Raw genomic sequence first — 95,531 nt, forward strand, 5'->3', positions numbered from 1 at the left:
GGGACGAGATCCATCGCCTCGCCAGCGGCGGGCTGACCGTGCTGGTCTCCACCCACTATATGGACGAAGCCGAGCGCTGCCACCGCATCAGCTACATCTCCTATGGCAAGATGCTGGCCACCGGCACTGTCGCCGAAGTGGTGAAAAATGCCGGGCTGACCACCTTCGTCCTGCAGGGTCCGCGCCTCGATCAGGTCGCCGAAGCGCTTCAGGGCCGCCCCGGCGTCGATCAGGTGGCGCCGTTCGGCGCGACGCTGCATGTCGTCGGCTCCGACAAGAAGAAGCTCGAAGCCGCGCTTGCCGATGTCGAGAGAGAGCACAAGGGCGTGAAAGTTTCGCCCGGCGAAACCAGCCTCGAGGACGTCTTCATCCAGTTCATGTCCGGCTCGAAGGACAACATGGCATGAACAGCGTCTTTTCCTTCGCCCGGCTTGGCGCCTTGCTGATCAAGGAATTCATCCAGATGCGGCGCGACCGCATCACCTTCGCCATGATGCTCGGCGTGCCGCTGATACAATTGGTGCTTTTCGGCTACGCCATCAACAACGACCCGAAAAGCCTGCCGGCAGCACTCGTGGCGACGAGCAACGATCCCTATACGCGCGCCATTGTCGCGGCGCTGCAGACCACCGGTTACTATCGTTTCGACCATGTCGCGCAAAGTGCCGCCGAGACCGAGTTCCTGATATCGCGCGGCGACGTTGCCTTCGTCGTCACCATCCCGGCCGATTTCGCCAGGAGGGTGGAGAGCGGCAACAGCCCGCAGATACTCATCGAGGCCGACGCCACCGACCCGGCGGTGGCCAGCGGCGCCATCTCGACGCTCGGCACAGTCGCCAGCCAGGCGCTGCTGAGGGCGCAAGGCACGCAGGAAGCCGCCGCCGAGGCCGCCAAGGGTCGGCTCGATGTCGTCGTACACCGGCGCTACAATCCCGAAGGCATCTCGCAATACAACATCGTGCCCGGCCTGCTGGGCGTCATCCTGCAGATGACCATGGTGATGATGACCTCGATCGCGCTGACACGCGAGACCGAGCGCGGAACGATGGAGAACCTGCTGGCGATGCCGTCCAGCCCGCTCGAGATCATGATGGGCAAGGTGCTGCCCTATCTGGCGGTCGGCGGCGTGCAGGTGGTGGTGGTGCTGGCGGCGGCGAAACTTCTGTTCGCCATCCCCTTCACCGGATCGATGTCGCTGCTCCTGACCGCCGTGCTGATCTTCGTGCTGGCGCTGGTGCTGCTCGGCTACACGATTTCGACCATCGCCCGCACGCAGATGCAGGCGCTCCAACTCACCTTCTTCTTCTTCCTGCCGTCGATCATGCTGTCCGGCTTCATGTTCCCGTATCGCGGCATGCCGGACTGGGCACAAATCTTCGGCGAGATCTTCCCGCTGACGCATTTCCTGCGCATCACCCGCGCGGTGATGCTGAAGGGCGCCGAACTGCCGGCGGTGGCCGGCGAGATCGGTTGGCTGGTGGTGTTCGTGGCTTTGTTTGCCGGCGTAGCATTGGTGCGATTCCGGCGGACGCTGGATTAGACGCCGCGCTCGTGGAGGGCGATTATATATGTGAACTGGCGCGCAAGATTGAGACCACCGATTCCGAAGAGCCCTTGAACGCAGCAACTAAGAAGGCGGTCAAGGCGCCTCCCGTGCCTGAAAAGAGGTCCAAGCCCATCAAAATAATTGCACCGGAACGGTGACGAAACGATTGCAAAAGCGGTCGAATACGGCCAAGATTCGATTGTTAAAAAAAGACCCCGCCGAAGCGGGGCTTGGAGTTGAAGTCTCTTACTAATTACACCGTCGGGTAGGACCGACAATGCTCTCGGACGAATTCCAATCGTCCGAACCGTACACGCCAGTAAAATACGACGTGTACAGCCTTCGGCCATGAACATGCTACCATGTTCTTGTCCTCCGCCGGGATAACCCCCGGTTGACCAGGTACGCAGGATCGCGCCCCGCCGGTTATCAGGGCGGGTCCTGTGGCCGGTCTGGAGTAGGCCAAACCAAACATTAGGTGATTCGTAGGTGCCCGACGACCCTAAGGCGTCGCCGTACCCGGTTTTCACAGGCAAACACGGCACAAACGGGGCTAAGGAAACACATGCGCGTGCTTTAGCGGGCCAATCCCCCTACGGCTGGCTGGGTAGCGCCTAGGACTTCGATTCCTTTTTTATGATGTCGAGCATCCCGTGCCGCCAATAAAGCAGCGCTCCGGAGGCTATCCAAAGAGCGATACCGATATAGAGGCAAATGGGCTGCACTACGCCGACCATAGCTTGGGCTGCCGCTGGGATTTGCGCCGCCATCTCCGTGTCTTTGTAGACATCGAGACCAAAGGCGAAAAACGCCGATCCAATCCCAAACGTTCCGGAGATAGCCAGGTTCGCAAGCCCTAGCTGCTTCAGTTCGCTATCGGTGACGGTGTAGCACCTCATTTCGCGAGACCCCATGACAAGCCGGATCGGCTCTGCGGGTCTTTCTGTGTAAGTTGTCGTCTGAGTAATTTGCACCTCATTTTCCATCGGACGGGTCCTTTGGTATGACACCGGACGCGATGGCACTGAAGGTGAGCATGTGACTGCAATTGTTGCAGACGACCATGAATTGCGGATAATTCGGACCGCCCATGATGATGCTCCCGCCATAGTGAATCTGAGGGGTCAAAATATGCTCGACAATGGCAAACGAAGAATGCTTGCATGCCGGGCACACCATGTTCGGAGCTTTTCTGTTTAGCCAGTCTATCGCCTTCTTTTGCTCTTCTGGCGACATCTTTCCTTCGGTATCCGGCATATGCTTCCTTACACAATGAAATCTGTGCGCGACTCACATCACCGGCCTCCTGCCTAGCCTAGGGTCTGTCAACTATCTAATCCCCTCGTGGCGTCGTCGTCCCAAGGCGAAGCGGGTGTCCGCTGGCTTCCCTCGAGCCTCACCCGAGGCTGCCGGCGAAGCGCTCGGCAAAGTGTTCGCGTCGGAAAGCGTCGACGACGAAATCGATGAAGACGCGGGTTTTCCCGGGCAGCAGCCTGCGGCTGGCGAAGTAGATCGAGAGCGCGCCGGCATCGGCATACCAGCGGGGCAGCACCCGGACGAGGTTACCATTTTCAAGATGCTGCAGTGCGTCCGGCACCGCGATCATGGTGACACCAAGCCCCAGCAGGGCGGCTTGCCGCATGGCGGCCGGATCGTTGACGACAATGGTCTCGCGCGGTGAGCCCGCCATCTCATTGCCTGCGGCATCCCGCATCGTCCAGTGACGGATGCGGCCGGTACTGAGCGAGCGCATGAGAATGCCATCGAAGGCGGCAAGGCCGGAAGGATCGGTCGGAGGCGTCTGCGCTGCCATATAGGCGGGCGAGGCGACGGCGATGACGTGGACCGGCGCCAGCGACCGCGATACGACGCCCGGCGAGAGGTCGAAGCCACCGCCGATTGCCGCATCATAGCCCTCGGCCACGAGGTCCACCGGTCGGTTCTCGAAATGCCATTCCGGGCGGATGAGCGGATAGCGCATGAGAAATGCCGGCAGCAGAGGCAGGCAATAGGCGATGCCAAACGTCGGCGACAGGCTGAGCTTGAGCACGCCGGCTGGTTCGCTGCCGCCACTGGACGTTGCCGCAATGGCGTCCTGCAGCGCTTCGAGATTGCCGCCAATGTCGTGCAGAAAACGCTCGCCGGCTTCGGTCAGCGCGAGTTTGCGCGTCGAGCGATGGAACAGGCGCAGGCCGAGATTGCGCTCCAGCATGGCAACGTTGCGGCTGACGGCGGCAGGTGTCAGCCCGAGCAGCCGCGCGGCGGCGGAAAAGCCGCCGGCTTCCGCACTGCGAACGAAGGATTCGAGGTTGGCGAGCGTCTCCATCGTTCTCCGTAACGAACAATCTTCAACTGATGTTTGAGAATAAGACAAGCAAATACCGGCTAATCCTAGGCCAATAAAAGGGCGATATCCACTCCACACGAACCAACGGAGTGAAGATCATGAACAGCATCGGCATCATCGGCGCCGGCAATATCGGCCAGGCATTCGCCCGAACGCTGGCCAGGAACGGCATCGAGGCCACCATCGCCAACAGCCGCGGCCCGGAGACACTGGCGGAACTCGTTACGTCAATCGGCCCCTCGATCAAGGCCGGCACGCTGCAAGAGGCGGCGGCCAAGGACATTGTGCTTGTCGCGGTCAACTGGTCGAAGCTTCCGGGAGCACTTGCCGGCCTGCCCGACTGGAACGGGCGCATCGTCATCGACGCCAACAACTCGATCGAGGCGCCGCTGTTCAGGCCGGTCGATCTCGGCGGCCGTTTCTCAAGTGAGGTGTTTACCGATCTCGTGCCTGGCGCCAGGGTGGTGAAGGCGTTCAACCATTTGCTGGCACAGCTGTTGGCCGACGACCCGGCGGCGGAAGGCGGCAAGCGCGTGCTGTTCTATTCGGGTGACGACGCGCAGGCCAAGGCTGAAATCGGCGCGCTGATCGGCAGGCTTGGCTTCCATGGCATAGATCTCGGACCCCTGGCGCTCGGCGCTCGCCTCGTCCAATTTCCGGGCGGTCCGTTGCCGGTCCTCAATCTCGTTCGCTTCGAATAATGCACCCAGGCTGGCGTCCTCTTGCTGGCGACCAGCCCGTCGTCTAGCCGTTCAGCGAAGCTGGGCCGCTGACGAACGGGCTCTTTCTGACATGGAATCGCAGCAGGCGGTCCGCATCTTTCGAAATACCGATCCTGACGCTTTCCCCTATTTCGTCGGGTTCATGATCATCGCGTGCCAGCCATAGCGGGCCTTTGCGGCAAAGATCGAGCCCGTCGAGCGAACGATCGATCCGCAACGCCTGGGCCAGCCTTCCCGGTCCTCGCGCAAGGTCGCGCAAGCGCTCGATGCCGCGATTGAGCCGCATGAGCGCAATGCCTTCGAGCGGTTCGAGCGCCCTGATGAGCACGCCGGTTCCGACCCCTGCCATCTCGCTCGAGACGTTGAGCATGTAGGAGATGCCGTAGGCGAGATAGACATAGGCGTGCCCAGCGTCGAGAAACAGCGAACGGTTGCGCGGGGTCATCCCCCGATAGCCGTGCCCGGCGGCATCGCCGGTCACATAGGCCTCGGTCTCGACGATGCGACCGCTGGCGATGCCTTCGGGCAGTTCGCGCACCACGATCTTGCCGATGAGAGTGCGAGCAAGGGATGCTGTATCGTCGGGCAGCTCAGAACGCGTGAGCGGGCGGTAGATGACCATGTTCAGCCCGCCGACGATTTGGAGGCGGGCGAGGAGTGATCCAAGGCGAAACCTGCCTCAGATCCATGTCGGACCCTTTGGACATCCCGTCTCAAGCCGCCGCCATGATCCCGGCATAAGTGCCGAAATCGACATTGCCGCCGGACAGCACCACGGCAACGCATTTGCCGGACAGTTCGATCTCGCCCGACGACAGCGCCGCCAACGCCACGCAGCCGCCGGGCTCGACCACCAGCTTGAGATAGGCCATGGCGTCGCGCATCGCCTGTGCCGTCGCCTTGTCGGAGACGGCGATGCCGCCTGCCAGGTTCCTGCGGTTGATCTCGAAGGTGATCAGGCCGGGCTCCGCGGTCAGGATCGCGTCGCAGATCGACGCGTGGCCGGGTTCGTTCGACACCCTGGCGCCGGCGGCCAGCGACCGGCGGGTGTCGTCGAAATGCTCGGGCTCCACCGCCCAGACCGCAGTGTTGGGCGAGGCGCCCTTGACGGCAACCGAAATGCCGCTGGTCAGGCCGCCGCCGCCGCAGGGAATGACGACCGCGTCGAGGTCGACGCCAAGCGCTTTTGCCTGGCGCATCAATTCGAGGCCGATCGTGCCTTGGCCCGCAATGATGGCCGGGTCGTCGAAGGGTGGCACCAGCACCATGCCTCTTTCCACGTAAGGGCGAACCACGCTCATGCGGTCGTCGCGAAAGCGGTCGAACGGCACCACCTCCGCCCCCATCTTGCGGACGTTAGCGATCTTCATCGCCGGCGCGTCTGAAGGCATGGCGATGACCGCCTTGACGCCGAACATCGCGGCCGAAGCGGCGACACCCTGCGCATGATTGCCCGACGAGAAGGCGACGACGCCCTGGCTGCGTTCTTCGTCGCTCAGCGACGACAGCTTGTTGTAGGCACCACGGAACTTGAACGAGCCGGTACGCTGCAGCGTCTCCGGCTTGAACAGGATGCGGCCGCCGAAGCGCTTGTTCAGCTCCTGCGATTCGATCAACGGGGTTTCGACGATCAGGCCGGCGAGACGCGCGGCGGCGGCGTGGATGTCGGCGATGCCGGGAGGGGTGGTGGCGGTCATGTGAGGTCCAGTGGACAGGGGTCTTTCCATGATGCCCGCAAAGGGAGGTGGCGCACCATGGGAAAAATGTGACCGTTACAAGGTTTAGCGAGGCGGTCGCCAACGCCTCGGCTGCACGCCTCCCTCTGGCCTGCCGGACATCTCCCCATGGGTGAGGAGATCGGCTGGGTATCCGCTTTCGCCAATTTCCAACGTTGGAGAAGGGGCACACCTAATGAAGCTGCCAATCTCCCCCTCGTGGGGGAGATGTCCGGTAGGACAGAGGGGGGGCGCCGTTCCGCCGCCGTCCCACGAGTTCACCCCAACAGCGTCCTCTGCCTCTTGCTCCCACCCAGCTTGCGCCAGTTGTTGAAGCGGTGGCTGGCGGCGGCAAAGGATATCTTCATCTGCTGGGCGACCGAATAGCGCGACTTGCCCTCGTCGAACATGCGGTAGCAGCACTCGACGCCTTCCTCGGTCAGTTTGCCGTCCGGCGCCTTGTTGTGCGGATTGGCGGGGTCGAATTTCTCGACCTGCTGCTCGACCAGGCCTTTCAGGCGCTGCAGATCGGCCTCGATGCTGGCGATGAGATCGAGAACGGGCTTTGGGTCATAGGGATGCGGAGGCTGTTTTGCCGTCATCTGCGGGTTCCTTGTTCTGGCTGGGTTGAATTATATAGGTGAACATTCACTGATAATGAAGGGGTCGGCCCGGTATGCGAGCTTCAACAATTCTTGACCGCGACCCAAGCGCGCAATTGACCGGAGGCACCTTGAGCCCTAGTTTAGAACTATTCTAAACTAGGGTGAATTCCTCATGCTTTCCCGTGTTTTCGGCTTCGGCCGCCGCCCCTTCGAATCGCTTTCCGAACAGGAGATCCTGGCGCTGGCCATTTCGTCCGAGGAGGATGACGGTCGCATCTATCGGGCCTATGCCGACGGCCTGACGGAAAACTTCCCGCAATCGGCAAAAGTGTTCGAGGAGATGGCCGAGGAAGAGGATGGCCATCGCGATTCGCTGATCGAGCTTTTCCGCAAGCGTTTCGGCGAGCGCATTCCGCTGATCCGGCGCGAACATGTGAAGGGCTATTACGAGCGCAAGCCCGACTGGCTGGTCCGGCCGCTCGGCATCGAGCACGTGCGCAGCCAGGCCGAGGCGATGGAGCGGCAAGCCTACCTTTTCTATGTCGAGGCTGCCAAGCGCACGGCGGATGCCTCGACGCGAAAACTGCTCGACGATCTGGCGGTGGCCGAACTGGGCCATGAGACACTGGCGCAGCGGCTGGAGCAGAAACATGTGCCGGGCGAAGTGAAGGACGAAGAGACCGCCGCCGAGCAGCGCCAGTTCATCCTCACCTATGTGCAACCAGGGCTGGCCGGGCTGATGGACGGATCGGTGTCCACACTGGCGCCGATCTTTGCTGCCGCCTTTGCCACGCATGACACCTGGCAGACGCTGCTGGTCGGGCTTGCCGCCTCGATCGGCGCCGGCATTTCGATGGGCTTCACCGAAGTCGCTTCAGACGACGGCAAGCTGTCGGGCCGCGGCTCGCCGCTCAAGCGCGGTCTGACCGTCGGCATCATGACGACGCTGGGCGGTCTCGGGCATGCACTCCCCTATCTCATTCCGCATTTCTGGACGGCGACCGGGGTTGCCGCGGTGGTGGTGTTCTTCGAATTGTGGGCGATCGCTTTTGTCCAGAACCGCTACATGCAGACGCCCTTCCTGCGCGCCGCCTTCCAGGTGGTGCTGGGCGGCGCCCTGGTGTTCGCGGCCGGCGTGCTGATCGGGAATGCGTGAGTAGCCTCACTCACCCATTCACCGCCCGACTGTCGGCCGGCGCCTCGTCCCTCTCCGTCAGCCCATAGTCCCTCACGACGTGGGCGATGCGCAATCGGTAGCCGGCAAAGATGCCGCCGCGACCGGCCTTCTGCGCCTGCCGGTGTTCCTCGGTGTTGCGCCAGTCCTTCACGGCTTCCTCATCTCGCCAGAACGACAGCGACAGGATGCGGTTCGGATCGGCCAGACTCTGAAAACGCTCGATGGAGAGAAAGCCGTCAATGCCGTCGAGCAGCGGACGCAGGTCCGCGGCGATGCTCAGATAGGCATCGCGCCGACCCTCCGCCGGCTCGACCTCGAAGATGACGGCAATCACGGCAGCACCAGTTTCGCGTGCGGGCCTGAGGCCAGTTTCAGGAACATGCGATCCTCCTTCAGGATGAATCTCTCGCGTTTGGCGAACTCGTAGTTTGCCTTGCCGGCGGGATCGGCGGCAAGCCGGGCGCGATAGGCTTCGTAGGCGGCCAGGCTTTCGATGTTATAGGCCGCATAGGCGGTCGTCGCCGAGCCCTCATGCGGCGCGTAATAGCCGATCAGATCGGCGCCGCAGCGCGGAATGGCCTGACCCCAGTTGCGCGCATACTCCTCGAAGGCCGCCTTGCCGAACGGGTCGATCTCGTAGCGGATGAAGCAGGTGATGGTCATTGTGGTCTCCTCGGCTTGCGTCGATAGTTTGAACGGCATCGAAACGTCGTGCCGACTGGTCTGCTAGGGCTGCCAGAAGGACTTCGCGCATTCGCGGCGCACGTCTTGCCGCGTCAGGCCAAGGTCGCGCAGCTGATGGTCGTCGATCTCGGCAAGATCGAGACGCTGCAGATGGCGGTCATACCAGCGGGCCAGCAGCCGCGAACGCAACCAGCTGACGAACGGGAAGAACCGACGGCTGTGGAGCGGGGCTGAGGGGAAAGCGGTTCGTGCGGCCATCGTCGTCTCCTTGATCTCACCGGAGAATAGTGATTATCTGACAAGAACGCTTCGATGAGGAACGAACTATGCGCGAAGGACCCGACATCGCCGGCATCGCCAGCCTGGTCGGCGACCCGGCACGGGCAAACATGCTAAATGCCCTGATGGGCGGCACGGCGCTGACAGCAAGCGAGCTGGCGCTCGAGGCCGGCGTCTCGCTGCCGACCGCCAGCTCGCACCTGGGCAAACTGATGGAAGGTGGGCTGCTCACGGTGGCGAGCCAGGGCCGGCATCGCTATTACGGCCTCGCCGGACCGCAGGTGGCGGGCATGATCGAAGCCATCACAGGCGTCGCGGAAGCCGTCGGTCCAAAGCGTGTGCGGCCGGGTCCGCGCGATGCAGCGATGCGCGTGGCGCGCGTCTGCTACGATCACCTCGCCGGCGAGCAGGCAGTGGCGATGCTCGACCGGCTCGTCGCCAAGAACGTACTGGTCCGCGACGAACAAGAGATCAGGCTCGGGCCATCGGCGGCTTCGCATTTCGCCGCGATCGGCATCGACGTCTACACCAAGCCGCGCCGGCCGGTATGCCGCGCCTGCCTCGACTGGAGCGTGCGCCGTTCGCACCTCGCCGGCACGCTGGGCGCCGCCATCCTCGACAAGATCCTTGCCGAGAAATGGGCGCGCCGCGAGAAGGACAGCCGCGCGGTGATTTTCTCGCTGCCGGGCAAGCAGGCTTTCGAGAAGGTGTTTCTGAGCTGAGGAGCCGACGCTGATTTCGTCACGCTGGCAGGCCAGAGGGCGCGCGAAGGATCGCTGCGCTGGCAAATTGCGCGAACTACCCCCGCTTCAACGCCTTCCCCTGCTTGAAAAATTCCCTCCACGGATCGGCTTTCGCCAGCTGCTTCAGCGTCGTCTTGTCGCCGATCGGGAAAGCGTTCGGCGGCAAGCCGGCCTCGATCTCTGGCCAGGTCACCGGCATCGACACGGTGGCGCCCTTCTTGGCGCGCGAGGAATAGGGCGCGACCGTCGTCGAGCCCCTGCCGTTGCGCAGATAGTCGACGAAGATCTTTCCCGTGCGCGCTTTTTTCGACAGCGTCGCCGTGTAGCGATCGGGGGCACCCTGCTCCAACGCGCGGGCAAAGTCATGGGCGAAGCCCTTCACCGCATCCCAATCCGCCGCCGGTTTCAGCGGCACCAGCACGTGATAGCCCTTGCCGCCCGAGGTCTTGACGAAATTCGGCAGCGACAGCTCGTCGAGCTTGCCCCGGATATCGAGCGCCGCCTCGCGGACCGCCTTCACATCGACACCTTCATCGGGATCGAGATCGAAGATGATCTGGTCGGGCTTCTCGATCTCATCGATCGTGCACCCCCAGATGTGGATCTCGACCACGCCATACTGGACCAGTGCGGCAACACCATCGAAATCCCGGATGAACAGGATTTCCTCGCCGTCGGTCGGGTCCTTCATGCGCGCGATCTTGTCGCTCATGCCAGCCGAGGCATGCTTCTGGAAGAAACGCTGGCCGCCGACACCGTCCGGCGCCCGCACCAGGCTGAGCGGCCGGTTGACCACGAACTGTTCCATGCGCGGCCAAACCTGTGCGTAATGGTCGAGCAGGCCCTGCTTGGATATGTTTTCGTCCGGCCACAGCAGCTTGTCGGGATGCGAGAGTTTGACCGTGGTCGTCATCGACCCGGCGGCTTTGCCGCCTGATGCCGGCTTGGCCGTGCTCTTGCCTGTCGATGGCATGCCTGTCGCCGCTTTGGGCTTTTCCTGCACGACTTCCTCCGCCGGCTTGTCCTCGCGCAACCCCTGGAACGAGGCGTGGCGTATTATACGGTCCGAGGTCCAGCTGCGAAACTCCACTTCGCCGACAAGTTCAGGCTTGACCCAGACCAGGCCCTTGCCCTTCGGCACGGCGGTGGAGAAGGGCGATGATTTTGCCGTCAATGCATCGAGTTTTGCCTTCAGCTCATTGGCGCCCTTGCCGGAAAAACCAGTCCCAACCCGGCCGGCATAATGCAGCTTGCCGCCCTCGTGGAAGCCGACCAGGATCGAGCGCAGTCCGCGCCCGGTCTTGTCCGACGGCAGGTAGCCGCCAATGACGAATTCCTGCCGCGCCGTGCATTTCGATTTGACCCAGGTCGGGCCGCGGCCGCTGCGGTAGGGTGCATCGGCACGCTTGGAGACGACGCCTTCCAGGCCCATGCGGCAGGCATGCTCCAGCATGATCTTGCCGGGTTCGGCGAAATGGTCGCTGAAGCGGACCGCCGCATTGTCGGGCTGTTCGCCGAGCAGTTCCTGCAAGGCCTGCTTGCGCTCGACCAGCGGCTCGCGCCGCAAATCCCTTCCATCGAGGCGCATCAGGTCGAACACGTAATAGATGAAACGATTGGTCCGCTTCGCCGACAGGTCTTGCTGCAGCAGCGCGAAGGACGAAACACCACTGTCGGCCAACACCACCACCTCGCCATCGAGGATGGCGTCGCTGCACTTCAGCCCGGCCAACTCCGCGACGATCTCGCCGCCGAATTTCTTCGTCCAGTCGAGGCCGGTGCGGGTCAGCAGCCGCACATCGGTGCCGGCGATCTGCGCCTGCATGCGATAGCCGTCGAACTTCACCTCATGCAGCCAGTCCTTGCCCGGCGGCGCATCACGCTCGAGCGTGGCCAGCTGCGGCTCGATAAAGTCGAGGCGTTTGCCGGCTTTTGTCTTGACGGCGGCCGGCTTGTTGGAATGCCAGACTTTCGGCTTCTCGCCCTTCGCGGTCTTGCCCTCGCCGACCTCCTCGATGGTCAGGCCCGATTTCACCGATTCAGGCGCTTCCTTGAGGATGTCCTCGCCGGGACGCGCTGCGGCATCGTCCGACTTGATCAGCAGCCAGTTGTCGCGCTTTTCACCCGCACGCGGCTTCAGCCGCACCAGATGCCATGCCCCATGCAGCTTGTGTCCCCTGAGCTCGAAGCTGATATGGCCCTTTTTGATCGCCTTGGCCGGGTCGATCTCGGGAATCCAGGTGCCCTCGTCCCAAACGATAACCGAACCGCCGCCATATTCGCCCTTGGGAATGGTGCCTTCGAACGGCGCATAGTCGATCGGGTGATCCTCGACATGGACAGCCAGTCGCTTCTCATGCGGGTCGAGGCTCGGGCCGCGCGTCACCGCCCAACTCCACAGCACGCCGTCATGCTCGAGCCGCAAGTCGTAATGCAACCGCGTCGCGGCATGCTTGTGGATGACGAAGATGCCGCCCGCGCCGCCCTGCTTGGTCCGGGCGACCTTGCCGGCCGGTTCGGCGGTTTTCTTGAAATCGCGCTTGGAGTGATATTGTTCGAGGCTGGCCATCCGTTGGGTTCCTCAGGCCGATTTGCGTTTGGGCGCGCTGGCTTTCGACTTGGCGCGTTTGGCCGCTGGCCTGGCCTTCGCCGACGAAGATGTTTTCGATGACCCGGAGTCCGACAGGCTCTTCTTCAGCGCGTCGAACAGATTGACGACATTGGAAGGTTTGGGCGCCGCCTTGGCCTTCGGCGCCTTGTGGCCGGCCTTCTTGGCGCGGATCAGCTCCAGCAGCGCGTCCTCGTATTTGTCGTCGAATTTCGAGGGATCGAACTTCGTCTTCTTCTTGTCGATGATCAACTCGGCCAGATCGGTCATCTCCTGATCGGTCTTCACGGGCTCGATGTCGCCGAAGATGGTGTCCGGTTGACGTACCGTGTTGTCGTAGCGCAGCGTCGTCAGCACCATGCCCTTGCCGAGCGGTTCGATCACCACCGGCCGTTCGCGTCGGTAGAGCACGATACGCGCCAGCCCGGCCATCTTCTTGCCCGCCATCGCATCGCGGATGACGGCGAACGCCTCTTCCGACACCTTGTCGGCTGGCGCCACATAGTAGGGCGTGTCGAGATAGATCTGCTGGATCGAAGCTTTGTCGACGAAGCCGTCGAGCGCCATCGTGTGCGAGGATTCGATCTGCACCGCCTCGATCTCGTCTTCCTCGATATGGATGAAATTGCCATCGTCGAGTTCATAACCCTTGATCTCGTCATCCTCCTCCAACGGCTTGCCGGTTTCGGCATCGACATAGAGGCGCTTCACCGTGTTGCCGGTCTTGCGGTTGAGAATGCGAAACGAGACCCGCTCCGTATGGGTGACGACATTGGTCAGTTCGACGGCACAGGTGACCAGCGAAAGCTTCAGATAGCCTCTCCAGGCCGGACGCGGCGCCATGATATCTTCCCTTCAGAACCAGATGAAGGTGAGAACGGACAGATCGCGCTCCAGTTCCGCGCTCCCGCGCCGATCTGGACGCCAAGGGGCCGCCTGGTTGGTTCTGGCCGCCAGCACGGAAATTTCGCGGGCTCGGCAAAAGTTGAAACAGAACCGCGCGCAGGCGACATTCAAACGAAACATATGTGATGCAAAAGTCACATTGGCCGGAATGCCAACCAACTGCACGGAAAGACCCCGAATCAGCCGCATTCCAGCCACGAAGCAAGGCATTTTCGACCAGATATTAACATCACGTTCACCGACTATTCACGCCTCGACGCTATGATGACCGCAATTCGGAAGGGACATCCGAAAATCGGGACAGGGACAAGGTAATGAACTTCCTCGCGCACCTCATCGGCTATGCCGCCGCCATCCGCGAATTCGTCGCGCCGACCTACCGGCCCGAACGCTATTACATGCGCGGCCCCGGCCCGGCCTGCGCCCGTCGCGGCAACTCGCTGGGCGCGCACTGATCATGGCTTTCGAAAATCGCCACAACAGCCGGATCTGCAGGCCGGCCGCCTCCACCCGCGCCACCACCTATCGCGCCGAGCGTCCCGCTCTCGCCGACAGGCGCCGTGCGACATCGCCACGGCTTTGATACCATCGCTGGCCGGCTTAGTGTCATAGGACACGAGCAGCCGAGGCCAGCGTGACGGACCATCCTCAACCAGTTCGACCCCAGTCAACTCGTCCCTTCGAAACAGTTCTCGACTCACGCCATCCATTGATCGTTTTCGATGGCGTCTGCGTGCTCTGCTCCGGTTTCGTGCGCATGGTGGTCAGGCTCGACCGCCAAGGCCGTTTCCGCTTCGCCACCGCGCAGTCGCCCTTCGGTGAAGCGCTGTTCCGGAAGCATGGACTGCGCACCGACTCTTACGAAACCAATCTCGTCCTGATCGACGGCGTCGCCTTCACGCGGCTGGACAGTTTTGTCGCCGTCATGGCGGAACTCGGCTGGCCTTGGCGGGCGGCCAAGGCACTGTTGCTGTTGCCGCGCCCGCTGCGTGGTTGGCTCTATGATCGCATCGCCAGGAACCGCTACGCCCTGTTCGGCAGGAAGGATGCTTGCGACATTCCTTCTCCGGAGCTGCGCAAGCGGTTCCTTGGCTGAGGGTGGCTATGCGCTACCGCGGCTGGCTCGTGCCATCCGGCCGGCACGGCTCGAGCACGATCGGTCCGCCTGCCGTCCTCCCCAATTCCCGGCAGCCCTGAACCGTGCACAGTGTCCAGCCGTCGCTGGTTGCACCTGAAGCGGCGAGCACGACGCGCCGCTGCGGGCCGACATCAGGCGCATAGCTCCACCAACCCTCCTTCAGCACCGCGCCTTCCGGTGGCTCCATGCCGGCGCCCGAGCCCTCGATCCGGGCTTCGACCACCTGCAGGCCGGAGGACGTGACCTTCCAGTCTTCTTGCCAGCGCGTCCGTTCCACCGAATGCGTCCAGGACAGCGTGAAGGCGGCGACGGAGAGCGTTACCGTCTTGCCCGCGGCCAGGAGGCACAGGCTCATGTTCTGACTGAAGCCTGCCGCGCGCGAAAACAGTGCCAGCCGATCCAGGCCAGCGCCAGCACCCAGCCGGCCTCGTCGGTGAGCGGCACCGCGGCGACCAGCAGCACGCCGGCCGCGAAGGCGACGAGCCGCTCCCACCACGCCATGCGGGTGACCAGAAAACCGACGGCGGCGGCACCCCACAGCACGATGCCCATGCACGCCTTGGCGACGATGTAGCCGACCTCGACGGGATAGCCGAACTGGGCGGCGATCGGACCTGCGTCCTGCAGCATCAGCGCCGGCGTGTAGACCGCCATGAACGGCACGACGAAGCCGGCAATGGCCAGCTTGGTCGCCTGGATGCCGATTTTCAGGCCGCTTTCCCTGGCCATCGGTGCGGCGGCGAACGCCGCCAGCGCCACCGGGGGCGTCAAATCGGCCATGATGCCGAAATAGAACACGAACATGTGGCTGACCAGCAGCGGCACGCCAAGCTCGAGCAGCGCCGGCCCGGCCAGCGACGAGGTGATGATGTAGTTGGGAATGGTCGGAATGCCCATACCCAGCACCAGGCAGGTGACCATGGTCAGCACCAGCGACAGGAACAGATTGTCCTCGCCGATCGAGATGATCCAGCCGATGAAGGTCGAGGCGATGCCGGTCAGCGTCAGCGTGCCGATGACGATGCCGACAATGGCGCAGGCAATGCCGACCGGCAGCGCGTTCTTGGCGCCTTCGGCGAGCGAGTCGACACAGATTTGCAACGTCTCGCGGCCGCCCTTGAACGTGAAGCAGGCGACGACCAGTGCGGCGATCACCAGGCCGAGGAGGTTGACGCCGAACTTCATGAACGAAGCGGCGGCAAGCCCGAGCGCGATCCAGAAGACGATGCGGAAGGCCAGCGGCCCGATCGCTGCCGCCAACGGCGTGCCGAGGATGAGCACGATGGTCAACGCCAGGCCCATCGTGCCGGCGAAGATCGGCGTATAGCCGGCAAACAGCAGGTAGATGAGCGCTGCCAGCGGCAGCACCAGCGGCCAGTGTTGCCGCACCGCGTCCCACGGATTGGGCAGCTCGGCCTTGGCCATGCCGTGCAGGCCCGCCTTGCCGGCTTCCAGATGCACCTGCCAGAAGCAGGCGCCGAAATAGAGCAGCGCCGGGATGATCGCCGCCTTGACCACTTCGGCATAAGGCACGTTCAGCGTCTCGGCCATGATGAAGGCGACCGCACCCATTACCGGCGGCATGATCTGGCCGCCCATCGAGGAGGTCGCCTCGACGGCGCCGGCAAAAGCCGAGCGGAAGCCGAAGCGCTTCATCAGCGGGATGGTGAACTGGCCGCTGGCCACCACATTGGCGACGCCCGAGCCGGAAATGGTGCCCATCAGCGCCGAGGACAGCACGCAGACCTGCGCCGGGCCGCCGCGCCACGAGCCGACCAGGCCAAGCGCGAAATCGTTGAACAGCGCGATCATGCCAGCGCGTTCGAGAAAGGCGGCAAAGACGACGAAGATGAAGATGTAGGCAGCCGAGACATAGATCGGTGTGCCGTAGATGCCTTCGGTGCCGTAGGCGAAGGTGTCGACGAGCTGGGCGAAATCATAGCCGCGATGGATGAGCGGCGGCGGCAAATGGTTGCCGAAAAAGCAGTAGGCGAGGAAGATGAAAGCGATGACCGCCAGCGGCAGGCCCATCAGCCGCCGCGCTGCCTCGAAGACCAGCACCACCAGCACCGCGCCGACGATGAGGTCCGGTGTGGTCAGGAAGCCGGAGCGGCGGATCAGATCGGTGTAGAACACCCAATTGTAGAGGCCGGTGCCGAAGCCGAGCGCCCCGAGCGTCCAGAACGCGGCTTTCGCCGGCATGCTCTTGGCGCGCAGATTGGCGATCAGGCCAAAGCCGAGCAGCAGCAGGAAGCCGACATGCATGGCCCGCACCACTTGGCTCGGAATGCTGCCATAGGCGGCGACATAGATCTGGAACACGGAAAAGGCGACGGCGATGAGAAAGGCGGCCTTGCCCGCAACGCCGTCGCCGAAGCCCGGCGGCAGCCCTTCGACCTGTTCTTCGACGGCAGGCAGATGGAAGGTGGCGGATTTGCCGTCGGTTGATGTTCCAGACGTTGCTTCGGTCATCCGACGGACCCGCCCTACTTCAACAAGCCCTTCTCCTTGTAGTATCGCTCGGCACCGGGGTGCAGCGGCACCGGCATGCCGTCGAGCGCCTTGGCCGGGTCGATCGCCTTGGCGGCGGCATGTGCCGCAGCCAGTTGGTCGAGATGGTCGAACATCAGCTTGGTCATCTGGTAGGCGGTCTCGTCGGAGACATCGGCGCGGGTGATGAGGAAATTGCCGACGGCGGCGGTGGCGACATCCTCGCTTTGGCCTTCATAAGTGCCCTTGGGAATGACCACCGACAGATAGGGCGCGCCGACCTTGGCGACGTCCTCGGCCGGCACCGCCACGACATTGATCGGCACGGAGGTGGCGAGGTCGCGGATCGAGGCGACGCCGAGCCCGGCCGATTGCAGCGTGGCGTCGAGCTGCCGGTTCTTGATCAGCTCGACCGATTCGGCGAAGGGCAGATACTCGACCCGGCCGAGATCCTCATACTTCAACCCGGCGGCGGCGAAGATGGCGCGGGCGTTGAGCTCGGTGCCGGAGGCCGGCGCGCCGACCGACAGGCTTTTGCCCTTGAGGTCGGCCAGCGTCTTGATGCCGGACTCCCGGCTGGCGACGATCTGGATGTAGTTGGGATAGATGGCTGCGATGCCGCGCAACTTATCGAGCTTGCCGGGGAAACCGGCCTCGGCATTGCCTTCGGCGGCCAGCTTGACGGAATCGCCCAGCGCAAACGCGATCTCGCCCTTGCCCTGCTGCAACAGATTGAGGTTTTCGACCGAAGCCTTTGTTGCCTGCACCTGGGTGCGGGCGCCTTCGATGCCCTTGCCGTAGATTTCCGACAGTGCCACGCCGAGCGGATAATAGACGCCAGATGTGCCGCCGGTGAGCACATTGATGAATTCCTGCGCCTTGGCTGAAACAGCGCTCAGGCCAAGCGACAGCGCCACGGCGCCGGCCGCAACAAGTTTCGTCCTGAAATGGAACATCTGATTTCCTCCCTGAAATAGCAGCCGCATCACCTCCCTGACGCGAACAGAAGCGAGTTTAGACAGCGAGATGGAAATGCCAACCCGCAATCCCATGCGTTAGACGAATGGTTGAGTGCGGGATGCACAGATGGCCGCTTGCGTGAAATGTCTTCGGAGCCGAAAGATTTTTCCAATGCCTGTCGAAATCGGCCAGGGCCGCGCGACATACGTCCGGCTCGCAAACGAAGCAGCCTTCGAAACAACGGGAGAAGACCATGCGATACATGCTTTTGATCTACGTCAATGAAGCCGCGATGGCGGCCGCGCCGACCGATAAGACCTACGAGATCAGCGCTGCCTATGGCGCGTATACCGATGCGTTGAAGAAGTCCGGCGCCTGGGTGGCCGGCGACCGGCTGAAGCCGACCCAGGCCGCCACTTCGGTGCGGATGGTCAATGGCAAGACCAACGTGCTCGATGGCCCCTATGCCGACACCAAGGAGCAGCTTGCGGGCTTCTACATGATCGAGGCCGAGGATGCCGATGCCGCTATCGCCTGGGCGGCGCGCTGCCCCGCGGCCAGCGCCGGCACGGTCGAGCTGCGGCCGATCTGGGAACAGACCATGTGATGGAAAGTGGCCTGGAGATCGCGCGGGCGGCAGCGGAAACCGCCGCCCGGCAAAGCTACGGCAAGCTTGTCGCCTGGCTCGCGGCCCGCACGCGCGACGTGGCCGCAGCCGAGGACGCGCTGGCCGATGCCTTTGCCGCCGCCCTCGAACGCTGGCCAAGAACCGGCGTACCCAAGAAACCGGAAGCCTGGCTGCTGGCGGTGGCAAGGCGGCGCCGCGTCGATGCGGTGCGGCGCCGGCTGACCAGCGAGGCCGGCCGCGAGCATCTCAAGCTGATTGCCGAGGAAGCGGAGGCGCGCATGACCGACGAAGACCTGCCCGACGAGCGGCTGCGGCTGATGTTCGCCTGCGCCCATCCGGCGATCGAATCGAGCGTGCGTTCGCCGCTCATCCTGCAGACGGTGCTGGGGTTCGACGCCGCGACGATCGCTTCCGCCTTCCTGGTCTCGCCGGCAACGATGGGCCAGCGCCTGGTGCGAGCCAAGTCCCGAATCCGTGAAACCGGTATTCCGTTCCGCGTGCCGGAGCAGGCAGAACTCGGCGAACGGCTGGATGCGGTGCTGGAAGCGATCTACGCCGCCTTCGCCGAAGGCTGGTCCGACCCGGCGGGCACCGAGACGCGAAGGCGCAATCTGGCGACCGAAGGCATTTGGCTCGGCCGGCTGGTGGCTTCGCTGTTGCCGGAGGAGCCGGAGGCGCTGGGCCTCCTGTCGCTGATGCTGTTTGCTGAGTCGCGCCGCGCCGCACGGCGCAGCGCCGCCGGCGACTTCGTGCCGCTGGCGGAACAGGATTGCCTTCTATGGGACCGCGCCCTGATCGATGAGGCGGAGGCGCTGCTTTCCAACGCCGCGGCCAAGGGCATCATCGGCCGCTACCAGCTTGAGGCGGCCGTGCAGTCCGCGCATGCGGCACGACGGCTGACCGGCCGCACCGACTGGGCGGCGATCCGCGAGCTCTACGATGCGTTGCTTTCGATCGCAGGATCGCCGGTGGTGGCGATAAACCGCGCGGTGGCGATCGCCGAGGCCGAGGGCGCAGTGGCGGGATTGGCGGCCCTCTACGTGCTGGGCGACGACAAACGGCTTGATGACTATCAGCCCTATTGGGCCGCACGCGCCGGTCTCCTGGCCAGGCTTGGTCAGGTACCGCAAGCCTGCGAAGCCTATGACCGGGCGATCGGCCTCGAGCGCGACCCGGCGGTGCGCCGCTTCCTGCAGGAAAGGCGGGCAGTGCTCAGAAATTGAGCTTCAGCCCGGCCACATCTCGTGCGAGGTGTTGAGCGTCTTCATCAGCGGATGGTCGCGCAGCCGCGCCCACAGGCGTTCAATGTTCGGCCATGCCGTCCGCGCGCTGTCGATGTCGGGATGCCAGGCCACCAGCATGACCAGATAGATGTCGGCCAGCGACATCCGGTCGCCGACCAGCCAGTCACGGCCTTCGAGCGCGGCATCCAGAACGGCAAAGCCACGGTCCATCTCGGCCACGGCTGCCTGCTTGACCGCCTTGGTGCCTTCGGGATCGGCAGTGTAGCGGTATGCGTAGTAGAAACGCAGCACCGCCGGATAGAGCACCGACGACATGAAGGCCATCCAGCGCAGGAAATCGGCGCGGGCAGGCGCGTCTGCTGCCGGCGCCAGATTGGCATCGGGATGACGCTCGGCAAGCAGGATGCAGATCGCCGCCGATTCCGTCATCGAGCTTCCGTCCGGCAAGGTCAGCACCGGCACCTGGTTCAACGGACTGATGTCGAGGAAGGCGGGGTCGGGCCGGTCGGTCTTCGGCACGTCGATCTGCTCGAACTGTGCATTCGCCAACGCCAGCGCTGCCTCGACGACGAAGCCGCCGCTGCCAGGACGGGTATAAAGCTTGTACATGAAATTCTCCCCCGGCCGCGCAAAGCAGGCCGGGGCGATATGAACCGGAAGCGGTGCCGCGCTCAAGCCGCCGATGGCGGCCACGCGCGTTTTTTCAGCGGGCCAGCTTGGACGCGAAGGAGCGTCGGACTACGATCCCAGCCCCTCGAACAGGATTGTCGACAGATAGCGCTCGGCGAAGGACGGGATGACCACCACAAGATTTTTGCCCTTGTTCTCCGGCCGCGAGCCGACGACGATGGCCGCCTGCAGGGCGGCACCCGAAGAGATGCCGACCGGCACGCCTTCGAGGCGGGCGACGAGGCGGGCATTGGCCACCGAATCCTCGTTCGACACCTTGACGATCTCGTCATAGATCGTCGTGTCGAGGATCTTGGGCGCAAAACCGGCGCCGATGCCCTGGATCTTGTGCGGGCCGGGCTGGCCGCCCGACAGAACCGGCGAGGAGTCGGGCTCGACGGCGACGACATGCACGGAGGGCTTGCGCTTCTTCAGCACTTGGCCGACGCCGGTGATGGTGCCGCCGGTGCCGATGCCGGCGACGAAGATATCGACCTCGCCATGCGTATCGTTCCAGATTTCCTCGGCCGTCGTCGTGCGGTGGATTTCCGGATTGGCCGGGTTCTCGAACTGCTGCGGGATGATCGCATTGGGGATCGTCGCTGCCAGTTCGTCGGCCTTGGCGATGGCCCCCTTCATACCTTTCGGACCCTCGGTCAGCACCAGCTCGGCGCCGAGCAGCGCCAGCATTTTCCGGCGCTCGACCGACATTGTTTCGGGCATCGTCAGGATCAGCTTGTAGCCCTTGGCCGCGGCGGCGAAGGCAAGCGCGATGCCGGTGTTGCCCGACGTCGGTTCGATCAGCGTTGTCTTGCCGGGAGAAATCTTGCCTGATGCCTCAAGCGCCTCGATCATCGCCACGCCGATGCGGTCCTTGACCGAGGCGATCGGATTGAAGAATTCGAGCTTGGCGATGAGATTGGCGACGATGCCCTTTTCCCTGGCGAACTTGTCGAGCCGCACCAGGGGCGTGTCGCCGATCGTATCGGTGATGGAATTGTAGACGCGGCCGCGACCGGGCACACGGGCTGTGGCGGACTTGTTCATTTGTTTCGCTCCCAGAACTTCAGGCGAGTAAGGATTTCAGGCAGTGGAATTGCAGCCGGCAAGATAGGGCCTTCGGTCGCGCAAGATAGACTGTCGGCTGAAAATATCCGAGTGGGACCTGTGTCTAAAACCGTGCCGTCCCGGAAAAGCATTTCTCGCAAAGGCCCGTTTGCGAAATGCTTTGGCCGAAAGCTCTCTATTGCCGAGCGGCAATCGCTGCAGCAGCACCGACCATGAAGCCGGCCGCCGTGCGGTTCAGCGCCTTGAGCGCGCGGGGTGATTTCAGAAACCAGCGCGCCTTGGCCGCCAGCGCCAGATACGGCACCAGCACCACCAACAGCACGACAACGGTCAGCGCGACGAGGATGCCGTAATCCGCCAGCGTGATGGTTTTCAGGTCGACGATGGTCGGCGTGATCGCGAGATAGAAGATCATCGTCTTCGGATTGCCGAGGGTAACGGTCAGGCCGGCGGCAAAGCTCGACAGCAAGCCGCCCTTGCCTTTTCCGGCCTCGACGGTCTCGGGCGTGATGCCGCTGTTCCAGAAGCGCCAGCCGAGAAAGGCGAGATAGGCGACGCCGAGCCATTTGATGGCCAGGAAAACCATGCCGAAGGATTGTGCGACGAAGGCGAGGCCAAGCACCACGGCGGTCAGATAGGTGATGTCGCCAACCATCAGGCCAAACGACATCGCCAGCGACGATCGGAAGCCTGAGCCGAGCGCACGGGCGACCAGCGCGGTGATGCCGGGACCAGGAATCGCGGCGGCGATGCCGAGGGCCGCACTATAGGCGAGGAATCCGGTAAGGGTCATGGCACTGGTCTCGGATCAGAGCGTTTTATTGCATGGGACAGGCCAAGATTGAATTCCCTGGGGCCGGATTCTATTGCACCAGATATCGAGGGCTCGCCTTACGAAGCCCCCTCATCCGGCCGCTTCGCGGCCACCTTCTCCCCGAGGGGAGAAGAGACGGGCGCCAGCGTCTGCTGACTCCTCCTCGGGGAGAGGTCGGATTGTCCCGAATTGCTCTTCGCAATTCGGTTGGCAATCCGGGTGAGGGGGCCTGCGTTACCTGAGCAGATCAGGACGGACCGTCGCCATGGGTGACACGCCAGATGGTGCCGTTGCCGTCCTCGCTGACGATCAGCGCACCGTCGCTCGCAATCGCCACGCCGACCGGCCGGCCCCAGACCTCACCGTTGGAAACCACGAAGCCGGTGATGAAATCCTCATACGCGCCGGTCGGCTTGCCGTCCTTGAACAGCAACCGCACCACCTTGTAGCCGGTCCTGTTGCCGCGGTTCCATGACCCGTGCAGAGCGACGAACGCATCGCCCTTGTATTCAGCTGGAAAGCTCTTCCCCTCGTAGAAGGCGATGGTGAGCGGCGCCGAATGCGCCTGCATCAGCACATCGGGAACGGTCGTTTTGCCGGCAAGATCGGGGCGCTCACCCTTGTGGCGCGGATCCTCATTGTTGCCGATATAGTACCAGGGCCAGCCATAGAAAGCACCCTCCTTGACCACGGTCGCGTATTCGGGCGGCACATTGTCGCCAAGCGCATCGCGTTCGTTGACGACGCACCACAGCGCGCCGGTCGCCGGCTGCACAGTCATACCCGAGCAGTTGCGCAAGCCGGCGGCAAAGATGCGGCCGTTCTTGCCATCGGGATCGAAGGCCAGCACGTCGGCGCGGCCGTCTTCAGAACCCCAGGCTGCACCCAGCGGCTGCGATTTCGCCCAGGCATCGAGTCCGCCTTTCGGCTCCCGGCCCATGTCCTCGGCGACATTCGATCCCGAGCCGACCGAAAGGTAAAGCGTCTTGCCGTCCGGCGAGAAGGCGATATCGCGGGTCCAGTGATGACTGGCGGGGATGTTGCCGACGATGGTTTCCGGGTCGCCGGAGGCCTTCAGGTCGCCATTGCGGTAGGCAAAGCGCACGATGCTGTCGCTGTTGGCGACATAGACCCATTGCGGGTCAGCGCCCGGCGGATAGAAGGCAATGCCATAGGGCCGGTTGAGATTGCCGGCAAAGATGCCGTCCTGCGCCGGCTTCGCACTGCCTTCGGCGAGGCGATAGATGCGGACCTGGTTGGCTTTGCTGTCGGCGACGAACAGGTCGCCATTCGGTGCGACGCGTACGACGCGTGGATTGTCGATGCCCGATGCAACCAGCTCGGCCGAGAAACCCGGCGGCAGTTGCAGCTTCGCGTCTGCCGGCATGTCCGCGATGCCGGCGCTGTTCGAGGTCGACCGGGTGGCATTGGGCTTGGGCAGATCATCCGGTCTGATCAGGCGGCGTGTGCCCGGCTTGTCCGCTCGCCAGTCGCCGAAGGCGGCCGCGCCTTTCAGCACCGGCTCGTCCGCCTGCTGGGCGAATGAAGCGGTCGAGACAAACAGTGCGGCGGAAAGTGCCGGGCCGGCAAAACGCATCATTCGGTCCTCCAATGTTCGGGCGTGAAAACAGGAACGACCGGTTTCGTCGATCGTTCCACGGCACACGATGAGGTGAAGGAAGCTTGCGGTTTTCCGGTTCAGGTCCCGGCGGCGTAGAAATCGTCGTCGAGGCGTTTTTCCAACTCGACGAGGTCAGCCGGCAGCGGCAGGCCCATGGCGCGCATTTCCCGTAGCTTTTCGCGCAGCTGCTCCTGGATCTCGTGCTGGTCTTCCGGCTGGTTGACCATCTCCTCCAGCAGCAGGCTGATCCGGGCCTTGAATTCTTCGAGCGCCATCGTCGTCTCCTCGGTTGGATCAGCTCAGCGCAGCATGCGTGAAATCAGCTGCGCCGTATAGTCGACCATTGGGACGATGCGCGCGTAATTCAGCCGGGTCGGGCCGATGACGCCGAGCGCGCCGACGACGCGGGCATCCTTGTCGCGATAGGGGGCGACGACCAGCGACGAGCCCGACAGCGAAAACAGCTTGTTTTCCGAGCCGATGAAGATGCGCACACCCGAGCCCTGCTCGGCGAGGTCAAGCAGCTGGATAAGCCCGTCCTGCGTCTCCATGTCCTCGAACAGATGGCGCAGCAGCTCGATGTCGGCCTGGGCGGTGACGTTTTCAAGCAGATTGGCACGCCCGCGCACGATGAGCCGTGCCGGAAGGCCGCTGTCGGCACCGGCCCACACCGCCAGCCCCTTCTCCACCAGGTCCTGCGACAGCGTGTCGAGCGCGGCCCTGGTTTCTTCCTTGATGCGAGCGATCTCGATCCGCGCCTCGGCAAGCGTGCGGCCGCGTATATGGGCGTTGAGGAAATTCGAGGCCTCGTGCAGTTGCGAGACGGTGATGCCGGCGGGCAGGTCGACGACGCGGTTCTCGACGTCGCCATTCTGCGACACCAGCACCGCCAGCGCCTTGGTCGGCTCAAGCTGGATGAATTCGATGTGCTTCAGCGCCACCTCGTTCTTGGCGGCCAGCACCAGGCCGGCGCCGCGCGACATGCCCGACAGCATCTGGCTGGCCTCGGTCAGCATGTGCTCCAGCGTCGCACCGGAACCGGACGCCCGCACCTGTGCCTCGATGGCGCGGCGCTCCTCGTCGGAAAGGTCGCCAAGCTCCATGAAGGCATCGACGAAGAAACGCAGGCCGGCCTGCGTCGGCAGCCGGCCGGCCGAAATGTGCGGCGCGTAGATCAGGCCGAGATGCTCGAGGTCGCTCATCACGTTGCGGATGGTCGCCGGCGACAGTGAAGACGGCAGGATACGCGACAGGCTGCGCGATCCCACCGGTTCACCGTCCCTGAGATAGGAATCGACGATGCGCCGGAAGATGTCGCGGGAACGCATGTCGAGCGCCTGGAATACTGGCGACTGAAGCGCGGGCGACTGCGAACTCGGATCGACTGCCTTGGTCATACGGCCAAAAACCTCCGGCCCAAGGATACAGACTTACACCGCACCCGCGCAACCCGGTGTCTGTGTCCGATCGTCAGGCCATTTTCCTTTGCGCCACGCGTCCCATGCGGTTACAAGCCGGCCAAGATTCCGAAAAAATGACAAGAAAGCAGCCCTGAATGCGCCCTTCCAAACGCCAATTCGACGAAATGCGTGCCATCTCCTTCGAGCGTGGCGTCTCCAAGCATGCCGAAGGCTCATGCCTGGTGAAGTTCGGCGACACGCATGTCCTGTGCACGGCCAGCCTCGAGGAAAAAGTGCCGGGTTGGATGCGCAACTCCGGCAAGGGCTGGGTGACGGCGGAATACGGCATGCTGCCGCGCTCGACCGGCGAGCGCATGCGCCGTGAGGCTTCGGCCGGCAAGCAGGGCGGCCGCACGCTGGAAATCCAGCGGCTGATCGGCCGCTCCTTGCGCGCCGTGGTCGATTTGCAGGCGCTGGGCGAACAGCAGATCACCGTCGACTGCGACGTCATCCAGGCCGATGGCGGCACCCGCACCGCCTCGATCACCGGCGGCTGGGTGGCGCTGTATGACTGCCTGCGCTGGATGGAAGCGCGCCAGATGGCCAGCGTCGCCAAGGTGCTGAAGGATCATGTCGCTGCGATCTCCTGCGGCATCCATGACGGCCAGCCGGTCATCGACCTCGACTATATCGAGGATTCCGCGGCCGGCACCGACGCCAATTTCGTCATGACAGGCAAGGGTGGCATCGTCGAGATCCAGGGCACCGCCGAGGGCGAGCCTTTCTCCGAGGAGCAGTTCGCGGACCTGATGGGCCTGGCCAAGAAAGGCATCCAGCGCCTGGTGAGTTTGCAGCAGATGGCGGTGGCTTAGTTTTTAGATGTCGAGCCTGAGCGCCCCCCTCTGGCCTGCCGGCCATCTCCCCCTCAAGTGGGGAGATCGGATGTCGTCTAGGGCTTCGCCAATCTCCGGCGTTGTAGGGTGCGCGACAATGCAGAAGCTGCCAATCTCCCCAGCTGAGGGGGAGATGGCCGGCAGGCCAGAGGGGGGTGCCTCGTGACACCATCCGCCATCCTGGAATCGGCCCTCTACGTCACAGACCTGCCCGCCGCCGAAACCTTCTACACCGACATCCTCGGCCTCAATCTCCTCGGCAAGGTCGACGGCCGCCACCTGTTCTTCCGCTGCGGCCCCGGCGTGCTGCTCGTCTTCAACGCCGAGGCAACCAAAATCCCGCCGGCGCCTGACGCGAGGCTGCCGGTGCCACCGCACGGCGCGGTCGGCGAAGGCCATCTCTGCTTTGCGGCGACCGCCGATGAAATCGCCGGCTGGAAAGCCCATCTGGAGGCAAAGAAGATCGCCATCGAGAGCGAATTCGAGTGGCCGCAGGGCGGCCGTTCGATCTATATACGCGACCCCTCGGGCAATTCGATCGAATTTGCCGAGCCAAGAATCTGGGGCCTTTGATGCATTCTCTCGATGGCAAGAAGATCGTCGTCGCCAGCCATAATGAGGGCAAGCTGCGCGAATTCGCCGACCTGATGGGACCGTTCGGCTTCGAAGCGAAGTCGGCCAGGGAGTATGGCCTGCCGGAGCCGGACGAGACCGGCACCACCTTCGAGGAGAACGCCTACATCAAGGCGCTCGCCGCCGCCAAGGCGACCGGCCTGCCGGCGTTGTCGGACGATTCCGGCCTGTGCGTCGACGCGCTTGACGGCGCGCCCGGCGTCTACACCGCCAACTGGGCCGAAACCCCGGACGGTTCGCGTGACTTCGGCATGGCCATGCAACGCACCGAAGTGGCGCTGCAGGAGGTCGGCGCCGCCTTGCCGGAGCAGCGCAAGGGACGCTTTGTCGCCGTCATCTGCCTGGCGTTTCCCGACGGCGAGGCGGAATATTATCGCGGCGAGGCCGAGGGCACGCTGGTCTGGCCACCGCGCGGCGAGCTCGGCTTCGGCTACGATCCTGTGTTCCTGCCCGATGGCTTCGAAAAAACCTTCGGCGAAATGAGCGCCGAGGAAAAGCATGGCTGGAAGCCCGGCCAGGCCACGGCGCTGTCGCACCGCGCCCGTGCCTTCCAGAAATTCGCCAAAGCGAGATTGGGCTCGGCATGAGCATGCTGCTCGACCGGGCGCCCGGCTTCGGCGTCTATGTCCACTGGCCGTTCTGCGCGGCCAAATGCCCCTATTGCGACTTCAACAGCCATGTTCGCCACCAGCCGGTCGACCAGGAGCGCTTTGCCGCCGCCTTCGAGGCCGAACTGGCGACGATGCGCGAGCGCACCGGGCCGCGCGAGGTGACCAGCGTTTTTCTCGGCGGCGGCACGCCCTCGCTGATGAAGCCGGAAACCGTGGCCAGGGTTCTGGACGCCGTGGCGAAGAACTGGACGGTGCCCGATGGCATCGAGGTGACGCTGGAGGCCAATCCCTCCTCGGTCGAGGCCGAACGCTTTCGCGGCTACCGGGCAGCCGGCGTCAATCGCGTGTCGCTCGGCGTGCAGGCGCTGAACGACAAGGATTTGCGCTTCCTCGGCCGTTTGCACAATGTCGAACAGGCCCTGCACGCCATCGGCTTCGCGCGGGAAATATTCCCAAGGCTGTCCTTCGACTTGATCTACGCCCGCCCCGGCCAGACGCCGGAGGCTTGGGCATCGGAGCTGGAACAGGCGATCGGCCATGCCGCCGACCATCTGTCGCTCTACCAGCTGACCATCGAGGAAGGCACGCCCTTCCACGCGCTGCATGCGGCAAAGAAATTCGTCATCCCCGACAATGACCATGCCGCCGACCTCTATGCGCTGACGCAGGAGATCACCACGGCGCACGGCCTGCCGGCCTACGAGATTTCCAACCACGCCAGGCCGGGCGCCGAGAGCCGGCACAACCTGACCTATTGGCGCTATGGCGAATATGTCGGCGTCGGGCCGGGCGCGCATGGCCGCTTCGTCGAGAACGGCCGGCGCACGGTGACAATCGCCGAGCGGATGCCGGAAACCTGGGCCAATCTGGTCGAGGCCAAGGGCCATGGCGTCACCGGCGGCGAGATCCTGACGCGCTCGGAAGAGGCCGACGAATTCCTGCTGATGGGCCTGCGGCTGGCCGAAGGCATCGACCTCTCCCGCTACGAGGCGTTCTCCGGGCGCGGCCTGTCGAGCGCGCGGTTGTCGATGCTGCAGGGCGAAGGGCTGGTGGCGCCGATCGGCAATGCGCGCCTGCGCGCCACGGCCGCCGGCATGATCGTGCTCGACGCCGTGGTCGCCGATCTGGCGCGCTAACCCTTGAAGAACGTCCTTTTCGTCTGCAGCCAGAACCGCTTGCGCAGCCCGACCGCCGAACAGGTGTTTTCAACGCGCCGCGATATCGAGGTGGCCTCGGCAGGAACCAACCACGATGCCGACACGCCGCTGACGCATGAGCTGGTCGCTTGGGCCGACATTATCTTCGTCATGGAAAAGGCGCACCGCACCAAGCTGCAGAAGAAATTCAGGGCCAGCCTGAAGAAGGCGCGTGTGATCTGCCTCGACATACCTGACAATTATGAATTCATGGATCTGGAGTTGATTGGCCTTCTGAAGGCACGCGTTTCACGGTATCTCGGTTAAGACGCAATCCGCGAAGGCCACCCGCATGAACCTGACCGTATCCTCCTGGCAATTCTGGGCGCTGCTCTCGGCTGCATTCGCTGCCCTGACGGCGATCTTCGCCAAGGTCGGCATCGAGAACATCAATTCCGATTTCGCCACCTTCATCCGCACGATCATCATCCTGATCGTGCTCGGTGCCATCCTGCTCGCCAGCGGCCAGTTCCAGTCGCCGGCTACGATCTCGGGAAAGACCTGGGCTTTCCTCGCCCTGTCCGGTCTGGCGACCGGCGCTTCATGGCTCTGCTATTTTCGCGCCCTGAAGATCGGCAATGCGGCGCAGGTGGCGCCGATCGACAAGCTAAGCGTCGTGCTTGTGGCGGTGTTTGGCGCGGCCTTTCTCGGCGAGCGGTTGTCCGGAGCGAACTGGCTTGGCGTCACCCTTATCGCGGCGGGTGCTGTGCTGGTCGCCTATCGAGGGTAGTTGCGCGCCATGGCGTGCGTTCTTCGTTTCAAGACGGGTGATGAAGATATCGAAGCGATTGGGCATCGTCCGGTCAGTGCTCCGTCGTGCTGTCGGGTTTGTTGTCGGAAAGGCTGACGTTCGTCGGCAAGGTGCTGGCGACGCGCTCTTCGGTCAGGCTGTGCTCGGTCTTGGCAGACGGGCGCTTGTCCCTGGGGGTGGCAACGCGGTTGCGGCCGGCATAGTAGGGTTCGAAAGCGTCTTGTATCTTGAGGCTATCCATCCTGTCCTCCTCCGGAATCAGGGGGCTAATCTGCCAACGCCGGTTTGGTTCCCCACTGTGGCAAAGGAAAGGCGAATTCCCTACATCGGCATCAGCTTTTGCAAGCCCGCGTCAGCCGTGCCAAACAGGGCTGAATGGAGAAGTCGTCAGTGACCGCAGAGACGGGCAAGCGCAGCTATGTGGTCGGGCAGACCGAGATCGCGGCCCGGCCGCTGGAGCCGGCGCTCTATCTGGTGGCGACGCCGATCGGCAATCTCGCCGACATCACGCTGCGCGCGCTGGAGACGCTGGCCGCCGCCGACATCGTCGCTTGCGAAGACACACGGGTGTCGCGCGTGCTGCTCGACCGTTATGGCATCCGCCGCCGCACCACAGCCTATCATGAGCATAATGCCGGCGAGGCCGGGCCGAAGCTGATCGCGGCGCTGCAGGCCGGACAGAGCGTGGCGCTGATCTCTGATGCCGGCACGCCGCTGGTGTCCGATCCCGGCTACCGGCTGGTCGGCGAGGCGCTCGACCACGGCATTCGCGTCGTGCCTATCCCCGGCCCATCGGCGCCGCTCGCGGCGTTGACCGCATCCGGCCTGCCCTCCGATGCCTTCATGTTCGCCGGATTTTTACCGGTGAAGACCGGGCAGCGGCTGACGCGGCTGGAGGCACTGAAAGCCGTGCCGGCGACATTGATTTTCTTCGAATCGCCGCGCCGGCTGGCCGAATCCCTCGGTGCCATGGTCGAAGCGCTGGGCGGCGAGCGCAAGGCCGCGATCGGCAGGGAATTGACCAAGACCTTCGAGGAGATGCGAACCGGCACGCTGCAGGCGCTGGCCGACCACTATGCCGCGGCCGATACGCCGAAGGGCGAGATCGTCGTCTGCGTCGCTCCGGCCGAGGCCAGGGTCGACGAACCCGCCGACATCGACCGTCTGCTTCTGTCGCTTGCCGCCGAAATGCCGGCCTCCAAGGCGGCGGCGGAAGCCGCGAAGATGACCGGCGGCCAGAAACAGGCGCTCTATCGGCGATTGCTGGAGCTCAAGGATGCTTCGGGAGAAAGCGGCGGTGGCTGAACGCCCGAGCGCCAGCCGCCAGAAAGCCTATCGGCGCGGCCATCGCGGCGAATGGCTGGCGTCGGTAGCGCTGATGCTGAAAGGCTATCGCATTCTCGCCCGCCGCCACCGCACGCGCTTCGGCGAGATCGACCTGATCGCGCGGCGCGGCGATCTGGTGCTGTTCGTCGAGGTCAAGGCGCGCCGGTCGCTGATGGAAGCCATGGAGGCGATCGGCCACGAATCGGAACGTCGAATAGAAGGCGCGGCCGACATCTGGCTGTCGCGCCAAGCGGACTACGGCAGGCTGTCGATGCGCTTCGACATGGTCGCCGTGCTGCCCTGGCGCTGGCCGGTGCATGTCGAGAACGCGTTTTATGGGAAGAGTTAGAGGGGGCAGCCCTCCTTCATTCGTCATCCACGGGCGGAGCCCGTGGGACGAAGCGTGAGGGCCGCTACGCGGAACACTCCTCACCCCCAGATCATCAACGCCACCAACCCGACACCGCCCACCACCAGCCGCCACCAGCCGAATAGCGAGTAACCTTTGCGCGAGACGTAATCGAGCAGGAAGCGCACGACGATGAGCGCCGTGACAAAGGCGGCGACGAAGCCGACGGCGATGATCGGCAGGTCGGCGCTGCTCAGCACGTTGCGGTTCTTGAACAGGTCGAAGGCGAAGGCGCCGACCATGGTCGGGATTGCAAGGAAGAAGGAAAATTCAGCGGCCGCGCGCTTGTCGACGCCCAAAAGCAGGGCGCCGACGATGGTCGAGCCCGAACGCGATGTGCCGGGAATGAGCGACAGGCACTGGAAAAGCCCGATCTGCAGGTAAAGCCGGGTCGGGAAGCGCTCGACGTCGCGATAAACAGGCTTGAGGTTCATGCGGTCGACCACCAGCAGCACGACGCCGCCGATGATCAGCATGATGCAGATCAGCCTTGGCGATTCGAACAGCACCGTCTTGATGAAATCATGCGCCAGCGCGCCGATGAATGCCGCCGGCAGGAAGGCGATGAGGATGCCGATGACGAAATGCCTGGTCAGTCGGTCGTGCGGCAGTTCGAGCAGCATTTTCCAGAGGCGGCGGAAATAAACGCTGAGGATCGCCAGGATGGCGCCGAGCTGGATCAGGATCTCGAAGGCCTTGCCGGTCGAGTGGAAGCCGAGGAAATGGCCAGCGAGCAGGATATGGCCGGTCGAGGACACCGGGATGAACTCGGTCAGCCCCTCCAGCAGGCCGAGCAGCAGGGCTTCGACGATGGTCTGGCTTTCCATGGCTACCTCGGCATTGGCGTGACGGCTGACAGAAGGGCTTGCTTGTCATGGCGTTGAAGTCCCCCTATAGGTCGCAACACCCTGACGGCCCGCTAACCGGGCGGCCAAGACTTACCGGTGCGCCCTGCGATTCGCCAGTGCGCTTTATCATCGCGGAATCATGCTGACGCTTTTCCACCATCCCATGTTCGCCACCTGTCGCTTCGTCCGCCTCGCTTTCGGCGAGTATGGCGAGGAGCTGGCCCTGATCGAGGAAAAGCCGTGGACCCGGCGCAAGGAGTTCCTGGCGCTGAACCCGGCCGGCACGCTGCCGATCCTGCTGGCCGAAGGCGACGTGCCGATCGTCGGCGCGACGGTCATATCGGAATATCTCGATGAAACGCGCGGCGTGCTGAAGCGCGACAAGCGGCTGTTCGCCGAGGACCCGATGCAGCGCGCCGAAATCCGCCGGCTCATCGACTGGTATCTCAACAAGGCTGAAAGCGAAGTCACCCGTCATCTGGTGCGTGAGCGCGTGCTGAAGCCGGTCATGCCGGAAACGGCGGGCGGCGGCTCGCCCGACTCGGGCGCGATCCGTGCGGCGCGCGCCAACATCCGCCAGCACATGAAATACACCAACTGGCTGGCCGGCACCCGCCATTGGCTGGCCGGCTCGAGGGTCACCTATGCCGATCTCGCGGCCGCGGCGACGCTGTCGGTGCTCGATTATCTCGGCGAGATAGACTGGCGCGAGCACAGCGCTGCTCGCGAATGGTACACGCGGGTCAAGTCGCGGCCTTCCTTCCGGCCGCTTTTGACCGACCGGGTGCGCGGCCTGTCACCGGTGTCGCATTATGCGGACCTCGACTTCTGACGCCGCAAAACTGCGCGCGCTGATCGACGCTGAGGCGCAGCGCGCCGGCTTCGATGCCGTCGCCGTCACCTCCCCCGATGCGATCCCGCTGGCGCCGGCGCGCCTGGCCGAATTCGTCGCCGACGGCTTTCACGGCTCGATGGACTGGATCGCCGAGACGCTGCAACGCCGCAGTGAACCAACGGCCCTCTGGCCGCAGGTACGCTCGATCGTCGTGCTGGCGATGAACTACGGCCCCGACCATGATCTTCGCGAAGTGCTGGCCAAGCGCGACCGCGGCGCGATCTCGGTCTATGCGCAAAACCGCGACTATCACGATGTGATGAAAGGCCGGCTGAAGGAGATCGCCGGCAAGCTCGTTGCCCGCGCCGGCGGTGACGTGAAGGTGTTCGTCGACACCGCACCTGTCATGGAAAAGCCACTGGCCGAAGCCGCCGGGCTTGGCTGGCAAGGCAAACACACCAATCTGGTCAGCCGCGAGCACGGCTCCTGGCTGTTCCTCGGCACCATCTTCACCACCGCCGAACTCGTGCCCGACCGCGCCGAAATCGACCATTGCGGCTCCTGCCGCGCCTGCCTCGACGCGTGCCCGACCGATGCTTTTCCGGCGCCCTACCGGCTCGATGCGCGGCGCTGCATTTCCTATCTCACCATCGAGAACAAGGGGCCGATCCCGCACGAATTCCGCGAAAAGATCGGCAACCGCATCTATGGCTGCGATGACTGTTTAGCCGCCTGCCCGTGGAACAAATTCGCCCGGGCGGCTTCGGAAGCAAAACTCGCCGCGCGCGATGATCTGCGCGAACCACCGCTCGCCGACCTTTTGGGTCTCGATGACGCGGCCTTCCGCGCTTTCTTCTCCGGTTCGCCGATAAAACGCATCGGCCGCGATCGGTTCATCCGCAACGTGCTGATCGCCGCCGGCAATTCCGGCGAAGCGTCGCTGTCCGGCGCGGTGCTTGCGCTGCTCGGCGATCCGTCCCCGCTGGTGCGGGGCGCGGCAATTTGGGCGCTGGCGCGGCTGGTGCCCAACGCCGAATATTCAGAAAGGGCAGCCATCGGCCTGAAAACCGAGAGCGACGAAGCCGTGCGCGACGAATGGCGTCTGGGGCGGCCAACCAGGGCGAATGCATGAGCGAAAAGCAGATATTCATCTTCGGCGCCGGCTATTCCGGCAGGGCTTTTGCTCGGGCCAACAAAGGCGCCGCGACGATCTTCGGCACGACACGCTCGCCGGAAAAATTCGAGACGCTACGGCAGGCCGGCATCGCGCCGCTGCTGTTCGACGGCGCGATGACGGATGAGATTGGCGATGCATTGCGGAAAACAACGCATCTGCTGATTTCGGTCGCCCCGGAGGAGGCCGGCGATCCCGTGCTGGGTGCCGCCCGAGAGGCAATCGCTCAAATGCCTTTGCTGGAATGGATCGGCTATCTCTCTACGGTCGGGGTTTACGGCAATTATGACGGCGCCTGGGTCGATGAAACGGCTGAATGCCGGCCGGTGTCGAAGCGTTCGATGATGCGGGTGGCGGCAGAGCAGGACTGGCTGGAGCTGGGCCGCGAGATTCGCCGGCCGGTGGCGATCCTGCGACTCTCCGGCATTTACGGGCCGGGCCGCAATGCCCTGCTCAATCTGGAAAACGGCAGCGCAAGGCGGCTGGTCAAGCCGGACCAAGTGTTCAACCGCATCCATTGCGACGACATTACAGGCTCCCTGTGGCAGCTCATCCAAGGCAATAAAGGCGGCATCTTCAACGTCACCGACGATCTGCCGGCGCCGCCGCAGGATGTCGTCGCCTATGCCGCATCATTGATGGGTATAGAGCCGCCGCCCGAGATTCCTTTCGACGCCGCCCAACTTTCGCCCATGGCGCGGTCCTTCTATGGCGAGAACAAGCGCGTCGGCAACGCGGCGATCAAGGCGGCGGGCTATTCCCTGCGCTTTCCAGACTACCGCGCCGCCTTCGACCATATGTGGGCGAGCGACGACTGGCGCGACGGCGAGGCGCGCAGCCCGATGAAGCGCTAAAAGCAATTCCAGGAAAAGTGTGACACGGTTCTCCGTCCGGGATTGCGTCAAAACAGAGACAGAGCGGTTCACCGTTTCGGTGAACCGCTCTGTCGATCGAAGCGTTCCGCGTTGCATGCTATGATTCGGCCTGGTGGGGATCCGGTTTCATGAAAACACCGATACAGCCATCTCTCGGCAAAAAATTCAGGCTGGCGGCCGCTCTCGGCCTGTTCGTCCTTGCCGGTCTAGCCGTACGGCCGGCCGCGGCCGAGGAACGGGCAAAAGACCTGTTCGGCGCCAAGAAACTGCCAGCCGCGAGCGCGGCGCAATCGATCGGCTTCTATTCCAAGGGCTGTTTTGCCGGCGGCGTCGCCATTCCCATGGACGGTCCGACCTGGGAGGTGATGCGGCCGTCCCGCAACCGTCGCTGGGGCCATCCGGCTATGATCGCGGTGATCGAGAAATTGTCGCGCGATGCGGCAGCCGATGGTTGGCCGGGCCTGCTGATCGGCGACATTTCGCAGCCGCGCGGCGGCCCGATGCTGACCGGGCATGCCTCGCACCAGATCGGGCTCGACGCCGACATCTGGCTGACGCCGATGCCCAGCCGCCCGCTGTCGATGGCGCAGCGCGAATCGATGAGCGCCACCTTGATGGTCGATGAGAAGACCCATCTGGTGAAGGACGCGCTGTGGACGCCGGCGCACACAAGGCTTCTGAAGCGGGCGGCGAGCTACAGCCAGGTCGAGCGCATCCTGGTCAATCCGGGCATCAAGAAGAAACTCTGCGACACCGTCAGGGGCGACCGCGGCTGGCTGCGCAAAATCCGGCCGTTTTGGGGCCACGACTATCATTTTCACATGCGCATCGGCTGTCAGCCGGGATCCCCCGGCTGCAAGGCGCAGGAAGCGACGCCGGACGATGACGGTTGCGGCAAGCCATTGGCCTGGTGGTTCACGCAGGAGCCGTGGCGGCCCAACAAGAACCCGGATGCCCCCAAGGCACGCGACCTGATGACGATGGCGAACCTGCCGAGCGAATGCCGCGCCGTGCTCGACGCGCCGGGGCCGGTTTCCGCCGAGGCGGCGACCTATCACGGCGGCGGCGTGCCGGTCGCGGCTGCCGCACCCGAACCCGAATCCGAAGCGCCGTCATTGCCCGCCACCCCGGCCGCCGCCGGCTTGCCAAGCACGGTGAACGCTTTCACGGCGACCCCCGAGATCGGCGTGCCGCTGCCGCGGCCGCGGCCGCCAGGAAACTGACGGTCACGGCTCAATCGGTTCGGGGCCTCATTTTTGCGAAACCGTGTCGGTTTGGCCGCACAGCCGGCCTCAGCGCGCCGCCGGGGTCGAAAACCGTTTCCCTTTTCAAACCCATGCGCTAGTCAACGGAAGAACGGCTAGATGCCGTCGGTGGCGCCGGAGACGGACGAGAGCATGCCAGGCACAGGCGACGACGATACTTTGTTGCGGTTTCCGATCCTTATCGGCGACATCGGCGGCACCAATGCGCGCTTTTCGATCGTGCTCGACGCCAATTCCGAGGCAGGCGAGCCGACCATCGTCCAGACGGCGAACTACAACACCATCGACGAGGCGATCCAGGCGGCCGTGCTCGATCGCTCGTCGGTGCGTCCCAATTCGGCGGTGCTGGCGGTGGCCGGTCCGGTCGACGGCGACGAGATCGAACTGACCAACTGCCCCTGGATCGTCAAGCCGAGAAAAATGTTCGCCAGCCTCGGCCTGAGCGACATCGTCGTGCTCAACGATTTCGAGGCGCAGGCGCTGGCCGTCGTCGCGCTCGGCGAGGAGCACATGGAAAAGATCGGCGGCGGCACGCCGGAGCCCAATGCCGGCCGCGTCGTGCTCGGCCCCGGAACCGGGCTCGGCGTCGCCGGGCTGGTCCATGCGCTGCACCACTGGATACCGGTGCCCGGCGAGGGCGGCCATATGGACATCGGTCCGCGCTCGGCCCGCGATTTCGAGGTTTTTCCGCATATCGAGAAGCTGGAGGGCCGCATTTCGGGCGAGCAGATCCTGTGCGGACGCGGTCTGGTCAATGTCTATCGGGCGGTTGCCAAGGCGGACGGCAAGCCGTCGCCCTTCACCACGCCGGCCGAGATCACTGCCGCGGCACTTGCGAAAACCGATCCGGTTGCCGAGGAAGCGCTGGAGACCTTCGTCACCTGCCTTGGGCGCACGGCAGGCGACCTTGCTCTGGTGTTCATGAGCCGCGGCGGCGTGTTTCTCACCGGTGGCATCGCGCAGAAGATCGTGCCGGCGCTGAAAGCCGGCAATTTCCGCGCCGCTTTCGAGGACAAGGCGCCGCACAGCGCGATGATGCGCACCATGCCGGTCTATGTCATTACCCATCCGCTGGCCGCACTTCTGGGCCTTGCCGCCTATGCCAGGAACCCCTCGCTGTTCGGTGTCCAGACCGAGGGCCGGCGCTGGCGCGACGAAGTTAGTCACCCCGAGGCATAGGCAAGCTGGCTGCTTGGCGTTAAGAGGGGTGCCAAATTGCCCGGCCGCGGGAAGCGGAAATCTACGAAGCGCTCCAATTTGACATTTCAGCCCCCCAATTTGTCGAAACCCCGTGCGGGAGAGATCGTGGCGGTCATCCGCCGTATCCTCCAGGAAAATGGCCGCGACTATCGGGGCGCGTATATTTTCACCATCCTCTGCCTGCTGACCGTGTCGGCGACGACGGCGCTTGCCGCCTGGATCATGAGCCCGGTCGTCAACCAGATCTTCTACGAACGACGCGGCGACCTGATCCCATGGATCTGCGCCGCACTGCTCGGTGCCTTCATCCTGCGCGGCCTTGCCGGCTACGGCCAGGCGGTGACGATGGCCAGGATCGGCAACAATCTGGTGGCGCGCTATCAGCAGCGCATCTTCAACCATCTGATGAAGCTTGGCGTCTCCTTCTTCAACGACACAAGGTCCGGGCGGCTGGCCGCGCAGGTCAACGAGAACGTCAACGGCATTCGCGACCTGTTGTCGATGACGGTGACCTCGACCGCGCGTGATGCCGTCTCGCTGGTCGGCCTGGTCGGCGTGATGATCTACCAGGATCCGATACTCTCCTTGAGTTCGCTGCTGATCGGGCCGCCGCTGATCTGGACCGTCACCTATCTGATGCGCCGGGTGCGCCGCATCACGCGCGAATCGGTGCAGATCAACTCTCGGCTGATCGGCGCCATGCAGGAAGCCACGCAAGGCATCGCCATCGTCAAGGCCTTCACCATGGAGGACGAGCTGTCGCGCCGGATCAGCCAGCTCGCCGAGGATGCCGAGCAGCGGTCGAACAAGATCGCTCGCGTCTCCGAGCGGCTGACGCCGGTTTCCGAACTGCTGGCCGGCATCGCCTTCGCCAGCGTCATCGCCTATTCCGGCTACCGGGCCACCGTTCTCGGCCAGCCGCCGGGCGCGGTGTTTTCCTTCATCACGGCGCTGACGCTCGCCTATGATCCGGCCCGCCGTCTGGCGCGCATGCAGGTCGGCATGGAACGCGCGCTTGTGAATGCGCGCATGATCTACGAGCTTCTCGACATCGAGCCGCAGCAGAGCGACGCCCAAGGCGCCGCCGAGGCGAAATTCACCTCCGGCGAAGTGCGTTTCAACAACGTCTCCTTCCGCTATGTCGAGGAGGCCCCGGTGCTGCAGGATCTGAGTTTCGTCGCCGCGGCCGGCAAGGTGACGGCAATCGTCGGCGCTTCGGGCGCCGGCAAGACGACATTGGTGGCGCTGCTGCAGCGCTTCTACGATGTCGAGGCGGGGTCGATCGAGATCGACGGCCAGGACATCTCGAAGGTCACCAAACAGTCGCTGCGCGGTTCCATCGCCTATGTCTCGCAGCAGCCCTATCTGTTCGAAGGCACCATCCGCGACAATATCCGCTACGGCCGGCTGAGCGCCACCGATGCCGAGATCGAACAGGCCGCGGGCCAAGCCGCGGCCGACGACTTCATCCGCCAGCAGCCGCAGGGCTACGACACGCCAGTCGGCGAGAACGGCGTGACGCTGTCCGGCGGCCAGCGCCAGCGCGTCTCGATCGCGCGGGCCATCGTGCGGCAGGCACCGATCCTTTTGCTCGACGAAGCGACATCGGCGCTCGACAACGAGGCCGAGGCTCGCGTCCAGCAGGCGCTGACAAAGGTCATGGAAGGCCGCACCACCATCGTCATCGCGCACCGGCTGTCGACGGTGGTCAATGCCGACCACATCATCGTCATGGAACAGGGCCGGCTGGTCGAGGAAGGCACGCACGCCTCGCTGATGGCCGATCCGCACAGCGTCTATGCCCGCTTCCACCGCATCCAGGGCGTCAAGGGTCTGGGGCTTGTCGACGACAGCGCGCCGATCCGGACTTCGGCGCAACGCCTGTCACAAGGCATCGACACGCAGAGCATCGCCGGGAGCACGACATGAGCGCCACGCCCGCAACCGACGGACCGGCAAATGATATGGGCCTGGTGGTGGTGGGCGCCGCCGGCCGCATGGGCCAGACGCTGATCCGCGCCATCCACTCTATATCAGGCGCGCGGGTCATCGGCGCGGTCGAGCGGGCGGATTCGCCGCATCTGGGCAAGGATGCCGGTGAGCTGGCCGGCATCGGCATCATCAACGTGCCGATCAGCGACGATCCGCTGCCGGTGTTCGCCAAGGCCGACGGTGTGCTCGATTTCACCACGCCTGCTTCGACGGTCGAATTCGCCGGCTACGCGGCGCAGGCGCGCATCGTCCATGTCATAGGCACGACCGGCTGTTCGGCCGATGACAATGCCAGGATCGCGGCGGCGGCGCGCCATGCGACGATCGTCAAGTCGGGCAATATGAGCCTCGGCGTCAATCTGCTGGCGGTGCTGGTCGAGCAGGCGGCGCGCGCGCTCGATGCCGACGATTTCGACATCGAGATCCTCGAAATGCACCACAAGCACAAGGTCGACGCGCCTTCGGGCACGGCGCTGCTGCTGGGTGAAGCCGCCGCCGCCGGGCGTGGTATCGAGCTCTCAGGCAACGACGTGCGCGTCCGCGACGGCCACACCGGGGTGCGCAAGACGGGCTCGATCGGCTTTGCCACGTTGCGCGGCGGCTCTGTCGTCGGCGACCACAGCGTGATGCTGGCCGGAACCGGCGAGCGCATCACCCTGTCGCACCACGCCGAGGACCGCGCCATCTTCGCCCGCGGCGCCGTCAAGGCGGCGCTTTGGGCGCGTGGCAAGAAGCCGGGACTGTATTCGATGCGGGACGTGCTCGGCCTCAGCTGAGCCGGCCTGATCCATAAACCTGAAGGAGCAAACATGTCGCGAACCCTCGTGCTCGTGCGCCACGGCCAGAGCGAATGGAATTTGAAGAACCTGTTCACCGGCTGGCGCGACGTCGACCTGACCGAACAGGGCCACGCCGAGGCCAAGGCCGCCGGGCAAAAGCTCAAGGCGCGCGGCCTGAAATTCGACATCGCCTTCACCTCCGCGCTGATCCGGGCGCAAAAGACATGCCAGCACATCCTCGACGCGGTTGGCCAGGGCGACCTGAAGACCATCCGCGACCAGGCGCTCAACGAGCGCGACTATGGCGACCTCTCCGGCCTCAACAAGGACGACGCCCGCAAGAAATGGGGCGAGGAGCAGGTGCATGTCTGGCGCCGCTCCTACGACGTGCCGCCGCCTGCCGGCGAAAGCCTGAAGGACACCGGCGCCCGCGTCTGGCCCTATTACCTGCACGATTTGCAGCCGCATGTGCTGCGCGGCGGCACCGTGCTGGTCGCCGCGCACGGCAACTCCCTGCGCGCGCTGATCATGGCGCTCGACGGCAAGTCGGGCGAGGAGATCGTCAAGCTGGAACTCGGCACCGGCGTGCCGGTCATCTACCAGCTCAACGCCGATTCCACCGTCGCTTCCAAGGAAGTGCTGGACGACTGAGCCGGCGAACGGAGCACCTGCGAAAAAAGCGCGTTGACACACATGGCTTGCCCGCTTACATGAGCCCGCACCAGCCCAGATGGCGGAATTGGTAGACGCGCACGGTTCAGGTCCGTGTTCCGCAAGGAGTGGAGGTTCGAGTCCTCTTCTGGGCACCAAATTCCCGTTTCGAACCACTCGACGGTTCAGAAACTTAGAGAAAAAGCCCGGTTCGCCCGGGCTTTTTCTTTTCAGCCAACCTCCCCTTCCGGCCAGTCCCCTCACAAACCGCTTCAAACTCCGCGGCCGCTTCGCTACGCTCAAAACCATGGCTCAATCCACCAACCCGATCTTCGGTGCCCGCCGCGACCAGGCGTTCCCCACGCTGGCCGAGGTGGACATCGACCGCATGCGCCGGTTCGGCGAGGCCAGCACCTATGCGGCCGGCGAGAACATCGTCACGGCAGGCGATGTGGCGCCCGGTCTGATCGTCGTGCTGTCGGGCAGCGTGGACATCACCCAGGATGGCGGGATCGGCCGGCGCGAGACGATCGTCACGCACGGCCCGGGCAGCTTTGTCGGCGAGCTGGCGCAGCTTTCGGCCCGTCCCTCGCTGGTGAATGCGCAGGCCGCCGAGCCGGTGGAGGCGTTCGTCATCGCCTCGCAGCGGCTGCGCGACCTGATGGTGCAGGAGGCCAATCTCGGCGAGCGCATCATGCGGGCGCTGATCCTGCGCCGCGTCGGGCTTTTGGAGAGCGCCACCAGCGGGCCGATCATCATCGGACCCCAGGACAATGCCGACGTGTTGCGGCTGCAGGGTTTTCTGGCGCGCAGCGGCCAGCCGCACCGCGTGCTCGATTCCGACAGCGATCCCTGCGCCAAAACGCTGGTCGAACGCTTCGAGGTCGATCCGCACCACCTGCCGATCGTGCTCTGTCCAAACGGCAGGCTGCTGATGAACCCCGGCGAAAAGGACCTCGCCCGCTGCGTCGGCCTGTTGCGCCCGATCGATGCCGATACGGTGTATGACGTGGCCATCGTCGGCGCCGGCCCGGCAGGGCTGGCGGCGGCGGTCTATGCGGCATCCGAAGGGCTGTCGACGATCGTGCTCGATTGCCGTGCCTTCGGCGGACAGGCCGGCGCCTCCTCGCGCATCGAGAACTATCTCGGTTTCCCGACCGGCATCACCGGCATGGCGCTGATGGCGCGCGCCTACAACCAGGCGCAGAAATTCGGCGTTGAAATGGTCATCCCGGACGAGGCGAAGCTTTTGAGCGCGGCCACCGACACGTCAGGCGCCCGCTATCTGCTCGATGTCGGTGACGGCGAGACCGTGCGCACGCGCAGCGTGGTGATCGCCAGCGGCGCGCGCTATCGCCGCCTCGACATCGCCAATCTTGCGCGGTTCGAGGGGACGTCCGTGCACTATTGGGCGTCGCCCATAGAAGGGCGGCTTTGCGCCGGCCAGGAAGTGGCGCTGGTCGGCGCCGGCAATTCGGCGGGCCAAGCGGCGGTTTACCTCGCCAGCCATGCGCGGAAAGTGGCGCTGCTGGCGCGTGGTGGCAGCCTCGAAGCCTCGATGTCGCGCTATCTGGTCGAGCGCATCAGGGCGCAGCCGAATATCGAAGTGCTGACCGGGACCGAAATCGAGGCGCTGGAGGGCGAAGAGGGCAATCTTGCCATGGTGCGCTGGCGCAACCGCGCCAGCGGCGCGGAAACGACGCGCCCGATCCGCCATCTCTTTCTCTTCATCGGCGCCGATCCGAACACCGATTGGCTGGCCAACTGCGATGTCGCGCTGGACGCCAGGGGTTTCGTGCGCACCGGATCGGACATAGGATCGGCGCAGATGGAGACGAGCCGCAGCGGCGTGTTCGCCATAGGCGATGTCCGCGCCGGTTCGGTCAAACGGGTCGCGGCGGCTGTCGGCGAAGGCGCCCAGGTGGTCGCGGCTCTGCATGCCTACCTCGCGCGCGGCAACGCCGACACATTTCGAATGGCCGGGAGACCATGATGGATGAATGCAGACATACGCGCGACATCAGGAAGGTCACGCCGAGCGCGCTCGGCTGCGAGGAATGCCTGAAGAGCGGGTCGAAATGGGTGCATCTGCGGCTGTGCCGTACCTGCGGCCATGTCGGCTGCTGCGACGACTCGCCCAACCGCCACGCCACCAAGCATTTCCACGCCACCAAGCATCCGATCATCGAGGGCTACGATCCACCCGAAGGCTGGGCATGGTGCTATGTCGACGAGGTGTTTGTCGATCTCGGCGACGATGTGACCCCGCAGAACGGTCCGATCCCGCGCTTTGTTTGAGCGCCCTGGAGACGCCGAAGAAGAGCCCGGTTCGCCCGGGCTTTTCTTTGTCCAGCATTACGCGCTCGATGCCCGACTGTCCGCAAACTGACAGCTTACCCGTTCCAGTGTCCTGCCAGCTCACGATCATCCGAGCCCGACAAAGCTTTGACATGATCGCGGCTAGTTTAGAAGTATTCAAAACTGGAAGGCTCGCATGCACCCCACCTATACAAGCGCACAAAAAGCCATTCACTGGGCGGTGTTTCTGCTGGTCATCGGCCTTTATGGCTTGACCTATGTGGAAGAACTTTTTCCGCGCGGCGATCCCGGCCGCGCGCTCGTCTGGTGGTTCCATATTTCGTTCGGGCTGCTGTTGGTTGCGCTGGTCGTCATCCGCGTCGGCCTGCGCCTGATACTGGGAACGCCAGGGCTGCAGACGGAAATGTCGGAGCTTGAACGATGGGCGGCCAAGATCGCGCATCTGCTGCTCTATGCGCTGCTGGTGACCATTCCGGCTCTCGGCATCCTGCTGACTTGGTATAGGGGCGACGCCTTGAGCTTCTTCGGCCTCTTCACCATCCCGGCCCCGGTATCGCCCGACCGCGACACGGCCCGGTTCATCAGGGAACTGCACAGCCTGTGCGCCAATTCGATCCTCATCCTCGCCGGAGTGCACGCGGCCGCGGCGCTATGGCATCATTTCATCCGCAAGGACGACGTGCTCAAGCGAATGCTGCCGGAAAGCACGCTCTCCTGGAGCAAGTCCGGGAAAGTGTGAAGTGGTTTCCCAGGAAAAGCGCATAGCGCCTTCCCTCGTTGATCGGGAGGGCCTTTCCTTCGACCTTCTTTTTCTTCAGAAGGCGCTCTCCCCGAGAGGGCTAACGCCGACCGATAGCGCCTACCGCACGGAGCCGGTGACGGTCGGGTCGATCATGCTGGGAACCGACTTGCGTTCGTTTCCGGCAAGCGCCGCTATGATCAGCAGGCTGGCAACCACCGGGACAAACAGGATGGCAACGCGAGCCTGCACGTAAAATATGGCGCGCCATTCATTGCGCTTGTCGGGGCTGTTGCTCATCATACTCACTTTGTCGGCCCCCCGGGCCGTGACATAGAAGCTAACGGTTAAACAACTCCTTCCGACTTCGTTAACCCGGCGGATTTGAGGCGAAATTCCCATGCGATCCCCAAGATGGCGATCCAGGCTTCAGTTGAGTCCGATGCGGCTGGCGCCCTGCCGGAACAGCGCTACGGCATCCGGTTCGAAGCGGAAGGTGCCGATGAAATCGTCGGCGCAATAGTCCGGCCTTGTCTTGCGGATGGCGGCGGCGAAGCCGCGCGCCTCGTCGAGCCGTCCGGCCAGCGCCAGGCAGTGCGCGGCGATCGCCAGTATGATGGCGTGGGCGTTGGGCCGCGCCGCCGCCTTTAGCGCCCATTCGGCCGCCTCCTCGAACTGGCCGAGCCGGACATGCGCCATGGCGCGTGCGCCCAGCATGCCGAACAGCAGCGGGTCGAACGGGCTGAGATGGCGCGAATGATCGGAAGAGCCTATCGCCGCTCGCGGGTCGCCCGACTGCGAATGCACGAAGGACAAAGCGTAGTGGCCGAGCGCGAAGTTGGGGCTGAGATCGACCGCCCGCTCGAGTTCGAGCAGCGAGCCGTCCTGCTCGCCGCGCAGCCACAGCGCCCGGCCCATCGCCCAATGGGCGGCCGGATTGTGGTCGTCGACCAGCAGGCTGTGGCCGGCGCTCTCGAACGCCAGCGCGCTTTCGCGGTCGCGATCGCCCCAGCGCTGGAAGGCGTTCTGCCAGTGGGTGAAGGACAGGCCGGCATAGGCACGGGCGAAGGTCGGGTCGAGCTGCAAGGCCTGCGCAAAAAAATGCCGCGCCTGCTCGTTTTCGGCCTGGGTGAAGCGGTACATGTGCCAGAGGCCGCGATGGTAGGCCTCCCAGGCGTTGAGCGAGCTGGGCGCCTTCAGCATGGCGCGGTTGCGCTCGACCGTTTCGATCTCGGCCGAGATCGAGGAGACGATGCTGTTGCCGATGTCGTCGAGCACGGAAAAGATGTCATCGGGCCTGCGCTCGAAGGTCTCGGCCCAGACGATCCTGGCGCTGCGCACCTCGATCAGCTCGACGCTGACGATGAGGCGGCCGGACGGGCTACGCACCGTGCCGGTGGCGACATAGTCGACATTCAGCCGGCGGCCGGCATCCTCGGGCGCGATGTTCTGCTCTGCCAGCGCAAACACCGATCCGCGCGCGATGACGAAGAAATCCCTGAGCTTGGCCAGACGGGTGATGATGTCGTGGGTGAAACCGTCGGCCAATCCGCCGCGCGTGCCGCCGCTCTCCTCGACAAACGGCATCACCGCCAGCGAAGCGTGGCTGGGCTCGACCGGGCCGGGTGCGGTGGGCATGGTGGCCACCAGTGGCGATAGCGTGGACAGGCAGGCCGTTCGAAGCGAGGTGCCCGACTGTCGGTCACGGATCGCCCGCCAGGCCGCGCGAAGCGGTGCGAAATCGAGCTCCTCCGACCGAAACAATCGTTCCGCCGCGGCCAGATGCTCTTCGGCCGCGCCGACCTCGCCGCGCCCGGCCAGATTGGACAGCAACGCCAGATGTCCGCACGTGTCGAACGGCGCCAGTTCCACCCATGTGTCGAGATGGGCGATCGCCTCGTCACTATAAGCCGGCAGGCTCGCGACAAGGCGTTCCAGCACGGCGGCATGGCAAGCGCTGAAGCGGCGGCGCTGCGAGATCAGCCAGCTGTTGAAATGCGGGCTGCGCTCGAGCTCCAGCCCGTCGAGGAAATCGCCGGCAAACAGTCCGGCCAGCACGCGCAAGCGCTCGACGTCAAGCGTGCCGATCCCTTGCGCGGCGGCGCGGCTGACCTCCAGCACATCGACCAGGCAATCGTCGAGATCGAGTGCGACCGTATCGCCTTGGGTGGAGACCCGGCGCCGGGCCGGCATGTCAAGCGCGCCGCGCAGCTTGCTCAGGCACCAGCGCAGTTCGCCCCTTGGGTCGTTCGGCACATCCCACAACAACTCGCACAGGCGACTGCGGCTGACCGGATGCGGCGCCAGCGCCAGATAGGCGAGCAGCGCGCGCAGCTTGCGTGACGCGGGCAGGGCAACCGGAGCGCCGTCGCGGGAGATCATCAGCGGTCCGAGCAGGCGCACGGAAAGGACCGGCATGTCGCCGTCCGGCCTCGATCGAGTGGATTCCACGTGCGTTTCCACGCCTGCTCCCACGCTGGTCTGTCGGCCTCTCCTGTATCACCAAACACGACACGGCGCATCCGGCAGCGGATCTCAGCGCCGGATACGGGCATTGCCGCTGTGCGGCATGTCAGTCCTAGCGCGGCAAGGTCACCAAACCTCGCCGCCCAGCCCGCCGGTTTGTAACCGGCCCGTGAAGACAAAACGCGATGACAATCAAGGAGACCAAGATGTTGCAGCAGCAGAAGATCAGAACCACGGCCGGGCGCGGCCGCCTGTTCGACAGCATTCTCGACACCGTCGGCGACACGCCGGTGGTTCGCATCAACAATCTCGGACCATCCCACGCGACGATCTACGTCAAGGCCGAGTATTTCAATCCCGGCGCCTCGGTGAAGGACCGGCTGGCGCTCAACATCATCGAGGAGGGCGAGCGCAGCGGGGCGCTGAAGCCGGGCCAGACGGTGGTCGAGGCGACCAGCGGCAACACCGGCATTGGCCTCGCCATGGTCTGCGCGCAAAAGGGCTATCCGCTGGTCGTCACCATGGCCGACAGTTTTTCGGTCGAGCGCCGCAAACTGATGCGCATGCTGGGCGCCAAGGTGGTGCTGACGCCGCGCGCCGAAAAAGGTTTCGGCATGTACAAGAAGGCGGTGGAACTGGCCGAGGCCAATGGCTGGTTCCTTGCCCGCCAGTTCGAGACGACCGCCAACGCCGCCATCCACGAGGCAACGACGGCGCGCGAGATCGTCAATGATTTCGCCGGCTCGCGGCTTGATTGCTTCGTCACCGGCTATGGCACCGGCGGCACGGTGGTGGGCGTGGCGCGCGTGCTGCGCAGCGAGCGGCCGGAAACCCGCATCGTGCTCTCCGAGCCGGCCAACGCGCAGCTCATCGGCAGCGGCAAGGTCCAGCAGCGCGGCGTCGATGGTGCTCCCGCCGCCAGCCATCCAGCCTTCGAGCCGCACCCGATCCAGGGCTGGACGCCAGATTTCATCCCCAACGTGCTGCAGGAGGCGATCGACACCAGCCTCTATGACGAGGTGATGCCGATCGCCGGGCCCGAGGGCATCAAATGGGCGAGGGAATTGGCGCGCAAAGAGGGCATCTTCACCGGCATTTCCGGCGGCGCGACCTTCGCCGTGGCACGGCAGGTCGCGGAGGAGGCGCCGGCCGGTGCGGTGATCCTGTGCATGCTGCCCGACACCGGCGAACGCTATATGTCGACGCCGCTGTTCGACGGCATCGAGGCCGAGATGGATGCCGACGAGACCGCCCTGTCGCGCTCGACGCCCGGCTGCCAGTTCCCGGCGGCTTGACGGGAGATCTGGTATGGACGCCGTGCAAGAAAACCTTGGCCTTTTGGCCGAGGAAACGCTCGACCCCCTGGATTGGGCCGATGTGCAGGCCCTGTCGCACCGGGTCATCGACGATGCGGTCGATTACCTCCGCGATGTGCGCGACCGCCCGGTCTGGCGGGAGATGCCGGCCGATGTGAGAGGGGCCTTCTCGGCGCCGCTGCCGCGCTCGCCGGCGCCGCTGGATGCGGTCTATTCTGAGGTGTCCCGCACGGTGATGTCCTATCCAATGGGCAACATCCATCCGCGCTTCTGGTCCTGGTATATGGGGTCGAGCAATTTCACCGGTGCGCTCGGCGATTTCCTGGCGGCAATCCAGGGCTCGAACCTCGGCGGTGGCAACCACGCCGCCGGGCTGATGGACAGCCAGGTGGTGAACTGGTGCAAGGAGATGCTGGGCTTTCCCGCTTCTGCCGGCGGCACGCTGGTCAGCGGCGGCTCGATGGCCAACATCATCGGGCTGACCGTGGCGCGCAACGTCAAGGCCGGCATCGACGTGCGCGAGCATGGTGTCGCCGCCATCGAAAAGCCGCTGCGCTTCTACGGCTCGGAGCAGATCCACTCGTGCCACCGCAAGGCGATGGAGGCACTTGGCCTCGGCAACCGGGCACTGCGCCGCATCCCGACCGATGCCGGGCTGCGCATCGATATCGCCGCCTTGCGGGCGGCGATCACAGAGGATCGCGCGGCAGGGTTCAAGCCGGCCTGCGTCATCGGTACGGCGGGCACCGTCAACACCGGGGCGATCGACGATTTGCAGGCGCTTGCGAAGCTGTCACATGAGGAAGGCCTCTGGTTCCATGTCGACGGCTGCATCGGCGCGCTGATCGCCATTGCGCCTGAGAATGCCCATCGCGTCGCCGGCATCGAACGGGCGGATTCGGTCGCGCTCGATCCCCACAAATGGCTGCACGCGCCGTTCGAAGTCGGCTGCGCCCTGGTCAGGGATGCCGCCGCGCATCGCGGGACCTTCGCGGTGACGCCGGAATATCTGGAATCGACGCCGCGCGGCCTCGCTTCCGGCGAATGGCTGCACGACTACGGCCTGCAGACGTCGCGCGGTTTTCGCGCGCTGAAGGTGTGGATAGCGCTGAAGGAGCACGGTGTCGAGAAATTCGGCCGCCTGATCGACCAGAACATTGCCCAGGCCGTCTATCTTGCCGGCTTGATCGAGGCCGCGCCGCGGCTGCAGCTGGCGGCATCGCCGACCGTCAACATCGTCTGCTTCCGCTATCAGCCCGGTCTGACAGGCGAGGCTCTGAAGGCGCTCAACACGGAGATCATGCTGCGGCTGCAGGAACAGGGCATTGCGGCCCTTTCGGACACCACGGTGCATGGCGAGCACTGGTTGCGCGTGGCGATCACCAATCATCGCACACGGCGCGAGGATCTCGACCTGCTGGTGCGTGAAACGGTGCGGCTGGGGCATGAGATCGCGACGCAGGGTTCCACACCTTCCTAGTTGCGGGCAGGCATGCGATTCTGCCGCGGTGATTCGGGAGATCCAGGCCGTGACGCTGTTTCGTATGGTTGCACTGGCGGCGCTGGTCTTCACCGCCTCGGCGCAGGCCGCCGACATGGCCTTCTTCGTCAAGAACCTGCGCAAGGAAGCAGTCGCGGTCGAGCTGTTCAGCCGCGACCGCGAGACGGTCTGGCCGGGCAACGACAAGGTGTTCCTGATCGCCCCAGGGTCGCAGAAATCCGTGCCGTTCTCCTGCAATCAGGGCGAACATATCTGCTATGGCGCCTGGGCCGACGGCAATGACAGCCTCTCGGCCGGCGTCGGGCCGGACAATGACCAGCCTTGCGACACCTGCTGCTTCATCTGCGTCGAACACTCGACAGAGACGATCGATCTGGTGCCGTAGAGCGCGGAAGTTTTCGTTGGACCCAAATTAAGTCAGGGATCGGCTCGTCCGGTCCACTTCCGCGATTCAGCGCTGCGTGCGATGGTCGCCACGCGGCCGGGTGGGCCGCTTATTCAGGGGGTCACTCATGTTTCATATCTATGCGCGCCGCGTGCTGGCCGCGCTGTCTCTCCTCATGCTGCTCGTGCCGGCGGCGCGTGCCGACGATGTCACCTTTGCCATCAAGAACGGCCACCCCAACGCCATGCGCGTCGAACTCTACAGCCAGGATCGCGACTATGTCTGGCCGGGCGATGACAAGGACTTCTACCTCGACGACGGCGAGACCAAGCAGCTGCCGATATCCTGCAACGCCGGGGAATCGATCTGTTACGGCGCCTGGGTCGATGGTGACGAGGGCACCTATTGGGGCGTCGGCCCCGGCAACAAGGAAAAATGCGAGGATTGCTGCTATACCTGCAGCGGCGGCGAGACCGAGGAGATCGAACTGGTCCCCTGACCGGTTTGCCAGCTTGACGGTCTTCGGGCTGGAGCCATAGCCTGTGCAAATACCCAGCGCGCGCCGCCTCGAACTGTTCAGACGCGACGTGCTTCAGGCAAAAGGAGCTCAGCTATGGCCGGCATGGTCGAAAGCGACAAGATCGACGTCGGGTTTTCCGGCAAGCGCTGCATCCATTCGCGCAACTGCGTGCTCGGCGATCCGCACGTCTTCGTGCCCAACGCGCCGGGTCAATGGATCCATCCCGAGGCGGCCAGCGTCGAGAAGATCGTCGCCATCGCCGAAAGCTGCCCGTCGGGCGCCATCACCTATGTCAGGAAGGATGGCGGGCCGCAGGAGCAAGCACCGGTGGTCAACACGGTGCGGCTGCGGGAAAACGGCCCGCTGGCGGTACACGCCGAGATCGTTCTCGACGGCGAGACTTCTTATCGTGCCACGCTCTGCCGCTGCGGCGCTTCGGAAAACAAGCCGTTCTGCGACGGCAGCCACAACAAATCCGGTTTTGCCGCCACCGGCGAGCCGCAGCTGAAGGACACGCCGGCGCTCGAAGCGAGAAATGGTCCGCTGAAAGTGACGCCGACCACCAATGGCCCGCTCAAGCTTGAGGGCAATCTCGAGATCGTCACCGGAACCGGCCATACGGTCGACCGTACACAACGCGCCTTCCTCTGCCGCTGCGGCCATTCCGCCAACAAGCCGTTCTGCGATGGCACGCACAAGAAAGTGGGGTTTGTCGGGTAGGTTGGCGCTTCGGCCAACGCTGCCAATCTCCGCCTTGGCCCAGCGCTCGCAGCTTTATCGACCGGCCCGCATCGGCTAAAGGCAGGGGCAGACAGACTCCCCAGCCGGACCGCCGCCAAAAATGACAGCCAAGACCAAGCCAAAACCGTTGTTCCTCGGGATCGACACCGGCGGCACCTATACCGATGCCGTGTTGTGGTCTGAAACGGAAGGCCCGCAAGAAGGGCCGAACAAGGGCAAGGTGCTGGCCAAGGCCAAGGCGCTGACCACCAGGCATGATCTTGCCGTCGGCATTTCCGGCGCCGTCGACGCGGTGCTGCAGAAAGCCGGAACCGATCCGGCTGATATCAAGCTGGTGTCGATGTCGACGACGCTTGCCACCAACGCGCTCGTCGAGGGCCAGGGCGGCCGCGTCGCGCTGGTGATGATCGGCTTTTCCGAGGGCGACCTCGCCCGCGACGGGCTGAAGGCCGCGCTCGGCACCGATCCGGTGGTTTTTTGTCCGGGCGGCCACGACGTGCATGGCAATGCCGCCAAGCTCGATCTGTCCGGACTGGAAGCGGCGCTGCCGGAACTCGGCGCCTCGGTGTCCGGCTTTGCCGTCTGCGCCTACTTCGCCACCCGCAATCCGGCGCATGAGATCGCCGCCCGCGAGTTGATCCGCGACAAGTCCGGCCTGCCGGTCACATCGAGCCACGAGCTGTCGGCCAAGCTCGGCGGCCCGCGCCGGGCGCTGACCACTTTGCTCAACGCCAGGCTGATCTCGATGATCGACCGGCTGGTGGCAGCGACCGAAGGCTTCCTCGAGGCGCGCAACATCGCAGCACCGCTGATGGTGGTGCGCGGCGATGGCGCGCTGGTTTCAGCCGCTTTTGCCCGCCAGCGACCGATCGAGACCATCCTGTCCGGCCCGGCCGCCAGCCTGGTCGGCGCCCGCCACATGACCGGGCTCGACAATGCTGTGGTGTCCGACATCGGCGGCACCACCACCGACGTCGCCGTGCTCGACGGCGGCCGTCCCAGGCTAGATCCGGAAGGCGCCACCGTCGGCGGCTTCCGCACCATGGTCGAGGCCGTCGCCATGCGCACCTTCGGCCTCGGCGGCGATTCCGAAGTGGCGCTGGAGGATGGCGCGCTCAACCCGAAGATCCTGCTCGGGCCGCGCCGCCTGGTGCCGCTGGCGCTGGCCGGCATGGCGCATGGCGTAGCGGTGATTTCAGAGCTGGAGCGCCAGCTGCGGGCACCCAATCCCGGCCGCATGGACGGCCGCTTCGCGGTGCGCACCGGCGTGCCGGACCGGCTCGCCGCCGGCCTGACCGGCGCCGAAGCCAGGCTCTACGAGGCCATCGGTGCCGTGCCGCTCGCCGTCGACAGGCTTTTGACCTCGAATGCGCAGAACGCGACGCTGAACCGGCTGGTGTCGCGCGGGCTGGTGCATGTCGCCGGCTTCACCCCGTCGGACGCCGCCCACGTGCTGGGCAAGCAGGCGAACTGGGACCCTATCGCGGCGCGCCTCGGCGCCGAACTGTTCGCCCGCAAGCGTGACGGCCGTGGCCAGAACATTGCCGCTTCGCCGGAAGCGATCTCGGAACGGGTGCTGGTGACGCTGACGCGCTGGTCGGCCGAATATATCCTCGAGACCGCCTTTGCCGAGGATGGGCTCGACGGCGCCGCGACGGTGGCGCACGCCCTGGTGCAGCGCGCGGTCGACGCGCATCCCGGCATCGCCCGCCTGAGCGTTGCGCTCGACCGCCCGGTCATCGGCCTCGGCGCCTCGGCGCCGCTGCACTATGCCGGCTTGGCCGAGCTGATCGGCAATGACTGCGTGGTGCCCAGGGATACCGATGTCGCCAACGCGCTCGGCGCCGTCGTCGGCCAGGTCAGGGTTTCGGCCGAGGCGCGGGTCAGCCAGCCCATAGAAGGGCTGTTTCGTCTCGCCTCGGGCGAGACCGTACGCGATTTCCTCGACGAGGCAGCGGCGATCGCGGCGGCCGAGGCCGATGTCCGCGCCATCGTCGCGGAGCGCGCCAGGGATGCCGGCACCGACAGCGCCGAGATCGACGTCGCCACCGAATTCCGGGTCTCGACCGTCGAGGCCCAGCGCATGTTCATCGAGGCGCATGTCGTGGCCGTGGCCTCAGGTAGGCCAAGGATTGCGGTTTGAGCGACGCGGCGAAATACGCCACCTTCACCCTAAGCTGAATTGACCCGGCAAACCTGACATGCCAAAGGCCCGCAAAGCCTTTCATCTGGAGTAGCCTGATGACCGACCGCATCGAGATCGCCGGATTGCGGATTGCCCGCGAGCTGCATGAGTTCGTGGCCACGGAAGCGCTGCCGGGCACGGGGATCGAAGCGGACGCCTTCTGGAACGGTTTTTCGGCCATCGTCCATGATCTGGCGCCGAAGAACCGGGCGCTGCTGGCAAAGCGTGACGCCATCCAGGAACAGATAGACGGCTGGTATCGCGATTACGGCGCGCCGGTCGACATGGAGGCCTACAAGGGCTTCCTGAAAGGGATCGGCTACCTCGTTCCCGAAGGCCCGGCCTTCAGCGTGTCGACCGACAATGTCGACCCGGAAATTGCTGATGTTGCCGGACCGCAGCTGGTCGTGCCGGTGATGAATGCGCGCTATGCGCTCAACGCTGCCAATGCGCGCTGGGGTTCGCTCTACGATGCGCTCTACGGCACCGATGCCATCCCCGAAACGGATGGCGCCGAAAAGGGCAAAGCCTTCAATCCGGCACGCGGCGCCAAGGTCGTCGCCTGGACGAAGACCTTTCTCGACGAGGCTGCCCCGCTCACGTCCGGCAAATGGGCCGGCGTCAATGGCCTGTCGCTGGCGCAGGGTGCCTTGCGGCTGAGCGCCGGCGCCGGCTCGACGACGCTGGCCGACCCCAGGCAATTCGTCGGCTATCGCGGCGATGCCGCCAATCCCGATGCCGTGCTGCTTGTGCGCAACGGCCTGCACATCGAGATCGTGATCGACCGCAACAACCAGATCGGCCGCACCGATCCGGCGGGCATCGCCGATGTGATCCTGGAATCGGCGCTGACCACCATCCAGGACTGCGAGGATTCGGTCGCGGCGGTGGATGCGCCAGACAAGGTCGTCGTCTACCGCAACTGGCTCGGCCTGATGAAGGGTGACCTGGCGGAAGAGATCACCAAGGGCGGCAAGAGTTTTGTCCGCAAGCTCAATCCCGACCGCGCCTACACCGCGCCCGCCGGCGGCAGGCTGACCGTGCCCGGCCGCTCGCTGATGCTGGTCAGGAATGTCGGCCACCTGATGACCAGCCCGGCGATCCTCGACCGCGACGGCAACGAGGTTCCGGAAGGCATACTGGACGCGGCGATGACGGCGCTGATCGCGCTGCACGATGTCGGGCCGAACGGCCGCCGCGCCAATTCCCGCGCGGGCTCGATGTATGTCGTGAAACCCAAGATGCATGGGCCCGACGAAGTCGCCTTCGCCGTCGAGATCTTCGACCGCGTCGAAGCGCTGCTCGGCATGGCGAAAAATACCATCAAGATGGGCATCATGGACGAGGAGCGGCGCACCACCGTCAACCTCAAGGAGGCGATCCGCGCCGCAAAAGAGCGCGTGGTGTTCATCAACACCGGCTTCCTCGACCGCACCGGCGACGAGATCCATACCTCGATGGAAGCCGGCCCGATGATCCGCAAGGGCGACATGAAGCAGGCCGCCTGGATTTCCGCCTACGAGGCGTGGAATGTCGACATCGGGCTGGAATGCGGCTTGGCCGGCCACGCCCAGATCGGCAAGGGCATGTGGGCGATGCCGGATCTGATGGCTGCGATGCTGGTCGAGAAGATCGCCCACCCCAAGGCCGGCGCCAACACTGCCTGGGTGCCGTCGCCGACGGCGGCGACGCTGCATGCCACGCACTATCACAAGGTCGATGTTCACGCCGTGCAGGCGGCGCTGAAGAACCGGCCCAAGGCGAAGCTTGACGACATCCTGTCGGTGCCCGTTGCCGTGCGGCCGAACTGGTCGCCCGAGGATATCCAGAAGGAACTCGACAACAACGCGCAGGGCATTCTTGGCTATGTCGTGCGCTGGATCGACCAGGGCGTCGGTTGCTCGAAAGTGCCTGACATCAACGATATCGGCCTGATGGAAGACCGCGCCACGCTGCGTATTTCCTCACAGCACATCGCCAACTGGCTGCACCACGGCGTGTGCAGCGAGGACCAGGTAATGGCGACGATGAAGCGCATGGCTGACATCGTCGACCGCCAGAACGCGGGCGACCCGCTCTACCAGCCCATGGCGGCCGATTTCGACGGATCGATCGCCTTTCAGGCCGCCTGTGATCTGGTCTTCAAGGGCCGCGCCCAGCCCAACGGCTACACCGAGCCGGTGTTGCACGCGCGGCGGCTGGAACTGAAGGCGCAGCAGGGCTGAAGAGGCCAGTCCCTGCCGTGAATGGGGCGGCAGGTCTTCGGCCTGACTTCCTCCGGAGGTGAGGCGTCAGGAAGCTGTATGGTCCAGGAGCCGGATGGTGGGATCGCGACGGTGTTCGGAGTTGACCCGATCGACGCCTTCCACCGTAATCGCGATCGTCCCGTTTTCCACTCTTGCTATCCAGCCCTTCGCTTTCAGATACCAGAGATGAAACTCGAGATGCTCTCGCGGACAGTCTGACAGGCGTTCGAGCTCCACATCCCCGATCCCGGGATTGCTGACGTCGTGCCGACGCTTCGCGTAAAGCAGCGACAGCAGCCTGGCCTGGATCACGACATCCCGCTCGATGCCTTTGCTGTTGCTGGCTTCCTCGGTCAATTCGCGGCGAAGGCCGGCATGGTCCCTATACGCGATGTCGTATTGAGCGCGTTTGACCGGATCCTTGAGCGTGTTGTGGGCTTCCACGATTTCACTGAAGCGGGCTTCATCGCCGGTTTCGCGATTGTCGGGATGATAGCGCATCGCAAAATAGCGAAATATGCGTTCCAGCGTTTCCGAGTTGGCGTTCGGGCTGACTTCCAAAACTTCGTAGTAGTCAACGAACATAGCGGGCTCCCCGACCGCAATCATATTCACATTATCTAAATAAGGAATTCCCAATGCGGAGACCAAGACTTTGGTCCGATGCGATGACGTCCACGCCCCCGAAGACGGAGAAACGGCCGGCGCCCGGTCGGTGGGGGCCGTTGGGTGGTGAGGACGTCGACCAAGCGGACAATCAGGTCCGCCGCAGTGCGGAGATGGCCGATTCGTCGGATGACGGTTATGGCGTGATTGCGGAAGGTGGCGTGGCAAGGTCGGCTTGTCGGGCGGCGAGTGACCTACGCCGCCTGCGCCACCCGCTCCGAGCTCATGCGGTAGGAAATCGCTTCGGCCAGATGGATGCGGCCGACGGTTTCGCTGGCGTCGAGATCGGCGAGTGTCCGCGCCACCTTCAGCACCCGGTGATAGGCTCGCGCCGAAAAGGCGAGCTTTTCGCTGGCGTCCTTGAGCAGCGACAGGCCGGCGGCGTCCGGCATGGCGATCTCCTCGATGACCGAGGGCGCGCAATGCGCGTTGGTGGTGGCGCGGGTGGCGCCGAGCCGCTCGAAGCGCTCGCGCTGGATGGTGCGGGCGCGTGCCACGCGCATCGCCACATCGGCACTTTTCTCCGCCCGGTCGGGCCGGATCAGGTCGCTGGCCGAGACCGCCGGCACTTCGATCCTGAGATCGATGCGGTCGAGCAGCGGGCCCGAAATGCGCGCCTGATAGTCGGTGCGGCAGCGCTCGCCGCGCAGGCAGCGATAACCAGGCTCGCCGGCCATGCCGCAGCGGCACGGGTTCATCGCCGCCACCAGCTGGATACGCGCCGGATAGGTGACGCGATGGTTGGCTCGCGCGATCATGCAGTCGCCGGTCTCCAGCGGCTGGCGCAGCGCATCGAGCGTCTGCGGCGTGAACTCGGGAAACTCGTCGAGGAACAGCACGCCGTGATGGGCCAGCGACACCTCGCCCGGCCGCGCGCGGATGCCGCCGCCGACCATCGCCGCCATCGAGGCCGAGTGGTGCGGCGCGCGGAACGGCCGCCGGTCAGTCAATTTGCCTTCGCCGAGCTCTCCCGCCACCGACGCGATCATCGAGACTTCGAGCAATTCCTTCGGCGCTAGCGGCGGCAGGATCGACGGCAGCCGCTGCGCCAGCATCGATTTGCCCGAGCCCGGCGGGCCGATCATGAGAAGATTATGCCCGCCGGCGGCCGCCACTTCCAGCGCCCGCTTGGCGGTCTCCTGGCCCTTGATGTCGGCGAGGTCGGGCAAATCCGGCGCGGCGGCGTGGATGCCGGCCTCGGGGCGCGACAGCACCTGCGTGCCGCGAAAATGATTGGCGATGGCAATCAGGCTGCGCGGTGCCAGAATGTCGAAATCCTTTCCAGCCCAGGCCGCCTCAGGTCCGCAGGCGAACGGGCAGATCAGGCCTTTGCCCTCGGCATTGGCGGCGATCGCCGCCGGCAAGGCGCCGGCGACCGCGGCAATCGTGCCGTCGAGCGACAATTCTCCAAGTACGACATAGCCGGCCAGCATGTCGCCCGGAATGGCGCCAAGGGCAGCCATCAGGCCAAGCGCGATCGGCAGGTCGTAGTGACTGCCTTCCTTCGGCAGGTCGGCCGGCGCCAGATTGACCGTGACCTTCTTCGACGGCATCGACAGGCCTGAAGCATGCAGTGCGGCCTGCACCCGCTCGCGGCTTTCGGCCACCGCCTTGTCGCCCAGGCCGACGATGTGCATGTTGACCTTGCCGGGCGCGATCATCACCTGCACATCGACCGGCACGGCCTCGATGCCTTGGAAAGCGACCGTGCGAACCCGCGCCACCATTTCTTTGCCCCCAGGCCACAACCCACGCGATGGCCAAGAAATGGCCCCACGGGCAGACAATCACAAATCCTCGGTCAAATCAAGAACATTACGGGAACATGTGAGCGCGTGGGTTGCAGCCGAATTGAGCGCGGTTGCAAAAACGGAACATGGTTAAGACAAAATGAAAACGGCTTACCCGCGCTTGTCCTCGACCGCGTCCCAGAACAGGCTGGCGATGTCGGCGCCGCCGAAGCGTTTGACCTCGCGCACGCCGGTCGGCGAGGTGACATTGATCTCGGTCATGTAGTCACCGATGACGTCGATGCCGACCAGGATGAACCCACGCTCCTTCAGCGACGGCCCGATGCGGGCGCAGATCTCGCGTTCGCGCGCCGTCAGCTCGGTCTTTTCGGCGCGGCCGCCGACATGCATATTGGAGCGGGAATCATGTTCGGCGGGCACCCGGTTGATGGCGCCGACCGGCTCGCCGTCGATCAGGATGATGCGCTTGTCGCCCTTGCGCACGTCCTTGAGATAGCGCTGCACGATATAGGGTTCGCGAAACATCTGGCCGAACATTTCCAGCAGCGAGGCCAGGTTGCGGTCGCCCTCCAGCAGATGGAAGATGCCGGCGCCGCCATTGCCGTAGAGCGGCTTGACGATGATGTCGCCGAACTCCTTGCGGAAGGCGGCAACTTCGAGTGGATCCTTGGTGATCAGCGTGTCCGGCATCAGGTCGGCAAATTCGGTGACGAAGATCTTTTCCGGGCTGTTGCGCACCCAGGCCGGGTCGTTGACCACGAGCGTCTTCGGGTGGATGCGCTCCAGGATGTGCGTGGTGGTGATGTAGTTCATGTCGAAGGGCGGATCCTGGCGCAGCAGGACGACGTCCATCTCCGACAGATCGGTGCGCACCTTCTCGCCCAGCGAATAGTGGCTGCCTTTCTCGTCGCGCACCTGCATCTCCTCAATGCGGGCAAACACCTTGCCGTCGCGCAACGACAGCCGATCCGGCGTGTAGTGGAACAGCTCATGGCCACGCCGCTGCGCTTCCAGCGACAGCGCGAACGAGGTGTCGCCGGCGATCGACACGGTGGAGATGTGGTCCATCTGGACGGCGATTTTCAGCTTCATGGCGGGTCTCCGGCGGCTCTGATGGGCGACTGTCCTGCCTGTACAGGCTCACTGCCCGTCTGCCAATCGCGACCTTTTGAAGATTGGCATCAGCAAGTCGCAAGCTCGGCCCTGCCGGTCATTCCGTGACAGGAGCCAGGCTGCGCGTCCTCGTTGTTCCTTGAGCCCGAATGCACACCTCACATCGATCCTTCGAAACAGGTCGCGGTTGCCCATGGAAAATCGATTTCGCGATACGTTTCCTAAAGGGTTTGCTGCCAGTCTGAAAATAAATTCCGAAGTCACAAAACAGGGACACCGATGCAAACTTCGTTTGGCACCGGTCAGGCAAACAGGGAGAGCACGGATCTGGCATTCACCGATCCGTTGACCGGGCTTGGCAACCATCGCCGCTTCTTCGACAAGGTCGATCGGCTGATCGCCGACCGAGCCGACGATCCCGCGCCCTTTACCGTCGGGATTCTCGACCTCGACGGCTTCAAGCCGATCAACGATCTGTTCGGCCACAAGGCCGGCGACGACATCCTGATCCAGGTCGCGATGCGGCTGCGCGCCTCTATGGACGGCTATTCCACGGTCTGCCGCATCGGCGCCGACGAATTTGCTTTTCTCTATCCGATGGTATTCAGCGAGGACGCTGCGGCCGAAAAGTCGCGCATGCTGATCGAGATCCTGTCGGCGCCCTACGATGTCGGCGAACGCACCGCCAGGCTTTCGGCCTCGGTCGGCTGCTCGTTGTTCTATTCGGGCGACGAGACCACGGAAATCCTCATCAACAAGGCAGAGACGGCACTCTACCACGCCAAGCGTTCCGGCCGTGGCCGCGTCGTCGTCTACACCCGTGAGATGGAAGAAGCGGCCAAGCGCGTCACCCGCATCGAACAGGCGCTGCGCCGGGCTGTCTCGGCCGGCGAAGTGGAGCCGCATTTCCAACCCATCGTCGATCTCGCCACGCGCCGCACCATCGGCTTCGAGACGCTGGCGCGCTGGACCGACCGCGACCTGGGTTCCGTGCCGCCGACCGTCTTCATTCCCATCGCCGAGGAGCGCGGCATCATCGGCCCGTTGTCGCAGCTGGTGCTGCGCAAGGCGACGGAGGCCGCCAGAAGCTGGCCGAAGGACCTGTTCCTGTCGTTCAACCTGTCACCCTCGCAGCTCGTCGACCAGAACACCGGCCTGCACATACTGGCGATCCTCGACCGCACCGGCTTCGATCCGCGCCGGCTGGAGATCGAGATCACCGAGACCGGCCTGATGAACGACCCGGCCTCGGCCGCGCAGATCGTCGAGGATCTGCGCCGCGTCGGCATCCGCGTCTCGCTAGACGATTTCGGCACCGGCCAGTCCTCGCTCGGCCGCTTGCGCGAATTCCATTTCGACAAGCTCAAGATCGATCGCGCCTTCGTCTCCTCCATTCTCGACGACAGGCCGTCGGAACACATCATCCGCGCTATCCTCGCAATGTGCGAAGGGCTCGGCATGGACGTCGTCGCCGAAGGAATCGAGCAGGAAGCGCAGGCCGATCGCCTGGTCCAGTTTGGCTGCGCCGGCGGACAGGGCTATCTGTTCGGCAAGCCGGTCGATGCCGACGCCACGCTCGGCTATCTCCGCGATTCCTTCCGCGGCGCCCTGCGCGCCAAGGCGATCTGACCGGCGGTCCTCCGAGATCCCCAACCCCGACGGTGCTGCCGTGCGCATCCGGTGCGGCGCATTGTCGTTTTGTCTGACATAAGCCCTGAAATTCGGCGGTTCGCCCTTGCCCGCGCGCCTTGCGTGGCTAGGATGCGCGCCGATCACGCTACGGCGCCGCGCGTCTTTCAAGACGCGCAAAGGACGCTGTAGCATTTAACATTTGCGCATGATCCCTTTCCGAAAATCGATCCGATTTTCGGGGTCATGCGCTGGGAGACAACAACGATGATGCCATCGGCGCATTTTGCCGACCTCGAAGGAGCCTCGGTGCTGATCACCGGCGGCGGCTCCGGAATTGGCGCGGCACTGACCGAGGGTTTTGTGCGCCAGGGCGCCAATGTCGCCTTCATCGACATCGCCGACGGCCCAAGCACAGCTCTTGCCGACCGCATCGAGAAAGAATTCGGCCGCCGGCCGCTCTACCTCAAGACCGATTTGCGCGATGTCGAGGCCCTGCGGGCGTCCGCCGCGAAGGCTGCCGAGGCGCACGGCGATGTCACCGTGCTGGTCAACAATGCGGCCTGGGACGAACGCCACGCCGTCGAAGACGTGACGGTCGAGTTCTGGGACAACAACCAAGCCATTAATCTGAGGCCGCATTTCTTCACCGCGCAAGCGGTGGCGCCGGGCATGAAGCGGGCCGGCGGCGGCTCGATCATCAACTTCACCTCGACGTCCTATCTGATCAACCACCCCGACATGCCCTCCTACACGGCCGCCAAGGCCGGTATCCTCGGTCTGACCAAGGGGCTGGCCGGCAAGCTCGGTGTGGACGGCATCCGCGTCAACGCCATCGCACCCGGCTGGGTGATCACCGAGCGGCAGAAGGAGCTCTGGGTGACCGAACAGGGGCTTGCCGCCCATGTCGCCAAGCAGTGCATAAAACAGGTGATGCAGCCCGACGACATCGTCGGCACGGTGCTGTTCCTGGCCTCGGACGCTTCGCGCATGCTGACGGCGCAGATGCTGATCGTCGATGGAGGTTTCCTGTGAGCCAAGCCGGCAACGCACCGGCGGTCGCCGCCGTCGACTGGGGCACGACCCGCATGCGGGTCTGGCTGATCGACGGGCAAGGCAAGATGCTTGCCGAACGCCGCGGCGATGACGGCCTGATCACCGCGCAGCAAAAGGGCTTTTCGACCATCCTCGAAGGGCATCTGGCGGCGATGGGAGCACCAGCGGCGCTGCCCGTCATCATCTGCGGCATGGCCGGGTCCCGCCAGGGCTGGCTCGAAGCGCCCTATGTCACCGTGCCGGCGCCGCTTACCGCCATCCTTGCGGGCGCCGCCAGCGTGCCCGGACAGAGCCGTGACATCCGCATCGTTCCGGGTCTGGCCCAGCGGCTGACTGACGCGCCCGACGTCATGCGCGGCGAGGAAACCCAGCTTGCCGGCGCCGGCCTGCCGGCCAGGGGGCGCCAGTTGGTCTGCATGCCCGGCACCCATTCGAAATGGGTGCTGGTCGAGGATGGCGCCGTTACCGGCTTCGGCACCTGGCCGACCGGCGAGCTGTTTTCCGTGCTTGCCGCGCACTCGATCCTGCGCCATTCGCTCGGCGAACATCCGAAGCCCGTCACATCGGACAATCCGTTCTTCCGCCGCTGGTGCGAAACCGCATTGGGCGAAGGCGGCGATATCACCTCGCGACTGTTTTCGATCCGGGCCGCCGGCCTGCTGCAGGATCTGAAAGCCGACGATGCCGCCGCCTGCCTGTCCGGCCTTTTGATCGGCGGCGAGATCGCCTCCGCCAGCCGCCGGCATGGCGCCGGCGCCGAACCCGTGGTGCTGATTGCCTCCGGCGCGCTGGCCGCACTCTACCAGGCCGCACTTGGGCTTGCTGGGCTTGAGCTCCGGGCCGTCGACGCCGACGAGGCAGTGCGTGCCGGTCTCGTCGAGGCGGCGCGCGAGAACGGCATGATCGCCAGAATTGGAGTTGCCCGATGAGCCAGACCGCACCGTTTCCAAAACTCAAGCGCGGCCTGGTTGCCATCCTTCGCGGGCTCAAGCCCACCGAGGCGATGGCCATGGGCCAGGCGCTGTTCGACGCCGGCATCGAGGCGATCGAAGTGCCGCTGAACTCACCGCAACCGTTCTCGTCGATCGCTCGCATCGTCCAAGTGCTGCCGAAAACGGCGCTGGTCGGCGCCGGCACGGTGCTGACGCCGGCCGATGTCGATGGCTTGCACCAGGCCGGAGGGCGGCTGCTGGTCAGCCCCAACATCGATGCCGAGGTGATGGCGCGCGCCATGCATTACGGCATGGTGACGATGCCCGGCGTGTTCACGCCGACCGAAGCCTTCCAGGCGATCAAGCTCGGCGCCTCGGCCCTGAAATTCTTCCCGGCGAGCGTGCTGGGTGCCGGCGGCATTTCCGCGATGCGCGCGGTGTTGCCGGCGCAAACATTGGTCGGCGCCGTCGGCGGTGTCTCCGAAAAAGATTTTGCCGGCTACAAGGCTGCCGGCGTGACCGCCTTTGGTCTGGGCTCCAGCCTGTTCAAGCCGGGCATGAGCGTCGACGAGGTGGCCGCGCGTGCGCAAGCTGCCGTCGCGGCTTGGGATGCGGTGTTCGGAGAAGCAGGATGAGCGAAGCGATCGTTTCGGTTTTTTCCGATCACGTCTGCCAGCTCGGCGAGGGGCCGAGCTACGATCCCGCCACCGATACGCTCTACTGGTTTGACATCGTCAACAGCCAGCTTCTGGAAAAGCGGCTGTCCGGCGGCGCGACCACCGTCCATGAGCTTGGCGAAATGGCGAGCGCCATCGCCGTCATCGACGACAAGTGCCAGCTGATCGCCGCCGAGACCGGCCTTTATGTCCGCGATGTCGCGACCGGCAAGCTGACGCTGCACACGCCTGTCGAGGCCGACAATCCGGTCACGCGCTCCAACGATTCCCGCGTCCATCCCTGCGGCGCCCTGTGGATGGGCACCATGGGCAAGGGCGAGGAAAAAGGCGCGGGTTCGATCTACTGGTTTTTCAAGGGCGAACTGCGCCAGCTGTTTTCGGACATCACCGTCTCCAATTCGATCTGTTTTACCGAGGATGGCGCGATCGCTTACTACACCGACACCTCGACCGGGCTGCTGATGCGCGTCGCCTGCGACCCGGCGACCGGTCTGCCTGCCGGTGAGCCCAAGCTGTTCGTCGACCACCGCTCGGCCAAGGGCTATGTCGACGGGTCGGTGCTCGACCGCGACGGCATCCTGTGGAACGCCGTCTGGGGCGGCAGCGTCATCGAAGCCTACGGACCCGACGGCAAGCTCGTCCGCACGGTCGCCATGCCGGTGACGCAGCCATCCTGCCCAGCCTTCGTCGGCGCCAAGGCCGACCGGCTGGCGGTCACCTCCGCCTGGTCGGGCAAGGATGAGAAGCAGCGTCTGCTGGATCTGCAGGGCGGCATGACCTTTCTGCTCGATATTCCCGTCAACGGCCGCTTCGAGCCGCGCGTGCTGATCGCCTGATCGAACTGGATTCTACGGTCGGACGGTGCGTTGTCACGCCACCGCCCGCACCGTGTCGGTTTCGCGAGAGCCTGACGTCTCGACCATGCGATGGTAGGTGATCGTACCGCCGGGGATCGTTCATCTCATGCCAAGCCGTAAGCCGAAACTGATACTCGTCCATGAGCCGGAAAAGGCTTGTTTCGACCGTCTGGTCGCCGACGGCCATGCGCCGCAGCGCGCAACCGAAATCGCGTCCTATCTGGCGCAGTCGACCGATCTCGCTCCTGAATTCGACGTGCTTGGCCGTGCCTGCCAGGCACGCGGCCTGTCGTTCGCGCCGGTGGCGCTCGACGACGCTGCCAGCGTGCTCGCCGGCGAGCATCCCAGCACAACGCTGGTCTGGACGCTGACCGACGGCATCGCCTATTTCCGCGGCGGCGCGGCGCCCGCTTTGGCGCGACTGGGCGGTTTCAAGACAATCGGCGCCGACGATGCGCTGTTCGCGCTCTGCCAGGACAAGTTCCGCTCCGGCGCCGTGCTCGGCGCGCTCGGCCTGCCGGTGCCACAGGCTGGGCTCGCGCGTGACGGCCAATGGCTGGTCGAGCCGCCGGCCTCGCCCGCCGGCTGGTTCGTCAAGCCCAACCGGCTCGGCGCCAAGATCGGCATCTGGCCGGAATCGCGCTGCAGCGATCTCGCCCACGCTTTGGAGCTCAGCCGGCGCGTCTTTTCGGCCTATCGCGACGATGTCGTCGTCCAGCCCTACGTCGCCGGCCGCAACGTGCGCGCCAGTTTCCTTAGCCTGATGCCGGGCGCGGGAGTCGAAGTGCTTGGCGTGGCCTTTGTCGATTCAGGCGCCGATTTCCAGACCATGGCCGACAGCCTGGCGCTCTACGGCGACACTGGCGAGGCAGCGAAAGCGGCGGGACATTACGCCGAGCCGGAGCTCGTCGCGGTCGCCGACAGCCAGCCGGCCGCCGACGCCAGGATTCGTGCGATCGCCGGGCGGCTGATGAGCGGGCTCGGCCTGCGCGACGTGTTTTCCATCGATCTCAGGGTCGAGGCCGACAACACCGTCCACCTCATCGAGTTCGAGGTCTGCCCCGGCCTGCCCTGCTTCGATTTCCGCGCCTATTGCCGCCAGCAATGGAGCCTCGAGCTTGCCGATGCCATAGCCGAGACAGCGGCGAGCCGGCTGATCGGCCAAGAGCATCGCGCCTGAAGGCGCCACGGCAGATCGCGGGCCGACCGGCGGACGCGTTTCACTACGGCATTCGCTCGACCGCCTGCAAGGCGGGATCCATCTTGTCCCAGGCATGGCCGTGGCTCGTGTAAGTCACCATCTCTGGGCTGAACTGTTCCGGATCGTCGAGGCTGGCCGCATGGACCGCTATGAATTCCGGCATGGCGACGGATATCAGAAAGACCGGCGTTCCGCAGGTTGGACAGAAGGTGTGGATTTTTTCATTGCCGCTGGCGCCCGCCACGCGCCAGGTGCTCACCTCCCCGGTAATGGCCATATCGGCACGCTGGCCGAAGGTCAGGTAGGATCCGTGGCCGGTGCCTGAGCGCTTCTGGCAATCGCTGCATTGGCAGTGGTTCTGGAAGATAGGCTCGTCATTGGTCTCGTAACGGATCGCGCCGCATGCGCAGCCGCCGGTATAGCGCTTGGTCATTGTCATTCTCCACGGGTCTGATTCTGCTCGAGGCCGCAACATCAGGCCGATTTCGGCTTGGCGAAAATATCGATGCCGCTGCCGGTTTCGAGGAAGGATTTCAGGCTGGACAGCACCGCCGGCCAACCCTGGCTGACGCCCTTCGCCATGCCGCTGCCGGCCTCGAGCTCGTCATGGCTGACGGTCAGCCGCACCATGGTGTCGTATTCCTCGATGGCGAACGTCACCCGGCTGGTTTTTGACGGATCGTCCGCCTGCGAAGCGTTCGCCCAGGTGATGACGAGGCGGGTCGGCGGCGAAATCTCGACGACCTTGCCGACGAGTTCGACGGTCCGTTCGTCATTGGCGCGGATGTGTTCCCATTTCGAGCCCGGCGTCCATTCGGAGACGTTCTCGTGGCCCCAGTAGCGTTTTGCGATCTCGGGCTTGATTATCGCCTCGAACACCTTCTGCGGCGTCGAGCGGATATAGGTCACGTAGACAAAGCTCGTGGTCTCTCTGGTGGTCATTGGTCTTCTCCTTCGAGTTCCTGCTTCAGGTCGTGCAGCAGGCTGAGCCGCTGCCGTTCGAATTTCCGTACCCAGCGCTCGTAGACTTCGTGCAGCGGCACGGGATTGATGAAATGTAGTTTTTCGCGGCCGCGCTTGACCGTGCTCACCAGGTTGGCCGCCTCCAGCAGGTCGAGGTGCTGGGTGGCGGATTGCCTGGCCATGTCCAGATGATCGCAAAGCTGACCGAGCGTCTGCCCGTTCTGCTCGCACAGAAGGTCGAGCAGCCTTCTGCGCGTCGGGTCGCCCAGCGCTTTGAAAACCTTGTCGGCGTCCATCTGCCTCACTCTGTTGTAAGGCATAATATGCAGGTAAATACCTGCATGTCAACCGGCAATCCGACCGGCGTTGAATGACCGCTCGTCGGCACGGCTCCGCACCTGGCAACTGCGCCAGGCAGATCACCGTGAAATCGCGGAGCAAAGATATGTAAAATGAGCCTGCGAGGCTTCAAACGCCGCCAGGCTCTATCCGATTTTGAGCACGTCTCCGGCTAAAACCGGAACTATGCTTGCAGGGGACCTCAGGCGCCCTCGACCAAGACGATCTCGCCATCGGCGACCTTCTGCCGGATGGCGGCGGCGCGCTGGTATTCCGGCGAGTGGTAGCAATCGTGTGCGGCAGCCAGCGATTCGAACTCGATGATGACATTGCGTGCGCGGCCGGGGCCTTCGGCCTTTTCATGCTCGCCGCCGCGCGCCAGGAACTTCGCCCCGAAGCGCTCGAAGGCAGGTTTGGCGGCGGCGACATAGTCCTTGTAGCCTTCCGCGTCGCGCACATCGACACGAGCGATCCAATATCCTTTGGGCATTTTCTTGGTCTCCGAACTTGTTCCTGGAAATCTCAGGCCGAGCGCATCTCGTCGAGGATGGCTTCGGCCGCTTCCCGTTTGTTGGCCGCAGCAATGATCGGACGGCCGACGACGAGGTGGCTGGCGCCGTTGCGAATCGCCTGGCCCGGCGTCACCACGCGCTTCTGGTCGCCATGGTCGCTGCCCGCCGGCCGGATGCCGGGCGTCACCACCGCCATGTCGGGTCCCACGATCCGGCGCACCGCCTCGGCCTCCGCGGCCGAGCAGACGATGCCGCCCATGCCGGCATGCAGCGCCTGTTCCGAGCGCCTAAGCACCAGCGTATGCGGATCGTACTCATAGCCGACGTCGATCATGTCCTGCTCGTCCATCGAGGTCAGAACGCTGACGGCAAGCAGGCAAAGGTCGCTGCCTCTGGCCGCCTCTACGGCGGCCTGCATAGCCTTGGGATAGGCGTGGATGGTCAGCATGGTCACGCCCATCTTGACGATGTTCTCGACACCCTTGGCCACCGTGTGGTCGATGTCGAGCAGCTTCATGTCCAGGAAGACGTTGGTGCCGCCGCTGGCCAGCTCCCTGGCGAAGTCGAGCCCGCCGGCGAAGGCAAGCTGGTAGCCGATCTTGTAGAAGGAGACGATGCCGTCGAGTTCGCGCACTGCCTGCTCGGCTTGCTTCACTGTCGGCACGTCGAGGCCGACGATGAGCCGGTCGCGCATGCTATTGGCGATCATGCCTCGATCCGGGTGGACAGCAGGCGCGAGGTCTCGATCAGCGTGCGGCATAGGTGCTCCATCGATTTGTGCAGTCTTTCGTCACGGAAATTTCCATCCTCGTCGAAGGCGTCACCGCCGTCGGGCACCGAGCATTCCGGCGTCACCACCTCCATCTGGCAACGCACCAGCACCGCGCGCAGATGGTTGATGCAGCGGATGCCGGCAAAGTGCCCGTTGGAGGACGAGCAGAGGCCAACGACCTTGCCGGCCAGCGGCCTGACTGGCCGGCCACCATCCCTGCGCACCCGGCTCACCCAGTCGATCGTGTTCTTGAGCAGCGGCGGAATGGAGCCGTTATATTCGGGTGTAGCGATCAGCAGCCCGTCATGGGCGACAATCAGACGGCCGAGTTTCTGGGCGTTTTCGGGAACGCCTTTTTCCTTTTCCAGGTCCTCGTCCATGATCGGCAGGGGGTATTCGGCGAGCGAGATGCGGGTCACCTCGGCACCTTGCATGGCGAGTTCCTTTTGCGCCACGTCGGCGGCCCTGCCGCTATAGGCGCCGCTGCGCACCGAGCCGGCGAAGACGAGGATTTTCGGGATCACTGCCATTGGCCACCCTTGTTCCCGGACAGGTACAGCCAAGGACGGCTCAAATCAACGGCTGGATAGGGGAATAGGGCAGTAGGGGAATATGGGAGTAGAAAATAGCCTGGAAATGGAACCCTTCATCCCTACTCCCCTACTCCCCTACTCCCCTACTCCCCTACTCCCTTCTCACTTAGTGCGCTTCGCGACGATAGATCCACAGCTGCGTCGGCGGAATGTTGCGGAGGATGAAATCGAAATGTTTGACCGTATAATTGCCGCGGCCGGGTGGGATCGGCGACATCGGGCCATAGGTCAACTGCACGATCGGCCGTCCGGCCGGGATGCGGTCGAGCAGGCTCTCGATATAGGCGATGCGCTGGGCGACCGGAAAGTTGAGCAGCGGCACGCCCGAAACGACGGAATCGAAGATCATCCCGCTCTTGTCGCCAAGCGTGGCGTTGAGGTTGAAGGCGTCGCCCTCGATGACGTTGACGCCGGGATAGAGCCGCCGCAGGTGACGAACGAAATCCGTGGAATATTCGACAGCGTAGAGGTTTTCGGGGCGTACGCCCTGGGCGAGAATGGCGCGGGTGATGACGCCGGTACCGGGACCGACCTCGAGCACTGGCAGGCCGGATTTAGGATTGACGATCGAGGCCATTTTGCGCGCGGTGATCGAACTGGTCGGCACGATCGAGCCAACCGTCTTCGGCTTGTCGATCCAGCCCTTGAAGAATTTGAGTTCGTCGTCGAACTTTTCGACAAGCGCCTTCCGCAGTCCAGGGCCACGTGTCATGCAAGCTCTCCTCAGCGCTCCCCGCAAAGTTACTTAGCACCTGAGCGGTGCTAGGCAAGGCGCGGCCGGACGCATGTCGTGGATAAGATAATTTTCGTCGCGTCTCAAGGGGCGACGCGATTCAAGGATTTACGCGTGGCAAATCGGCTTACGCGGGCCAAAGCGCATCAACGCTCGCCGAAAGACTCGAAGAAATCCTTCATACGGGCGAAAAAGCCGCTCGATTGAGGCGAATTGTCCTGCGAGGAGAGCTGTTCGAACTCCTCCAGAAGTTCGCGCTGGCGCCGGGTCAGGTTCTGCGGCGTCTCCACCGCGGTCTGGATGTAGAGGTCGCCGACATTGGGCTGGCGCAGCACAGGCATGCCCTTGCCCTTGAGGCGGAACTGGCGCCCGTTCTGTGTGCCTTCGGTCACCTTGACCTTGGTCTGCGTGCCGTCCAGCGTCGTCACCTCGAAGGAGCCGCCAAGGGCTGCCGTCGTCATCGAGATCGGCACCTTGCAATACAAGTCGGCGCCGTCGCGCTGGAAGAACTCGTGCGGTTTGACCGCCAGGAAAATATAGAGGTCGCCCGAGGGCCCGCCGCGCAGGCCGGCTTCGCCCTCATTGGCAAGGCGGATGCGGGTGCCGTCCTCGATGCCGGCCGGGATATTGACCGACAGCGAACGCTCCTCGGTGACGCGGCCCTGGCCGGCGCATTTCGGGCACGGATCCTTGATCGTCTGGCCGCGCCCCTGGCATTGCGGGCAGGTCCGCTCGATCGAGAAGAAACCTTGCGTGGCGCGCACCTTGCCGTGGCCGTTGCACATCGAGCAGGTGACGGGCTGGGTGCCGGGCTTGGCGCCGCTGCCCGAACATTCAGAGCACGAGATCGACGCCGGCACCCGGATCTGAGCGGTCTTGCCGGCAAAAGCCTCTTCCAGAGTGATTTCCATGTTGTAGCGCAGGTCGGCGCCGCGCTCGCGGCCGCCTGACGAGCGGCGCTGGCGCCCGCCCATCATGTCGCCGAAAATGTCCTCGAAAATGTCGGCGAAGCCGCCGGCGCCAAAGCCCTGGGCCCCGCCATTCATGCCGCCCTGTTCGAAGGCGGCGTGACCGAAGCGGTCATAGGCCGCGCGCTTCTGCGGGTCTTTCAGCGTCTCGTAAGCTTCGTTGATTTCCTTGAACTTGTGCTCGCAGGAATGGTCGCCGGGGTTGCGATCGGGATGGAACTGCATGGCGAGCTTGCGGAAAGCGCTCTTGAGCTCCTTCTCATCGGCGCCTTTTTGCACGCCCAGCGTCTCGTAGAAATCAGCTTTCATTTTTTCCCGCTGTCCGGATGCTCAACGTCTTGAAGCATTGTTGCGTCTCTTGCCGGCACTGACGCTTCGATTTAGGTGCGATGGAAGGGGGATGCCAGTGTCGACGCGGCTTTGCCTGCATTTTTTCAGCAAGGCCCGCTGTTTTTCTGCAAGAGGTTGCAAAAAAGCCCGGCCTTCGCCGGGCTTTTCGCTTTATCTTGCCGTCAAACGGTTCAGGCCGACTTCTTCTTGTCGTCGTCCTCGTCGATTTCCTCGAAATCGGCGTCGACAACGTCACTGTCCTTGGCGGCGTCCGCCTTGGCGTCGGCTTCCGCCGCTTCCTTCTGCGAAGCCTCGTACATGGCCTGGCCAAGCTTCATAGAAGCCTCGGCCAGCGCTTGGCTCTTGGCTTCGATGTCGGCCGCGTCGTCGCCTTCGGTCGCGGTCTTCAGCGCCGCGATAGCGTCGGAGATCGCCGTGCGCTCGCCTTCCGAAACCTTGTCGCCATATTCCTTCAGCGACTTCTCCGAGGAATGCAGCAGCGCTTCGGCCTGGTTGCGGGCCTCGACCAGCGCACGCCGCTTCTTGTCGGTCTCGGCATTGGCCTCGGCGTCCTTGACCATCTTCTCGATGTCGGCGTCCGAAAGACCACCCGATGCCTGGATGCGGATCTGGTGCTCCTTGCCGGTCCCCTTGTCCTTGGCCGAAACGTTGACGATGCCGTTGGCGTCGATGTCGAAGGTGACCTCGATCTGCGGTACGCCGCGCGGCGCCGGCGGAATGCCGACCAGGTCGAACTGGCCGAGCGCCTTGTTGTCGGCGGCCATTTCGCGCTCACCCTGGAAGACCCGGATGGTCACTGCCGACTGTGAGTCCTCGGCCGTCGAGAACACCTGGCTCTTCTTGGTCGGGATCGTCGTGTTGCGTTCGATCAGGCGGGTGAACACGCCACCCAGCGTCTCGATGCCGAGCGACAGCGGCGTCACGTCGAGCAACAGCACGTCCTTGACGTCGCCCTGCAGCACGCCGGCCTGGATGGCGGCGCCGAGAGCGACGACCTCATCCGGATTGACGCCCTTGTGCGGCTCCTTGCCGAAGAACTGCTTCACGATTTCCTGGATCTTGGGCATGCGGGTCATGCCGCCGACCAGGACGACTTCGTCGATCTCGCCCGCCTTCAGGCCGGCATCCTTCAACGCCGCCTTGCAAGGGGCAATCGTGCGCTGGACGAGGTCGTCGACCAGCTGCTCGAACTTGGCGCGCGTCAGCTTCAGCGTCAGGTGCTTCGGCCCGGTCGCGTCGGCGGTGATGAAGGGCAGGTTGATTTCGGTCTGGGTGGTCGACGACAGCTCGATCTTGGCCTTTTCAGCCGCCTCCTTGAGGCGCTGCAGGGCAAGCTTGTCGTTCTTCAGGTCGATACCCTGTTCCTTCTTGAACTCGGCCGCCAGGTATTCGACCAGGCGCATGTCGAAATCCTCGCCGCCGAGGAAGGTGTCGCCATTGGTCGACTTGACCTCGAACACGCCATCGCCGATTTCGAGCACCGAAATGTCGAACGTGCCGCCGCCAAGGTCATAGACGGCAATGGTCTTGCCTTCCTTCTTGTCGAGGCCATAGGCAAGCGCTGCCGCGGTCGGCTCGTTGATGATGCGCAGCACTTCAAGGCCGGCGATCTTGCCGGCATCCTTGGTCGCCTGGCGCTGGGCGTCGTTGAAATAGGCCGGAACGGTGATGACCGCCTTCTCGACCTTTTCGCCGAGATAGGCTTCCGCCGTCTCTTTCATCTTCTGCAGGATCATGGCCGAAATCTGCGAGGGCGACTGCTTCCTGCCGCCGGCTTCGACCCAGGCATCGCCATTGTCGCCCTTGACGATCTTGTAGGGGACAAGCTTCTTGTCCTTCTCCGTCACCGGATCGTCATAGCGGCGGCCGATCAGGCGCTTGACCGCGAAGATGGTGTTTTCAGGATTGGTGACCGCCTGGCGCTTGGCCGGCTGGCCGACCAGACGTTCGTCGTCGCCCGAGATGGCGACGATGGAAGGCGTCGTGCGCGCGCCTTCCGCATTCTCGATTACCTTGGGCTCCTTGCCATCCATGATGGCGATGCAGGAGTTGGTGGTGCCGAGATCGATACCGATTACTTTTGCCATTTCTCTAGTCTCTCCGCTAAGCAGGCTCTCAGGACCCGTACAGGCGTTCCGACGAAAGCCCCTGTTCACAAGAAATCCCGTTCCGGCAACCGGCATTCCGGCGCCGAACGGCTTGGCGCGTATATAAGAACAGGCGGCATCGCGCGCAAGCATTCTGCGCAGGCCTTCCATGAACCTTTCCATCTCCGCCCGCGACTGATCTCCAGGTGCCGCATGGTGCGGCCCGGAAAGGAAGCCCCCATGACCAATAACCCAGAGGCTCTGCGGTCTCCGGGAACAACAGGAGCTCGGCGCGACCACCGCCTTCGGGACGGGGTCGATGCGCTGGGCTTTCCGCTGATTCCGTTGACCCTGCGTAAGACCAGGCGTATCGTCGTCTTGAGGAAAGCAGACAATTCGATCAGGGAAGAACGAGCCGGACCGCCGCGCCTTGCCCTGATTTGCGCGGCCAGCCCCGACGTTCTCCCGTCGACTACGGGGGGTAGTGTCATGTCTCGCATCCGCGGCTCGTTCGTGTCGTCTCTTGATGGCGGCTTGCGCCGTGCTGTGCATCCAGGCGGGTTGCTGGCGCTGGCGCTCGGCCTGTGGCTGGGCGCCGCGCAGGCGCAGGAAACCCGGATCATCTATCCCGGCTCGATGGCGGTGACCGGATTCTCCGGCACCATCATTCCCAATTTCGACCCCCCTGATTCCGAAAAAGAGGGCCTGCCGCCCGGCGTCGATCCGGTCGACGAAACCTTCATCGACCCCACGCGCGCCACCTTGCGCGTGTTCGACGTTTCGCATCTGGGCGGCCCAGCCTCCGGCCAGCTGGTCAACACGCCGCCGCCCTTCGAGGTGACGGCGGAGCAGATCGGCCAGGTGTTCGGCGTCACCTATGATGACGGCGTGCGCGACGGCGTTCCATCGGGCATTCCCAATCTCTATGCCGGCGCCACCTCGCTGCACGGCATCCGTATCGTCACCCCGGATGCCGACGATGACGGCCGCCCCGAGAGGCAGCGCCGCGGCGCTGCCGGTGCCACCTTCATGGATGGCCAGTTCGGCACCGAAAACGGTGGTGGGCCGGGCACCGTCTGGAAGATCGACGGCATCACCGGCCAGGTCTCCAAATTCGCCGACATCGACACCAACAGCGGTCCCGGCATCGGCAATCTCACTTTCGACGCCACTCACCGCGAGTTCTTTGCGTCCGATCTCGACACCGGCCTGATCCATCGCATCGACGCCGAAGGCAGACTGATCGACAGCTTCGATCACGGCGTTGCCGGCCGGCCCACGCATGGGCTCGCTCCCGTCGCCGACGATGGTTCGGTGATGGACATACAAGGTGCCGCCTTCGATAGCGAAGACCCCGACAGCTGGGGCTACACGCAGGACGAGCGCCGCGTCTGGGGTGTCTCCTACCATGGCGGCCGGCTCTACTATTCGGTCGGCGAAAAGTCGGAAATCTGGTCGGTGGGCATCGCCCGCGACGGCAGTTTTGCCGGTGACCCGCGCTGGGAACTGACGGTCAGGGCCGACAAGGACTACGCCGTCACCGACATCGCCTTCGACAATAGCGGCTTCATGTACCTGGCCCAGCGCGGTCCGGTCGAGAACCGTTACGATTACAGCCAGTTCGCCGATTCCGGTAAAGGCGAGGTCATCCGCTATTTCCGGGAGAACCCGGACGATCCGGAAACGGAATCGGTCTGGGTCGAAGTGCCGCAGGAATATGCGGTCGGCTTCCCCCAAGGCAACCGGCAGTCGGCCGGCGGCCTCGACCTGCAATATGGCTATGACGCCGACGGCAATCTCGACAGCTCCGTCTGCACGCAGACGCTGGTCAACACGGGCGACAAGCTGCGCGACAATCCTTCACTCGCCGAACAGCTCGCAGCCGGCGGGCCGCTGGCCGTACACGGTGTGCAGATCACGCCGAAAGAGCTGGTCAAGCCGGCCAATGTGCCGCCCTTCGGCTCATGGTTCGTCGACTTCGACGGTTATTTCGAAGACCCGGAGGTCGAGGGCCATGTCGGCGATGTTGCCGTCTGGCACCCTTGCGAGGGCCGCGCCGGCTATTACGAGGAAATCCCGGGCGGCTACCTGCCCCCCTTCTACCCGCCGGATTTCCCACCACCCGGCAACCTGCCTCCATGTCTCGACGTCGACGACGTCCAGTATTACTGCACGCCTTCCGGCCTCGAGGCCGATCTCTATCTCCATGACCATGCCGGCTTCGGCGGCGATTCGATCAAGGTCCAGTCCAGGACGCCAGGCGTCGGGGTGACATCATCCCAGTCGCATGCGCCCGGCAAGCCCTACACGATCGACATCACCGGCCACTATCCGGGCGACACAGTCGATGTCGGGCTCTGCTTCTACAGGAAGTCCGACAAGGACAAGGGTGGCTATTACCCTTGCTGCAAGATGACTTTGCCGCTCAGAACCCCAGCCGCCAGCTGCGAACGTTGAGGAGGGGAAGATGAAAAATCTCGCACTCTCCCCGCTCGCAACGAACGCCCAAACAACCGTCATGGAGACGATCATGAAACCCCTGTCATACGCCAGGCGCGGCGCGCGCTGGCTGATGGCGGCCGGTATCGCGGTCGCCATGTTCACCCCGGTGCAAGGCTTTGCAGAAGACGCTGCCTCGATCACCCCGGAGCTGAAGCTCGATCTCGACAGTTCGCGCGTCGTCACTCCGAGGCCTGACCAGGTGGTGCCTTTCTTCACCAAGACAGGCACTCAAAGAGGCTGCGATTACGTCGTCTACTCGCTGAGCTTCGGCTTGCGCGGCGATCCGCAGGGCCTTGCCGACCCGAGCCTCGAGGCCAGGCTGAAAAAGGTCAGGATCGACTTCAAGGACCAGCTTCCGCACGGCCTTGCGATCATCAACGTCAACGTGTCCGGCGACGGCACGGATTCGTCCGGCGGATCACTGCCGGGTGCAACGATCAGCACTTCGGCAAATCCGAATGATACTGCCACGGTTTCCGATTTCCGCATCTCCACGTCCGATGTCGACGGCGTCGGCGCTGCCAACGAGCGTGTGATCAACTTCGCGATCACGGCCAAGATCGATCGTGCGGCATTTCCCGCGCCGACGATCGTCGACAACCAGGGCATGATCAAGGTGACGGCCGGACCGGGCACCGGGACCATCATCCCATCGCAGGATCCGAGCAAGCCCGACGACGGTGACTTCAAGACCGGCGTGAAGACCTCGATCAAGATCGACGTCACCAAGTGCAATCCGCCACCGCCACCTCCCGGCAAGGAATGCTTCAAGGTGGAACGCGGTACGGTCGACTGCGTGCCCGGCGGCGGCGCCTTCATCTATCACATGCCGGTCGGCCCGGAGATGGGCGGCAAGTGGGTGCAGGTGTCGACGAGCACGCCCGGCATCAACATCATCCCCGATACCCAATTGGTGCCGGCGGGCGGCGGTGTGCTCAACTGGAAGATCGTCGGTGCCTCGCCCGGCGACGTCATCCACCTCATCGTCACCGGCATCGAAACCTATGCCGGTCCGAAGGAAGGCTGGGGCCTGTGCTGCACGCAGACGATCGACATCGTCATCCCGCGTGACCAGAGGTGCCCGCCCAGGGACAAGGAGCCGGACCTCAAGGTCGAGAAACGCGCCGACGTGACGCGTTGCACGATGGGCGGCGGCTGCGACTTCACCATCAGGGTCACCAATGTCGGCACCGGAGCCTACCACGGCAAGATCGTGCTCGACGAGGTGACGCTGCCGGCCGGCTCGACGCTCGATTCAGGGCCAAATCCACCTTGGGTCTGCGTACCCGGAACCACCCCGATGACCTGCACCTATCCGGTGACCACGCTCAATCCGGGGGCCTCCGTCAACCTCAAGCTCGGCTTCAAGCCGGCCGGAGGCTGGCAAGGCGGTGCTTTACGCAACTGCGCCACCTACAATTATGGCGCCAGCGGCAAGCCGCTGTTCGGCAGCCAGTCGAACGATCGCGGCTGTGCCTCGATCCCGATCTGCCGGCGCGGCGACCGTGACCGCGACTGCCGGCCGCCGGTGGAGAAGAAGGTCGACCTGATCCTGAAGAAGCGTGCCCGCGTCCCGGTCTGCTCGGCCGACGGCATCTGCACCTTCGTGATCGACATCATCAACAACGGCACATCGACCTATAACGGACCGCTGACGGTGATCGACAGCTATCCGGGCGGCGCGCCGTCCTCCTCGACCTTCGGGCCGAGCCCGCCCTGGACATGCGGACCGAACGGCCCCGGCCAGTTCCGCTGCGACAATGCCGGCATCTCGCTGCCTGCGGGCGCCTCGACGCCGATCTTCGTGAAGGCGGTCATGCCGGCCGGCTACCAGTCGGACACTGTCGAGAATTGCGCTGAGGTGAAGCCCATCGCGGGTGAAAACGACCTCACCAACAACAAGGCCTGCGCCAAGGAACGCTTCCGTCATCCCAATGGCGGCAAGCCGACCCTGCGCATCACCAAGGTGTGCAACGGCTCGCTCGCCGGTGCCGCGGTCGTCTCTTGCCGCATCACCGTCATCAGCCTTGGCACCGCTGCCCCCAACGGTCCGGTGCGGGTCAACGATGTCGCCACGCTGGTGGCCGGCGGCGCGCCCGTCCAGATCCAGACCGTCACCCCCGACGGCGCGGAATGGGCGTGCGGACCGGTTCCGGCCAATGCGCTGTCGTGCCAGATTCCCGGTGCCGTCATGACACCTGGAACCAGCCGCCACTTCGACGTGACGGTCTCGGCGAATGGCGCGTTCGAAAACTGCGCGCGCGGCTCCTATGGGCCTGCGCCGGGCGACGACGTCGTCTATCCCTTTGGCCAGGCCTGCGCCAAGGGCGGCGGTTCTTCGACCATCCGTGTCGAAAAGACCGGCGACCGCGAATGCAGGCTCGGCCAACCCTGCTCGTTCGAGATCACCATCATCAATGACGGAGCGACCGCCTTCTCCGGGCCGGTCCGCATCGGCGATGCGATCGGCGTGGAGGGGCTCGGCAGGCTGGAAGGCGTTGAGATCACCTCGATCGATCCGCCCTTCGGCTGCTCGCCGGAACCGGCAACCTTGCCTGCGTCCTGCATTGCCAACCTGACGCTCGGCGCCGGCGAAAGCCGGGTACACCATGTCACCGTGGTCATTCCCGACGACCGCCGCCTGGCCAATCTGCAGGGCAATGTCAGCGGCCAGAATTGCGTCGGCGTGCTGTCTCCCGACACACGGGTGCAGGGCGGTGGCGACGTGCTTGGCGGCGATCAGACCAATGTGCAGGGCGATCGCGGCAAGGCCTATGCCTGCCATCCCTTCACCATTAGCCAGGAGACGAGGAAGGAATGCTCGCAAGGCTTCGTCATGAACGATGCCGGCCGCTGCGTCTGCCCCGAAGGCACCACCTACCGCAACGGCCAGTGCTCGCCGGGCGGTGGTATCGTGCCGAAGCCGGAACAGCCGAAACGCTGTGTGCTGCTCGAGGGCCAGATCCGCACCGAGGACGGACGCTGCGTCTGCCCACGCGGAACCGGGCTCGAGAACGGCAGGTGCGTCAGGACCGACAAGCCCGAGCAGTGCACTATCCGTGGCCAGGTCCACAATGCGGATGGCGATTGTGTTTGCCCCAGGGGAACCGAGATCAGGGGCAATGCCTGCCGCCCGATCCAGCCAAAGCCGGAGCAGTGCACGATCCGTGGCCAGGTCCACGATGCCGATGGAGACTGTGTCTGCCCGCGAGGGACCGAGGTGCGCAATGGCGCCTGCCGTCCGATCCGGCCGAAGCCTGAGCAGTGCATCATCCGTGGCCAGGTCCACGACGCGGACGGAGACTGCGTCTGCCCGCAAGGCAACGAGGTCAGAAACGGCGCCTGCCGCCCGATCCGGCCAAGGCCTGACCAGTGCACCATCCGTGGCCAGGTCCACGACGCCGACGGCAATTGTGTCTGCCCGAGGGGTACCGAGGTGCGGGGCAATGCCTGCCGGCGCAAGCAGCCGACGCAGGAGCAATGCGACATACGCGGCCAGGTCCACAACAAGCGCGGCGAGTGTGTCTGCCCGCGCGGCACCGAGGTGATCAACGGCGCATGCCGCAGGCAGGAGGTGGAATGCGCACCGGGCTCGCAGATGATCGATGGCCAGTGCCAGCCGATCATCAGGAGGCGCTGCCCGGAAGGCACGATCGGGCGCTACCCGAACTGCCGGGCGGTCCGCGGACAACCGTCGCTGGAGCTGAACCCCGGCCTGCTGCTGCAGCAGGTGCTGCCACGGCGCAGGCCGCAAGTCGAACAGCGGCAGGACCAGGTTCCAGACAGAATCCTGAAGCTCCAGCAGCAATAACCACCTGCTCGACACGAGACCAGAAACCCCGCCGGAGCAATCCGGCGGGGTTTTCTTCGCAGCTGTGGGGACAAGCGGGAATTGGCCGCACCATGATCGCGGATAACGGCACGCGTCCCAGCCTGCGCGTCGACCGCGCCTGCACCCTCGACAAGTCGGCTGCGGCGCATTAGGCAGTCGATAGGGTGGCCAACGAGAAGGACACTCGGAAAGGCCGCATCCATGAGCAGAAAGACCCTGATTGCACCATCGGTGCTGGCATCGGATTTTTCCAAACTCGGCGATGAGGTCGAAGCGGTAGCGGCAGCCGGCGCCGACTGGATACATCTCGATGTTATGGACGGGCATTTCGTGCCCAACATCACCTTTGGCCCGCCAGTGATCAAGGCGATCCGCAACCGCACCAAGGCCTTCTTCGACTGCCATCTGATGATTGCCCCGGCCGACCCCTATCTGGCCGCTTTCGCCGAGGCCGGCTGCGACGGTTTGACCGTCCATGCCGAGGCCGGCCCGCATCTTGACCGCTCGCTGCAGACCATCAGGAACCTTGGCAAGAAGGCCGGTGTGTCGCTCAATCCGGCGACGCCGGAAAGCGTGGTCGAATACGTGCTCGACCGGCTCGACCTGATCCTGATCATGACCGTCAATCCGGGCTTCGGCGGCCAGGCCTTCATCCCAGCGATCGTCGACAAGGTGACGCGGGTCAAGGCCCTCGTCGGAGGCCGGCCGATCCGCATCGAGATCGACGGCGGTGTTTCAGCCGAAACCGCGCCGCTGGTCACCGCTGCCGGCGCCGACGTGCTGGTGGCGGGCGCCGCCATCTTCAAAGGCGGCAGCGTCGAGGCTTATCGGCAGAACATCCAGGCGATCAGGACGGCAGCCGATAAGGCAGCCGGTTGACCAGCAGTGTTCCCGCGTCAGTCCTGCATGCCGGCTAAGGTTCTGGTGCCGGGCGGGTTTGTGAAGCTTTTGGGGCAACGGCATCGGATGTGAGCGATTGCCTGATTCGGTTTTCAGCTCCGTCGTCTATGCCCAAAGCAGACAGTTGATCTCGCGCGAATACAAAAGAACAAAAAGAACAGATTCTCCTGCGTGCATACAAAACATGTTAAGTGCCCGCAGGTTGTGAAAAAGCGCGGAATTACAGCACTGAACTCCGAAATGCCGCATATTCCTTTGTGCTAAAGTACAATAACGTGATCTTCTGCTTGAGCAGGCGAATCTTCGCGCTGTATGGTACAAGCACGAGAAGGCGAATGCTTTCGGACTCGAATCGCCCGGGACAAGTCCTGGGGACAAGGAGTCGCTTTGACATACGGAGCTGCCAATCTGAACGACGACGCTGCCGGACCGAAGAGCACGCTTGCCACTACGGTCTATCAGCAATTGCGGGACGATCTTCTCGGCGGTGTCCTTGAAGCCGAGAGCAAGCTGCGGGTCGAGTGGGTGGTCTCCAAATATGGGGCCGGCGCCTCGCCTGTCCGCGAAGCCCTCAATCGCCTCGCCTCGGAAGGGCTTCTCGGCCGGCACGACCAGCGCGGCTTCTTCATCATGCCGGTCAGCGCCTCGGAACTCGAGGAGCTGACGCGCACCCGCTGCTGGCTCGAGGAGCGAGCGCTTCGCGAATCCATCACCCACCGCACCGCCGAATGGGAAGAACAGCTCGTGCTGGCGCTGCATCGCCTGGGACGCGCGTCACGTCTGGCACCGCAGAATCTCTTCTCGCTCAATCCCGATTGGGAGAGGCTGCATCGCATCTTCCACAGGGTGCTGATTTCGGCCTGCCGGTCGCAATGGCTGGTGGGCTTTTGCGACCAGCTCTCCGATCACGCCTATCGCTACCGGCAAATGGCCAATGATGGCGAAGGCGTCCAGCGCGACGATTTCGGCGAGCATCGTCTGATCGCCGAATGTGCCCTGGACGGCAATGCCGACGGTGCCGTCGAGGCCCTGCTCAACCACTACCGGTTGACTGCGGCCATGTGCATGAAGCGCTTCGAGCAGGACGAGGAAACGAAAGAAATCGCCGGCAAACGCGCTCGGCGATAGAAGTCGTTTCCTGGCGGGTCTCTTGTGCTCGTTTCTTGCATTCAACCTGCGTCGGCGCGGCCGGCGTGAACCGCTGTCGGCGGGCTTGACGGCGCGGCCAAGAACCGCGAACTCTCGCCGCCGAGGCATGCCGCGACAGGCGCATGCTCAGCGCCGCAGCACCCCAGGGAAGTCTTCATGAGCAATCATCTGTTCGATGCGTTCCGGTCCCGGATGCCTGCGCCAGCGCGCTTGCTGATGGAAACCGATGATGGCCGCTCGATCACCTATGGCGATATGCTGGCCCGCTCGGCGCAGCTTGCGCATGCGCTCCTGCAACTGGATGTCGAACCCGGTGACCGCGTTGCCGTGCAGGTCGAGAAGAGCCCGGAAGCGGTCATGCTCTATCTCGCCTGCCTGCGCGCCGGCGCCGTCTTCCTGCCGCTCAACACCGCCTACACGCTGGCTGAGCTGGAGTATTTCTTCGGCGACGCAGAACCACGCCTGGTCGTCTGCGATCCGGCAAGAGCGGCCGACATCGGCGCGCTGGCGGAAAAGACGGGCGCCGTCACCGTCACGCTCGGCCGCGATGGCCGGGGATCGCTGACCGACCAGGCCTCGCGGCTGCCGACGGATTTTCATGACGTGGCGCGCGGGCCGGATGACCTCGCGGCAATCCTCTACACGTCGGGGACCACCGGCCGTTCGAAAGGCGCCATGCTCAGCCACGAGAACCTTGCTTCGAACGCGCGCGTGCTGGTCGAGCACTGGCGTTTCACCGGAGACGACGTGCTGATCCACGCATTGCCGATCTTCCACACGCACGGCCTGTTCGTCGCCACCAACGTCGTCCTGATGGCCGGCGCCTCGATGCTGTTCGAGCAGAAGTTCGATCCGGCCCGCATCGTCTCGCTGCTGCCGCGTGCCACGGCCTTGATGGGGGTGCCGACCTTCTACGTGCGCCTGCTGCAGCATGAGGGGCTGGACCATGAGGCGGCGAAAAACATCCGTGTGTTCATTTCCGGGTCGGCGCCGCTGCTGGCCGAGACGCACAAGGCCTGGCGCGAGCGCACCGGCCACGCGATCCTCGAACGCTACGGCATGACCGAGACCAACATGAACACCTCGAACCCCTATGAGGGCGAGCGGCGCGCCGGCACCGTCGGTTTCCCCTTGCCCGGCGTCACGCTTCGCATCACCGATCCAGACAGCGGCGCAGCGCTTGCGCAGGGCGAGGTCGGCATGATCGAGGTGAAGGGCCCAAATGTTTTCGGCGGCTATTGGCGCATGCCGGAGAAGACCAAGGCGGAATTCCGCGCCGGCGGTTTTTTCATCACCGGCGATCTCGGTACGATCGACGCCGACGGTTATGTCCACATCGTCGGCCGCGGCAAGGACCTGATCATATCGGGCGGCTACAACATCTACCCGAAGGAGCTCGAAAGCGAGATCGATGCGCTCGACGGGGTTAGCGAAAGCGCCGTCATCGGCGTTGCCCATCCAGATTTCGGCGAAGGCGTCACCGCCGTCGTCGTGCGGGCGCCGTCATCGCGGATCACCGGTGCCGAAATTCTCGGCGCCATCGCCGGACGGGTGGCGAAATACAAGCATCCGAAGCGGGTGATCTTCGTCGATGAACTGCCGCGCAACACCATGGGCAAGGTACAGAAGAACCTGCTGCGCGACACCTACAAGGACATATACGCATCATAGTTGCGCGGTGCCCGGGGCAGCGGCGCCTTACTCCTTGCGCGCCCTTTCGACCCGACTGCCGGAGCCCCACAAGGCGCGCTTCAGCAGGTTGCGCTTGCGCGGCACGAGGTTGATGTCGCTGACAAGCTTGGCGCCGCCCTCGCGCCGTTCGAGGGTGATCTTGCGGCTGTGGAAGGCTTCCAGCTCGGCACGGTGCGCCACGCTGATGATGGTGACATCGGGCAATTCGCGGATCACCGTCGCCATCATGGCGTCCTGGCTCTTCTCGTCGAGCGCCGAGGTTGCTTCATCCAGCACGACGATATCGGGGCGGTGCAGCAGCAGGCGCGCGAAAGCGAGACGCTGCTTTTCGCCGCCCGACAGCGTCTGGTCCCATGGCGCTTCTTCCTTGATCCTTTCGGCAAGATAGGCCAAGCCGACCTTGTCGAGGGCGGCCTTGATCTGTTTGATCGTCCACTTGTCCGCGGCCGCGGGATAGGCGACCGCGCGGCGAAGCGTGCCCGAGGGGATGTAGGGGCGTTGCGGCAGCATGAAGAGTCGCCTGTCGGCATGAAAATTGACGCTGCCGCCGCCCCACGGCCACAGGCCGGCAACGGCCCGCACCAGCGTCGACTTGCCCGAGCCGGATTCGCCAGCCACCAGCACACGCTCGCCCGGTTCGATCGCAACCTCGGTTTCCTTGACCACAGAGGTGCCGTCGTCGAGCGTGACGGAGAGATCGTCGAGGCTGAGCATCGCACCGTCTTCGGTTTCGCCGTGCTGGATGCGTCCGAGCGCGTCGCTCTGCTCCGCACGCTCGAGCCCGTCGAGCGACATCATCAGCGAGGCGATGCGCCGCGCCGAGGCGTTCCAGTCGGCAAGACGCGGGTAGTTGTCGACCAGCCATCCGAACGCGCCCTGCACGATGGCGAAGGCGGAGGCAGCCTGCATCACCTGTCCGAGCGACATCGAGCCTTCGAGGAATTTCGGCGCGCAAAGCAGGACCGGCACGACCGGTGCAAACAGGCTCGACCCCTGCGACACCAGCGCCGTGCGCATGTGCTGGCCCGTCAGCAGCGCCCATTGCCTGAGCACATGACCGAAATTCCTGTCGATGCCGCTGCGCTCCTCCTCCTCGCCGCCGAGCAATGCGATGCTCTCGCCGTTTTCGCGTACCCGCGTCAGCGTGTAGCGGAATTCGGCTTCCGCCTGGTTCTTCTGCTCGGAGAGGCGGACGAAATGCCGGCCGATGACCACCATCGACGTGGAGGTGATGGCGGCATAGATGACTGCGGTGATGACGAGGAAGCCGGGAATGGTCAGGTTTTCGCCACCGATCGGCAAAGTGAGCGCGCCGCCGATCGTCCACAGCACCACGATGAAGGTCGAGGCCGACAGGAACGCATTGAGGACGCCGGAGATGAAATCGACCGGTGACTCGGTGGCGATCCGCAGATCCTCCGTGAGGCGGGCTTCGGGGTTCGAGTGGTCGCCGGCGACGAGGTTCAATTGGTAGTAGCGCCCATTGGCGAGCCAGCGTGCGATGACGGCGGTGGTCAGCCAGGAACGCCAGCGACGCTGGATCGTCATGCGCAGATAGACCTGCGCGACCACAAGGCCCGCGCTTCCAGCCACGAGCGGCAGGAATATGGCGCTAAGCACATAGACGGTGTGGACGTTGCGTTGCTCGATGGCGTCGAAGAAGGAGCGGTTCCAGACGTTGATCCCGTACTGAAAGCCGACATTGACGCAGATCAGGATCAACAGCCCGATCGTGAGCGGCCAGGCAAGCCCATCGCCCCGCCTGGCCCAGTAGCCGCGCCCGCTGATCCAGAAACGCCGCAGCAGGTATTTCCGGCGCGCCTGCTCGGCTTCTTCGGGCGTCAGTTGCGGATCCGGCTCGACAGGCTGCGGTGGCGGTCCCGGCTGGCCGTCGACCTCGGGGGCAGCTTCGGCAGTCGGCGGTTTTTTTTCGCGCAGATCCTCGTGGCGCGGCCTGTGGTCACGCGGCGCTTGCTGTCGCGGCTTCAAGGCACCGCGCGGTTTGATGCCGTCGGCCTGTTTCAATTTGGGTTTCGCCTCGGACATACGCTCCGACAACGACCTCAAAATCAAAAGGTTTCACGACGACAGCCGATATCAATGCGCAGTGCCGGAGCCGGCTCCAAAAACCTTTTCGCCGCCGATCCAGACGCCCTTCGGGTCGAGATCGTCCGACAGCGCGACAATATCCGCAGCCGTGCCGTTGGCGAATCGGCCAAGCCGGTGCGACTGGCCGATTGCTTGCGCCGGATAGAGCGAAGCCATGCGCAAGGCCTCGGAAAGCTCGACCCCGATGACGCGGTGGGTGAAACGAATGGCCGAGATCATGTCGAGATCGGCGCCCGCCAGCGTTCCGTCGCCGAGCCGCAGGCTGCCATGCCTGCGATAGATGGTACGGCCGTTGAGCGTGAACGACGTCATGTCGGTGCCGATTGTCGCCATGGCGTCGGTGACCAGAACGATCCTGGCCGGCCCCTGCTTGGCGCGCAGTGCGATCTTGATGGTGGCCGGATCGACATGGATGCCGTCGGCGATGAGACCGGCCGACAAGGCGCCGATGTCGATGGCGGCGCCCGCCAGGCCAGGCTCGCGATTGCCGATCTGGCTCATCGCATTGAACAGGTGGGTAACCATCGAGGCGCCCGCCGCGGCAAAGGCGCTGGCGGTGGCGTAGCCGGTGTCGGAATGGCCAAGGCTGACGATGACGCCGGCCTTAGTCAGCGCCGCGACGCGAGCCGGCTCGACGGATTCGGGCGCGATGGTGGTCAGCAGCACCGGCAGCTTTTGCCGCGCCGCGATCAGCATCGCCTGGTCGGCATCGGTCATCGGCCGGATCAGCGCCGGATCATGCGCGCCCTTGCGGGCGACCGACAAATGCGGGCCTTCGAGATGCAGCCCGAGAAACCCAGGCACCTTCTGGCGCGCCGCCGCCTCGCCGGCGGCGACAGCGGCGGCCGTGATTGCAGGCGTGTCGGTGATCAGCGTCGGCAGCAGCGCCGTCGTGCCGAAGGGCGCGTGCGCGCGGCAGATGGTCTCGATGGAAGCGACATCGGGATGGTCGTTGAGCATGACGCCGCCGCCGCCATTGACCTGCAGGTCCACGAAGCCCGGCACCAGCAGGCCGTCACCGGCGTCGACGAGGGCGATGTCCGAGGGGACGGCGCCCTTGGGCAAAATGGCCTCGACGAGACCGTCGCGCACGACCAGCGCGTGGCCTTCATGCCAATCGTCGCCGTCGAAAATCCGGGCGCCAGTCAGGGCAAAGCGATTGCTCATACGGTCTCCGTCACCTTGCGAAGATTGCGCGGCGTGTCCGGGTCGAGACCGCGATGGCGGGCAAACGCCTCGACGAACATGTAGAAGGAGACGATCAGCGTCAGCGGATCGGTCAGTGGATGGCCTGTGGCGACATGCGGCAGGCGCACGGCGCGTTGGGCAAGTGCCGAGGTGACGAACACCGGCGCGCCCTTGGCCGCCAGGCTGTCGGCGGCCTCGGCAATCGACGGTTCGGACGCGTCGCGCGCGGCCAGCGCCAGCACCGGAAAATCGGGGCCGACCAGCGCCAGCGGGCCGTGCATGACCTCGGCGGCGCTGTAGGCTTCCGCATGCATGCCGCAGGTCTCCTTGAATTTCAGCGCAGCCTCATTGGCCATCGCCGCCGACGGTCCGCGGCCGAGGATGAACAACGACTTCTGCTTCTCGATCGTCTCAGAGAGCACGCTCATCCAGTCGCAGGCGATCGCCTTGCCGAAATGCTCCGGCAGGCGGGCAAGCGCCGCCAGCAGCGCATCGTCGCCGGTGGCATGCGCCATCAGAGCGAGGCCAGCGACGGCCGAATTGATGAAGGTTTTGGTGGCAGCCACGCTGCGCTCGGGGCCGGCCAGGATATCGATCGCATAGTCCGAGGCACGCGCCAGCGGCGAATCGGCGGTGTTGGTGATGGCGACGGTCAGCGCGCCTCCCGCCCGCGCGGTTTCGGCCATGGCGACGATGTCGGGGCTCTTGCCCGACTGCGAGATCGCCAGGCAGGCCGAGCCGGCGAGCCTGAGCTTGCGGCCATAGATCGAGGCGATCGACGGCCCAACCGATGCGACGGCCAGGCCCGCGGTCAGCTCGACGGCGTATTTCATGAAGGTGGCGGCATGGTCGGACGAGCCGCGCGCCACGGTGACGACGAACTGCGGGTCGCGTTCACGGATGCCGCGCCCGGCTTCGGTCAGCACGGCGCCGGAGCCGTCGAGCAGGCGGGCGACGGCCTGCGGGACCTCCTCGATCTCGCGCCGCATATGGGTCATCTCTGTCGACATGGTCGGCTCTGTCGTGCTCATGGTCGGCCCTCTTCGCTCGGCCCTGTCAGCCGCAGTTCGGCGACGAAATCATAGGCGTCGCCCCGGTAGATAGAGCGGGTGAATTCGATCACCTTGCCGCTCGCCAGATAGGAAATACGTTCGATGTGCAGGCCGGCAATGCCTGGCGGCACTTCGAGCAGGCGCGCGTCGCTGTCGCCGAGATTGGCGGCGGAAATGCGCTGCACCGCCCGCACCGGCCGATTGCCGGTCAATTCCAGCGCGGCATAGAGCGAGGAGCCTATATCGGCCGGGTCGGGCAACACGCTGGCCGACAGCGAGGCCCGCTCGATCGCCAGCGGCGTGTCGTTGGCAATGCGCAGGCGCGCCACGCGCGCCACCAGTTCGTTCGACGACAGGCCGAGCACCATCATTTCGTCGGGCGAAGGTGCGTAAAGGCCGCGGTCGAGCCATGCCGAACGCACCACCATGCCGCGCCGCGCCATGTCCTCGGTAAACGAGGTCAGCCGCGACAGCGACTGTTCGACACGCTCCATGCGCGGCGCCACGAAGGTGCCGGAGCCGTGGCGCTGCACCAGGATGCCGCCCTTGACCAGGTCCTGCACCGCCTTGCGCACGGTGACCCGCGAAATATCGGCCTTGGTGGCGATGTCGCGCTCGGAGGGCAGCGCGTCGCCCGGCCCGATCAGGCCGCGATTGACCGCGTCCTCGATGCTCTTGCGCAGCTGCAGATAAAGCGGCGCGCCGCTTTGCGCCTGATGTTTCAGCGTGGCGAAGATCTGGTCGGCGGCCTCGCTCATCGAGTTGCCTCCGCGTGTCCGACGAAAAGGCGAACCGCCATCTGCACCGCGCCGCCCAGCGCGTCGTCGAGCGGCGGCTTCAGCAGCGCCCGGTAGCGGGCAGACAGGCGCGGCGCGTAGAGCGGCGCCAGCCCGCCGAGCAGGCACAGCGGCGCGTCGTCGGCGAGATCGAGCGCGCCGAGCGAGGCTTCGACATCGGCAACCACCCTGTCGAGGATCCAGTTGGCGACGCTGTCGCCCTTCTCGGCGTGTTCGAACACCTTGGGTGCGAAGCCGCCGAAATCGCCGGGCTTGGCATTGGTGGTGAATTCGACGACATCCTCCGGGTTGTTGCGGAAGACGGCCAGCATGCTCTGCGTCAGCGGCGAGCCCGGGCGGACGCCGTCATAGGCAAGCAGTGTCTGTTCGAGCAGGTCGCGGCCGATACGGGCGCCGCTGCCCTGGTCGCCAACCTGGAAGCCCCAGCCGCCGATGGCGCGCGATTTGCCTTGTCTGCGCGCCATATAGGCGGTGCCGGTGCCGAGGATCGCCATGGCGCCGTCACCGGCGCCGACAGCGCCTTCCAGCGCGATTTCGGCGTCGGTCTCGACGCGGCTGATGCTGAATGGCAGGATCGCCTCGAGCTGCTGCCGGTAGGTGCCGACATTAGCGCCGGCAAGGCCGAGAATTGCGGGCGTTCGCGGGATCAGTTCCGGATCCTGCCCGGCGACGAGGAACGCCTGCCTGGCGGCCTCGACGATGTTCGAGCGAGCGCCGGTCAGGTCGGTGCGGATGTTGGCGGCGCCGCTTTTGGCGCGGCCGATCACCGTGCCGTCCGCCGTTGCCAGGGCGGCCCTGCAGCTGGTGCCGCCGCCATCGATTCCGAGCACGAAATTCACGTTGATTTCTCCTCCGGGCGGATAATACCAATAAAATACCAATAGCCAAGGGTTAATTTCCGTTTCAAAAAGTTTAAGCCGTATTTTATTGAAAAATCTGCGTATTTCGGCGGCTCAGCGATTTCCGGCCCGCGAATTCGTTAATGCGTGTGGACAAGTGGTATTTTTTTGGTATTGTTCTGGTATTGGAGGAACCGGGATGGCCGAAACGCGCACCGAAGCGCTTCACAAAAATGCCGAGGGGCTGGATATCCAGCCTCCGGACGCCATCCTTTCCTATTTGGCCGATGCGCAGATCGAAGCCGCCAAGGTGGTGCGCCATGCCATTCCATCCATCGCCAGGGCCGCCGAGATCATCGCCGGCAGGCTGAAGAGCGGCGGCAAGCTTGCCTACGCCGCGGCCGGCAGCTCAGGCCTGATGGCACTGGCCGATGCGCTGGAGCTGCCGGGCACCTTCGGCATTCACCGCGACCGCATCGCCATCCTCATCGCCGGCGGCGACGACGCTTTCCGCACGCTGGCCGGCGGGCCGGAAGACGATACCGAGGAAGCCGCGGCAGCGGTCGCCGAGGCCGGCCTCGGCAAGGGCGACTGCCTGATCGCCATTTCCGCCAGCGGCACGACGCCCTATGCCGTGCGGGCCATCCAGGAGGCTGCCCGCCGCGGCGCTGCCACCATCGGCATCGCCAACAACAGGGACTCTGCGCTGCTGCGCCAGGCACAAACCGCCATCCTGCTCGAAACGCCGCCGGAACTGATCGCCGGCTCCACGCGCATGGGCGCCGGCACTGCCCAGAAGATCGCGCTCAACATGCTGTCGACGCTGACCGCCATCCATCTCGGCCATGTGCATGACGGCTACATGGTCAATCTCATGGCCGACAACATCAAGCTGCGCGACCGCGCGGCGCGCATCGTCGCCGCCGTCAGCGGGCGCGGCACGGACGAAGCGGCCCGCCTGCTCGAAAAGAGCGGCGGCGCGGTCAAGACCGCCATTCTGCTCGCCGCCGGCGCCGACAGCACTGACGCGGCGCAGAAGATACTGGAAGAGGCCGGCCAGAAGTTGCGGCCGGCCCTTTCCGCTATAGAGGGGAGCAAGGGCTCAAAAGCCTCTGTTCTCATCAAAACCGAACCTGAAAAAGGTCAACAGGGAGACTGAGCATGACAACGAAACTACTGACGGCACTGCTTTTGGGCACCAGCATTCTCGGCTCGGCCGGGTTGGCTCACGCCGACGACGTAACGCTCAACATCGAAAGCTGGCGCGGCGACGACCTTGCCATCTGGAAGGACAAGCTGATCCCGGCTTTCGAAGCCAAGAACCCGGGCATCAAGGTCGTGTTCGCACCCTCGGCTCCGACCGAATATGACGCCGCGCTCGGCGCCAAGCTCGCCGCCGGCTCGGCGGGCGACCTGATCACCTGCCGCCCGTTCGACAAGTCGCTTGAGCTGTTCAAGAAGGGCAACCTTGCCGATCTCTCGGCGCTGCCTGGCATGGAGAACTTTTCGCCGGTGGCCAAGTCCGCCTGGCAGACCGACGACGGCAAGGCGAGCTTCTGCGTGCCGATGGCCTCGGTCATCCACGGCTTCATCTACAACAAGGACGCCTTCGACAAGCTCGGCATCAAGGTGCCGGAGACCCGCGACGAGTTCTTCGCCGCGCTCGACAAGATCAAGGCCGACGGCACCTACATCCCGATGGCGATGGGCACCAAGGATCTCTGGGAAGCCGCGACCATGGGCTACCAGAACATCGGCCCCAACTACTGGAAGGGCGAGGACGGCCGCGCGGCGCTGATCAAGGGCGATCAGAAGCTGACCGACAAGGACTGGGTCGCGCCGTATGAGGAACTGGCCAAGTGGAAGCCCTATCTCGGCGATGGCTTCGAGGCGCAGACCTATCCGGACAGCCAGAACCTGTTCACGCTCGGCCGCGCCGCCATCTACCCGGCCGGCTCGTGGGAGATCGGCCTGTTCAACACCCAGGCGCAGTTCAAGATGGGCGCCTTCCCGCCGCCGGTCGAGAAGGCCGGTGACACCTGCTACATCTCCGACCATACGGATATCGGCATGGGCCTGAATGCGGCTTCGAAGAACGCCGATGCGGCCAAGACCTTCCTGTCCTGGGTCGCCTCGCCGGATTTCGCCACCATCTACGCCAACGCACTGCCGGGCTTCTTCAGCCTGAACTCCTCGCCGGTGAAGATGGAAGACCCGCTGGCGCAGGAATTCGTCTCCTGGCGCGGCAAGTGCAAGTCGACGATCCGCTCGACCTACCAGATCCTGTCGCGCGGCACGCCGAACCTCGAGAACGAGACCTGGGTTGAATCGGCCAACGTCATCAACGGCACCGATACGCCGGAAGCGGCGGCCAAGAAGCTGCAGACCGGCCTCGACAGCTGGTACCATCCGGCCAAGTAAGAGCTCAGGCAACGGAACCGGCCGGCGCACGCCTGGCCGGTTCCGGACTACCTCATTCAAAGTGCGCCTATTCAGATTGCGATTGTCGGCACCGCCTCCCGGCCTTACCCTCTCTTCGGGGAAGGCTAGCTGATCAGTCGCAGGCCTTTGTTCCTGCCGCATCGGCAGGAATGGTCGGGCCGTGCATCGAGGCATCATCTAGATCGATACCCTTTGGAACCGAGAGACGGCGGGGACCGAACTCATGGCCGCAGATATCAGACCGAAAAGACCGTTCCGCTGGCATATAGGCGTCTTCCTGGCGCCGGCGGTGCTTGTCTACACGGCAATCATGATCCTGCCGCTCGCCGGCACGCTGCAGCTCTCGCTGTTCCGCAACATCGAGCAGCACCAGGTCTTCGTCGGGCTGGAAAACTTCCGCATGCTGTTCGGCGATCCCAACTGGTCGGTGGGTTTCTGGAACGCGCTGAGGAACAACACCTGGTTCTTCATCATCCACATGCTGGTGCAGAACCCGATCGGCGTCATGCTGGCGGCTTTGCTGTCCAGCCCGAGGCTGAGGTTCGCGGCCTTCTACCGCACGGCGATCTTCGTGCCGACCATCCTGTCCTTCGTCATCGTCGGTTTCGCCTGGAAGCTGATCCTGTCCCCGTTGTGGGGCGTGGCGCCGCATCTGATGGATCTCGTCGGCCTGAAAAGCCTGTTCACGCCATGGCTCGGCAAGGAGCAATATGCGCTCACCGCACTCAGCCTGATTTCGGTGTGGCAGTTCGTCGGCATCCCGATGATGCTGATCTACGCCGCCCTGCTGTCGATCCCCGAAGAGGTGATCGAGGCCGCCGAATGCGATGGCATCACCGGCCTGGCGCAGTTCTGGAAGATCAAGCTGCCGCTGATCCTGCCGTCGATCGGCATCATCTCGATCCTCACCTTCGTCGGCAATTTCAACGCCTTCGACCTGATCTACACCGCGCAAGGCGCGCTCGCCGGGCCGAACTATTCGACCGATATTCTCGGCACTTTCCTCTACCGCGCCTTCTTCGGCTTCCAGCTGCAGGTCGGCGACCCCAATATGGGCGCGGCGATCGCCACGATGATGTTCCTGATCATCCTCGGCGGCGTCTGCGTCTACCTCTTCCTCGTCCAGACGCGCCTGCGTCGCTACCAGTTCTGAGGGGCCGAGAGATGAGCACCGCCACCCGTTCCGTGCCCCGCACCATCGGCGCCCATGCGATCCTGTTGACCTACACGGTGATCGCGCTGTTTCCGGTGATCCTGGTGATCATGAACTCGTTCAAGTCCCGCGCCGGCATCTTCGGCGCGCCGCTGACGCCGCCGACGCCAAAGACCTTCGACCTGATCGGCTACACCACCGTCATCGGCCAGGGCGACTTCTTCCACTATTTCCAGAACAGCCTCGTCGTCACTGTCGCCTCGCTGTTCTTCGTGCTCCTGTTCGGCGCCATGGCAGCGTTTGCGCTGTCGGAATACCGCTTCCGCGGCAATTCGCTGATGGGGCTCTATCTGGCGCTCGGCATCATGATCCCGATCCGGCTGGGCACCGTCGCCATCCTGCAATTGATGGTGGCGAGCGGGCTGGTCAACACGCTGACGGCGCTGATCCTGGTCTACACCGCGCAAGGCCTGCCGCTTGCCGTGTTCATCCTGTCGGAGTTCATGAAGCAGGTGTCCGACGATCTGAAGAATGCCGGCCGCATCGACGGCCTGTCGGAATACACCATCTTCTTCCGCCTGGTGCTGCCGCTGGTCAGGCCGTCGATGGCAACCGTCGCCGTCTTCACCATGATCCCGATCTGGAACGACCTGTGGTTCCCGCTGATCCTGGCGCCGTCGGAAGAAACCAAGACGGTGACGCTCGGCGCCCAGCTGTTCCTCGGCCAGTTCGTCACCAACTGGAACGCTATCCTGGCGGCGCTGTCGCTGGCGATCATGCCGGTGCTGATCCTCTACGTCATCTTCTCGCGGCAGTTGATCCGCGGCATTACTTCCGGAGCGGTGAAGTGAGCGGCGGGGAAGAAGCTATCGTACAGGCCCTCGTCGAGACAGCGAGCCACTATGGATTCCGGGGCGTTCGCGCCAAAAATTTCTACCGAGAGTGGCCGGAGACGATCTGTGTGCTGAACCTTCAGAAGTCTTCCTGGGGTCCGCAATTCTATATCAACGCTGCTGTCTGGTTTGCACGGCTTGGGCCGGAGCGCCGGCCGAAGGAATACAATTGTCACATTCGTTGGCGCGTCAATTCCCAGATGGAAGACGAGCAGTCGAAAGCGTTCGAGCAGGCGCTCAACCTTGAGCATCCCTTGCCTGATGATCAGAGGCTTTCACTGATCAAGGACGGAGTTGATGCCTATGGCTTTCGACTTTTGTCCCGGTGTGACAGCGAAGAAGCAGCCCTGCGGGTCGCAGATGAATGTGAGCCACAGGTGATGGTGGCTCTCGCAGCCCGCAGTCAAGAAAAGGCGAATTGAAATGGCCCAACCCCTGCGTGTCGTCGTCGCCGGCCTCGGCAATATGGGCCGCAGCCATGCGCTGGCCTACCATACCAATCCAGGTTTCCAGATCGCGGCGCTGATCAACCGCTCCGACGTGCCGCTGCCGGACGGGCTGTCGGGTTACGGCATCAAGCGCTCCTTCGACGAGGCATTGCGTGACGAAAAGCCCGATGTCGCCTGCATCGCCACCTATTCCGACAGCCATGCCGACTATGCGGTGAAGGCGTTCGAGGCCGGTTGCCACGTCTTCGTCGAGAAGCCGTTGGCAACGACGGTGGCCGACGCCAGGCGCGTCGTCGCGGCGGCCAAGGCCAACGGCAGGAAGCTGGTGATCGGCTACATCCTGCGCCATCACCCGTCCTGGATCCGGTTGATCGCCGAAGCGCGCAAGCTCGGCGGCCCCTACGTCTTCCGCATGAACCTCAACCAGCAATCCTCGGGCCATACCTGGGAGACGCACAAGCAGTTGATGCAGACGACCTCGCCGATCGTCGATTGCGGCGTGCACTATCTCGACGTCATGCTGCAGATCACTGATGCGAAGCCCGTGGAAGTGCGCGGCATGGGCGTGCGGCTGACCGACGAGGTCGCGCCCTCGATGTACAATTACGGCCACTTGCAGGTGCTGTTCGATGACGGTTCGGTCGGCTGGTATGAGGCCGGCTGGGGGCCGATGATTTCGGAAACCGCCTTCTTCGTGAAGGACGTCATCTCGCCCAATGGCTGCGTGTCGATCGTCATGGAGGAAGGTGTGAAGTCCGATGACATCGACACGCACACTAAGACCTCGACCATCCGCCTGCACAATGCGGCGACCGGCGCGGACGGCAAGTTCGCCAAGCCAGACGAGATGTTGTCGATGGAGGGCGAACCCGGCCATCAGGACCTCTGCGACCTCGAACAGGCCTTCGTGCTGAAGGCAATCCGCGAGGATCTCGACCTCACCAAACACATGGACGACGCGGTCAAATCGCTCGCCGTCTGCCTTGCCGCCGACGAGAGCGTGCGCAGTGGCGCCGCCGTCAAACTCTAGAACAGGGACGAAGCCGTGGGCTCGCTGAACATCGAGAACGTGAAGAAGGCCTTTGGGCCGGTCGAGGTGCTGAAGGGCATCAACCTCGAAGTGAACGACGGCGAGTTCGTCGTTTTCGTCGGGCCGTCCGGCTGCGGCAAGTCGACCCTGCTCAGGGTCATCGCCGGACTGGAGGACTCGACTTCGGGCCGCGTCGTCATCGACGGCGCGGACGTTTCGGCCACGCCGCCGGCCAAGCGCGGCATCGCCATGGTGTTCCAGACCTATGCGCTCTATCCGCATCTGACGGTGAAGAACAATATGGGCCTTGGCCTCAAGCAGGCCGGCACGCCGGCGGCCGAGATCGAGCGCCGCATCGGCATCGCCTCGTCGATGCTGTCGCTGGAGCCCTATCTCGAAAGGCGGCCGGCCGAACTCTCCGGCGGCCAGCGTCAGCGCGTCGCCATCGGCCGCGCCGTGGTGCGCGAGCCGAAGCTGTTTCTGTTCGACGAGCCGCTGTCGAACCTCGATGCCGCGCTGCGTGTCAACACGCGGCTCGAGATCGCGCAATTGCACCGCCGGCTGAAGGCGACGATGATCTACGTCACCCACGACCAGGTCGAGGCGATGACCCTGGCCGACAAGATCGTGGTGCTCAACGCAGGGAAAATCGAGCAGATCGGTGGCCCGATGGAGCTCTACAATTCGCCGGCAAATGAGTTCGTCGCCGGCTTCATCGGCTCACCGAAGATGAATTTCGTCGACGGCGCCCGTCTCGGCGAAACCGCCAGGACCATCGGCGTGCGGCCGGAACATCTGACGGTCGATCCGAAATCCGGCGCCTGGAAGGGAACGGTGGTGCACGCCGAGCATCTCGGCGCCGACACCAATCTCTATCTCGACTGCGAGAAGGCCGGGCTGATCACCGTGCGGATTTTTGGTGTTTACGATGCCGAGCCGGGTGCCACGCTGTATGCGACGCCGGATCCGGCGAAGACGTATCGGTTTGGTGCGGATGGGAAGGTGCTGAAGTAGATACGCCGGCGCAGCCCCCTCACCCAGCCTCCGCTTCGCTCGGCTGACCTCTCCCCGAGGGGAGAGGAGA

The 95,531-nt window shown here is 64.4% G+C and carries 95 protein-coding genes and 1 tRNA gene (1 of these 96 running past the window's edge); 54 read left to right on the forward strand and 42 right to left on the reverse strand.

What is annotated here, in order from left to right; genetic code table 11:
* Both A4R29_RS29470 and A4R29_RS29475 read left to right on the forward strand, forming a co-directional pair.
* Nucleotides 1-407 carry the 3' portion of an ABC transporter ATP-binding protein gene (locus A4R29_RS29470; RefSeq protein ID WP_013528656.1) on the forward strand. Its footprint begins 514 nt before the window's first position, so only the last 407 of its 921 coding nucleotides appear in the window; its start codon lies beyond the left edge, outside the window; the stop codon is at nucleotides 405-407.
* Nucleotides 404-1,540, forward strand: a complete 1,137-nt coding sequence (locus A4R29_RS29475; RefSeq protein ID WP_063173457.1) for an ABC transporter permease — start codon at nucleotides 404-406, stop codon at nucleotides 1,538-1,540. The genes A4R29_RS29470 and A4R29_RS29475 overlap by 4 nt, the downstream gene beginning before the upstream one ends.
* A gap of 620 nt (nucleotides 1,541-2,160) precedes the next feature.
* Here the strand turns inward: A4R29_RS29475 and A4R29_RS29480 are convergent.
* From A4R29_RS29480 to A4R29_RS29490, 3 genes are all read right to left on the reverse strand, one after another.
* Nucleotides 2,161-2,532: a hypothetical protein gene (locus A4R29_RS29480; protein ID WP_063173458.1), complete on the reverse strand. Its 372-nt coding sequence runs from the start codon at nucleotides 2,530-2,532 to the stop codon at nucleotides 2,161-2,163.
* The gene (locus tag A4R29_RS29485) at nucleotides 2,522-2,803 is read right to left on the reverse strand and encodes a hypothetical protein (protein ID WP_063173459.1); all 282 of its coding nucleotides are present in this window, start codon (nucleotides 2,801-2,803) and stop codon (nucleotides 2,522-2,524) included. The genes A4R29_RS29480 and A4R29_RS29485 overlap by 11 nt, the downstream gene beginning before the upstream one ends.
* Nucleotides 2,804-2,942: 139 nt before the next feature.
* A complete protein-coding gene (locus A4R29_RS29490) occupies nucleotides 2,943-3,872 on the reverse strand; it encodes a LysR family transcriptional regulator (RefSeq protein WP_027161224.1) in 930 nt (309 codons plus the stop codon).
* A gap of 119 nt (nucleotides 3,873-3,991) precedes the next feature.
* Here A4R29_RS29490 and A4R29_RS29495 point away from each other — a divergent pair, with 119 nt between their 5' ends.
* Nucleotides 3,992-4,594, forward strand: coding sequence for an NADPH-dependent F420 reductase (locus A4R29_RS29495; protein WP_027161223.1), 603 nt, complete (start codon nucleotides 3,992-3,994; stop codon nucleotides 4,592-4,594).
* A 43-nt stretch (nucleotides 4,595-4,637) separates the two neighbouring features.
* Here the strand turns inward: A4R29_RS29495 and A4R29_RS29500 are convergent, their stop codons facing one another.
* The 3 genes from A4R29_RS29500 to A4R29_RS29510 form a co-directional block, all read right to left on the reverse strand.
* Nucleotides 4,638-5,237 (reverse strand): DNA-3-methyladenine glycosylase, encoded by a 600-nt coding sequence (locus A4R29_RS29500; RefSeq protein ID WP_063173460.1) that lies wholly within the window; start codon nucleotides 5,235-5,237, stop codon nucleotides 4,638-4,640.
* 91 nt (nucleotides 5,238-5,328) lie between these two features.
* Nucleotides 5,329-6,312: a threonine/serine dehydratase family protein gene (locus A4R29_RS29505; protein ID WP_063173461.1), complete on the reverse strand. Its 984-nt coding sequence runs from the start codon at nucleotides 6,310-6,312 to the stop codon at nucleotides 5,329-5,331.
* Nucleotides 6,313-6,608: 296 nt separating this feature from the next.
* Nucleotides 6,609-6,932 (reverse strand): hypothetical protein, encoded by a 324-nt coding sequence (locus tag A4R29_RS29510; protein WP_024502197.1) that lies wholly within the window; start codon nucleotides 6,930-6,932, stop codon nucleotides 6,609-6,611.
* 175 nt (nucleotides 6,933-7,107) lie between these two features.
* Between A4R29_RS29510 and mbfA the strand changes: the two genes are divergently transcribed.
* Nucleotides 7,108-8,091, forward strand: a complete 984-nt coding sequence (gene mbfA / locus A4R29_RS29515) for an iron exporter MbfA (RefSeq protein WP_013528652.1) — start codon at nucleotides 7,108-7,110, stop codon at nucleotides 8,089-8,091.
* A gap of 10 nt (nucleotides 8,092-8,101) precedes the next feature.
* On the opposite strand, the gene A4R29_RS29520 is transcribed toward mbfA, so the two are convergent.
* The 3 genes from A4R29_RS29520 to A4R29_RS29530 form a co-directional block, all read right to left on the reverse strand.
* Nucleotides 8,102-8,446 carry an antibiotic biosynthesis monooxygenase family protein gene (locus A4R29_RS29520; RefSeq protein WP_013528651.1) on the reverse strand — a complete coding sequence of 115 codons (345 nt, stop codon included), beginning with the start codon at nucleotides 8,444-8,446 and terminating at the stop codon, nucleotides 8,102-8,104.
* Nucleotides 8,443-8,775: an NIPSNAP family protein gene (locus tag A4R29_RS29525; protein WP_013528650.1), complete on the reverse strand. Its 333-nt coding sequence runs from the start codon at nucleotides 8,773-8,775 to the stop codon at nucleotides 8,443-8,445. Before A4R29_RS29525 ends, A4R29_RS29520 begins: the two co-directional genes overlap by 4 nt.
* Before the next feature lie 63 nt (nucleotides 8,776-8,838).
* Complete coding sequence (locus A4R29_RS29530; protein WP_063169647.1) at nucleotides 8,839-9,054, reverse strand: DUF1127 domain-containing protein; 216 nt, start codon at nucleotides 9,052-9,054, stop codon at nucleotides 8,839-8,841.
* A gap of 68 nt (nucleotides 9,055-9,122) precedes the next feature.
* Here A4R29_RS29530 and A4R29_RS29535 point away from each other — a divergent pair, with 68 nt between their 5' ends.
* Nucleotides 9,123-9,797 carry an ArsR/SmtB family transcription factor gene (locus A4R29_RS29535; RefSeq protein ID WP_063173462.1) on the forward strand — a complete coding sequence of 225 codons (675 nt, stop codon included), beginning with the start codon at nucleotides 9,123-9,125 and terminating at the stop codon, nucleotides 9,795-9,797.
* A 76-nt stretch (nucleotides 9,798-9,873) separates the two neighbouring features.
* Here the strand turns inward: A4R29_RS29535 and ligD are convergent, their stop codons facing one another.
* Genes ligD through A4R29_RS29550 form a run of 3 tightly spaced genes read right to left on the reverse strand, consistent with a single transcriptional unit; the run spans nucleotide 9,874 to nucleotide 13,521 of the window.
* The gene (gene ligD, locus A4R29_RS29540) at nucleotides 9,874-12,387 is read right to left on the reverse strand and encodes a DNA ligase D (RefSeq protein ID WP_063173463.1); all 2,514 of its coding nucleotides are present in this window, start codon (nucleotides 12,385-12,387) and stop codon (nucleotides 9,874-9,876) included.
* 12 nt (nucleotides 12,388-12,399) lie between these two features.
* The gene (gene ku, locus A4R29_RS29545; protein WP_063173464.1) at nucleotides 12,400-13,269 is read right to left on the reverse strand and encodes a non-homologous end joining protein Ku; all 870 of its coding nucleotides are present in this window, start codon (nucleotides 13,267-13,269) and stop codon (nucleotides 12,400-12,402) included.
* A gap of 12 nt (nucleotides 13,270-13,281) precedes the next feature.
* A complete protein-coding gene (locus tag A4R29_RS29550; RefSeq protein WP_063173465.1) occupies nucleotides 13,282-13,521 on the reverse strand; it encodes a hypothetical protein in 240 nt (79 codons plus the stop codon).
* 125 nt (nucleotides 13,522-13,646) lie between these two features.
* On the opposite strand from A4R29_RS29550, the gene A4R29_RS33525 reads away from it, so the two are divergent.
* Nucleotides 13,647-13,787, forward strand: coding sequence for a hypothetical protein (locus A4R29_RS33525; RefSeq protein ID WP_013528645.1), 141 nt, complete (start codon nucleotides 13,647-13,649; stop codon nucleotides 13,785-13,787).
* Between the two features lie 179 nt (nucleotides 13,788-13,966).
* A complete protein-coding gene (locus tag A4R29_RS29555) occupies nucleotides 13,967-14,428 on the forward strand; it encodes a thiol-disulfide oxidoreductase DCC family protein (RefSeq protein WP_013528644.1) in 462 nt (153 codons plus the stop codon).
* A gap of 13 nt (nucleotides 14,429-14,441) precedes the next feature.
* Here A4R29_RS29555 and A4R29_RS29560 read toward each other — a convergent pair whose 3' ends face one another.
* Genes A4R29_RS29560 through A4R29_RS29570 form a run of 3 tightly spaced genes read right to left on the reverse strand, consistent with a single transcriptional unit; the run spans nucleotide 14,442 to nucleotide 17,916 of the window.
* On the reverse strand, nucleotides 14,442-14,825 hold the full coding sequence (locus tag A4R29_RS29560; RefSeq protein ID WP_063173466.1) for a DUF1850 domain-containing protein: 384 nt from the start codon (nucleotides 14,823-14,825) through the stop codon (nucleotides 14,442-14,444).
* Nucleotides 14,822-16,942: a TRAP transporter permease gene (locus A4R29_RS29565; protein ID WP_063173467.1), complete on the reverse strand. Its 2,121-nt coding sequence runs from the start codon at nucleotides 16,940-16,942 to the stop codon at nucleotides 14,822-14,824. Before A4R29_RS29565 ends, A4R29_RS29560 begins: the two co-directional genes overlap by 4 nt.
* Before the next feature lie 14 nt (nucleotides 16,943-16,956).
* A complete protein-coding gene (locus A4R29_RS29570) occupies nucleotides 16,957-17,916 on the reverse strand; it encodes a TAXI family TRAP transporter solute-binding subunit (RefSeq protein ID WP_063173468.1) in 960 nt (319 codons plus the stop codon).
* A 257-nt stretch (nucleotides 17,917-18,173) separates the two neighbouring features.
* Here A4R29_RS29570 and A4R29_RS29575 point away from each other — a divergent pair, with 257 nt between their 5' ends.
* Complete coding sequence (locus A4R29_RS29575; RefSeq protein ID WP_063173469.1) at nucleotides 18,174-18,527, forward strand: YciI family protein; 354 nt, start codon at nucleotides 18,174-18,176, stop codon at nucleotides 18,525-18,527.
* Nucleotides 18,527-19,771: an RNA polymerase sigma factor gene (locus A4R29_RS29580; protein WP_063173470.1), complete on the forward strand. Its 1,245-nt coding sequence runs from the start codon at nucleotides 18,527-18,529 to the stop codon at nucleotides 19,769-19,771. The genes A4R29_RS29575 and A4R29_RS29580 overlap by 1 nt, the downstream gene beginning before the upstream one ends.
* 3 nt (nucleotides 19,772-19,774) lie before the next feature.
* Here A4R29_RS29580 and A4R29_RS29585 read toward each other — a convergent pair whose 3' ends face one another.
* The 6 genes from A4R29_RS29585 to hrcA form a co-directional block, all read right to left on the reverse strand.
* The gene (locus A4R29_RS29585) at nucleotides 19,775-20,401 is read right to left on the reverse strand and encodes a glutathione S-transferase family protein (protein ID WP_024502187.1); all 627 of its coding nucleotides are present in this window, start codon (nucleotides 20,399-20,401) and stop codon (nucleotides 19,775-19,777) included.
* 129 nt (nucleotides 20,402-20,530) lie between these two features.
* Nucleotides 20,531-21,508 carry a cysteine synthase A gene (gene cysK / locus A4R29_RS29590; RefSeq protein WP_063173471.1) on the reverse strand — a complete coding sequence of 326 codons (978 nt, stop codon included), beginning with the start codon at nucleotides 21,506-21,508 and terminating at the stop codon, nucleotides 20,531-20,533.
* Between the two features lie 196 nt (nucleotides 21,509-21,704).
* Nucleotides 21,705-22,322 (reverse strand): LysE family translocator, encoded by a 618-nt coding sequence (locus tag A4R29_RS29595; RefSeq protein ID WP_013528636.1) that lies wholly within the window; start codon nucleotides 22,320-22,322, stop codon nucleotides 21,705-21,707.
* A 268-nt stretch (nucleotides 22,323-22,590) separates the two neighbouring features.
* Nucleotides 22,591-23,943 (reverse strand): PQQ-dependent sugar dehydrogenase, encoded by a 1,353-nt coding sequence (locus A4R29_RS29600; protein WP_082827514.1) that lies wholly within the window; start codon nucleotides 23,941-23,943, stop codon nucleotides 22,591-22,593.
* Nucleotides 23,944-24,041: 98 nt separating this feature from the next.
* Complete coding sequence (locus A4R29_RS29605) at nucleotides 24,042-24,239, reverse strand: hypothetical protein (RefSeq protein ID WP_013528634.1); 198 nt, start codon at nucleotides 24,237-24,239, stop codon at nucleotides 24,042-24,044.
* A gap of 24 nt (nucleotides 24,240-24,263) precedes the next feature.
* Nucleotides 24,264-25,361, reverse strand: a complete 1,098-nt coding sequence (gene hrcA / locus A4R29_RS29610; protein ID WP_027161211.1) for a heat-inducible transcriptional repressor HrcA — start codon at nucleotides 25,359-25,361, stop codon at nucleotides 24,264-24,266.
* 158 nt (nucleotides 25,362-25,519) lie between these two features.
* Here hrcA and rph point away from each other — a divergent pair, with 158 nt between their 5' ends.
* From rph to A4R29_RS29640, 6 genes are all read left to right on the forward strand, one after another.
* Nucleotides 25,520-26,236 carry a ribonuclease PH gene (gene rph, locus A4R29_RS29615; protein ID WP_013528632.1) on the forward strand — a complete coding sequence of 239 codons (717 nt, stop codon included), beginning with the start codon at nucleotides 25,520-25,522 and terminating at the stop codon, nucleotides 26,234-26,236.
* Nucleotides 26,237-26,419: 183 nt separating this feature from the next.
* A complete protein-coding gene (locus A4R29_RS29620; RefSeq protein ID WP_063173473.1) occupies nucleotides 26,420-26,830 on the forward strand; it encodes a VOC family protein in 411 nt (136 codons plus the stop codon).
* Nucleotides 26,830-27,477, forward strand: coding sequence for an RdgB/HAM1 family non-canonical purine NTP pyrophosphatase (gene rdgB, locus A4R29_RS29625; protein WP_063173474.1), 648 nt, complete (start codon nucleotides 26,830-26,832; stop codon nucleotides 27,475-27,477). Before A4R29_RS29620 ends, rdgB begins: the two co-directional genes overlap by 1 nt.
* Entirely contained in the window at nucleotides 27,474-28,637 is a 1,164-nt protein-coding gene (gene hemW, locus A4R29_RS29630) for a radical SAM family heme chaperone HemW (protein WP_063173475.1), read from the forward strand. The genes rdgB and hemW overlap by 4 nt, the downstream gene beginning before the upstream one ends.
* 3 nt (nucleotides 28,638-28,640) lie before the next feature.
* Nucleotides 28,641-28,964: a low molecular weight protein tyrosine phosphatase family protein gene (locus A4R29_RS29635; protein ID WP_027161207.1), complete on the forward strand. Its 324-nt coding sequence runs from the start codon at nucleotides 28,641-28,643 to the stop codon at nucleotides 28,962-28,964.
* 25 nt (nucleotides 28,965-28,989) lie between these two features.
* On the forward strand, nucleotides 28,990-29,427 hold the full coding sequence (locus A4R29_RS29640) for an EamA family transporter (protein ID WP_063173476.1): 438 nt from the start codon (nucleotides 28,990-28,992) through the stop codon (nucleotides 29,425-29,427).
* Nucleotides 29,428-29,500: 73 nt separating this feature from the next.
* On the opposite strand, the gene A4R29_RS29645 is transcribed toward A4R29_RS29640, so the two are convergent.
* On the reverse strand, nucleotides 29,501-29,689 hold the full coding sequence (locus A4R29_RS29645; protein WP_013528626.1) for a hypothetical protein: 189 nt from the start codon (nucleotides 29,687-29,689) through the stop codon (nucleotides 29,501-29,503).
* 134 nt (nucleotides 29,690-29,823) lie between these two features.
* Between A4R29_RS29645 and rsmI the strand changes: the two genes are divergently transcribed.
* Together rsmI and A4R29_RS29655 are read left to right on the forward strand one after the other, a co-directional pair.
* A complete protein-coding gene (rsmI, locus tag A4R29_RS29650) occupies nucleotides 29,824-30,753 on the forward strand; it encodes a 16S rRNA (cytidine(1402)-2'-O)-methyltransferase (RefSeq protein WP_063173477.1) in 930 nt (309 codons plus the stop codon).
* Nucleotides 30,746-31,123 carry a YraN family protein gene (locus A4R29_RS29655; RefSeq protein WP_024502180.1) on the forward strand — a complete coding sequence of 126 codons (378 nt, stop codon included), beginning with the start codon at nucleotides 30,746-30,748 and terminating at the stop codon, nucleotides 31,121-31,123. Before rsmI ends, A4R29_RS29655 begins: the two co-directional genes overlap by 8 nt.
* Nucleotides 31,124-31,203: 80 nt before the next feature.
* On the opposite strand, the gene A4R29_RS29660 is transcribed toward A4R29_RS29655, so the two are convergent.
* Complete coding sequence (locus A4R29_RS29660; RefSeq protein WP_013528623.1) at nucleotides 31,204-32,010, reverse strand: undecaprenyl-diphosphate phosphatase; 807 nt, start codon at nucleotides 32,008-32,010, stop codon at nucleotides 31,204-31,206.
* A gap of 160 nt (nucleotides 32,011-32,170) precedes the next feature.
* On the opposite strand from A4R29_RS29660, the gene A4R29_RS29665 reads away from it, so the two are divergent.
* The 12 genes from A4R29_RS29665 (at nucleotide 32,171) to A4R29_RS29720 (ending at nucleotide 43,860) form a co-directional block, all read left to right on the forward strand.
* Complete coding sequence (locus tag A4R29_RS29665) at nucleotides 32,171-32,863, forward strand: glutathione S-transferase family protein (protein ID WP_013528622.1); 693 nt, start codon at nucleotides 32,171-32,173, stop codon at nucleotides 32,861-32,863.
* Nucleotides 32,844-33,998 (forward strand): tRNA epoxyqueuosine(34) reductase QueG, encoded by a 1,155-nt coding sequence (gene queG, locus A4R29_RS29670; RefSeq protein ID WP_063173478.1) that lies wholly within the window; start codon nucleotides 32,844-32,846, stop codon nucleotides 33,996-33,998. The genes A4R29_RS29665 and queG overlap by 20 nt, the downstream gene beginning before the upstream one ends.
* On the forward strand, nucleotides 33,995-34,894 hold the full coding sequence (locus tag A4R29_RS29675) for an SDR family oxidoreductase (RefSeq protein WP_063173479.1): 900 nt from the start codon (nucleotides 33,995-33,997) through the stop codon (nucleotides 34,892-34,894). Before queG ends, A4R29_RS29675 begins: the two co-directional genes overlap by 4 nt.
* Nucleotides 34,895-35,043: 149 nt before the next feature.
* Nucleotides 35,044-36,138, forward strand: a complete 1,095-nt coding sequence (gene mepA, locus A4R29_RS29680; RefSeq protein ID WP_063173480.1) for a penicillin-insensitive murein endopeptidase — start codon at nucleotides 35,044-35,046, stop codon at nucleotides 36,136-36,138.
* A 174-nt stretch (nucleotides 36,139-36,312) separates the two neighbouring features.
* Nucleotides 36,313-37,359, forward strand: coding sequence for a glucokinase (locus A4R29_RS29685; RefSeq protein WP_063173837.1), 1,047 nt, complete (start codon nucleotides 36,313-36,315; stop codon nucleotides 37,357-37,359).
* 78 nt (nucleotides 37,360-37,437) lie between these two features.
* Nucleotides 37,438-39,309, forward strand: coding sequence for an ABC transporter ATP-binding protein (locus A4R29_RS29690; protein ID WP_063173481.1), 1,872 nt, complete (start codon nucleotides 37,438-37,440; stop codon nucleotides 39,307-39,309).
* Complete coding sequence (dapB, locus tag A4R29_RS29695) at nucleotides 39,306-40,148, forward strand: 4-hydroxy-tetrahydrodipicolinate reductase (RefSeq protein ID WP_024502174.1); 843 nt, start codon at nucleotides 39,306-39,308, stop codon at nucleotides 40,146-40,148. Before A4R29_RS29690 ends, dapB begins: the two co-directional genes overlap by 4 nt.
* A 33-nt stretch (nucleotides 40,149-40,181) precedes the next feature.
* Nucleotides 40,182-40,802, forward strand: coding sequence for a 2,3-bisphosphoglycerate-dependent phosphoglycerate mutase (locus A4R29_RS29700; protein WP_013528615.1), 621 nt, complete (start codon nucleotides 40,182-40,184; stop codon nucleotides 40,800-40,802).
* A gap of 73 nt (nucleotides 40,803-40,875) precedes the next feature.
* Nucleotides 40,876-40,960 (forward strand) — tRNA-Leu (locus A4R29_RS29705).
* 149 nt (nucleotides 40,961-41,109) lie between these two features.
* Nucleotides 41,110-42,795, forward strand: a complete 1,686-nt coding sequence (locus tag A4R29_RS29710; RefSeq protein WP_063173482.1) for an FAD-dependent oxidoreductase — start codon at nucleotides 41,110-41,112, stop codon at nucleotides 42,793-42,795.
* On the forward strand, nucleotides 42,792-43,100 hold the full coding sequence (locus A4R29_RS29715) for a UBP-type zinc finger domain-containing protein (RefSeq protein ID WP_063173483.1): 309 nt from the start codon (nucleotides 42,792-42,794) through the stop codon (nucleotides 43,098-43,100). The genes A4R29_RS29710 and A4R29_RS29715 overlap by 4 nt, the downstream gene beginning before the upstream one ends.
* 196 nt (nucleotides 43,101-43,296) lie before the next feature.
* Complete coding sequence (locus tag A4R29_RS29720) at nucleotides 43,297-43,860, forward strand: cytochrome b (RefSeq protein ID WP_013528613.1); 564 nt, start codon at nucleotides 43,297-43,299, stop codon at nucleotides 43,858-43,860.
* Nucleotides 43,861-43,980: 120 nt separating this feature from the next.
* On the opposite strand, the gene A4R29_RS29725 is transcribed toward A4R29_RS29720, so the two are convergent.
* Together A4R29_RS29725 and A4R29_RS29730 are read right to left on the reverse strand one after the other, a co-directional pair.
* Complete coding sequence (locus A4R29_RS29725) at nucleotides 43,981-44,160, reverse strand: hypothetical protein (RefSeq protein ID WP_023814179.1); 180 nt, start codon at nucleotides 44,158-44,160, stop codon at nucleotides 43,981-43,983.
* Nucleotides 44,161-44,289: 129 nt separating this feature from the next.
* A complete protein-coding gene (locus A4R29_RS29730; protein WP_063173484.1) occupies nucleotides 44,290-46,278 on the reverse strand; it encodes a transcriptional regulator in 1,989 nt (662 codons plus the stop codon).
* Nucleotides 46,279-46,532: 254 nt separating this feature from the next.
* Here A4R29_RS29730 and cysK (A4R29_RS29735) point away from each other — a divergent pair, with 254 nt between their 5' ends.
* The 7 genes from cysK (A4R29_RS29735) to A4R29_RS29765 all read left to right on the forward strand — a co-directional run bounded on the left by cysK (A4R29_RS29735) (nucleotide 46,533) and on the right by A4R29_RS29765 (nucleotide 55,199).
* A complete protein-coding gene (gene cysK, locus A4R29_RS29735) occupies nucleotides 46,533-47,621 on the forward strand; it encodes a cysteine synthase A (RefSeq protein WP_063173838.1) in 1,089 nt (362 codons plus the stop codon).
* 13 nt (nucleotides 47,622-47,634) lie between these two features.
* On the forward strand, nucleotides 47,635-49,122 hold the full coding sequence (locus A4R29_RS29740; protein ID WP_063173485.1) for a pyridoxal phosphate-dependent decarboxylase family protein: 1,488 nt from the start codon (nucleotides 47,635-47,637) through the stop codon (nucleotides 49,120-49,122).
* A 49-nt stretch (nucleotides 49,123-49,171) separates the two neighbouring features.
* The gene (locus tag A4R29_RS29745; RefSeq protein ID WP_024502169.1) at nucleotides 49,172-49,528 is read left to right on the forward strand and encodes a hypothetical protein; all 357 of its coding nucleotides are present in this window, start codon (nucleotides 49,172-49,174) and stop codon (nucleotides 49,526-49,528) included.
* A gap of 127 nt (nucleotides 49,529-49,655) precedes the next feature.
* On the forward strand, nucleotides 49,656-50,027 hold the full coding sequence (locus tag A4R29_RS29750) for a hypothetical protein (protein WP_063169665.1): 372 nt from the start codon (nucleotides 49,656-49,658) through the stop codon (nucleotides 50,025-50,027).
* A gap of 114 nt (nucleotides 50,028-50,141) precedes the next feature.
* A complete protein-coding gene (locus tag A4R29_RS29755; RefSeq protein WP_013528606.1) occupies nucleotides 50,142-50,768 on the forward strand; it encodes a CDGSH iron-sulfur domain-containing protein in 627 nt (208 codons plus the stop codon).
* Nucleotides 50,769-50,889: 121 nt separating this feature from the next.
* On the forward strand, nucleotides 50,890-52,932 hold the full coding sequence (locus A4R29_RS29760) for a hydantoinase/oxoprolinase family protein (protein WP_063173486.1): 2,043 nt from the start codon (nucleotides 50,890-50,892) through the stop codon (nucleotides 52,930-52,932).
* A 98-nt stretch (nucleotides 52,933-53,030) separates the two neighbouring features.
* Nucleotides 53,031-55,199 carry a malate synthase G gene (locus A4R29_RS29765; RefSeq protein WP_063173487.1) on the forward strand — a complete coding sequence of 723 codons (2,169 nt, stop codon included), beginning with the start codon at nucleotides 53,031-53,033 and terminating at the stop codon, nucleotides 55,197-55,199.
* A gap of 66 nt (nucleotides 55,200-55,265) precedes the next feature.
* On the opposite strand, the gene A4R29_RS29770 is transcribed toward A4R29_RS29765, so the two are convergent.
* The 3 genes from A4R29_RS29770 to gshB form a co-directional block, all read right to left on the reverse strand.
* On the reverse strand, nucleotides 55,266-55,805 hold the full coding sequence (locus A4R29_RS29770; RefSeq protein WP_013528603.1) for a J domain-containing protein: 540 nt from the start codon (nucleotides 55,803-55,805) through the stop codon (nucleotides 55,266-55,268).
* Nucleotides 55,806-56,080: 275 nt separating this feature from the next.
* Nucleotides 56,081-57,613 (reverse strand): YifB family Mg chelatase-like AAA ATPase, encoded by a 1,533-nt coding sequence (locus A4R29_RS29775; protein ID WP_013528602.1) that lies wholly within the window; start codon nucleotides 57,611-57,613, stop codon nucleotides 56,081-56,083.
* Between the two features lie 174 nt (nucleotides 57,614-57,787).
* Complete coding sequence (gshB, locus tag A4R29_RS29780) at nucleotides 57,788-58,729, reverse strand: glutathione synthase (RefSeq protein ID WP_013528601.1); 942 nt, start codon at nucleotides 58,727-58,729, stop codon at nucleotides 57,788-57,790.
* Nucleotides 58,730-59,029: 300 nt separating this feature from the next.
* Between gshB and A4R29_RS29785 the strand changes: the two genes are divergently transcribed.
* From A4R29_RS29785 to A4R29_RS29810, 6 genes are all read left to right on the forward strand, one after another.
* Nucleotides 59,030-60,379, forward strand: coding sequence for a putative bifunctional diguanylate cyclase/phosphodiesterase (locus tag A4R29_RS29785; RefSeq protein ID WP_013528600.1), 1,350 nt, complete (start codon nucleotides 59,030-59,032; stop codon nucleotides 60,377-60,379).
* A gap of 267 nt (nucleotides 60,380-60,646) precedes the next feature.
* Entirely contained in the window at nucleotides 60,647-61,414 is a 768-nt protein-coding gene (locus tag A4R29_RS29790) for an SDR family NAD(P)-dependent oxidoreductase (protein WP_063169668.1), read from the forward strand.
* Complete coding sequence (locus A4R29_RS29795) at nucleotides 61,411-62,364, forward strand: 2-dehydro-3-deoxygalactonokinase (protein ID WP_063169669.1); 954 nt, start codon at nucleotides 61,411-61,413, stop codon at nucleotides 62,362-62,364. The genes A4R29_RS29790 and A4R29_RS29795 overlap by 4 nt, the downstream gene beginning before the upstream one ends.
* Nucleotides 62,361-63,002, forward strand: coding sequence for a 2-dehydro-3-deoxy-6-phosphogalactonate aldolase (locus A4R29_RS29800; RefSeq protein ID WP_063173488.1), 642 nt, complete (start codon nucleotides 62,361-62,363; stop codon nucleotides 63,000-63,002). Before A4R29_RS29795 ends, A4R29_RS29800 begins: the two co-directional genes overlap by 4 nt.
* Nucleotides 62,999-63,880 carry an SMP-30/gluconolactonase/LRE family protein gene (locus A4R29_RS29805; protein ID WP_063173489.1) on the forward strand — a complete coding sequence of 294 codons (882 nt, stop codon included), beginning with the start codon at nucleotides 62,999-63,001 and terminating at the stop codon, nucleotides 63,878-63,880. The genes A4R29_RS29800 and A4R29_RS29805 overlap by 4 nt, the downstream gene beginning before the upstream one ends.
* A 127-nt stretch (nucleotides 63,881-64,007) precedes the next feature.
* Entirely contained in the window at nucleotides 64,008-65,081 is a 1,074-nt protein-coding gene (locus tag A4R29_RS29810) for a D-alanine--D-alanine ligase family protein (RefSeq protein ID WP_063173490.1), read from the forward strand.
* Between the two features lie 43 nt (nucleotides 65,082-65,124).
* Here the strand turns inward: A4R29_RS29810 and A4R29_RS29815 are convergent, their stop codons facing one another.
* The 9 genes from A4R29_RS29815 to dnaK form a co-directional block, all read right to left on the reverse strand.
* On the reverse strand, nucleotides 65,125-65,535 hold the full coding sequence (locus A4R29_RS29815; RefSeq protein WP_063173491.1) for a GFA family protein: 411 nt from the start codon (nucleotides 65,533-65,535) through the stop codon (nucleotides 65,125-65,127).
* Nucleotides 65,536-65,576: 41 nt separating this feature from the next.
* The gene (locus A4R29_RS29820; RefSeq protein ID WP_063169674.1) at nucleotides 65,577-66,044 is read right to left on the reverse strand and encodes an SRPBCC family protein; all 468 of its coding nucleotides are present in this window, start codon (nucleotides 66,042-66,044) and stop codon (nucleotides 65,577-65,579) included.
* Entirely contained in the window at nucleotides 66,041-66,361 is a 321-nt protein-coding gene (locus tag A4R29_RS29825) for an ArsR/SmtB family transcription factor (protein ID WP_013528592.1), read from the reverse strand. Before A4R29_RS29825 ends, A4R29_RS29820 begins: the two co-directional genes overlap by 4 nt.
* A gap of 245 nt (nucleotides 66,362-66,606) precedes the next feature.
* The gene (locus A4R29_RS29830; protein ID WP_013528591.1) at nucleotides 66,607-66,894 is read right to left on the reverse strand and encodes a DUF1330 domain-containing protein; all 288 of its coding nucleotides are present in this window, start codon (nucleotides 66,892-66,894) and stop codon (nucleotides 66,607-66,609) included.
* Between the two features lie 32 nt (nucleotides 66,895-66,926).
* Nucleotides 66,927-67,625, reverse strand: a complete 699-nt coding sequence (gene pyrF, locus A4R29_RS29835) for an orotidine-5'-phosphate decarboxylase (protein ID WP_013528590.1) — start codon at nucleotides 67,623-67,625, stop codon at nucleotides 66,927-66,929.
* The gene (locus A4R29_RS29840) at nucleotides 67,622-68,218 is read right to left on the reverse strand and encodes an NADPH-dependent FMN reductase (protein ID WP_024502157.1); all 597 of its coding nucleotides are present in this window, start codon (nucleotides 68,216-68,218) and stop codon (nucleotides 67,622-67,624) included. Before A4R29_RS29840 ends, pyrF begins: the two co-directional genes overlap by 4 nt.
* Before the next feature lie 169 nt (nucleotides 68,219-68,387).
* Complete coding sequence (gene pmtA / locus A4R29_RS29845) at nucleotides 68,388-68,993, reverse strand: phospholipid N-methyltransferase PmtA (RefSeq protein ID WP_013528588.1); 606 nt, start codon at nucleotides 68,991-68,993, stop codon at nucleotides 68,388-68,390.
* Nucleotides 68,994-69,160: 167 nt separating this feature from the next.
* The gene (gene dnaJ / locus A4R29_RS29850; RefSeq protein WP_013528587.1) at nucleotides 69,161-70,291 is read right to left on the reverse strand and encodes a molecular chaperone DnaJ; all 1,131 of its coding nucleotides are present in this window, start codon (nucleotides 70,289-70,291) and stop codon (nucleotides 69,161-69,163) included.
* A gap of 212 nt (nucleotides 70,292-70,503) precedes the next feature.
* Nucleotides 70,504-72,420, reverse strand: a complete 1,917-nt coding sequence (gene dnaK / locus A4R29_RS29855; RefSeq protein WP_024502156.1) for a molecular chaperone DnaK — start codon at nucleotides 72,418-72,420, stop codon at nucleotides 70,504-70,506.
* Between the two features lie 213 nt (nucleotides 72,421-72,633).
* Here dnaK and A4R29_RS29860 point away from each other — a divergent pair, with 213 nt between their 5' ends.
* The 5 genes from A4R29_RS29860 to A4R29_RS29880 all read left to right on the forward strand — a co-directional run bounded on the left by A4R29_RS29860 (nucleotide 72,634) and on the right by A4R29_RS29880 (nucleotide 82,474).
* Nucleotides 72,634-74,877: an NHL repeat-containing protein gene (locus A4R29_RS29860; protein ID WP_032808071.1), complete on the forward strand. Its 2,244-nt coding sequence runs from the start codon at nucleotides 72,634-72,636 to the stop codon at nucleotides 74,875-74,877.
* A 10-nt stretch (nucleotides 74,878-74,887) separates the two neighbouring features.
* Complete coding sequence (locus A4R29_RS29865) at nucleotides 74,888-78,733, forward strand: DUF7929 domain-containing protein (RefSeq protein ID WP_063173492.1); 3,846 nt, start codon at nucleotides 74,888-74,890, stop codon at nucleotides 78,731-78,733.
* Between the two features lie 222 nt (nucleotides 78,734-78,955).
* The gene (gene rpe, locus A4R29_RS29870) at nucleotides 78,956-79,633 is read left to right on the forward strand and encodes a ribulose-phosphate 3-epimerase (protein ID WP_013528583.1); all 678 of its coding nucleotides are present in this window, start codon (nucleotides 78,956-78,958) and stop codon (nucleotides 79,631-79,633) included.
* Between the two features lie 408 nt (nucleotides 79,634-80,041).
* The gene (locus A4R29_RS29875) at nucleotides 80,042-80,782 is read left to right on the forward strand and encodes a GntR family transcriptional regulator (RefSeq protein WP_024502152.1); all 741 of its coding nucleotides are present in this window, start codon (nucleotides 80,042-80,044) and stop codon (nucleotides 80,780-80,782) included.
* Nucleotides 80,783-80,959: 177 nt separating this feature from the next.
* The gene (locus A4R29_RS29880; protein WP_063173493.1) at nucleotides 80,960-82,474 is read left to right on the forward strand and encodes a malonate--CoA ligase; all 1,515 of its coding nucleotides are present in this window, start codon (nucleotides 80,960-80,962) and stop codon (nucleotides 82,472-82,474) included.
* A gap of 27 nt (nucleotides 82,475-82,501) precedes the next feature.
* On the opposite strand, the gene A4R29_RS29885 is transcribed toward A4R29_RS29880, so the two are convergent.
* Genes A4R29_RS29885 through A4R29_RS29905 form a run of 5 tightly spaced genes read right to left on the reverse strand, consistent with a single transcriptional unit; the run spans nucleotide 82,502 to nucleotide 88,480 of the window.
* Nucleotides 82,502-84,541: an ABC transporter ATP-binding protein/permease gene (locus A4R29_RS29885; protein ID WP_063173494.1), complete on the reverse strand. Its 2,040-nt coding sequence runs from the start codon at nucleotides 84,539-84,541 to the stop codon at nucleotides 82,502-82,504.
* Between the two features lie 51 nt (nucleotides 84,542-84,592).
* Nucleotides 84,593-85,771, reverse strand: a complete 1,179-nt coding sequence (gene nagA / locus A4R29_RS29890) for an N-acetylglucosamine-6-phosphate deacetylase (protein ID WP_063173495.1) — start codon at nucleotides 85,769-85,771, stop codon at nucleotides 84,593-84,595.
* Nucleotides 85,768-86,802: an SIS domain-containing protein gene (locus A4R29_RS29895; RefSeq protein WP_024502148.1), complete on the reverse strand. Its 1,035-nt coding sequence runs from the start codon at nucleotides 86,800-86,802 to the stop codon at nucleotides 85,768-85,770. The genes nagA and A4R29_RS29895 overlap by 4 nt, the downstream gene beginning before the upstream one ends.
* A 17-nt stretch (nucleotides 86,803-86,819) precedes the next feature.
* Nucleotides 86,820-87,602, reverse strand: coding sequence for a GntR family transcriptional regulator (locus A4R29_RS29900; RefSeq protein WP_063169682.1), 783 nt, complete (start codon nucleotides 87,600-87,602; stop codon nucleotides 86,820-86,822).
* Nucleotides 87,599-88,480 carry a glucosamine kinase nucleotide-binding domain-containing protein gene (locus A4R29_RS29905; RefSeq protein ID WP_063173496.1) on the reverse strand — a complete coding sequence of 294 codons (882 nt, stop codon included), beginning with the start codon at nucleotides 88,478-88,480 and terminating at the stop codon, nucleotides 87,599-87,601. The genes A4R29_RS29900 and A4R29_RS29905 overlap by 4 nt, the downstream gene beginning before the upstream one ends.
* Nucleotides 88,481-88,679: 199 nt before the next feature.
* On the opposite strand from A4R29_RS29905, the gene A4R29_RS29910 reads away from it, so the two are divergent.
* The 7 genes from A4R29_RS29910 to A4R29_RS29940 all read left to right on the forward strand — a co-directional run bounded on the left by A4R29_RS29910 (nucleotide 88,680) and on the right by A4R29_RS29940 (nucleotide 95,461).
* Nucleotides 88,680-89,639: an N-acetylmuramic acid 6-phosphate etherase gene (locus A4R29_RS29910; protein WP_063173497.1), complete on the forward strand. Its 960-nt coding sequence runs from the start codon at nucleotides 88,680-88,682 to the stop codon at nucleotides 89,637-89,639.
* A gap of 2 nt (nucleotides 89,640-89,641) precedes the next feature.
* On the forward strand, nucleotides 89,642-90,901 hold the full coding sequence (locus A4R29_RS29915; protein WP_013528574.1) for an ABC transporter substrate-binding protein: 1,260 nt from the start codon (nucleotides 89,642-89,644) through the stop codon (nucleotides 90,899-90,901).
* 244 nt (nucleotides 90,902-91,145) lie between these two features.
* On the forward strand, nucleotides 91,146-92,075 hold the full coding sequence (locus A4R29_RS29920) for a carbohydrate ABC transporter permease (RefSeq protein ID WP_013528573.1): 930 nt from the start codon (nucleotides 91,146-91,148) through the stop codon (nucleotides 92,073-92,075).
* Between the two features lie 11 nt (nucleotides 92,076-92,086).
* On the forward strand, nucleotides 92,087-92,926 hold the full coding sequence (locus A4R29_RS29925; protein ID WP_027161160.1) for a carbohydrate ABC transporter permease: 840 nt from the start codon (nucleotides 92,087-92,089) through the stop codon (nucleotides 92,924-92,926).
* Complete coding sequence (locus A4R29_RS29930) at nucleotides 92,923-93,390, forward strand: DUF4304 domain-containing protein (protein ID WP_013528571.1); 468 nt, start codon at nucleotides 92,923-92,925, stop codon at nucleotides 93,388-93,390. The genes A4R29_RS29925 and A4R29_RS29930 overlap by 4 nt, the downstream gene beginning before the upstream one ends.
* Before the next feature lies 1 nt (nucleotide 93,391).
* On the forward strand, nucleotides 93,392-94,447 hold the full coding sequence (locus A4R29_RS29935) for a Gfo/Idh/MocA family protein (protein ID WP_063173498.1): 1,056 nt from the start codon (nucleotides 93,392-93,394) through the stop codon (nucleotides 94,445-94,447).
* A gap of 15 nt (nucleotides 94,448-94,462) precedes the next feature.
* Nucleotides 94,463-95,461: an ABC transporter ATP-binding protein gene (locus tag A4R29_RS29940; protein ID WP_063173499.1), complete on the forward strand. Its 999-nt coding sequence runs from the start codon at nucleotides 94,463-94,465 to the stop codon at nucleotides 95,459-95,461.
* Nucleotides 95,462-95,531 lie beyond the last annotated feature (70 nt).

It is taken from the genome of Mesorhizobium ciceri biovar biserrulae (assembly GCF_001618845.1).
GTDB classification, from domain to species: Bacteria; Pseudomonadota; Alphaproteobacteria; order Rhizobiales; family Rhizobiaceae; genus Mesorhizobium; species Mesorhizobium ciceri.

Coding starts and splice junctions, on each gene's coding strand:
- A4R29_RS29475 (WP_063173457.1), top strand. CDS start 404: ATGAACAGCGTCTTTTCCTTCGCCCGGCTTGGCGCCTTGCTGATCAAG.
- A4R29_RS29480 (WP_063173458.1), bottom strand. CDS start 2,532: ATGGAAAATGAGGTGCAAATTACTCAGACGACAACTTACACAGAAAGA.
- A4R29_RS29485 (WP_063173459.1), bottom strand. CDS start 2,803: ATGCCGGATACCGAAGGAAAGATGTCGCCAGAAGAGCAAAAGAAGGCG.
- A4R29_RS29490 (WP_027161224.1), bottom strand. CDS start 3,872: ATGGAGACGCTCGCCAACCTCGAATCCTTCGTTCGCAGTGCGGAAGCC.
- A4R29_RS29495 (WP_027161223.1), top strand. CDS start 3,992: ATGAACAGCATCGGCATCATCGGCGCCGGCAATATCGGCCAGGCATTC.
- A4R29_RS29500 (WP_063173460.1), bottom strand. CDS start 5,237: ATGGTCATCTACCGCCCGCTCACGCGTTCTGAGCTGCCCGACGATACA.
- A4R29_RS29505 (WP_063173461.1), bottom strand. CDS start 6,312: ATGACCGCCACCACCCCTCCCGGCATCGCCGACATCCACGCCGCCGCC.
- A4R29_RS29510 (WP_024502197.1), bottom strand. CDS start 6,932: ATGACGGCAAAACAGCCTCCGCATCCCTATGACCCAAAGCCCGTTCTC.
- mbfA (WP_013528652.1), top strand. CDS start 7,108: ATGCTTTCCCGTGTTTTCGGCTTCGGCCGCCGCCCCTTCGAATCGCTT.
- A4R29_RS29525 (WP_013528650.1), bottom strand. CDS start 8,775: ATGACCATCACCTGCTTCATCCGCTACGAGATCGACCCGTTCGGCAAG.
- A4R29_RS29530 (WP_063169647.1), bottom strand. CDS start 9,054: ATGGCCGCACGAACCGCTTTCCCCTCAGCCCCGCTCCACAGCCGTCGG.
- A4R29_RS29535 (WP_063173462.1), top strand. CDS start 9,123: ATGCGCGAAGGACCCGACATCGCCGGCATCGCCAGCCTGGTCGGCGAC.
- ligD (WP_063173463.1), bottom strand. CDS start 12,387: ATGGCCAGCCTCGAACAATATCACTCCAAGCGCGATTTCAAGAAAACC.
- ku (WP_063173464.1), bottom strand. CDS start 13,269: ATGGCGCCGCGTCCGGCCTGGAGAGGCTATCTGAAGCTTTCGCTGGTC.
- A4R29_RS29550 (WP_063173465.1), bottom strand. CDS start 13,521: ATGCGGCTGATTCGGGGTCTTTCCGTGCAGTTGGTTGGCATTCCGGCC.
- A4R29_RS33525 (WP_013528645.1), top strand. CDS start 13,647: ATGAACTTCCTCGCGCACCTCATCGGCTATGCCGCCGCCATCCGCGAA.
- A4R29_RS29560 (WP_063173466.1), bottom strand. CDS start 14,825: ATGAGCCTGTGCCTCCTGGCCGCGGGCAAGACGGTAACGCTCTCCGTC.
- A4R29_RS29565 (WP_063173467.1), bottom strand. CDS start 16,942: ATGACCGAAGCAACGTCTGGAACATCAACCGACGGCAAATCCGCCACC.
- A4R29_RS29570 (WP_063173468.1), bottom strand. CDS start 17,916: ATGTTCCATTTCAGGACGAAACTTGTTGCGGCCGGCGCCGTGGCGCTG.
- A4R29_RS29575 (WP_063173469.1), top strand. CDS start 18,174: ATGCGATACATGCTTTTGATCTACGTCAATGAAGCCGCGATGGCGGCC.
- A4R29_RS29580 (WP_063173470.1), top strand. CDS start 18,527: ATGGAAAGTGGCCTGGAGATCGCGCGGGCGGCAGCGGAAACCGCCGCC.
- A4R29_RS29585 (WP_024502187.1), bottom strand. CDS start 20,401: ATGTACAAGCTTTATACCCGTCCTGGCAGCGGCGGCTTCGTCGTCGAG.
- cysK (WP_063173471.1), bottom strand. CDS start 21,508: ATGAACAAGTCCGCCACAGCCCGTGTGCCCGGTCGCGGCCGCGTCTAC.
- A4R29_RS29595 (WP_013528636.1), bottom strand. CDS start 22,322: ATGACCCTTACCGGATTCCTCGCCTATAGTGCGGCCCTCGGCATCGCC.
- A4R29_RS29600 (WP_082827514.1), bottom strand. CDS start 23,943: ATGATGCGTTTTGCCGGCCCGGCACTTTCCGCCGCACTGTTTGTCTCG.
- A4R29_RS29605 (WP_013528634.1), bottom strand. CDS start 24,239: ATGGCGCTCGAAGAATTCAAGGCCCGGATCAGCCTGCTGCTGGAGGAG.
- hrcA (WP_027161211.1), bottom strand. CDS start 25,361: ATGACCAAGGCAGTCGATCCGAGTTCGCAGTCGCCCGCGCTTCAGTCG.
- rph (WP_013528632.1), top strand. CDS start 25,520: ATGCGCCCTTCCAAACGCCAATTCGACGAAATGCGTGCCATCTCCTTC.
- rdgB (WP_063173474.1), top strand. CDS start 26,830: ATGCATTCTCTCGATGGCAAGAAGATCGTCGTCGCCAGCCATAATGAG.
- hemW (WP_063173475.1), top strand. CDS start 27,474: ATGAGCATGCTGCTCGACCGGGCGCCCGGCTTCGGCGTCTATGTCCAC.
- A4R29_RS29640 (WP_063173476.1), top strand. CDS start 28,990: ATGAACCTGACCGTATCCTCCTGGCAATTCTGGGCGCTGCTCTCGGCT.
- A4R29_RS29645 (WP_013528626.1), bottom strand. CDS start 29,689: ATGGATAGCCTCAAGATACAAGACGCTTTCGAACCCTACTATGCCGGC.
- rsmI (WP_063173477.1), top strand. CDS start 29,824: ATGGAGAAGTCGTCAGTGACCGCAGAGACGGGCAAGCGCAGCTATGTG.
- A4R29_RS29660 (WP_013528623.1), bottom strand. CDS start 32,010: ATGGAAAGCCAGACCATCGTCGAAGCCCTGCTGCTCGGCCTGCTGGAG.
- A4R29_RS29665 (WP_013528622.1), top strand. CDS start 32,171: ATGCTGACGCTTTTCCACCATCCCATGTTCGCCACCTGTCGCTTCGTC.
- queG (WP_063173478.1), top strand. CDS start 32,844: ATGCGGACCTCGACTTCTGACGCCGCAAAACTGCGCGCGCTGATCGAC.
- A4R29_RS29675 (WP_063173479.1), top strand. CDS start 33,995: ATGAGCGAAAAGCAGATATTCATCTTCGGCGCCGGCTATTCCGGCAGG.
- mepA (WP_063173480.1), top strand. CDS start 35,044: ATGAAAACACCGATACAGCCATCTCTCGGCAAAAAATTCAGGCTGGCG.
- A4R29_RS29685 (WP_063173837.1), top strand. CDS start 36,313: ATGCCAGGCACAGGCGACGACGATACTTTGTTGCGGTTTCCGATCCTT.
- dapB (WP_024502174.1), top strand. CDS start 39,306: ATGAGCGCCACGCCCGCAACCGACGGACCGGCAAATGATATGGGCCTG.
- A4R29_RS29700 (WP_013528615.1), top strand. CDS start 40,182: ATGTCGCGAACCCTCGTGCTCGTGCGCCACGGCCAGAGCGAATGGAAT.
- A4R29_RS29710 (WP_063173482.1), top strand. CDS start 41,110: ATGGCTCAATCCACCAACCCGATCTTCGGTGCCCGCCGCGACCAGGCG.
- A4R29_RS29715 (WP_063173483.1), top strand. CDS start 42,792: ATGATGGATGAATGCAGACATACGCGCGACATCAGGAAGGTCACGCCG.
- A4R29_RS29720 (WP_013528613.1), top strand. CDS start 43,297: ATGCACCCCACCTATACAAGCGCACAAAAAGCCATTCACTGGGCGGTG.
- A4R29_RS29725 (WP_023814179.1), bottom strand. CDS start 44,160: ATGAGCAACAGCCCCGACAAGCGCAATGAATGGCGCGCCATATTTTAC.
- A4R29_RS29730 (WP_063173484.1), bottom strand. CDS start 46,278: ATGCCGGTCCTTTCCGTGCGCCTGCTCGGACCGCTGATGATCTCCCGC.
- cysK (WP_063173838.1), top strand. CDS start 46,533: ATGTTGCAGCAGCAGAAGATCAGAACCACGGCCGGGCGCGGCCGCCTG.
- A4R29_RS29740 (WP_063173485.1), top strand. CDS start 47,635: ATGGACGCCGTGCAAGAAAACCTTGGCCTTTTGGCCGAGGAAACGCTC.
- A4R29_RS29750 (WP_063169665.1), top strand. CDS start 49,656: ATGTTTCATATCTATGCGCGCCGCGTGCTGGCCGCGCTGTCTCTCCTC.
- A4R29_RS29755 (WP_013528606.1), top strand. CDS start 50,142: ATGGCCGGCATGGTCGAAAGCGACAAGATCGACGTCGGGTTTTCCGGC.
- A4R29_RS29760 (WP_063173486.1), top strand. CDS start 50,890: ATGACAGCCAAGACCAAGCCAAAACCGTTGTTCCTCGGGATCGACACC.
- A4R29_RS29765 (WP_063173487.1), top strand. CDS start 53,031: ATGACCGACCGCATCGAGATCGCCGGATTGCGGATTGCCCGCGAGCTG.
- A4R29_RS29770 (WP_013528603.1), bottom strand. CDS start 55,805: ATGTTCGTTGACTACTACGAAGTTTTGGAAGTCAGCCCGAACGCCAAC.
- A4R29_RS29775 (WP_013528602.1), bottom strand. CDS start 57,613: ATGGTGGCGCGGGTTCGCACGGTCGCTTTCCAAGGCATCGAGGCCGTG.
- gshB (WP_013528601.1), bottom strand. CDS start 58,729: ATGAAGCTGAAAATCGCCGTCCAGATGGACCACATCTCCACCGTGTCG.
- A4R29_RS29785 (WP_013528600.1), top strand. CDS start 59,030: ATGCAAACTTCGTTTGGCACCGGTCAGGCAAACAGGGAGAGCACGGAT.
- A4R29_RS29790 (WP_063169668.1), top strand. CDS start 60,647: ATGATGCCATCGGCGCATTTTGCCGACCTCGAAGGAGCCTCGGTGCTG.
- A4R29_RS29800 (WP_063173488.1), top strand. CDS start 62,361: ATGAGCCAGACCGCACCGTTTCCAAAACTCAAGCGCGGCCTGGTTGCC.
- A4R29_RS29805 (WP_063173489.1), top strand. CDS start 62,999: ATGAGCGAAGCGATCGTTTCGGTTTTTTCCGATCACGTCTGCCAGCTC.
- A4R29_RS29810 (WP_063173490.1), top strand. CDS start 64,008: ATGCCAAGCCGTAAGCCGAAACTGATACTCGTCCATGAGCCGGAAAAG.
- A4R29_RS29815 (WP_063173491.1), bottom strand. CDS start 65,535: ATGACCAAGCGCTATACCGGCGGCTGCGCATGCGGCGCGATCCGTTAC.
- A4R29_RS29820 (WP_063169674.1), bottom strand. CDS start 66,044: ATGACCACCAGAGAGACCACGAGCTTTGTCTACGTGACCTATATCCGC.
- A4R29_RS29825 (WP_013528592.1), bottom strand. CDS start 66,361: ATGGACGCCGACAAGGTTTTCAAAGCGCTGGGCGACCCGACGCGCAGA.
- A4R29_RS29830 (WP_013528591.1), bottom strand. CDS start 66,894: ATGCCCAAAGGATATTGGATCGCTCGTGTCGATGTGCGCGACGCGGAA.
- pyrF (WP_013528590.1), bottom strand. CDS start 67,625: ATGATCGCCAATAGCATGCGCGACCGGCTCATCGTCGGCCTCGACGTG.
- A4R29_RS29840 (WP_024502157.1), bottom strand. CDS start 68,218: ATGGCAGTGATCCCGAAAATCCTCGTCTTCGCCGGCTCGGTGCGCAGC.
- pmtA (WP_013528588.1), bottom strand. CDS start 68,993: ATGACACGTGGCCCTGGACTGCGGAAGGCGCTTGTCGAAAAGTTCGAC.
- dnaJ (WP_013528587.1), bottom strand. CDS start 70,291: ATGAAAGCTGATTTCTACGAGACGCTGGGCGTGCAAAAAGGCGCCGAT.
- dnaK (WP_024502156.1), bottom strand. CDS start 72,420: ATGGCAAAAGTAATCGGTATCGATCTCGGCACCACCAACTCCTGCATC.
- A4R29_RS29860 (WP_032808071.1), top strand. CDS start 72,634: ATGGTGCGGCCCGGAAAGGAAGCCCCCATGACCAATAACCCAGAGGCT.
- A4R29_RS29865 (WP_063173492.1), top strand. CDS start 74,888: ATGAAAAATCTCGCACTCTCCCCGCTCGCAACGAACGCCCAAACAACC.
- rpe (WP_013528583.1), top strand. CDS start 78,956: ATGAGCAGAAAGACCCTGATTGCACCATCGGTGCTGGCATCGGATTTT.
- A4R29_RS29880 (WP_063173493.1), top strand. CDS start 80,960: ATGAGCAATCATCTGTTCGATGCGTTCCGGTCCCGGATGCCTGCGCCA.
- A4R29_RS29885 (WP_063173494.1), bottom strand. CDS start 84,541: ATGTCCGAGGCGAAACCCAAATTGAAACAGGCCGACGGCATCAAACCG.
- nagA (WP_063173495.1), bottom strand. CDS start 85,771: ATGAGCAATCGCTTTGCCCTGACTGGCGCCCGGATTTTCGACGGCGAC.
- A4R29_RS29895 (WP_024502148.1), bottom strand. CDS start 86,802: ATGTCGACAGAGATGACCCATATGCGGCGCGAGATCGAGGAGGTCCCG.
- A4R29_RS29900 (WP_063169682.1), bottom strand. CDS start 87,602: ATGAGCGAGGCCGCCGACCAGATCTTCGCCACGCTGAAACATCAGGCG.
- A4R29_RS29910 (WP_063173497.1), top strand. CDS start 88,680: ATGGCCGAAACGCGCACCGAAGCGCTTCACAAAAATGCCGAGGGGCTG.
- A4R29_RS29915 (WP_013528574.1), top strand. CDS start 89,642: ATGACAACGAAACTACTGACGGCACTGCTTTTGGGCACCAGCATTCTC.
- A4R29_RS29920 (WP_013528573.1), top strand. CDS start 91,146: ATGGCCGCAGATATCAGACCGAAAAGACCGTTCCGCTGGCATATAGGC.
- A4R29_RS29925 (WP_027161160.1), top strand. CDS start 92,087: ATGAGCACCGCCACCCGTTCCGTGCCCCGCACCATCGGCGCCCATGCG.
- A4R29_RS29935 (WP_063173498.1), top strand. CDS start 93,392: ATGGCCCAACCCCTGCGTGTCGTCGTCGCCGGCCTCGGCAATATGGGC.